Consider the following 111655-nt stretch of genomic DNA (forward strand, 5'->3'; position numbering starts at 1 on the left):
CGGCAACCTGCTGCTGCAGCAGCCCAGACTGACTCTCGACGACCTCGCCACGGTGCCGCACGCCGTCGGCTACTTTGGCGAGGGGATCAGCACTCCGGCGGACAGGTTGTTCGAGGCCCGTGGCATCCAGCGCCGGGTGGCCGCGGTGGTGGCAGGGTTCCTGTCCCTCCCGCTGCTGGTGGAAGGGACCGACCTGGTGGCCCTGGTGCCCGGGATGCTGGCGGCCAGGGCCCAGCGGGGAGCCAACATCGCCGTCCTCCGGCTTGACGACGACGCGGAGGCATCCCTGGTGGAAGCCATGTACTGGCACCCGTCACAGGCCGAGGACCCCGCGAGCGTCTGGCTGCGCTCGGTGGTTCAGCGGTCCTGCTCCCGGCTGGAAGAGCTGTTTCCGGCCAGCACGCATCCCTTGACTATCCGCGGGGCGGATACCACCTAGACCCGGAACGCCGTTCCCGGCACGGACCTTCCCTGCAAAAGTCTTAGGGAAAGACCCTCCCGGAAGGAACCCCCATGCCCGTTTCCACCCAGCGCCTGGTAAGCAAGACCGCCGTCATCACCGGAACGGCCAGCGGCCAGGGGAGGGCCGCCGCGCTGGCCTTCGCCGAGGCAGGAGCGTACGTGGTGGGCTGCGACATGGACGACGACGGCGCCGCGGCCACGGTCCGGACGGTCACCGGGGCCGGGGGACGGATGAGCAGTGCACGGGTGGATCTGACCGATGAGGCAGCGGTGGCGGCATGGGCTTCAGGCGTCGCCGCGCAGCACGGCCAGGTCCACATCCTGTACGCCAACGCCGCCGTCACCCGGTTCGCCCCTGTCGAGGAGCTCACGTATGCCGACTGGAAGTGGAACGTTGAGCACGAAATGGACGTGGTGTTCCTGCCGGTGAAGTATTTCTGGCCGCAGCTGGTCCAGGCGGGGAACGGCGCCATCGTCCTGGTGGGCTCCACCGCAGGCGTCACCGGGTCCATGACCAATGGCCGTCTGGCACACACCGCCACCAAGGGCGCAGTGGTGGCCATGACCAAACAGCTTGCTGCCGAAGGGGCGCGGCACGGGCTGCGCGTGAACGCCGTCAGCCCCGGAATGATCCGCACCGCTGCCACCGATGGCAACCTCCTCGCTGCCGGCCACCCCAGGCGGACCATCGCCGGCAGCATCCCGCTGGGGCGGATCGGCGCACCCGAGGAAGTGGCCAGGTGCGCGCTGTTCCTGGCCTCCGATGAAGCCTCCTACGTCACGGGGGCCAACCTGATGGTCGACGGCGGGTGGTCGGCAGTGCTGCCCGGCTGACCTTCCCTGCCTGGAGGGGGAGTCAGCGCAGCGCGTCGGAGATGGACTTGGCCCCGCCGTGCGCTGACTGGCCCCCGTCCACGGGGATCTCCGCGCCGGTCACAAAGGAGGAGAGCGGGCTGAGCAGGAAGAGCACGACGGCGGCCACTTCCTCCACGCATCCCGTGCGGCCGAGCGGGGTTTCGGCCACGCTGGCCTGCCGGAAGTCCGGCTTGGCGCCGGTCGTCATGGGCGTCTCGATGAAGCCCGGGTGGACGGTGTTCACCCGGATGCCCCGGGGGCCCAGCTCCATGGCTGCCACTTGCGAGAGCCCCCGGAGGGCCCATTTGCTGGCGGTGTAGGCCACCGGGTAATGCGCCGTGAGACCCGCCACGGAACCGACGTTAACAACCGCTGCCCCGCTGCCCATCAGGGGAGCCAACGCCTGGATGCCCAGCATGCTGGCGGCCACGTTCACCTCGTAAACCTTCTGCAGGTCAGCAACCGAGGCATCCAACAGGCGGCTGCGCTGCGTGATGCCGGCATTGTTGACCAGCCCGTCCACCTGCCACCCCTGGGACCTGACCCACTCGGCAAGTCCGGCCCACGCGGAAGCATCGCTGACGTCCAGCTGCCGGTAGAGCAGCTCCCCTCGGGAAGACGGTGCAGCCACAGCCAGTCCGGCCGGTGTGTCAGGCGCCAGGTCCGTGGCGATAACCCGCGCTCCAGCCTCCGCCAACAGGCGTACTTCTGCTGCGCCCTGCCCCTGGGCCGCGCCGGTGACCACCACGGTGCGGCCGTCGAGCTGAAGGGAAACCACTTAGATCGCGGACGGAGCCGTCTGGACCGTCCGGTTCCGCGGGCGTGTCCGGGAGGCAACCCTGGTCGAGGCCTCGCGCCGGTCACCGACGGTGTTTTCGATGGTGCCGATGCCCTCCACGGTCATCCGGACGGTATCTCCGGTTTTCAGCGGCGGCGGGGTCTGGGCGCCGTTGCGCCCCCACAGTTCGGCCAGGCAGCCGCTCCCGCAGGTGCCTGAGCCCAACACGTCTCCAGGGCGCACCACGGAGTCCTGGGAGGCGTAGGCCACGAGCTCGGCGAATGGCCATCCCATGTTGGAGAGCAGGTCCTGGCCAATCTGTTCGCCATTGACGTGCACGGACATGGAGATGGGCAGGAACCCCTCGGCATCGTGCCGGTCCTCGAACTCATCGGCGGTGACAATCCAAGGCCCCAGGGTGTTGGCGAAATCCTTGCCCTTGCATGGGCCCAGGCTGACCTTCATTTCCCGGCGCTGCAGGTCCCTCGCGGACCAGTCGTTGAGGATGGTGTAGCCGAAGATGTGCCGGTGGGCCTCCCCGGCGGACAGGTTGCTGCCGTCACTGCCCGGCACATGGCCGACGACGGCGGCGACTTCCGTTTCGAAGTCCAGGTCCGTGCAGCCGGCGGGAATTCCGATGACCGCACCGGTCCCGGTCACCGTGTGCGGGTTGGTGAAGTAGAACGTGGGTGCCTCATACCATTCCGCTGCCACGCTTACCACGCCGTCGATGCTCTTCCGCACACCCTCGACGTGCTCTTCAAACGCCACGAAGTCGCGGATGGTGGCAGGCGCCAGCGGGGCAATCAGCTGCACGTCCGCCAAAGGAACGGCAGGACCGTATCCAATGGTGTGCCGGGCAATATCCAGCGCCCTTTCCAGTCCGGCGTCGAGCAGCGCCTGCACGTCCTGGCCCTGGGGGAGGGCGTGGCAGGTGCCGCCGTCAACAAAGCCGGACTGCGTCCCGCCGTCGTGGTTCCAACGGGCGATCTTGACCATGAATCTGTTCCTTAGGCTGGGTGGCTGGCGGTGCGGACCGAAGCGGGCGTTATGCCCAGTGTTGCGGCGTTTCCGGCCAGCACGCTGGCCCGGTGGTCCCCGGGGAGCTGTGCCTCAACGACCTCCGCCACGGGCTGGTCCGAGCCCATGTCGAACGGGTAGTCCGAGCCGAGCAGTACCTGCTCGGGGCCGGCCGCGGCCACAAGCGCCCGCAGCTCGGCCGCGCTGTGCACCAGCGAGTCGAAGTAGAGCCTCTTCAGGTAGGACGACGGCGGCTCGGCGCACCCATGTGCCTCGGGCCGGACGCGCCAGGCGTGGTCGGACCGGCCCAGGGTGGTGGGAAGGTAGCCGCCGCCGTGCGCAGCCAGGACCTTGAGGCCAGGGTGGCGGTCCAGGACGCCGCTGAAGACCAGGTGGGACAGGGCCACGGCGTTTTCGGCGGGCTGGGAGACGGTGTTGGCCAGGTAGAACCGGTCCAGCCGCTCATCGAGGGAGCAGCCGAACGGGTGCAGGAACACCAGCGCGCCCAGCTCCTCCGCCCGTGACCAGAAGGCCTCCAGCCGGGGGTCCGAGAGCTCAACCGTGCTGCGCTCCGGGTCCGCGGGGGTGGCGGCGAAGGAGCCGATCTCGACGCCCAGCAGGCCGCATTCCAGCACGGCGTGGTCCAGGGCTTCGACCATCAGGCCGGGGTGCTGGAGCGGGACCAGGCCCAGCCCGTTGAGCCGCTCCGGGGCCCGGTCCACGAAGTCACGGACTGCCTGGTTGGCCTGCTTTGCCAGCTCCAGCGCCAGTTCCTCCCCCGCGAAGTAGTAAAAGTGCGACGGTGACGGCGAGACCAGCTGGACGTCCACACCCTGGGCGTCCATATCGGCCAGTCGGCGGTCCAGGTCCGTCAGCTGCGGCCAGCGTTCCTTGATCATCCTGCCCGAAGCCGCCATCGACTCAGGTCCGTTGCGCCGCACCTCCAGGGCCTGCTGCGCGCCGAAGCCCTCGGGGTCGGCTTCTGCCACCAGTTGCTGGAGGGCCGGAAGCAGGATGTGGGCGTGGACGTCCACCGTGGGGGACCCACCGGAGCCGGTGCTCATGCCGGCTCCTTCAGCATCACGGAGAGGCCGTGCATCAGGCCCGGCACGTCGGCGTCACGGACGCCGTCGAGCATCCACTGGCCCAGCTGGACGGAGGCGTTGACCACTGCCTTGGCCCGTTCCAGCCGGCGGTCGGTGAACTCCTTGAACAGGGTTTCGGTCACGTGGTCGGCGTTGATCAGCAGTTCGGCCAGGACGGCGGCGTCCTCCAGCGCCATAGCCGCACCCTGCGCCACCGTGGGCGGGCAGCTGTGCGCGGCATCGCCAATGATGACGGTGCGGCCTCGGTTCCACGGACCATCGACGAGGTGGGTGGTGAACCACGTGTAGTTGATGCGGGCACTCTGGTCCAGGTTCGCGCGGATTTCGTTCCAGGGGCCGCCGTAGGCTGCGGCGAGTTCAGCCATGATGCGGGGGCCGTCCCCGTGTTTGCGTTCCTGTGCCTTTTCCACCAGGTAGGCGTAGATGGTGTCCGGGCCGGTGGGGCAGTACCCGGCGATGAAGCAGGGGCCGCCGTAGGTCAGGTCCGTGCGGACAACCTCTTTCGGCCGCGGCACAAAGGCACGCCAGATGCCCATACCGGTGGACTTGGGCTCGACGTCGATGCCGATGGCCTTGCGGACCGCGGAGTGCAGGCCGTCGGCGCCAACCAGGAGGTCATAGGCCGCGGTGCCGCCGTCGGCGGTGCTGACGGTGACGGACCCGCCGTCGTCCGCTATCCCCGTGACTGTCTTCCCGTAGCTGATCCGGGCGCCCGCCCGCTCAGCCCGTTCCCGAAGGATGGCCGTCAGGTCCGGACGGTACATGCCCATCGTGGCCGGGAGGTCGTCGCCGCCGGTGCGGATGTCCTCAAGGACCGCGATGACGGTGCCTGCCGGGTCCGGGGCGCGCAGGCCCAGGGTGCTGAAGCCGTAGCCTTTCGCCTCGACCTGCTCCCAGACGCCGAGTTGGCGGAGGACCCGCAGGGCGTTCCCCTGGAGGGTGATCCCGGAGCCGAGGGTCTGGGGTGCGTCCGTCTTCTCCAGGACTTCCACCTGGATGCCGGCGTCGGCCAGGAGGATGGCGGCTGCCAGCCCCGCGGCTCCCGCACCGACGATTCCGACGTTCTGTACTGCTGCCATCGCTGACTCCTTTGGTGTGACGGCGTTACTGCTGGTGGTTGTTTGGAAAAGTTACCGGAGTGCGATCGGGTTGACCGGCGAACCGACGGCCCCGGTGATGGGCAGGGGCGCGGCGGTGAGCAGGAAGTCGTACCTGCCGTCCGCCGCGCACGCTTCCGCCAGCCCGTCCGGGTCCCACATCTCGCCCAGGAACAGGCCCAGGTTGGGGATGGCGATCTGGTGCAGCGGCTGGAACGCGCCGTCGAATTCATTTGGGCGGACCTCGAAGCCCCAGGTGTCGGTGGCGATTCCGGCGATCTCACTCTTGTGCAGCCACGGCGCGGTGCTGAACGACAGGCCGGGGGCGGACCCGCCGGCGTAGTCGCCCCAGCCGTCACGGCGTACCCGGGAGTACTGCCCGGTACGGATCACCACGATGTCGCCCCGGCGCACTTCGGAACTGGGGCCTTGGAGCCCGATGGTCCGCTGGAGGTGTTCCGGGGTGATAGCAAAACCGTCCGGCAGCTCGCCGTCGTCCCGTCCCAGGTCAGGACCCAGCGCGCGGCCCACGTCGAGCAGCACACCCCGGGTGGCGATCTTGGCTGCCGCAGTCTCGATCCCGGTCACCAGGTCGCCTTCCGAGGTGACCACATCTCCCGCGGCGCGGCCGTTCCAGGCCTTGCCCTGGTCGAAGATGTGGCCCAGGCCGTCCCACTGGGTGGAGCACTGCAGCGGCATGGCGATGACGTCGTCCGCGCCGCCGAAGCCGTGCGGGAAGCCCTGGTTGCCGCGCTCGGCGTCCACTCCGGTGTCCGTCATGGTGTGGACGGGATTCGTGCGGCGGCGCCAGCCTTTTTGTGGTCCGTTGGTGTCGAACGGCTGGGACAGCGAGAACGCCTCGCCGGTCTTCACCAGGGCCGCTGCTTCGATCCGCTTGCCGGTGTCGATGAAGTTCAGGGTGCCCAGGACGTCATCGTGGCCCCAGCGGCCCCAGTTGTTGTGGGCCACTGCCATGGCGCGGATGCTGCCGAGCGGGTCTTCACGCCGGACAACCGGGGAATCGGTTGATTCCCCGGTGCCGGTTGCTGTGTCCTGGGTGGTCACGGCTTGCTGCTTTCGGTGGGAGTTTCGTCTTTGCAGTGGATGAGCTGGGTGCCCAGTCCGGTGATGGTGCCCTCCATGACGTCGCCGTCCTGGAGGAGCCCCAGTGCTGGCCGTTGTAGCCGGGCTGCCCGTCAGGACCAGGTCCCCCGGGCGCAGCGGCATGATCTGGGAGGCTTCGCTGACCAGCTTGGCCACGCCGAAGATCATGTCGGACGTGGATTCGTCCTGCATGGCCTTCCCGTTGAGCCTGAGCGTCACCTGGACGTCCTGGGGGTCGCCGAAGAACTTGTCGGGCACCAGCAGCGGGCCGGTGGGCAGGAACCCGGGAGCGTTCTTGGCGCGGTACCAGTCCGAGCCGATGGCCGGCATGTCCTTGCGGAAGACGTACTCGCGGGTGGTGATGTCGTTGACCATGGTGTAGCCAAAGACATGGTCCAGCGCTTCTTCGGGGGTGACCCGGAAGGCCGTCTTCCCGATCACGGCCGCCAGTTCCAGCTCCCAGTCGTGGGACTTCGAGTAGGACGGGAGGGTGAGGTCATCGGTAGCGGACGCGACCGCCGTCGGAAGTCCGATGAAGAAGTACGGCGTGCCCTGGCCCGCGCGCCTATCCATCATGGCCGCCGTCGTGGCGCGCACCTCCTCGGCGTCCTCCCCAGGTTCGCGGTGCGCGACGGCCAGGTCGATGACGTGCTTGCGGTAGTTCGCGCCGGTCTGCAGGATCTGGGCCGGTTCCACTGGGGCAAGGACCTCGACGTCGGCCAGCGCCAGGCCGGTGTCCTCACCCGCGGAGGCGGCCAGGGAGTCCAGCTGGCTTTCGGTGGCGTCCCAATGCTCGATCAGGGAGTTGATCTCCCCGTCCAGCGGCAGGACACGGTTATTGACCAGCAGGCCTGCCCGGGCCTTGCTGTCCCCGGCTTCCTGGAACCGGATGAGCGAATAGGTTGCTTCAGACATGGCGCGTTAGCCCCGGCCGTGCTTGGCGTAGGGGTTCAGGAGGGCTTCCTTCATTTCGGGGGAGGCGCCTTCCTCGGTGGCGGTGAAGCCTTCGGCCGGCGGGAAGGACTCGGTCATGGAATGCGGCATGGCGCCGTTCTTGTAGAAGTTGTTCGAACCTTCGGACGGCTTCCAGGTGTTGGCCTCCCAGTCCGGGACATAGTTGCGGTAGCCGCCGGAGTTCAGCTCGACGCGCAGCCCTGACGGCTCACGGAAGTACAGGAAATTCTGCTCGCCCACGCCGTGGATGGAGGGGCCGTACTCCATCGGGGTGCCGTGTTCCATCATGACGTCCGCGGTGCGGAGCAGGTCCTCGGTGGTGTCCACCCAGAAGGCGATGTGGTTGACGCGGCCCGGGCGGCCGGAGGTGTCAGCCACCACGCCCAGGTCGTGGGACTTTTCATTGGTGGTGAGGACGGAGAAGACCGTGATGGGGGCTTCGTCCAGGTCCACGAAGGCCATGACGCGGAATCCGAGTGCCTCGTTGTACCACTTGGCGAAGCCGCGCACGTCGGAGCAGGCCACAGTGACGTGGTCCAGGAAACGGGGTGCGGCGGCGTGGCTGCTGCGGCGCTCCGGGCGGTCCGGGTAGGTGGACTCGAAGCCCGGCCCGGCCACGAACTTGTCCACCTCGTAGAAGAGGCGCATGTGGTGGCCATAGGGGCCGATGAACTCGTAGGCCTTGCCAAAGCCGTGGCCACCGGCGCTCCAGGAGCCCTGCACGCCGGTCGCTTCGATGCGCTGTGCCGCGGCTTCGAGAGCTTCCTGCGAGTTGGTGCGCCACGCCATCCGGCCCAGGGAGGCTTCGGGGCCTTCGGTGATGACCAGGCTGTAGCGGTAGTAGTCGCCCCAGCAGCGGAGGTAGACGTTGCCGTCCGCGCGGTCGATGATTCGCATGCCGAACTTGTCCTCGTAGAACCGGGCCGAGGCTTCGACGTCCGGGCTGGTGATCTCGAGGTGGGCAAGATGGGAGAGGGGAGTTTCCACGGTGAAGTCCTTCTGGTTACTGGCTGCGGGTCGGTCGGTGCAGGTCCTGGTATCCACTGTGAAGTACTTCATATATTTGGGGAAGACGAGCTTTTCGATATCAGCTATTCGCCGCGCTTATGTCCGCCTGGTCCTAGAGTTGCGGGACGCAGGGCCCGCTGCCCAGCATGGCCAGCCCGGCGAGGTCACCCGCAGCGAAGTTCCTGACGCCCATGTTTTCCGCATACATCAGTTGCGTCGGATCATTGACGTGGTCCAGGCCCAGCACGTGTCCGAGTTCGTGCATGATGATGGCGCGCACCTCCGCCGCGCCGTCCGGGCGGCCGGCGATGATGCCGGCAAGGTCCGGGGCATCAAGGCGCACCTGGCCGGCTTCGAGGACCAGCGGCTGCCCGGCCGCCTCCACATAACCGCTCCCGCCAAGGTAAGCAACATTCCCTGCAAGGCCCGGCGTTTCCACGGGCGTTGACCAGGCGATGAGTACCGGTACCCACCGCTTTCCGTAGCGGTCCGGCTGGAAGGCAGACCGGTCATCCGACGGCGCTTCCGTGGTGGGTCCGTCATAGACAAACTGCAGGCCGGAGGCCTGGGAGACTGCTGCCACTGCTTCCCGGACCAGGACATCGCCACCCGGCAGCGCATTGTCCGGCCGGACAACGTAATGGACCGGGCGGCACGGATCGTACGCGACCAGCCGCTGGCCCTCTTTCGGCGACTCCTGCAGCACAAAGGCGGTGGAGCCCGTGCTGGCGGGTGGTGTGCCCAGGGGTGCCGAGGCTGCCTCATACCCGGGCGGCGGCATTTTCGCCCCGGGCAGGTAGGGGGCTGCGGCGGGAAGAACCACACGGTCGAAGAGCGTCGGCGTGAAGTACAGGCAGACCACCAGGGCGATCCCAAGGACGGTCCGCAACTGGACTGTCCGCGACGGGGTGGTCCGCTTCGACCGGGACCCTTGTCTTCCCGCCCTGCTCCGGAACTTTTTCCGGCGCCGGTGAGGGGCTTCAGCACCGCGCCAGGGCGAAGGAGCCTCTGCCCTGCCGTACGCTTCATCGATGGCCCATTGCGGGATACGTCCACTGGGGGAGCGCCGGACGTTTGGCGGGGCGAACCCGCCAGGCATGTCCCGATGAGAATTATCGTCATTCCCGAAGCCGTGCACCGGCACCCCCTGGTTCCTGCCGCCCGCCGCCGGTCAACCCTCCCAGCCTAGGGGCGTGCTGCCCGGCCTTGCCGCGGGAAAGGCGCAGGATTTAAGCAAGAAAGGCGGCCGCGCCGGATGCATGCCGCTCCGGGGCCGAAGAGGGCCGGCGGCCACATCGATTGCTCCGTAGATGCCGTTATGAGAGGTCAAAAGGGCATTTACGGAGCAATCGATGAGGCTTTACTCCTTGCCGAGTCCTGCGGCGGAGGTCTTTCCGTTCGAGACGCTGTTGAGGGCGCGCAGGTCGAAGATGCCGTTGATGTCGGCCTGCTTGGTGGTGCCCGCGGTGACGCCGTCAGCGAGGAGCTTCTGGTAGGTTCCAGCCAGCGGGTCGACGGTGAAGACGATGTTCTTCAGGGAGCGGTCGATGACATCCGCCTTCAGTTCGGCGCCGGCTGCTTCCTTGAGGGCTGCATTGATGACGGTGGCCTTGTCGCCGGCTGGAGCGCTGTTTAGCCATTCGACCGACTTCGCGTGGCCCTTCAGGAGTGCCTTGACGGTGTCCGGGTGGTCTGCCGCGAACTTCTGGTTCACGATCAGGATGGTGGTGGGGAACTCGCCCGGCTTGCCGGACAGCGAACCGTCCCAAAGGTCCTTTTCATCCACCAGCACCTTCGCGCCGGCATTCAGCACCAGGCGTGACGCCCACGGCTCAGGCAACCACGCGCCGTCGAGCTTTCCGTCCTGGAACAGCTTGAGGGTCTGGGCATTCTCCGTGGGGTTGATGGCCACGTCACCACTGCCGTCCACGCTGGTCTTGTACCCGTGGGCGGAGAGCCAGGCGCGCAAGGCCACGTCCTGGGTGCCGCCCAGCTGCGGGGAGGCGAGCGTCCTGCCCCTGAGGTCGGCGGCGGAGGTGATTTCCGGCTTGACCACCAGCTGCGCCCCGCCTGCTGCGGCGCCGGCGATGATGTTGATTGACTGGCCCTGGCTCTTCACGAAGGAGTTGATGGCCGGGTTCGGCCCGATGTAGGTGGCGTCGATGGCCCCTGCGTTCAGGGCTTCGATTGCCGCGGGGCCGGCGTTGAACACCTGGGTGCTGAGCTTGGTGCTGCCGAGTTCGTCCTGGATGAAGCCTTTGCTGACGCCCACGAGGGCCGGGGCATGCGTGACGTTTCCAAAGTAGCCGAGCTTCAGTTCGGCCGCGGGGTTGCCTGACGGGGCAGCCTCCTGCGAGGCTGCCGGTGTCCCGCTGTTCACGGCGGACGCGACGGCGGCGCCCCCACCGATGAGGGCCAGGACGGCTGCGGCGATTCCGATCTTCAGGCCAACCGGGCGTGTGGGCTTGGCTGGCTGCCCGGCGACGATGCGGGTGGAGCCGTGCTGGTCTTCCGGACTCTTGTCCTGCTGGTTTGCCATGGGGAAATCCTTTGCTGGGGCGGATGCTGAGACGAGGTTACGGAGCGCCCGGCGGCCCCACAATCAATCCCGTAGCGGGCGTTCACGCGGCGACGCGAACGCTCAACGCGGCGTAGTGCGGCGTCAAAAATCGTCGTGCGGGGACTCTGTTCGGAGGTCCGGCGGAGGGGGCTGTTCGCACCCGGGACGCAACGGCGGCCTTGAATGCCCATCAGCAGGTGCGGGCCGTGATTCGCGTGCTGCATTGGTGGGTACGTGCACGGCATGGGGATTTTGTAAAACTAATCAAGGAGACTCTCATGTTGCTTTGGATTGCCATCATCATCGCCGTTCTCTGGCTTCTCGGATTGCTCGCGAACATTGGCGGCGGCCTGATCCACATCCTGTTGGTTGTCGCAGTGGTGGTCCTGATCTTCCACTTCGTCCGTGGCAGGTCCCGCGTCTAGCAACCCCGCGTCCCCGCCGCCGGCCCAGCGTCCGGCGGCGGGAACCGGCGGCCCAGGCCGCCTTGAACCGTCACGCCGCCGTGAACCCCTCAGGGCGGCGAGACCCCTCACGCCGCCTTGACCAAAGGAAGCTCGTCCCAGTGCGTTGTATAGCGGGGCGAGCGCATGTCCCGTTTCATGGTCCAGTCCAGCCCGGACTTGATGCCCGCGTGCCCCAGCCCGATGGTGCCCCGCCCGAAGCGGCGGCTCACATCCTCAAGCAGCGGCCCGATGCCGCGTTCCTCATGCCGGTTCTCGAAAGGCTCCAGGGGCGGCTGGTTTCCCGTGGGCCGCAGGTCGGTGAGCATCAGGCCCGCCTTGGCGTATTTGAGTCCGTCCCGGATGCTGGGCAGCAGCGCGTGCGCCGCCCTGGTGAGCAGCAGCGGATCCGCCGTAGGCATTGGCAGCGGGACGCATACCGATGGGTACGCCTGTTCGTGGTCCCGGAAGGGGGACGTGGCAGCAAACGCCGTCAGGACCTTTGCCTGCAGCCCGTGATTTGAGAGCCTGGCGCTCGCCTGCTGCCCGTAGATGCTGAGCACCTCCCGAAGTCCGGCGGCGGTGGTCACAGGGGTGGCGAAAGAGCGGGAAAAGATCAGCTGGTCGCGGCCGATGCGCTCTTCTTCCATGGGAATGCAGGGGGTGCCCCGCAGTTCCAGGACCGTGCGCATCAGCACCACCGAGAACTTATCCCTGATCATTACCGGATCCGCCCTGACAAGGTCCTGGACAGTGAAGATTCCCAGCACATTGAGCCGCTTTGTCAGCCGTCCGGCAATGCCCCAGATCTCATCGACAGGCAGCCGGGCCATCAAACCCTCCCGCACGTCAGCCGGAACGGACTCCCACAGGCAGACTCCGCCAAAGGCGGGATTGTTCTTGGCCCATTTATTGCAGAGTTTTGCCAGGGTTTTGGTGGGGGCGATGCCAACGCACACGGGAACCCCCACATGCCGCCGGACTGCCTCTTTCATCCTCCGGCCAAGGGCCAGCAGCTCATCCGGGGCGCCCTTGACGCCCAGAAAGGCCTCGTCGATGCTGTAGACCTCCAGCCAGGCGGAGTACCTGCCCAGCAGTTCCATCACGCGGGAACTGATGTCGCCGTACAGCTCATAGTTGCTGGATTTTGCCACCAGGCCCCACTCCTTGGCCCGGGGTGCGAGTTTGAACCACGGTTCGCCGGTGGCGATGCCCAGTGCCTTCGCCTCCGGGGAGCGGGTCACGGCGCAGCCGTCATTGTTGGACAGCACCACCAGGGGGCGCCCTTCCAGGGAGGGGTCGAAGGCGCGCTCGGCGGAGGCGTAGAAGCAGTTGACGTCCACGTGCGCGATCTGCGGCATCTGCCGCATGTGGACTGGTTTAGCCATGCTGTTCCCCAGGGACGGGCAGCTCAGACATGGTGCAGGCACCTGGTAGCGACGCCCCAGATGGTCAGCTCGGAAAGTGCCGGCACGTGGATGTCCGGGTATTTGCGGTTCTCCGCCTGCAGCACCACGCCAGTGCGGGTGATGCGCAGGCGCTTGACCGTCAGTTCGCCGTCCAGGACGGCGATCACCACGGACCCGTCCCTGGGCTCAAGGGCACGGTTGACAATCAGTTCGTCCCCGTCGCTGATGCCGGCACCCTCCATGGAATCCCCCGTCACCCGGACCACGAAGGTGCTGGTGATGTCCTTGATCAGGTGCGCGTTCAGGTCGATCCGGCCGTCGAAGTAGTCCTGTGCCGGGGATGGAAAGCCCGCCGCCACCGCCACCGGCGAAATCAGCACCGAGAACAACGAGGCGCCCGCGTCTATCACGCGGGGACCGACAATAACGCCCACAACACACCTTTATTCGAAAATATGTTCGATAGTTTCAGTGTAGACCCGAGGGCTGACAACGGGCACTCTCTGACGCCGGATAAGTTGCAGGGCCGGGGACTAGACTCGGGTCAAAGCGAGCTCTGGGGGAAGCGATGCGGATGCGTTTAGCAAGATGTTGGTTCGTTGCAGGTGTGCTGGCCGTTCCGCTGGCCGGATGTGAGTACGCCGGTCCAGCGGACACCGTAACCAAATCCCATGCCCAGCCCGGCAGCGGGCAAAAGCCATCCTTCGAGGAAAACGCCGGGCAGGTGGCACGCCTGCTCCAGGCGTCTGCGGATGAACCCGGCTTGCCGACCGACGAGGAACCGTCAGGGGAACTTTCGATTGTTCTCGCTCCCGGTGACTACGTGGTCAAGGGCGCATGTGCGGGCGTTCATGGCGTTAAGGTGTCCATTGTTCAAGGCGAAAAACCGCCGCTGACAGTTCCCTACACGTGCGACTCCGTCCTGGAGCGGTTCATCCGGCACACGGGCGGCCCGATCACCGTCAGCGCCGTTGCGCCCGTCGATAAGCCCGCCGCCGCCGGTGTGCTGCTCCAGCCGAACACTGATCCGCGCGCTTCGGAGTTGGAGGACTTGTCGTAGTGGGCAGCCCAACAGCTGCAACCCTGGCTGCCGGGTGAGTTGGGCGGATACGCAGGCTCAAGTTCCGCCATTGGCCAGGGAATATCGGCCGATCCGGGCAGCTACGAAGTGCGGTTCCTCTGTGAAGGAGCGCCTGAGGCTGAGTTTTCAGTGTCCAGCCCGGCGGGGGCAGAAGTTTTGGCTCCGGCGAGCGTCCCTTGCAACGGCGACGTCTTTAGGGCCCCGGTGGAGTTGCGGACCAAGGGGGCAGACTTCACCATGGCCCCAAGTAACGGGGTCAAGAGCCGCTATGCCTTCCGGCTCGTCCCGGCACCGTAGATAGCCCAACTCGAGGGAGCTGGACGGGATGCCGCCGAGCTTACGCACGGCTCCTGTCCGTGGAATCGGCGCACGGGAGCCAACCGCCCACGTAGACTTGCAGGATGCGGTTGGTAGCAAGCGATATTGACGGAACGATCCTCGGACACGACGGAAAAATCAGTGACCGCACCATCCGTGCCTTCCACGCCTGCCGGGATGCCGGCGTCGAACTGGTGTTTGTGACCGGCCGCCCGCCCCGCTGGCTGCACCCGCTGGAGGAACAGCTGGGCCACACCGGCCGCGTGATCTGCTCCAATGGTGCCGTGGTCTGGGACCTCGAGGCGGACCGCCTGGTCTCCGCCCGCACGCTGGCCATCGAGACCGTCCTGGAAGCCCGGCGCATCATCAAAACTCTCCGCCCGGCTGCGCTGTTCGCCGCGGAAACGCTTACCGGATTCCACCTGGAACCCGGCTTCATCGAAAACGAGTCCAGCGAACTGCTCGCCGAATTCACCCCGGCGCCGCTGAAGCAAACCCTCACGGACGATGACTCCGTGGTCAAGTTCCTCGCCATTGTCCGCGACGGCACCCCGGACGACTTCCTCGCCGAGGTGGGGCCCGCCGTCGAACACCTGGCCGCCACCACCCACTCCTCCCCGGGCGTTGCCATGCTGGAACTGTCGCTTCCCGGCGTGAACAAGGCCGTCACGCTTGCTGAATACGCAGGCGCGCTGGGCATCGACGCCGCAGACGTAGTGGCCTTCGGTGACATGCCCAACGACATCGAGATGCTCCGTTGGGCCGGTCAAGGGTACGCGATGGCCAGCGGTCATCCGGAAGCCATCCGCGCGGCCGGGCAGCAAGCGCCGCATTTTGACGACGACGGCGTGGCCCAGGTTTTGGAGGCCCGGCTCGCTGCCTTGGGCGTCCAGTTTTCCTGACGCCCGGGCCACCCCGGACCCGGCACCCCCATTTTCACAGCTTGCGCTCACCTGGCGTTTACCTTCCCTCCGTAGCGTGAAGCGTGGAGGGCAGGCGCCCTCCCGCCGGCTCGAAGGGGGCAACCATGGCACGAAACGTCAGGCAGCACGCGGCCGATGCGCCGCAGCGCAAAGCAACGCCCGCTCCGCACTGGAAGCAGCTGCGCCAGGGTGACCGGGTCCGGGTCCTGTTCGCGCCCGGTTTCGAGGCGGGCGGCGTGGTGGACACGGTCACGGCGGACCACACCGCGGTGTGGGTCCACCTGGACGCCGGCCGCGGGCGGACCCTGCTGCACTGCGGCGACGGCGTGGACATCCTCCCCTGCGGAGAGACCGCCTGCCTGGACTGACGGCGGTTCCGGGCGCGGGTGGGGCGGTAGGCTCGCAGTGTGATCCTGCCTTTCTTTGAGCACCCTGACGACGCCGGGCGGCAGCTTCCCATCGCCATGGCGCACCGCGGATTCTCGGCTGAGGGCCTGGAAAACTCCATGGCCGCGTTCCGCGCCGGCGTCGACCTCGGCTTCCGCTACCTCGAAACGGATGTGCACACCACGGCGGACGGCGTGCTGCTGCTCTTCCACGACGAAACGCTGGACCGGGTCACCGACGGCAGGGGCCGGGTGGCGGAACTTCCGGCCGCGGACGTGGCCAAGGCGCGGATCAACGGCCGCGAGCCCATCCCCACGTTCGACGAACTGGTCACCCAGCTTCCCGAAGCGCGGCTGAATCTCGACATAAAGGACTGGGGTTCGGTCCGCAGCACCGCTGCCGCGATCGAGCGGCACCAGGTGCACCACCGCGTCCTGGTGACCAGCTTTTCGGACCGCCGGCGGCGCGCGGTGCTGAAACTGCTCAGCCGGCCTGTGGCTTCGTCCGCCGGAGTGGCTTCGAACGCCCTCTTCACCTTGTTGGGGCCTGCGCTTCCACGCCCGGTGTTCCGGTGGCTCATGCGCCGGGTGCTCCGGGACGTGCATGCGCTGCAAGTGCCCGTCCGCTATGGGCGGGTGCCTGTAGTCACCGCCGGCTTCATCCGGCGGGCACATGACCTGGACCTGGTGGTACATGTGTGGACCATCAACGATGCCGGCGAGATGCACCAACTCCTCCAGCTGGGGGTGGACGGCATCGTCACGGACCGGGCGGACCTGCTCCGCGACGTGCTGCGCGTCCGCGGCCAGTGGCCGGAGAGGCCCGGGCAAGCCAACCGGACGCCCGGCCCGGCCTGCTAGCCCCGGTCTGTTCCCGGCTGCCTAGCCCCGGTCTGTTTCGGTGGGCGCCGTGGCGTCCCCGGCCAGGCCGGCGTCGTCCGCTGTGCCGTTCTGTTCCCGGTCTCCGGGCGCTCTGCCGTTGTGCACCTTGTCGCCGTCGGCGTCCCCGCCCAGCGGGCTGTTGGAGACCGGGGCCGGGGCAGCCCCGGTCTTGAGGCCGGGCGCCTTCTGCTTCTCCGCCTCCATCGCGTTTGAGCCTTCGCTCAGGGACGAGTGGACCTCCACGTCGTCGTTGGGATCTGCCGGGTCCGGCACGTCCGTTTTCTCCGTTGGCTTGGATGTCCCGGCCAGGTCCTCCATGGCGTTTTCTGCTGCCTTGCCAATGCTGTCGCCGATACCCACTGACTGCTCCTTCCGGCGTTGCGTCCCGGCCGCCCCAGCGGCGTACCGGCCCTACTCCTCCAGAATTATCAGCATGCTTACAATTAGTCCAGTGCTGGGGAACCGAACCGCAGCCGGAGAGGAAGGAAAGGCAATGAGCACTTACCATCCGGAAAATGACCCCGCGAACCCCGACCGCCCGGGCAAGGAAGAGGTGGGCGCCGCCCAGCCCCATCCGGCGGAGCAGCGCAGCCGGGAGTCGGCCGGGTCGCCGAACCCGGATCCGCTGGAAGGCAACGTCACCGGCCTGGAACCGGGCGGGGGAGTCCCGCCGGGAGCGACGCCGCCCGCGGAGGACCAGATGAGCAGGGACCAGGGTCACTCCGAATAGGGCCTGGACGTGCAGCGGGGCGGCGCGCATGCTGCCCGCCGCCCCGCTGCCTGCGTCAGGTCCTCAGGAAGACTCTGTTCCCCGGGCAGTGGCGCGGAGTTCCCCCGGGCCGGCCAGGTGGCGTTCCAGGCCGTCCATATCGAGGCGCGTGTTCCAGCTGGCCCAGTCCTTGGGCCGCACCGACGGCCGCCCCAGCAGGTAGCCTTGGCCGTCGCTGATGCCCAGTTCGGTGAGGACCTTGAGCTCTCCCACAGTTTCGATGCCCTCGGCCACCAGGGTGATGCCGATTTGGTCGGTGAAGTCCACCAGGCACGCAGCCAGCGCACGCTGGAGGCCGTCCTTGTCGACGTCGCCGATCACGTTGCGGCCCACCTTGAGGAAGTCGGGCCGCAGGTGGATCATGCGGCTCAGCGCGCCGGCGCCGGTGTGGGTGTCGTCGACGGCGATGCGCAGGCCCTTTTCCCGCAGCGGATTGATCGAGGAAAGGAACTGCAGGTATTCCTCTTCGGGAATGTCCTGGGTCAATTCGAGCACCACCCGGTGGGTGGGCAATTCAATGTGGTCGAAGAGCTCCGGCAGCCGCGGGTCCAGGCAGGACGTGGGGGAAATGTTGAGGGAAACGTAAAGGTCTTCGGGCAGGTCCTTCGCGGCTGCTGCCGCCGAACCCAGAGCGGAAAACTCGAGGTTGGCGCCCAGGCCCACCGCGGCGGCCTCCGCAAACCACAGCTCCGCGGCCGCGCCGTCGTCGCTGACGAACCGGGAGAGCGCTTCGGCGCCCACCACGGTTCTTCCTTCCAGTCCGTAGATGGGCTGGAATGCGGTCATCAGCATTTGGTTCTCAAGCAGGGTGCTGATCCGTGAAGCGCTGCGGATGGCATCCAACTGCTCCGCAAACTGCGGCGGAAGCGCGGGCGGCGTGAGCCGCATGTCCCTGGCGGCTTCCAGTGTCTCCGTCACGTTGGCGTCGCTGCGCCGGGTCTCGAGGAGATACTCCAGCAGGGCCCGTTCCGGCACGCCTGGATTCTCATCGAGGCTGTTGCTCAGCCGCTGCCGGACGGCGGTTCCCGCAGGATCCGTATCCGCCAGCACGGCGGCGATAATTCCCCATGCCTGTACCCGAACCGACATTAGCAACGCCCCCAGTTGACGAAGTAATGACCCGATGGCCCCATAATGTTCAAATTTCCAAACGCCTTATAAAAGAACGGTGCTGCCAACCTGATTTCCGAGGCGGCGAAAAACCAGACACCGCACGCTGATCGTATAACGGCGGCCACGAAAGTGCAGTAGTTTTTGCGTTACTGGTTAGCGCTTTCCTGCTGGTCAGCCAGCAGTTCCGGAATCTGGTCCGGGGAATGGGTAGCTGAAGTAGTAGCCCTGGGCGCTGCGGCAACCCAGGCCGCGGAGGATTTCTGCCTGTTCCGCCGTTTCGACGCCCTCCCACACCGCTTCCAGCCCGCATGCCCGCACCAGTTGCAGGACTGCCGCCACCAGCGCGGGCTGGCTGGGATCGCTCTCCAGCCCGGTGATCAGTGACCGGTCCACCTTGACCCGGTCCACCGGCAGCCGGCGGAGGTAGCTGATGGACGAGTAGCCGGTGCCGAAGTCATCGATCTCGATGCCCACACCCAGGCCGCGGAGCCCGCCCAGCGAGTACCGGTCCAGCTCGTTGCCTTTGACGATTGCCACTTCCGTCAACTCCAGGACAACCTGTTCAGGCCTGACGCCGGTCTCCTGCAGGGTGTTGCGCACGTCCTCGATGAACTGCAGGCTCTGCAGGTCTGTGGCGGAGATGTTGATGCGCACGGAGAACCTGCTGTCCACCAGGGCGGCATCAATCCAGGCCCGCAGCTGCTTCACCGCGGTCCTGAGGACCCAGAGTCCAAGTTCGGAGATCAGGCCCGCCTCTTCGGCAAGGGGAATGAACTCGTCAGGCATGATGAATCCGCGGGTCGGGTGGTTCCACCGGACCAGTGCCTCCACGCCTTCGATCCGCCCCGTTCCAAGTTCCACCACCGGCTGGTAGTACAGCGTCAGCGCATCACCCTTGATGGCGGCCCGCAGGTCATCCACCAGCTGGCTGCGGAGCCGGCGCACCAGCAGCAGAGCGGGCTCGAACCGGTGCAGCTTGTTCTGCCCCTCGGCCTTGGAGGCATACATGGCGACGTCGGCCTCCATCAGCATGTCCTCAGGGCTCTGGCCCGCGCTGCCCACGCTGAGTCCGATGCTGGCACCACAGCGCACGCTGCGGCCGGGAAGTTCAATGGGTTCGTTGAGGGAGGCCAGGATGCGGTGTGCCACGATCGCCGCCTGGTCCGCCGATGCGGAGGGCATGACGATGGCGAATTCATCCCCGCCCAGGCGGGCTACGACGTCGGAGGCGCGCACCGCGGTACGGAGCCTTTCACCCACGGTCACCAGGACCTGGTCCCCGGCCGTGTGCCCCAGGCTGTCGTTGATGGATTTGAATGCGTCAAGGTCCATCAACAGGATGGCCGGCCCCTCTTCGGACCCCCCGCCGTCCGCCGCGGCACGGGCCTCCAGTGCGGCGCGAAGGGCTTCGAGCAGCGCCGACCGGTTGGCCAGCCCGGTCAGCGGGTCCTGCATGGCCATCTTCTGCATCTCAAGGTGGGCCTCGTGAAGGAGCTGGGTCCGGACCTGCACCCGCTGCTCGAGTTCCTCGTAGATGACCTGCAGGTCTTCGGCCAGCAGATTGGTGCCCATGATGATCGCATCGAGCTCGTCCCGGGCCGGTGAGACTTCTATCCGGGAGGTGAGGTCGCCGGAGGCAAGCCGGACAATGCCTTCCAGGAGCTGGGAGAGCCGGGGATCGTCGTTGGCAAACATGGCCAGTCCTCCTTCGGCGCCTAGTTGGCCTGGACGCGGTCAGTGCCGAGGGGAAGGCTGACGGTGACGGTGGTCCCGGTGCCCAGGGTGGAAGCGACATCGATCCGGCCGCCGTGGCGGTCCACAATGTCCTTGGAGATGGCAAGGCCCAGCCCTGTGCCCGGGATGGCGCCGTTCATCGCGTTCGAGGCCCGGTAGAACCTGGTGAACACATGGTTGATTTCGTCGTCCGAGATGCCGATGCCGGTATCGGCGATGCGCACGGTGGCCCACTTGGACCCGTCCGCCGCGGCGTGGGATTCGCTGCCCACCTCGATCCGGCCGCCGCTGGGGGTGAACTTGATGGCGTTGGACACGAGGTTGGTGAAGACCTGCTGCAGCTGCACCTCATCGGCCAGGATCTCCGGATCCTCCGGAACCGGGTCCACATCGATGGTGACGTTCTGCAGGGTGGCCAGCGGGCGCAGCGCCGCGGCAACCAAATCCAGGGTGCGTCCCAGGCGCACCGGTGCGAGCTGCATGTCCGCGTTGTCCAGCCCGCCCCGGGAGACGCTGAGCATGTCCTCGATGAGGGTCCGGAGCCGTTCGGTGTTGCGGACCACGATGTCCAGCATCTGGTGGACCTCCTTGGACACCGGGTGCTCGGTGCTCTCCTGGATCATGTCCAGGTACGCCATGATCGAGGTCAGCGGCGTGCGAAGCTCGTGGTTCACCGTGGCCAGGAAGTCCGTCTTTGCCTTGTCGAGTTCGCGCAGCTGCTTGACCACCTGCTGCTGGCTGCTGATCAGGTGGCTCTGGATGAGTCCGTAGGCCGCGTTGCCGGCCACGTGCTGGATCAGGCCCAGTTCGGCGCTGGACCACGTCCGTGGCCGGTCCATCATGGCGATCCAGATGATGCCCAGGGAGGAGTTGCCTTCGCCGATGGGCACCGCCAGCGTGGAAGCCGCCCCCGCCACGGCCCTGGCCGGCTTTTCGTCGGCCCTGGGCTCGGTTTCATTTCCGTCCGACGAGAGCGTCTCTGTCCCGGCCCAAAGCGCATCGGCCGTGGCGCGGGCCTCGTCCTCGCCGGGAAGGGCGTCCTTGGGCAGTTCCGCCAGCCCCTGCCGGTGCCAGGTCGCCATGATCACCGGGACGCGGTGGTCCTCGAAGGTGGCCAGCACCACGTGGTCGGCCTTGAAGGTCCGGCCGAAACCGGAGACCACGTGGTTGGCGATCTCCTGGGGATCGTTGGTGGCGCGTACCGCGGCTGAGACCTCGCGCAGCTGCTCACGGAGTCCCTCGGCCTCCTGCCGGGCGGCGCGGCGCCGGGACACCTGCTCGATGAGGACGGATGCGCGGTGGACCAGTTCTTTGGGCTCCGGCGGCTTGGTGATGCAGTCGTGGACGCCGGCGGGGTTGGCCGCGGCCACCTCCTGCGGATTGTCCAGGTCCACCATCACCAGGACGGGGGCCGCGGACTGGGCAGGGGACAGAAGCGCGTCGGCGACGACGATGGAAGGCTGGCCTGCGTTCAGCAACGCGGCGAGGCTGGCGGCGTCCGCCGCTTCCCGGACGCCGTACCCCGCGTCCCGCAGTGCCTGGGCGTTACGGGCCAGCCGGCCGGCGTCGGGATCAGCGACGACGGCGGTGCGGGTCAGGCGCACGCCACTCGGCACAGCCGTCACAGTGTTCCCTTCCTCCCAGTTGAGTACATTCTAGGGGGACGGCGGCCACAGGGGTCCAGAGCGCCCGCGCCCACCCCTTATTCGCGCCCCGTGGGCAGGGCACGCCGTAATGTGGCCGAAGCTGCGCCGGTTGGCAGGGACGGAACATATATTTGAGCCGTGTCCTCCCCAACGAAGTCGCCGCGGTCCGTCCTGCAGAAGTACCTGATGATTCCCAAGCTCGTCAGGTTGTCGCGGGGCGCGCCGAAAGACCGGCACCAGGCGTGGGACACCTACTGGGCACGAATCACGGCCACGGGCCCCGGCGGGGAGGTCCTGTGGGATTCGGGCAGCGACCATGAGTTCCTGGGCTACAAGGACAGCCTCCTGCGCTACCTGGACCCCGCGCTTCCCGTGGTGGATACCGGGTGCGGCCATGGCAGTTTCACCCGGGCGCTCGCAGGCGTCTTCCCCCGGGTGGTTGGCGTTGATGTCTCGCCGCACGCCGTTGACCGGGCCCGGGCGGAGTCCGCGGGAAGCGGCAACACGACCTTTGAAGCGCGGGACATGACGGCGGAGGGTGCCGGAGCGGCCCTGGCCGGGTCCCTCAACGCAGGCAAGGACGGGGCCAACGTCTTCATCCGCGGCGTCCTGCACGTCCTTGCCCCGGCGCACCAGATGGCGCTGGTCGAAAACCTCCGGCTCCTGGCCGGGCGCCGCGGCACCGTCTTCATGGCGGAAACCAACTTCCAGGGCAACCCGGTGGAGTATGTGTCCCACCTCGGCGCAACCACGCGGGGCATTCCGGCGCCGTTGGAACTGGCCATCCGCGGGCTCCCCATGCCGGGGCACTTCGGGCCCGAAGAGCGCGAACGGACGTTCCCGGCGTCGGCCTGGGAACTCCTTGAAGATGGCCATACGGCCATCGAAACCAACCCGGTGACCGGCGTGCCCGGCCAGGACCGGGTGCCCGGGTATTACGCAATCGTCCGCCCACGCCGGTAGGCCCCAGGGCAGGGCATTCAACCCTCCCCGCAGACTTGTCCGGATTCCCGCAGCCAGTCCGCAGGCCGCCGTCCTTCCCCTTGACACCGGCCGGATCCAGAGGCTCCATGGTAAGTAGACTTACTAGTTAGCCCCGAGGTGAAAGGAAGGCCACGCCAGCCGGGGGGGACGGTTCTGCACCTTCGATTCCCGGACACACTGAATTTCATCCACCAGCAACCGCGCAGCGACGGCATCCGTCGAATTTCTTCCGGTTGGAAAACCCCAGCCGGGAAGACGCCCAAGCCGCACCCGCGCCCCAGCGCCGTCGGGTTCCGGATTACCCTCCGGTACCCCGCACCGGCCGCCGGCGCAAGACCTACAGGAACCACCATGAGCAACCTCATTCCGTCCGGCGACCTCCGCCGGATGCTGCTGCCCCCCACCTACGGGCGGCACGTCACGTCAGCCACCGAATTCACCATTCTGTCCGTGGAGGTATGGGCCTCCGGGTTGGTGGTAAACATCCACCTTCCCTCCGATGACGCCCCCGAGCCCCGGCTCTTGCTCCAGGACCACTTCGGGACCGAATACACACTGCAGGAATCCGCCACCGTCGGGGCCCGCAACCTGCAGGTCTTCACCCCGTCCGTGCCGCCGGGCACCAGGAGCCTGACCATCAGATCGGCTGACGACGCCGGCAACAGGCCCGTGGTGACCTTCGCCGTGCCCCTCATGGCCGTGCCCGAAAGCCGGCCAAACCTGGAGGCGGCAGGCCGCGGGGCCTCCGCCGCCGCTATTGACGAGTCCTACGAGTCCGACCTCCGCCGCCCTGCCTGACCTACAGAAAGGCCCGCCATGCCCGATACCAGCAACTTCACGCCCACTGCCGCCATCGTCACCGCCTCCGACTCGGGAATCGGCAAGGCCACGGCTGTTGCGCTGGCCCGCGCCGGGATGGACGTGGGCGTCACCTGGCATTCGGACAAGGCGGGTGCGGAGGGGACGGCCGAAGAGATCCGCAGCCTGGGGCGCAAGGCTGTGGTCCGGCAGCTTGACACCACAGAACTCCGGGCTGCTGCGGGCGTGATCGACGACCTCGCCGGGGAACTGGGCGGCCTGCACGTCTTCGTCAACAACGCGGGGACGGGGGCCAACACCAAGTTCCTCGATATGGGCATCGACGACTGGATGAAGATCCTCGACACGAACCTCAACGGCGCATTCGTCTGCCTGCAGGCCGCGGCGCGGCGCATGGTCAAGGCAGGCAAGGGCGGCCGGCTGGTGGCGGTGTCCAGCGTGCATGAGTTCCAGCCGCGCGTGGGTTCATCCGCCTACGATGCCTCCAAGCACGGCCTGGGCGGCCTCATGAAAACGCTCGCCCTGGAGCTGGGCCAGTACGGCATCACGGCCAACACGGTGGCCCCCGGCGAGATCGCCACGCCCATGACGGGGCAGGAGGACCAGGATCCGACGACGACGGCACGGCCCGGGGTGCCGCTCGGACGGCCTGGCCACGCGCGGGAGATCGCTGACGTCATCGCCTTCCTTGCCTCGCCGGCGTCCAGCTACGTGACGGGTGCGGCCTGGGTGGTGGACGGCGGCATGCTCCAGATGGGCCCGCAGGCCGGCTCGCACCTCACCGGCAATGAGTGGCGTGAGGGCTAGGCCGTTCCGTCCGGTTGAGGAGTCACTCAGTCCGCATCGCGGATCTGGCAAGCGCTTTCCAATGCAGTGCTGGCATGATGGAGCGCATGCGCATTCTTATCGCTCCGGACAAGTTCAAGGGGTCCCTGACGGCAGCTGAAGCCGCCGCCTCCATCGCCGAAGGGGCACTCCGGGTCTACCCGGACGCCGTCGCCACCCAGTTTCCCATCGCCGACGGCGGCGAGGGCACCCTGGAAGCGGCCGTGGCGGCAGGATATGAGGAGCGGTTGAACGCCGTCGTGGGGCCCATCCTCGCCCCGCTTGGCGCCGCCTGGGCCATCCACAAGGCAGGCGACGGCAAGGTCACGGCGGTGATCGAAACCGCCCAGGCGTCCGGCCTGGCGGACATGGAACCAACCCCGGCCAACGCCTTGCGCGCCCACAGCTATGGGTGCGGCCAGCTCATCGCCGCAGCCCTCGACGCCGGCGCCACCGAGATCGTCCTGGGCCTGGGCGGGTCCGCCATGACGGACGGCGGCAGCGGCGCACTACGCGCCCTCGGACTGAAACCCCTGGACTCAGCAGGAAACGTTGTGCCCCTGGGCGGAGGTTCGCTGGCCGACGTCACAACGCTGGACACGAGCGGGCTGGACCCGAGGCTCTCCGCCACCACATTCCGCATCGCCGTCGACGTCCGCAACCCGCTGTACGGGACGTCCGGCGCCGCCCACGTCTTCGCCCCGCAGAAAGGCGCGGACCAGGACGCAGCGGAAATGCTCGACGCCGGGCTCCGCAACTGGGCGTCGGTGCTGCGGGAAGCAACGGGCCGGGACGTGAACGTCCCCGGCGCCGGCGCCGCCGGTGGCTTCCCGGCGTCGTTCCTTGCGTTCACCAACGCCACGCTGGAAGGCGGCTTTGCACTGGTGGCGGGGCTGACCGGCCTGGCCGCCCAGCTGGACCAGGCTGACCTGGTGATCACCGGTGAGGGATCCATGGACTCCCAGTCGCTCACCGGCAAGGCGCCGATCGCGCTCGCGAACGCGGCCCGGGACCGCGGCATACCCGTCATTGTGGTGGCCGGCAGGATCCTGGTGACCTTCGAGGACCTCGCCGGACACGGCGTGGTGGCCGCGGCCCAGCTGCTGGATGTGGCGTCGAGCCCGGAAGATGCCGTGGCAAACGCCGGAAAGTACCTGGCCTGGGCAACGAGCCAGGTACTCGAAGGCGCCTAGCCCACGATGGTGGTGTTGCGGCGCCGCCGGAACACCAGGATGGCAATCACCACCAGGGCAGCCACGCCGGCGATCACCCACGGGGCGTAGTTCAGTCGCGTGGACTCATTTTGTGCGGACTCGCCGGTGCCGGGGTTGGCCGGACCGGTGGACGCGGTATCCCCGGGGGAAGGCGTGGGAGACGTGGCTGCCGGCCATGCCGCACCGGCCGATCCCGGGGCCACCTGGCCTGCCTGTACTGTGCCTGCCGCAGCGGTTGCTGCCCCGGCGGAAAGCGCCGGGGCTGCGAGGAGCAGCAGGGCCAGCAGGGTGGTAGGCACGAACGTTCGCATACAGTCTCTCCTCATGGATGGGCTGGTTGGGCCGTTAGGCGCCGGTTTCGTAGTGGGGTTCGGCAACAGGCTTCGATTCCGGGGATCCCTTCTCCCGCAGGTACACCGACGCTCCCACCAGGACGCCGACGGCCAGGAACTCGCTTTGCCAGTTCTGGAAGGACTCGAACCAGAAACGGCTGGTGCCCAGGTACTGCAGGAACGTGATGGCGGGCTGGCCGTGGCTTTGCTGGTCCTGGTTGTACTCGTCCACCCCGCCGGCGGCGTGGAGGAGGAACGAGGCAAGGAACAGCACGAAAAACAGGATCGACAAGGAGTGCTCGTACACCTTCAGTGCCACGCCGCCGCGCCGGATCGGCCACGGGGTGGCGCTGCTGATACGCGCTTCCCGGGGGTCTTGGTCCTGAGGGGCCTTCCTGCCCATCGGCTTGGACTCGGATGAGCCCTTCTGGAACAGGAACACCGTGAGGACCACGTACATGGCCATCTGCAGGAACTCCGATTCCCAGTTCTCGAACGTGGCCTCAACGAACGCGCCGGTTCCCAGGAACTGAAGTACGGACACCGCCGGCTCGCCGTGGGCCTGCTGGTCTTCGCTGTACGACGCTGCACCCGAGAGGACCATTCCCACGAAGAACGCCAGGAACAGGCCCAGGTTGGCTACCAGCAGCCCGTGCTCTTTGGCCCACTTACGCATCCTTACTCCTTATCCTCGGCCGGGAGGATCCTCCCGGTGGCCCGTTTGTTCAGGCGAAGCGGAACGAACACCAGCATCACCACCATGACGCCCAGCAGCGCGCCGCGCCATGACCCCGGCGGACCGGTAGCTGCAACATCGAAGACCAGGGCGGCTGTTCCCGCACTCAACAGGGCGATGCCGCCAAGGGCGATCTTGGTGATGGTGTCCGCGCTGGACACCAGCATTTCCTTCAACCGTTTCCGGAAAAGCCGCCGGTGCACGCTGACCGGTAGGAGGATGAAGGCGGTGGTCAGGGCGGCAATCACCACATTGGTGAGGTAGAGGCCAACCTCCCAGTCGTCCAGCTTTTCAAAGCGCTGCTGGAACGGCAGGGTCAGCAGGAAGCCGGCCAGGATCTGCACCCCGGTCTGGAGCACCCGCAACTCCTGCAGGAGTTCGGCCCAGTTGCGGTCCAGCTGCTCCTCGCGGGTCTCGTTCCGGCCCGTGCGGCCCGTGTAGTCCTCAACTTCGGACATCGGCGCTCCTTCCTCTCCGGCGGCGGTCCAAGTCTTCTTTCTACTCCTCCCGTACCCAGAAACAAGGCTGGCCGTTGCGCTTACTACAACATTTGATAAGTTTACTGATTATTACCCGCGGTGGTGGACTTGGTCCCCTGCCCGGGATAGCTTCAAAGGGCCGGAGCACGGCGGAGCCCTTCTATATCGACACAGGTCAACCGATACCAGGCAGGCGGACTATGAGCGACACGGACAAGCAGACAGACCAGCCGCAGGATCCGCGCGGCGGCTACCACTCGGGCCCCTTTCCCGAGCAGGAACAAAAGCAGCCCGGGCTCACAGCACCCATGAACCCCAAGCCGGACCACGGGGAGCTCAGCTACGAAGGACACGGCAAGCTCGAAGGCAAGGCCGCCCTCATCACCGGCGGGGACTCCGGCATTGGAAAGGCTGCTGCCATCGCGTTCGCCCGGGAAGGGGCCGACGTCGCCATCTCCTATCTGCCGGAGGAGGAAGACGATGCGCAGGATACTGCGGAGTGGATCCGCAAAACCGGGCGCCGGGTCCTCCTTCTTCCGGGTGACGGACGTGAAGAGGAGTTCAGCACCCGGATCGTGGAGGAAGCCGTTTCCGAATTCGGACGGCTCGACGTCCTGGTGCTGAACGCGGCCTACCAGAAGAACCGGGAGAGCTTGGAGACACTTCCCACCGAAGAGTTCGACAGGGTCTTCCGCACCAACCTTTATTCACTGCTGTGGTCGGCGCGGGCAGCCGTGCCGCACTTGAAGGCCGGGGCCTCGATCATCACCACGGCCTCCATCCAGGCCTTCAACCCTTCGCCGGAGCTCATCGACTACGCCATGACCAAAGCAGCGCAGGTGGCCTTCACCAAGGCCTTGGCCCAGGAGCTCGGCCCGAAGGGGATCCGCGTCAACGCGGTGGCCCCCGGCCCCATCTGGACACCCTTGATTCCCGCCACCGAGTGGCCGGACAAGCTCCCTTCCTTCGGCCAGGACACGCCGCTGGAGCGCGCTGGCCAACCCGCCGAGCTCGCCGCAGCCTACGTACTTCTTGCATCCGAGGACGGCTCCTACATCTCCGGCGCAGTCCTGCCCGTCACCGGCGGCAAGGGGCTCTAGGCAGGACCGCGCCCCAGGCAGTACCGGGTTCCATCGCCCGGGCAGTATCAACAGACCAGCAACATCGGCAACGCACAACAGGAGGAAGCATGACGCAGGAAAACCAGCAGGCTGAACCCGAGTCGGCCCCGGGCGGCTACGGCACCCCCACCGCCGAGCAGGAGGCTGCCGGCACCCAGGGCGGCCAGCAGTCCAGCGGCGGCGCCCAGCAGTCCGGCGGCGCTTCATCGGCCGGCGCGGACACCAACGAACCGCAGTCCGGGACGGGCCAGAACCCGGTCCCGCACGACATGGACCTCCCCTCCAGCGCGGCGGAGATCGACGAGTCGAATGACGATTCCCAGGGGTCGGCGCCTGTCTCCTCGGAGTCCGGGCAGGAAGCCACGGGCATTCCGGACGGCAGCGGAAATGACCTTCCGCAGGAGAAATCGCCGAACGACGACGACGAAAGCTTCGACGCCGGATAAGTCACCCTCGCACCTGGCCTCTGGCCCCCGTTCCACTGCCCGCTGCGGCAGGGGAAACGGGGGCCTTTGCCGTTCCCGCGGCTCCTCCTGCCGGCGCGTCCCGCGGTCCGCGCACTGGCATACATCCCGTCCGGCTGGGTACGGAACACGCGAAACCACATCAGCCGGCAGGCAGCAGAAGGCACCCCATCCTGCCCGCCGGCGTCAATTTCGACGCCAGGAGGTGGACCCGTGGGCAAGACTTCGGAGCAGTGGGCGCGGCAACCGGACCGGCCGGACAAAGCGGCGGTGGACGTCCTGGTGCCCACCTGCAACCGGCCGGCTGAGCTGGCCGTCACCCTCGCGGGACTGGCAGCGCAGCAGGAACCCGCGTTCGCCGTCGTAGTCAGCGACCAGTCAGCGGGGCAGCCCGCGTGGGACCATCCGGCGCCCGCTGCGATGGTGCGGGTGCTCGAGGCGCAGGGGCCCGTCACGCTGCTGCGCCACCTCCCACGGCGGGGACTAGCTGAACACCGGCAGTTCCTGCTGGACCAGTCCACCGCGGAGCAGTGCCTTTTCCTGGACGACGACGTTTGGCTGGAGCCCGGCGCCCTGGAACGGCTGAGCCAGGCCCTCGCCGAGCTGCAATGCGGGTTTGTGGGCATGGCCCCGCAGGGGCTGTCCTTCCTGGACGATCGCCGGCCTGAACAAACGGCGGCCTTCTCAGCCTGGGAGGGCCCGGTGGCGCCGGAGCGCATCCGCCCGGGCAGCCCGGAATTCGAGCGGTGGCCGCTGCACAACGCCGCGAACCTCAGCCATCTCAGTGCCGAGCTGGCCCTGCAGCCCGGCGACTGGGTGCCCTACCGAGTGGCGTGGCTGGGCGGCTGCGTCCTGTACCGCAGGGAGGCGTTGAACGACGCCGGCGGGTTCCGTTTCTGGACCAGCCTCCCGGCAGACCACGCCGGCGAGGACGTTGTGGCCCAGTGGCAAGTGATGGAACGGTACGGCGGGGCAGGCATCCTGCCCTCCGGCGCGGTCCACCTTGAAGCGCCCACCACGGTGACGGACCGGCGGGTGGAGGCGCACGACGTCGTCCTCAGGCAGGATTCCGCCGAGGCGCCCTAGTGGGGGCAGGGCCCCAGGCTCCGCTGCCGCCGGCTGCCCCGGACAGCGGGTACGCCACATACGCGAAGCGGTCTGAATCCGGCGACCAGCTGTTGACGTTCAGCGTGCCTTGGCCGCCGAACACCGGCCAGGTGTGGAGCGGTGTGGTCCAGTCAGTGGTGGAGACGAGGACGACGTCGACCGGCAGGTCTGCGGGGTGGCCTTGCGTTCCGGCGGGGAAGCGGATGTAGCCGTCCAGGCGGCCGTCGGGGGAGAGGTGCGGGAACCAGTCCACGGAAGCGCTGTGCACCAGCCGCTCGAACTGGCTTCCGTCGGGCCGGACGCGGGCCAGCTGGGCATGGCCGGGGACCGTGGTGAAGGACTCCGTATTGAGGTACAGCCAGTCGCCGTCGGGCGAGTACTCTGGCCCGTCGCAGTGCCCGGGCCCGACGTCGACCCTTGCGGCAGTACCGCCGTCGGACTTTATGGTCATCAGGCGGCCGGGCCGCGTGAAGTCGCCGCCCTCAATCCCGACATATGCGAGCTCCGTGCCGTCGGGACTGACGCCGTGCAGGAAATGGAAGGACCCGTCGTCGGCCGTGATCCTGGTTGCCCGTCCACCCGCCAAGGGGGCCCGGTAGATGTGTCCGTCCTCCCCGGACAGGAAGATGGTCTCGCCGTCCGGGGCCAGGACATGGTCGTTGTTGAGGGCCGGGAGGTCCGTCAGCACGATCCCGGCAAGGGACCCGTCAGCCAGGTCCAGCCTCGACAGGAGGCCGCCCCCGTTCAGGATCAATGCCCGGCCATCGAGCGTCCAGTTGGGTGCCTCCAGGAGCATATTCCCGGTGGCGTATGCCAGTTCGAGTCCGCCGCCGGCCGATGCGATCCAAACCTCGCACTGCTGGCCCGGCTGCAGGGCACGCATGGTGTGGATCAGTCCTTGCTGGTGAAGGCGGCGTCGAAGCTGGTTTGGGATGGGGGGAAGTCGTATTTTTTGAGTGCTGCCAGTGCTTCGGGGGCGCCGTGGAGGCGGTCCATGCCGGCGTCTTCCCATTCGATGCTGATGGGGCCGTTGTAGCCGATGGCGGCGAGGGCGCGGAAGGAGGCTTCCCAGGGGACGTCGCCGCGGCCTGCGGAGACGAAGTCCCAGCCGCGGCGGGGGTCGCCCCAGGGCAGGTGGGAGCCCAGGACGGTGTTGCGGCCGGTTTGGCGGATCTTGGTGTCCTTGCAGTCCACGTGGTAGATCCGGTCCTTGAAATCCCAGATGAAGGAGACGGGGTCAATGCCCTGCCACATCATGTGGGAGGGGTCCCAGTTCAGGCCGAACGCTTCGCGGTGGCCGATGGCTTCGAGGGTGCGGACGGTGGTCCAGTAGTCGTAGGCGATCTCACTTGGGTGGACTTCGTGGGCGAAGCGGACGCCGCATTCGTCAAAGACGTCCAGGATGGGGTTCCAGCGGTCGGCGAAGTCCTGGTAGCCGGCGTCGATGACTTTTTCCGGAACCGGCGGGAACATGGCGACGTACTGCCAGATGGAGGAGCCGGTGAAGCCGACCACGGTGTCCACGCCGAGGGCCTTGGCGAGCCGGGCGGTGTGTTTCATTTCCTCGGCGGCGCGCTGGCGGACGCCTTCGGGGTCGCCATCGCCCCAGACTTTGGACCCGACGATGGCCTGGTGCCGGAAGTCGATGGGGTCATCACAGACGGCCTGGCCCTTGAGGTGGTTGGAGATGGCCCAGACCTTGAGGTTGTACTTGTCCAGGATTGCGAGTTTGGACTCGACGTAGCCCGGTTCATCCCAGCGCCAGGCGTCCAGGTGGTCGCCGGAGACGGCGATTTCGAGGCCGTCGTAGCCCCAGCCGGAAGCAAGCTTCGCGACTTCTTCGAAGGGCAGGTCGGCCCACTGGCCGGTGAACAGGGTGAACGGGCGGGGCATTCGGGGCTCCTTGGCTTAAGGCTGGGCTGGCGGGCGCTGCCGGGGCAGGCGTTAGTGTCGGACGACGGTGAGGGTGCTTTTGTTGGCGGCGGATTCCTCCACGGCGGTCAGGATGTGCTGGACGTTCAGTCCTTCTTCGAACGACGGCGAGGGCTGGGTTCCGTCCTTGATGGCGGTGAGGAAGTCGCGGATTTGGTGGGTGAAGGTGTGTTCCCAGCCGATGATGTGGCCCTGCGGCCACCAGGCTTCCAGGTAGGGGTGGCCGGGTTCGTTGACCAGGATGCGCCGGAAGCCCTGTTCGCGGACCGGGGCGGTGGCGTCCAGGAAGCCGAGTTCGTTGAGGTTTTCCAGGTCGAACAGGAGGCTGCCCTTGTCGCCGTAGATCTCGATCTGGAGGCTGTTTTTCCGTCCGGTGGCCACCCGGGAGACTTCCACTGAGGCGATGGCCCCTGAGGTGAGGGACAGCGTGGCCCAGGCGGCGTCGTCGACCGTGACGTCCTCGGTGCCGTTCTCGCCGGGGCGCCGGTCCACGAAAGTGTTGAGCCGGCCGGACACCTCGGTGACCTGGTCACCGAGGAGGAACAGGACCTGGTCGATGGCGTGGGAGGCGATGTCGCCAAGGGCACCGGACCCGGCCGTTTCCTTCCGCAGCCGCCAGGTCATGGGTGCCTGGGCATCCGCGAGCCAGTCCTGCAGGTACGCGGCCCGGACGTGCCGGACGGTGCCCAGCCGGCCTTCGGCGATCAGTTCCTTCGCGAGGGCCAGGGCCGGGACGCGCCGGTAGTTGAACCCGATCATCGACTGCACCCCCTTGGCTCGGGCCTTGGCCGCTGCGGCGGTCATCAGTTCTGCCTCGGCCAGGGTGTTGGCCAGGGGTTTTTCCACCAGGACATGCTTGCCTGCCTCCAGGGCGGCGATGGCGATCTCCGCGTGCATCCAGCCCGGGGCACAGATATCCACGATGTCGATGTCATCCCGGGTGATCACCGTGCGCCAGTCCGTTGCCGATTCGGCCCAGCCATACCTTTCCGCGGCCTCCGCGACCGCGGTGGCGTCCCGGCCCACGAGGACTTTCTGCTCGAAGGCCGGGACGTCGAAGAAGCTGGCCACATTCCGCCACGCATTCGAGTGGGCCTTGCCCATGAAGGCATAACCAATCGCGGCCACGCCCAGCGGGCGCGAAGCCGGTCGGGAGGCCGGGGGTTCGGACGGGTGTGCGGCTGCGGTCATGATGCGTTCCTGCGTGCTTCCTGCTGGCTGGACTACGTGCTGGATTACTTGCTGGATCAGAGCGTGGCGGTTTCCGGCGCCCAGTCCTCGGGGAGGGCGGGGGCTACCGGGGCCGAACTTTCGACGTTCACGAACGTGCCGGAATCGACGGACTCCGAGATGGAGACCATGGTGTCCAGGACGTGGTACGCCAGTTCACCCGTGGCGCGGTGCGGGACGCCCGAGCGGATGGAGCGGGCCATGTCCAGGACACCCATGCCGCGGCCGTTGGCCGTCCCGGTGGCGGGAACCGTGGTCCAGTCCTCGTCGCCGGCACGCCAGAGCTTGATGTCGCCGGTGAAGTAGTTGGGGTCCGGCAACGAAATGGTCGCGTCGGTTCCGGTAATCTCCACGAAGCCCATCCGGGTCCGGGGGGATTCGAAGGAGAAGACGCTGTGCGAGGAGGCGCCGGATTCGAACTGCGCCATGGCGGAGACGTGGGTGGGCACCTCGACGGTGAACTCCTCGCCTGCCTTGGGCCCCGAACCGATCACGCGCACGTCCTTGGCCTTGGAACCGACGGCGGCCACCTTGCGGATGGAGCCGAAGGCCTGGACCAGGGTGGTCAGGTAGTAGGGGCCCATGTCGAACAGCGGGCCGGCGCCGTGCTGGAAGAGGAAAGCCGGGTTCGGATGCCACGACTCCGGGCCGGGGGTCTGGAACGTGGTCATTGCAGTCAGCGGCGTGCCGATGTCGCCGCGCTGGATCAGGCGCAGCGCCGTTTGGATACCGGCGCCGAGGAAGGTGTCCGGGGCGCAGCCCAGGCGGATGCCGGCGGCGTCGGCGGTCTTGAGCAGGCCCAGGCCGGATTCGCGGTCCAGGGAGAACGGCTTTTCGGTCCAGACGTGCTTGCCCGCGTTGACGGCTGCGGTGGCCACCTCCACGTGCGCTGCGGGGATGGTGAGGTTGACGATGATTTCGACGTCGGGGTGGTTCAGGGCCTTGTCCACGCCTCCCCACTCAGGAATGCCGTACTCCTTGGCACGGGCCTCGGCGGCGTCCTCGAAGAGGTCGGCGATGACGTGGACCTTGAGGTCAGGGAAGGCGGTGAGGTTGTCCAGGTACTGCTTGCTGATCACGCCGGCGCCGATGACGCCGACGCCCACGGGGCCGCTGCGGGCAGGCTTGCTGGCGGGGGTGCTCATGCGTTGGCTCCTTCGGCTGCGGTGTTGTTCTCCAGGAAGGCAAGGCTCTGGGCGATGCCCTCGAAGATGTCGCCGTCGTAGTCGTCAAACTCCACCACGCCTACCTCGAGGGACTGCGCGGCGGCGATGACGTCCATGACCGGGACCTTGCCCTGGCCCGCCGGCCGCTGGGCCTTGTTGTCCTTGTTGAGCGGGCCGTCCTTGATGTGGATGAACTTCACGCGGTCACCGAGCTTGGTGAGGATGTCGATCGGGTCCTGGCCGCCGACGGCCACCCAGTAGGTGTCCACTTCGAGGACCAGTTCCGGGTCCAGCAGGGACTCGAAGTACTCCAGGGCGGTGCGGCCCTCGATGGTGGACTCCAGTTCCCAGGCGTGGTTGTGGTAGCCGACCCGGATGCCGTACCCGGCGCCTTTCTTTGCCGCGGCGTTGAGCTTGGCTGCGGTGGCCTGGATGTCCTCGGCCGTCTGCCAGTGCTCGGCGGGCAGGAATGGATCGATGACCGTGGTGATGCCCAGTTCCTTCGCCGCGGCGAAGATTTCGTCCTGGTCCTGGCTCATCAGGGGCGCGTGGCCCGACGGTGCGGTGAGGCCGTTTTCCTTCAGGGCGGCGCCGAGTTCCTTGGCAGTGGCCACGAAGTTGTAGGGCTCAACCTGGGTGTAGCCGATTTCGGCAACCTTCCGGATAGTGCCAGGGAGGTCCTCCGCGATCGCGTTGCGCAGGGTGTACAGCTGAAGTGAGTAGGACATGGGTTTCCTTAGCGTCTGTAGTGAATCGAAGGGGACTGGGGTCAGCGGCCGGCGAGCGAGCCGCCGATGCCGCCGACGCTGAAGTATTTGTTCAGCGTGGCGAAGACGATGACGGGCGGGAGCATCATGACCACGGCCAGGGCCATGACGGATGTCCAGTCCGTGGCGTTCTGCTGGAAGAAGGACTGCACGCCCATGGGAAGGGTGAAGATTTCGTTGGAACGCAGGAACACGATGGCCACGAGGTAGTCGTTCCAGGCCAGGAGGAAGGCGAAGATCGCGGTGGAGAGTACGCCGGGCAGGGAGTTCCGCAGGACCACCTTGGTGAACGAGCCGAACACGGAGCACCCGTCGATCCAGGATGCTTCCTCAAGGCTGATGGGGATGGAGTCGAAGTAGGCGGCCATCATCCAGGTGGCCACGGTCATGGTGGAGCCCACGTAGATGATGGTCAGGCCCAGGAGGTTGTCCACCAGGCCCATGCCGGCGAACAGGATGAACAGCGGCACCACGGAAGTGATGATGGGCAGCGACTGCATGACGAACAGCAGCAGCGAGTACCCGGACACTGCCTTGCTGCGGCCGCGGGAGAGGACGTAGCCGGCAGGGGCGGCAACAGCCACGGAGACCACCACGGTGGACAAGGTGGTTATCAGGCTGTTCTTCAGCCAGGTGGCGGCCAGGGTCTTGGAGAAGACGTTGCCGAGGTTCTCGAACGTCAGGCCGGTGGCAGTGCTGTTGGGTCCGGGCGTGAAGGCCAGCAGCACGGTGACCATGATGGGCACCAGCACGATCCCCGTGATGATGAGGATTGCGGCGAAGCGCCACCAGCGGCCGCGCTGGCCCGCTTCGGAGAGGACCCTGCGCCGCTTGCCGGCGTCGATGCCGAGCGCGGGGCCGGATTCGGGATGGGCGTGGAGGACTGCGCTCATTATTCGACGCTCGACTTTCGGATCTGGCGGTACAGGATGACCGAGATGACCACCAGGGTCATGGTCATGAGGAAGGCGATGGCCACGCCGGGGCCGGTGGCGAAGTCCTGGAACACGGTCCGGTAGGCCAGGACCACCAAGGAAGTGGTGGCATTGACAGGGCCGCCGCCGGTGAGCAGGTAGATGGTGGGAAAGTCGTTGACGCAGAAGATGGTCATCAGGATCCAGCTGATGTACGTGGAGCGCGCGATCAACGGCAGGGTGATCTGGGTGAACTGCTGCCAGCGGCTGGCGCCATCCATGCTGGCGGCCTCATAAACGGTGGTGTCCACCGAAGCCAGGGCGGCCGAGATCATCATCATCATGAACGGGAAGCTGACCCAGACCTTGAACACCATCACGGTGATGGAGGCCAGGGTGGGATCGGCCAGGAAGAGCGGCGTGCCCATGCCCAGGTTCCGGAACAGCGACGGGATCAGGCTGTCCGGGGTGGCCACCAGCCAGTTCCAGGCCGTGGAAGACACCACGATGGGCACCACCCAGGGCAGGAGCAGCAGGACCTTGAACGTGCCGCCGGCCGGGATCTTGGTGCGCAGGAGCAGGGCCAGGCCCAGCCCCACCAGCCAGGACCCGAAGACGCCCACGATGGTGAACCACAGCGTGAACTGGGCAGCCTTCCAGAACGCCGGCGAGGTCAGGACGGTGGCGAAGTTCTGGCCGCCCACGAAGTTGCCGGTCTGGAGCAGGTCTCCGTCGTGCGTCGCCTGGATGGCGGCGTAGATCAGCGGGTAGCCGTGGATCAGGACGAGGAGGACCACGGAGGGGAGCAGGAGCCAGAAGAACGTCCTGGTGGCCTGCGCGGAGAGCTTGCTCTTGCGTTTTCCGGGGACGGCCCCGGACCCGCCGGGGGCAAGCCCGCGGCGGGCCCGGCTTAGGCCGGACTGGGTGGTGGTGCTGGACATGGGCGCTCGGTCCTACTTCTTCAGGACCGATTCGAGGCCGGACTGGAAGGTCTGCAGGGCAGTCTTGGCGTCGGCCTTGCCGGTGATGATGGTTTGGCTGAACTGGTTCAGTGCCTGCCCGCCGTCAAGGGCCGCGAGGTTGGCATTGAGCCTGCTGCCCTGGGCGGCGAAGGTCTTGGCAATGGGCTGCCAGTCCTTGACGATCTTGACGTTGTTGGGGTCGTTGGCGAACTCGGGGATCTCCGTGATCGATTTGAAGACCGGCAGCGCGGACATCAGCTTCTTCTGCCACAGCTGCTTCAGCTGGCCCAGGTAGTACACCAGGAACTCCTCCGAGGCTTCCTGCGACGGGGTGTTGGTGTACATCATGATGTTGTTTGGGAAGACGATGGTGGCCTTGTCCCCGTGCGGGCCCTTGATGGGGTCGGCCACCAGCAGGTCGCCCGAGGTGTCGCCCACGCGCTGCGGGACGTTCACCTGGAAGAGGCCGTAGCCGGCCTTGCCGTCCTTCCACTGGGCGGACATGTTGTCCGTGGTGTAACTGACCGCGGCCGGGTCGACGATGCCGTTGGACACCAGCTCCAGGACGAATTCCATTGCCTCGACGTTGCGGTCATTCATCAGGTCCAGCTCGCCGTCCTTGTTCCAGACGCCGCCGCCGTTGTTGACCATCATCATGATCATGGAGTGGTTGGCATAGTTGTTGCCTGCGCCTGCGCCGGTGGTGAAGCCGAACGCGCCCACTTTCTTCAGTGCCTTGCCTGCTTCCAGCAGGGACGGCCAGTCCGTGGGCAGGGCAACGTTGGCCTTCTCGAACAGGGACTTGCGGTACCAGAAGACGCGCATGTCCAGCTGCCATGGGACCGCCACGTAGCCCTTGTCCGACTTGAAGGGGTCCAGTACGCCGGGTAGGAAGTCATCGAACTGGCCGTTGGCCTTCAGCTTCTCGATCACCTTGTCCGCATAGGCGATCTGGCCCTGCTGCTCGAACTGGAAAGCCTGGAAGCCGCCGCCCGTGGACACAGCCGGGCCCGTCTTGGAGGCGATCGCGGAGGAGAAGGTCTGGTAGAAGTTGTTCCACTGGATGATCTGGTAGCTCGCCTTGGCGCCGTTGGCACCGGAGAAACCTTCCGCGATGCCCTTGGCGGCATCGTTGTAGGCCGGTGTGGCCCAGGGCATGTCCCAGAACTTCACGGTGCCGCCGGCCCCGCCCCCGCCGCCTCCCTGCGATGCCGAGCCGCCGCCGCAGGCGGCGAGCAGGGGTACGGAGGCTGCGGCAGCCGTCAGGCCCAGGAAGCCGCGCCGGGAAAAGGAGCGGCGCTGTTCGGGAGTTGCGTTCATGATGTGTCCTTTCGGGACCGTCTTGCGCTGTGCGCCGTTGGTGCGGTCCTGCTCATCGTTGAGAGTGGAGGTGGGACTGGACTGCTTGTTCGGTTGCGTATAGGTGGGCTAATTACGTGGCAGCGAGGGTTGCGTAGAGGTCGGTCAGCCGGGCAAACCCGGCCAGGTCGTCCGGGAGGGTGCCGGCGCTGAGATGGTTCTTCAGGCGCCGCCACGCCGCCCGGTGGGCGGATTCGTAGAGGGTGGGAAGCAAAAGTTGGCCGTGGGCCCCGGTGACCCTGACTTCGGCGGGCCACGCGGCGTCTGGATCCGGGACCTGGACATCCACGCCGCCGTCGGCCGTGTAGAGGTGGATGCCGACGCCGGCCGGGCGGGCTGCGGTGAGTACGCCCTGGGCGGTAAACGGTGCGCCGTTGGCCAGCCGGCCGGTGACGGTGTACCCGGTGGTGCCGCTGCGGAGGACGCTGACGCCGTGGAGCTGTCCGCTGACGGCGAGCACGGCGGCGAGGTGCCGGGCCAGGAGCCGCTGCACGTCCGTGCCCGGGGCTGCCGTGGCAACAGTGTCCAGCAGCGACGCCGTGCCCAGGGCGCTGCGTACAGCGTCGCGGGCGTCGGGGTCGCTGCTTTCGCCGATCAGCGCGGGGTTGGAGGCCCAGTGGAGATCGAGGACGACGGCGGCACCGGCCGCCCGGGCAGCGTCCGCCAACTGCGTGGTTTCCTCGGGGACGGGATCCACCACCAGGATGCCGCGCGACCCGGAGTCGACGGCGCGGGCGGCTTCCGTGGTCCAGCCTGCCTCGCCGGCGAGCACCGCAACGTCAGCCGCCCGGTCCTCCGTCGCGGGGCCGAAGGTCGCCGGCAGGGAGGCCACCGCAAGGGCCACCGCGCCTGCTTCTTCGGCCTGCGGCGTTGCTGCCACTGTGTACGCGCTCATGCGCTGGCTCCTGCCGTTTCCGTGGTGGCCGAGGAGATGGCCAGGGCGAACGTGAGGTCGTCGATCAGGGCCTGGGCCGAGGGGACCGGGCGCGTTCCGCGGGCCAGTTCAGCCAGTTCACGCCACTCGCCTTCGTAGCCGTTGTGGCCGTACGGGCCGAAGGTGCTGGTTTCGCTGCCCCGGGAGAAGGTGGCGACGGCGGAGCCGGCCTGGACGTAGGAGGGCGTGAAGTCGATGCGGAGTGCGGAGTCGTCGCCGATGGCCTCGAAGGTCCACTCGGGCTTCCAGGTGCTGTTCATGACGGCACGCAGTTCGATGACGCGGGTGGGGGTGCGGAGTGAGACGGCGTAGCCGGACGGCCGGACGTGCAGCGCCTGGAGTACCTCGATCTCGCCGAAGTCCGGCGTGAAGCGCCGCACCAGGGGCAGGTCGTGGATGGCCAGGCCCATGATGCCGCCCTGCATCATGGCCTTGATGACCTCGACGTCCGAGTAATCGGGTATGCCGGGGGCAGGGCGGGTAATGATCTCGGTGGCGAAGTCTTCGAAGCGGGCGTTCGGCGGGAGGACGATGGAGGAGCGGATGGTGTGTGCCTGCGCGGGAAGGTCGCCCCAGTTCTGTTCCGCCGCGAGCCAGCCGGGGTCGAACGTATGCATGGCCCCCACCACGATCGGCACCCCCGTCCCGGCGCTGACCTCGGCGATCCTGGCTGCCTCGTCGCTGTTCATCGCGAAGGGCTTCTCGCAGAGGACGGCTTTTTTGCCGGCCCGGCAGGCGGCAATGACCTGGTCCGCGTGGAACTGATGGGGGCTGCAGATCGCCACGATGTCCACGCCGGGGTCAGCCAGCAGGGCCTCCAGGCTGGTGCTGGATGCGGCCCGGACCCGGGCCGCCACCGAAGAGGCCACGTCGGGGTCCACGTCCATGATGTGCCGTACTTCCAGGATGTCCCGGAGCCGCGCCAGGGCCGGAAGGTGAATGGCCTGGGTGACGGGCCCGGCGCCGAGGATGCCGACGCCGAGGGGCCGGTCTGCTGGCGCTGCGATGTGGGACACGTTCAACTACCTCTTTGTAAGCGGACTCTGGAGTAGCGGAGGGATCAGTGCGGCGAATGGTTGCCATCGGAACCGCGGATGTGCCCTGAGTCACAACGTAGAACGACTTTTGACGCACGTCAAGCAAAAGTTGTTTGTTGCGCGTCATCCTTCTGCTGTGATGACAGCACTAAGTAACAGTGTTATGACTTAGACATGACTTCAGCGACGGGCAGGCAGGCCGGAAAAGACTCCGACGTCGGCAGCCTGTCGCGGGCAGGGGATCTTTTCCAGTTACTGCGTGACGGCAGGGCCCGCACCCGCGCCGAACTTGCCCTCAGTACGGGACTCGCCCGTTCCACGGTCGCCTCGCGGATCGACGCCCTCATGCTGTCCGGCCTGGTGGGCCCGGCAGGGGAGGCGCTCTCCAGCGGCGGCAGGCCGCCGTCGCGCTTTGCCTTCAACCCGTCCGCCCGCCTGGTCCTGGCCGTGGACGTGGGGGCCACGCACGTCATCGTCGCGGTCACCGACCTCGGCGGGAAAATCCTGGCCGAGAACCGGCTGGCGCAGCAGGTGGCAGAGGGACCGGAAGCCGTGCTGGACCAGGTGGTGGCGCAGGGCAAGGAGCTGCTGGCCTCCGCTGGCCGGAGCGTTGCGGAACTTGCCGGCATCGGCATCGGCCTGCCCGGGCCCGTGGAACACGACACCGGCAAGCCGGTCAAGCCGCCCATCATGCCCGGCTGGGACGGGTTCGACGTGGTCAGCTATGTACAGCGTTCCCTGCCCGTGCACGTGCTGGTGGACAACGATGTGAACATCATGGCCCTGGGGGAACAGTCCGCCCATTGGCCCGAGCACAACAACTTCTTCTTCGTGAAGGTGGCCACCGGGGTCGGCTCCGGCATCATCAGCAACGGCGAACTCCAGCGCGGCGCCAACGGCACGGCAGGCGATCTGGGCCACGTCCAGGTGGCGCGGGGAGCGGATATCCTGTGCGCCTGTGGAAACTACGGGTGCCTGGAAGCGCTGGCGTCCGGTCCCGCCGTCGTGCATTCCCTCCGGGACCAGGGGCTGGACGTGGCCAAGGGCGCCGACGTGCTCCGGCTCGCCGCCGACGGCAACCTGCAGGCCATCCAGGCGCTGCGCCAGGCCGGACGGGACATCGGCGAGGTGCTGGCCACCGTGGTCAACCTGCTCAACCCGTCCGTTATCGTGGTGGGCGGCAGCATGGGCGAGACGGGGGAGCACCTGGTGGCCGGCATCCGCGAGGTGGTGTACCGGCGCTCGCCGCCCCTGGCCACCTCGCACCTGCGCATCAATGTCTCCCGCGCCGGAAGCCAGGCCGCCGTGCTCGGGGCAAGCCAGCTGGTCACCCAGTACGTGCTCTCGCCCGCCGTCATCGAAGCCACCCTGGCGGGCGCCATCGCCGGGTGACGCCGGAGGATCCGCGGCGCCACCCGGCGATCAGCTTTACGCCTCCGCTTCGGGCTCCGGCGCCTCAGTCAAAAGCAGCGCGGTTCCGCCATAGGCGGGCAGCTCCAGGAAGAAGCTGTGCAGGTCATCCACCTGTCCCACGGTTTCGCCGCTGAACAGGTCCTGGACGTTGGCCCCGGACGGCAGCTCGTTGGACTGGATGCTGCCGGCGATGTCCTGCCCCGAGAAGTTCAGCGCGGTCACCTGCAGGGCCCCGTCCTTCAACCGGTTGACCAGCACCAGCGCGGCGCGGTTGGAGACCTCGGGCACGTCCAGCAGGGTGCCCGTGGCGATCCCGTTTTCTTCCCGGACAGCGAGGATCCGCTGGAGGCGGCGGGCAAAGGAGTCCTGGTCCTGCAGCTGGTCCGGCAGCGAGCCGTACAGGCTGCGGGCCCGCGGCATCCCGGCCGACGAGTTGGTGGCGTCCGGGCTGGTCCCCATGAGGTCGTGCGCGCCCCGGTTGATCCAGCGCGTATCGCCCTGGGACGTGAGTTCGCGGACGCTGCTGCGGTCCAGGGCCATGATGCCGGTCAGGTCCCAGCCGGACAGGGCAAAGACGCCGGGCTGGAGTGCGTTGTACATGGCCAGGAGCAGGTGGACGTCCCGGATCTGCGCCTCCTGTTCCGGAGTTACAGTGGCCGGGTCCTTGATTCCCAGGGCCGCCATGATGAAGCTGACCGTGGTGCAGGCAATGCCGTTGGTGGTGAACACGGCGTTGTACGGCGCATTCTCCCCGGTGAGCCGGTCCCGCAGGGTCTGCTGCACATTCTCGGCCAGCTGGGCGCCGGTGAGTTCCTCGCCGTTGAGCTCGAACATCTCGTCCCGGTGTCCGGCAGCGAAGTGCAGCAGCTCGTAGGTGAGTTCGTCATGGTTCTGCAGCGCGTGCACCAGCGAGGCCTGGTCCACCCCGATTTCCATGGACAGGCGGAGGGTCAGCCGCAGGAACTCGGTATCGGCCGTCACGAGGGAGTAGTGGTAGGCCGGCCGGGTGATGAAGTCGTAGGAAAGGTCCGGCCCGGCCTCCGAGGTTGCCTTGATGTCATCGATGGTCAGGTTCAGCTCCTGGAAGGAGAACCCGCCCACTTTGCGGATCATGGAGCCGATGAGCTGGTTGGCGGCCTCGGACAGCGGGTGCCCCTCGGACCAGCCGGGCTGCTCCTCGGCGCTCTTCTCGACGCCCAGGAAGCCGTTGGCGTCGAGGCGGAGCGCCCCTGTGCCCAGGTCCACCAGCGAGTGCAGGGCATCGCCCACCACCAGGCGCATGCCGGCGAACGTGGGGTCAAGCCAGTTGATGGAGGGCTGGCCGGCCTTGAAGTAGTGCAGGTAGACCCAGCGGCGGGTTTTGCCCGTGGTATCCACGATGGGCCGCGTGGCGCTCCAGTTCGTCTCCTTGACCCCCGGCTCGTAGAAGATGACCCGCTGCAGGCGGCCGATGATGTAGCCGGCCTTCTGCAGGGCCTGTTCGGAGTCGGGGCTGAGGTTGACCGAGTCCGCACCCTCCGGGACGTCCGGGAGCAGGTTCCAGTCCTCTTCCGGGATGTCCACCATGTGGTAGATCCCGGGGTAGTCCCGGAAGTTCATCTCGGCCAGGCGGAAGTCTGCGCCCTTGCCGGTGTGGCCGGGGACGATGTCATCGATCACCGTGCCCTCGTGCTCAGCCGCGACCTCGCACATGCTGCGGAACTCTTCTTCGGTGCCGAAGACCGGATCGATCGCCATACTGATGCGGTCAAAGTGGCCGTCAACGCTGGGCGTGTGGGACCAGCCGCTGATGCCGCCGGCGAGCTTCACCGGTCCGGTGTGGATCCCGCGGATACCGATTTCGCGGAAAGCCTTCCACATCTCGGGGTCGCCCAGGGCGGAGAGGAAGGACTGGCCGGTCCGGGTGATGAAGGACAGCGGGTAGGCGGTAAACCATACGGAGGCGCGTTCGACGGCGGCCCGCGGGTTGGGATGGGCATACGAGTTCTGCCACATGCTGGCCTGGCCGGACAGCTGCCGCGCCAGCGTATTCGCATCCCCGAGCATGGCCTGGTTGCGCAGCCACTCCACATACGCGGCGTTCCGCCCGTCGAATTCGAAGGACGGCCTGCTGCCCACGAACTGCCGCCGGCGCGCGATGGGCCGAAGTGCCTTGGGCCGGGCAGCGAAGAACTGCTCGTCGAAAGTAACCTCCAGGTCCGGTGACGGCTCCGCAGCGCCCTCTTCCACTTCCGCATTGCCCGCGGCGGCTGCATCCGCTTCTGAAGTACGCTCGCTGGTGCCCGGCTCCCGCATAAGCTCCTCTTTCCGTTGCTCGTTTCCGTGCTGGCATGGATGCTCCAAGACCCCTTGCCCAAGGTCAGGTACCCAAGCGAGCAGGGAGTATTCGGTGTTCCCCCTCCCGATGCTACTGCGCAGCGGAGCCTGCGGAAGGGACACCGGCGCGCCGCTCCTCCCTAAGCCCGCGAATCCCCCTGTTTTGCCCGTTTCCCCCACCAACGCGTCCACGGGTCGTATTCTTAGAGCAAAGGTTTTGCAGTGGGCCGAAGCGCTGATAGCAGGGCTGGAGCATGGCCGCTGATCCCACGGGGCAGGTTGGCTGGGGACCGCTTCCAGTTACCCCGGAGCCGGTATTCGACAGCAAGGACGTCGAAGACTACCTCTGGGAGGTCACCCGCGACTTCATGACGGGTATCAAAGGTGAGCGCCGCGGCATCGGCTGGGCGGCCACCCTCTTTCGCCTGGGCAAGGCACGCACCCTCGCGGCCAGTACGGAGCAGGCGCGCGAGGCCGACCGCGAACAGTGCTCGTTTGCCGACGGGCCGGTCATGGACGCCGTGCGCACCGGGGAATTCGTCCTGCTGTCCGACCTGGGCCGGGACCGGCGCTGGCCCGGCTATTCCAGCGCCGCCGCCGGCCATGGCGTGCAGTCCCTGCTTTCCGTCCCCATCCTTACCGAAGGCGCCACGAGCGCTGCCATCACCCTCTACGCAGCGTCCCCGCATGCCTTCACCAGCGACGACCTGATGCAGAGCCAAAGCTACGTACGCCAGGTGTCGCGGGCCCTGCGCGTCGTAGTGCGCACTGCGGAGCGCGCGGAAGCAACAGCCGGTCTCGCCGTCGTCCAAAGCTCGCTGGTCCTGGTGGACCTGGCGGTGCGCAGCCTCATGAACGAATACGGACTCACCCGCGAGGGTGCACTGCGGTTCCTGCAGACGCAGGCGCTGCACCACGAAGTGGACCTGCGGGACGCGGCACTGAACGTTGTGGCCCCCGGCGGCGTGGACCGCGGGGGCGGGCAGGTTCCAGGGCGGCGGCAGGAAACGTTCGACGGCGTGGCGGAGCTTCCGCGCCCGTCGGCGGCGGGGCGGGACTTTCCAACCGGAAAGTCGCCCCGGAAGGAAGCTGCGGCGGGGAAGGAACCCCCGCCGGCGGCGGAAGGAAGGACGGCATGACCATCGAGAAGCAGGAGCTGAGCTCCGTCGTCGAAGGACCGGACAGGCACCCCTGGCACCGGTTCGTTGCCCTGGGGGACTCCTACACCGAAGGAATTGGCGACCCCGAACCGAACAGCCTGGGCGGCCTCCGCGGCTGGGCTGACCGGGTGGCCGAGGAACTCGCCGACAGCCAGCCGGACTTCGCCTACGCCAACCTGGCGATCCGGGGTTTCCTTCTGAAGCAAATCCTCGACGTGCAGCTGGAGTCTGGCACTGAAACCCGACCTGATCGCCATGTCCGGCGGCGGTAATGACATCGTGTTCCGCCACGGCGACCCGGACAAGCTGGCGGAAAAGATCGACGAGGCCGTCGGTATCCTGTCCGCCACCGGTGCCACGGTGCTGCTCTACGCAGGTCCGGACTGGGGCGATACTCCTGTCTTTGGCAAGATCCGCGGACGCGTGGCGATCTATAACGAGCACCTGCACAGGATCGGCGCGCGGCACCACGCCATCATGGTGGACCTGTGGTGCCTGCCTGAGCTTCAGCACGCACTGATGTGGGACCCGGACCGGCTGCACCTGTCCCCGCTGGGCCATCACTCCGTGGCCGTGGCAACCCTCAACGCCCTGGGGGTAGCGCACACCCTCAAGCCGCTCCAGCCGCGGCCGCTTCCGGCCCATGGGTGGACGCAGGCCCGGGCTGAGGACCTGGTGTGGGCGCGGCAGTACTTTGTGCCGTGGGTGCTCAAGCGGCTGCTTCCCCACCACGCCGGCGACGACCTTGCGGCGAAACGGCCCTCCCCGGCGCCCGTGTTTGGCCTGGGCCGCCCGGGACCATTCCCGCCCGGGCACCCCGTGGCAGGCCCGAACCCTGGAATGGCGGGTGGCCCCGCACCGGAGGGACAGGCAGCTTAGCCCTCTGTCCGGCGCCGTGTGAAAACACCCGCCGCGAGCCCTTGGCCGGTCCCTTGCGGGGCTCAGCGCTTCCTCGGGCCCCGCTTCGCTGCCGCGTTCAGCGCAGACTTGACCGCCGGAGGCAGTACGCCCTGTTCCGTTTCGGGCTCGGCCACAGTTCCGCGCGCCTTCGCGATGGCCTTCATGCCGTGGTAGATCACCAGCGCGGCAGCGGAACCCAGGGCAATGCCGGTGAACTTAAGATCCCCGATGGTCCAGGTGTAGTCGGCGATGCCGATGATCAGGGCGACGGCGGCCGTGGTCAGGTTAACGGGGTTCGAGAAGTTCACCTTGCTCTGCACCCAGATCTTCACGCCCAGGATGCCGATCATGCCGTACAGCATGGTGGCCGCGCCGCCCAGCACGCCGGCCGGGACGGTGGCAATCAGCTCGCCGAACTTCGGTGAGAAGCTGAGCAGGATGGCGAACATGCCTGCAACCCAGTAGGCCGCCGTCGAATACACCTTGGTGGCAGCCATGACGCCGATGTTCTCCGCGTAGGTGGTGGTGCCCGAGCCGCCGCCGAAGCCGGCCAGAACGGTGGCGGCGCCGTCCGCCATCAGCGCGCGTCCGGAGACGCCGTCGAGGTTCTGGCCCGTCATGGCGGCGACCGATTTCACGTGGCCGATGTTCTCCGCCACCAGCACCAAAACCACGGGGACGAACAGCCCCAGGACGCCGATATGGAACTCGGGGGTCTGGAAGTGCGGCAGGCCGATCCAGGCTGCGGCGTCCATCTTGTCGTACTTCACCTCGCCGCGGAGCATGGCCACCAGGTAGCCCACCACCACGCCCACCAGGATGCTGAGCCGGCCAAGGATTCCGCGGAACAGGACGCTGACCAGGATGATGGTGACCAGCGTGACCAGGGCGGTGATGGGGGCGGCATCGAAGTTCTGCTTCGCGGCGGGGGCCAGGTTCAGCCCGATCAGCGCCACAATGGCACCGGTGACGATGGGTGGCATCAGCCGGTTGATCCAGCCGGCGCCGAACTTCTGCACCACCGCACCCACCAGGGCCAGCGTGGCGCCGGCGAGGACCACGCCGCCCAGGGCTCCGGGGATCCCGAACTGCGCCTGCGAGGCGGTGATGGGGGCGATGAACGCAAAGCTTGAGCCCAGGTAGCTGGGCACCCGGCCCTTGGTGATCACCAGGAACAGCAGCGTCCCGATGCCCGAGAAGAACAGGGTGGTGGCAGGCGGCATCCCGGTAATGATGGGAACCAGGAAGGTGGCGCCGAACATGGCCACCACGTGCTGCATTCCCACTCCGATGGTCAACGGCCACGCCAGCCGCTCATCAGGGGCCACCACCTGGCCGGGCTTGATGGTTTTACCGGTGCCGTGCAGCTTCCATTTGATTCCGAGCATGCTCATGGGAAGGAATGCCTTTCAAGGGGGTGCCGCGAAGGGGCGAAGATCAACTCGGTCCAGAATACCGCCAAGTATTTCCCGCGGTCTTCTGTGGTCAAGGTCACGCCCGGTGGCGGGAAGAGGAGCAGAGCACTTGAAGTTGCAACTATAGGAAAGCAACAGAGGCCACCCCGGCAGGCGGGCGGCGCAGCGAAAGGTAAGCCAATGACCATTGCCCATGAAGAAGCGGTTATCGATTCGGCAGCCGTCGACGCCATCTTTGCCCAGGCCCGCACCGCCAACTCCTTCACGGGTGAGGTGACCGAGGAGCAGGCCCAGGCCATCTACGAACTCACCAAGTTCGGCCCCACCGCGTTCAACTCGCAGCCGCTGCGCGTCACCTACGTCCGCTCGGCCGAGGCCCGCGCCACCTTGGTGGATGCCCTGTCCCGCGGCAACCAGGCCAAGACGGCTTCCGCGCCGCTCGTGGCCATCCTCAGCTACGACACCGACTGGGCCGGCAAGTGGGACAACTTCCTCCCCGGCTACAACGCCCCCAAGGCCATGTACGACGCCGACCCGGCCCTTGCCGCAGCCACGGGCAACAACAACGCCCACCTGCAGGCCGGCTACTTCATCCTGGCTGTCCGCTCGCTCGGCTTCGCCGCCGGTCCCATGACGGGCGCGGACTTCGCCGCGATCGACGCTGCCTTCTTCCCGGCCGGCGACCAGAAGAGCTTCCTGGTGGTCAACATCGGCCAGCCCGGTGAGGAAGCCTGGGGCGAGGCAAAGCCCAAGTACTCCTACAGCGAGGCCGTCCGCACCGTCTAACACTCCCCGACGCGCCATCACTTCCTGCCCCCTTTTTTCCCAACGCCCCATCACCTACTGATGGGGCGTTGGGTTTTTAAGGGCGGGAGGTGATGGGGCGTCTGACGGGGAGTGGGAGACTGGGGGCATGCCGATGCGGAACCTGATCTTCGTGGCGTTCGTCGAGCCGGTGGCCGAGGGCCAGGTTTTCCCGCGGACGGACTGGCCGCTGCACATCACGCTGGTGCGGTTTGACATGAGGTTCGACGCCGGCGCTGCCGCCACCACAAACACCCAGGACCCCGCGGACGTCGCGGAACGCATTGCCGGGCTCGCTGATGCGCCGGTCGCCGCTGCGCTGGGTGCCGGGCTCACGGTGGGGGAGGATGCGGCGTTCGGCCGCAACGGCTCGGTACCGGTCAACCTCATCAACCTGCAGCCGGACCTGCAGGCCCTGCACGGGCAGTTGGTTGCCGCCGTCGACGGCATCGGCGGCAGGATCCTGACGCCCGCCCACACCCTCGCCGGATACCGGCCCCACGTCTCGCACCACGGTGACAAGCGCCTCCACCCGGGCGACGCCGTCGTGCTTGACCGCGTCGCCCTGGTGGACATGGCTCCCCACGGCGACCACACCATCAGGCGCGTCCTCCGGCTGTGGTGCCGCGAAGGTGAAAGCTAGGCGATGACGCTGTCCACCAGCGCCTTGGCCTCCGCCTGCACCTGCTTCAGGTGCTCCTCGCCCTTGAAGGACTCGGCGTAGATCTTGTACACGTCCTCGGTGCCGGACGGACGGGCCGCGAACCAGGCGTTCTCGGTGACCACCTTCAGGCCGCCGATGGGTGCGCCGTTGCCGGGCGCCTCGGTGAGCTTGGCGGTGATCTCCTCGCCTGCCAGCGAGGTGGCGGTGACGTCCGCAGCGGACAGCTTGCCCAGCTTTGCCTTCTGCTCGCGTGTTGCGGCGGCGTCGATCCGGGCGTAGACCGGGGCGCCGAACTGGTCGGTCAGGCCCTTGTACAGCTGGGACGGGGACTTGCCCGTGACCGCGGTGATCTCGGACGCCAGCAGGGCCAGCAGGATGCCGTCCTTGTCCGTGGTCCACACGCTGCCGTCCAGCTTGTTGAAGGAGGCGCCGGCGGATTCCTCGCCGCCGAACGCGCCTTCACCGGACAGCAGGCCGGGGACGAACCACTTGAAGCCCACCGGGACCTCCACGAGCTTGCGGCCCAGGCTCTGCGCCACGCGGTCGATGATGGAGGAGGACACCAGGGTCTTGCCCACCACGGAGGCCGGGTTCCAGCCGCTGCGGTTGCGGTAAAGGTAGTCGATGGCGACGGCGAGGTAGTGGTTGGGGTTCATCAGCCCGCCGTCAGGGGTGACGATGCCGTGGCGGTCGGCGTCGGCGTCATTGCCGGTGGCGATATCGAAGGTGGATCCGCCGGCAGACATCCGCTGGATCAACGATGCCATGGCCGACGGCGACGAGCAGTCCATCCGGATCTTCTCGTCCCAGTCCAGGGTCATGAACGCCCACTGCGGATCCACCGTGGGGTTCACTACGGTGAGGTCCAGGTGGTGGCGCTCGGCGATCTCGCCCCAGTAGTCCACGGAAGCCCCGCCCATGGGGTCGGCCCCGATCCGGACGCCGGCCTCGCGGATGGCGTCCAGGTTCAGGACGGACGGAAGGTCGTCCACGTAGCTGCTGAGGAAGTCGAACTTGCCGGTGGTGTCCGCGGCCTGGGCGTCGGCCAGCGGAATCCGCTTCACACCGCGCAGGCCGTTTTCCAGCAGCTCGTTGGCCCGGTTGGCGATCCAGCCCGTGGCGTCCGAGTCAGCGGGGCCGCCGTGCGGGGGGTTGTACTTGAAGCCGCCGTCGGCCGGCGGGTTGTGGCTGGGCGTCACCACGATGCCGTCAGCCTGCGGTGCCCCGGGCGCCGCCTTCCGGTTGTACGTAAGGATGGCGTGGCTCAGCGCCGGCGTGGGGGTGTAGCCGTGCCGGGCGTCGACCAGCACCTGGACGCCGTTGGCGGCGAGGACCTCGAGGGCCGAGTTCTGTGCCGGCTCGCTCAGTGCGTGGGTGTCCTTGGCCAGGAACAGCGGACCGGTGACGCCCTGCGCCGCCCGGTACTCCACGATGGCCTGGGTGATGGCCACGATGTGTGGTTCATTGAACGACGCTTTGAGGCTGGATCCCCGGTGCCCGGATGTCCCGAACACCACGCGTTGGCCGGGATCACTGAGGTCCGGCGCGATGTCGTAATACGCGTCAAGGAGCGCAGTGATGTCAACAAGGTCCTGGGGTTGGGCAACTGTACCCGCGCGGCTAGCCATGGCACCAGCATGCCAGAAGCTGGCAGGAGTCAAAACGACCCGCCCAGAATCCGGACGCTGTGACCTGACGTGACGGACGCAAACCAAGTAGTCAACCTGAGTACACGCCCGCAAAAGTACCTATATACCGGCCCTTCCGTGCCCTGCTAATTTCAAGAAAATTCCACGAAAACACGCGAAAGGAACGGACGACGGCGGGCTGCCGGCATCGTCCTGTCCGGCAAGGAAACGGGGACGTCCAATGGGGGCAGGAGACGGGGCAGCGGAACAGTCCAGGCTTGCTGCCGAGCGCGTTGCACGGCTGAAGCGGCGGCTGGACCAGGCCGAACATTCCACCAAGGCATGGGACGCCGGCGCGGTGGGGGAGCGGATGGTGGCCGACAAGCTCAGCGAGCTGGTTCCCCGCGGCTGGTACGTCCTCCACGATGTCCATTGGCCGGGCAGGCCCAAGGCAAACCTGGACCATGTCCTGGTGGGCCCGGGCGGCGTGGTGGTGGTGGATTCGAAGAACTGGACCGGTGAAGTGCGGGTGGCTTCCGGGGTGCTGTGGCAGGGCCGTTACGCGCGGACCCAAGCGGTGGAGGGTGCCCTGGCCCAGTGTGCTGCTGTCGCCTCGGTGCTGGCTCCGCCGCACCGCAGGCTGGTGCGTCCGCTCATTTGCATGGCTGCGCAGCCGGACCTTTTCGGAGTGACGGCCTCGGACGTCGCCGTGGTGGGTTCCCAACGGGTTGTCGGGGCCATCGAGGCGTTGCCTGCCGTCCTCGACCAGCAGGCAGTCGTGGGCCTGTATGAGGAGCTGGGCCGGCAGCTTACGCATGAGCAGGAGCCGGGCATCACGGCCCTGCGCAACGTGCGCCCGGGAACGGTGGTGCGCCCGGCGGGTGCGCTGCCCCCAACGGGGCCCGCGGTACTCCCGGGAAGCAGGGCCGTCTCCGGCGACGAGTCCGCCAGGGCCCGCAGTGCAGCGCGGCACCCCGCCGGCCGGGCGCTGCCGCCACGGGAAACACCAGCAGGCCAGCGGGCCAGTGGGGCGGCTGGGGTGCCGGCAAAAAAGCGGTCAGCGCGACCGCCCGGTGCGGGGCGCCACGGCCGGAACACCAAAGCGCAGCAGCACGGCAGTACCAGCGGAGGAAAGCTGGCGCTGCTGGCTGCCTTCGTCATTTTCGCCGTCTATATCCTGCCCTACTTGGCCCGTTAGCTTCCCGGCCGCCTCCGGGCTGCAGCAGGGTTCCGGCAGCCGTCCGGACAGCTGCGCCCAGCCGCGCGAGCCGGTCTGAATCCAGGGCCCAGGCTTGCCAGTAGAGGGCCACATCCTGGTGGGCGTCCTCCTCCAGCCGGACCAGGACACCGTCCGTCAGCTCGCCGGTGAGCTGAAGCTCCGGGATCATTCCCCAGCCCAGGCCGGCCTTGACGGCTGCCAGGAACCCCTGGGAAGAAGGCACCGTATGCGTGGGTGGAAGTCCAGGCACGCTCTTCGCGGTCAGCAGCTGCTGCTGGAGCGTGTCCTTCGTGTTGAATTTCAGCACCGGCATGGCCGCCCAGTCCACCATGCCGGAGGGGGAATAGCGGCGGCGCAGCGCCGGGGTGGCCACCGGGATGTAGCGCATGGATCCCAGCAGCTCCACGCGGCACCCGCTCACCGGGACGGGGTCGGACGTCACTGCGCCCATGACCGCTCCGTCGCGGAGCAGCTGGCTGCTGTAGCCCTGGTCCTCCACATGGAGGTCCAGGGCAGAGTCCTCCCAGCCTGCGGCCTGGTGCAGGACCGGAATGAACCACGTGGCCAGCGAATCAGCGTTCACGGCCACCGGCAGATGGGCCCGCGCCGGCGACCCTGCTCCCAGTGCTGCTGACGTTTCCGCCTCCAGTACCTGCACCTGCCGCGCCATCCGCAGCAGCAGCGCACCGGCGTCCGTGGCGGTACAGGGCACCCGGCGGCGTACCAGGACCTGGCCCACGGACGCTTCCAGCGCCTTGATCCGCTGGCTCACCGCAGACGGCGTGATCCGGAGCAGGTCTGCTGCGGCTTCAAAGGTTCCTTCGTCCATGACCGCGACGAGGGCTCTCAGATGCTCAAGGTTCATGAAGACATTCTAATGAGAACGAAGAATCCGTTATTTGCCTTCACCGAGAGGGGATCCTACGGTCATTGGTATGTGGGCCGCAGGAATTACGGGAATGCTGACCGGGCTGGCGCTGATAGTTGCGATCGGCGCCCAGAACGCCTTTGTGCTGCGCCAGGGCATCCGCCGGGAGCACATCGGGGCAGTGGTGGCTGTCTGCATGGCCGGTGACGCCCTGCTGATCGTGGCCGGTACGGCGGGTATCGGGGCCCTGGTCACCCGGTTCCCGGGAGTGCTGGAAGTCCTGCGCTGGGCGGGAGCCGCCTACCTGCTGTGGTTCGCAGTGCGGTCCTTTATGGCTGCGGCCAGGCCTGCCGCGCTGGCGGAGCAGGCGCCCAGGTCCAGGAATTCGGTCATCGCAACCACGGCGGCCCTGACATTCCTCAACCCGCATGTCTACCTGGACACCGTGGTGCTGCTGGGCAGCCTTGCCAACCAGCAGGGTCCTGACCTGCGCTGGACTTTTTCCGCCGGCGCCGTGGCCGGAAGCGTCCTGTGGTTTTCCGTCCTGGGGTACGGGGCGCGGGCGCTGGCCGGAGTGCTGGCAAGCGCCCGCACCTGGCGGTGGATCGACGCGTCCATCGGCGTCCTGATGGTGATCCTGGCCGTCCGCCTGATCCTGCACTGAAGTAGGCTGTAGCCAGATTCGCAGGGGAGAAATCATGACAAGCCAGCCATCCCAAGGGCCTGATTACCAGGGGCCCGATTACCAGCGTCCCGGAAACCATCCCAACGGTTCGCCGTGGCCCGGGTACCAGCCGCCCCAGCAGTACGGCCAGCCCCAGTACGGCAACACCCAGTATTTCGGGCAGCCGTCCTACTACGGCGGAACTGTGGAACCGAAGACCCTGAGCATCGCCAGCATGGTCTGCGGCATCGCCTCAGTCATCATGGGCTGGCTGTTGCTTCCCCAGTTCGCCGCCATCATCACCGGCCACCTGGCACTGCGCCGCGAACCCTCGGGCAAGGGGATGTCGATTACCGGCCTGGTGCTGGGCTACCTCTGCCTGCTGGGGTACGGGGCGCTCTGGCTGCTGTTCATCATCGGCGTGGCGGTCGCCGGCACCGCCGGGTCAAACACCGGCACCTTCTAGCCCTGCTGACCCGGGACATGCAGCGGCGGCGGCCCAGGCACCTGCGCCCGGCCCGCCGTCGTGCCTTCCGGCACCGCGTGCTTATGCCTCCACGGCCGCGGCAGCCGGCACCCCTGCGGGGCTCTCGGGGTAGATGGACTCCGCCGGGGCGCGGTTGGTTGCCTTGGCCCAAGGGTAGTAGATGGCCAGGGTGGCAACGATCCCCACGAGCCAGGAGATATCCGCGCCGCCCAGCAGCTTGGTGACCGGGCCGGTGTACAGCGACTGCGCCAGGAACGGGATCTGAATGACGACGCCGGCTCCATAGGAGACCAGGGCGGCGGCGTTCCAGCGGCCGTAACGTCCGTCCGGGTTGTAGAGGGCCGGAATGTCCAGCCGGTCGCGCGAGATCTTGTAGTAGTCCACGAGGTTGATCACGGACCAGGGCGTGAACACCATGAGCAGCAGGAGCACGAAGTTCTTGAACAGGTTCAGGAAGTCCTTGCTGGCGAACAGTGCGATGAGGACGCTGGCGCCGATAACGGCCACGATGAACGCGATCCGCACGGCTTTCGAGACGGTGTCCCGGCGGTTGACCGCGGTGCTGATGGTGACGCCGCACATGAAGGCGCCGTAGGCGTTGAGGCAGTTCACGGTCAGCTTGCCCGTGACGATCATCAGGTAGATGAAGATGGCGATCACGCCCCCGCCGGCAAGGTCTCCCATGTACCCCACCTGGTTCTTCAGGAAGTCCCCGCCGAGCTTGGCTGCGGACAGCCCGCCGGCCAGGGCACCCAGGGTCATGGCCCACTGCGCGCCGCCCACCGAGCCGGCGAAGGTGTACCAGAACGTCTTGCGCTCCGAGGTGTGGGCCGGGAGGTAGCGGGAGTAGTCGGCCACGTATGGGCCGAAGGTCAGCTGCCAGCCTGCACCGAGGGCGATGGCGGTCAGGAAGGTGGGCCATTCGAAGCCTTTGACCATCATCACTTGGGTGACATCGAACTTGGTGACGACGGCGGCTGTCAGGTACAGGAACCCGGCCAGTCCCAGCACTGTGGCGATGCGGCCCAGCGCATGGATGTACTTGTAGCCCAGGATGGCCAGCAGCGCAGTGGCGGCACCGAAGATGAGGATTCCGACGGCGGGAGCGTCCACTCCCAGCATGAGGTTGATGGCCTGACCCGAGAGGACGGTGCCTGTGGAGGCGAACCCCACGTACATCAGGATGACCAGCGCCAGCGGGATCACGGCTCCGTAGACGCCGAACTGGGCGCGGCTGGAAATCATTTGGGGCAGCCCCAGTTTGGGGCCCTGGGCAGAGTGGAGGGCCATGACGGCGCCGCCCAGCACGTTGCCCACCAGCAGGCCCACGATGGCCCAGAAGGCATCCGCCCCGAATACCACGGCAAGGGCGCCATCCACGATGGCGGTGATCTGCGCGTTGGCGCCGAACCACAGGGTGAACTGGCCCCGCGGGTGGCCGTGGCGCTCGCCCGGCGGAATCATGTCGATCGATCGTGCCTCTACGGCGGTACTGCCTCCGGCCATGGCCAAACTCCTCAGTGATGAAAACGTAAGGTCCATCACATCGGTTTTCACGCCGCGGAAACACCGCCAATAAGGCGCACCTGTCCGGGAAGCCAGACAGTCCGGCGTGTCGCCGCGGGATGCCCGGTGCGTGCGGCTGCTAGCGGAGCAATTCCACGTCGGAGACAAGCTCGATGTGCGCCAGCATGGCGTCTGCCGCTGCCGCCGCGTCCTGCGCACGCACGGCATCCGCGATCTTCCGGTGCGAAGCCAGCGACTGTTCCGGCCTTCCCGGCTGGCCCAGGGATTCCATTCTTGTTTCCAGGATCATCTCCGCGATGAAGGCCATTAGTTGTGCAAGGACAGAGGAATGCGCTGCGCCGGTGATCGCCTGGTGGAACAGCTCATCACCGTGGGTGCCGCGGTCACCGTCACTGATTTCCTGCGCCATGACGTCCAGGGCGTTGTCGATCGCGGCGAGATCCTGCTCCGTCCGGCGTTCCGCGGCAAGGGCGGCAAGCTTCACTTCCAGGGTGCTGCGGGCTTCCACAATTTCCGGCAGCCGGCTCTGGTGTTCACGCAGGCCCTTGACCACCGAGGCGACGCTGGGCCTCCGGGCCAGGACGGCTCCGGTGCCGTGCTGCACGTCAATGACGCCAAGGACCTCAAGGGCCACAAGTGCCTGGGCGAGAGTGGCGCGGGAGACGCCCAACCGCTCGGCAAGGTCGCGCTCGGCCGACAGCAGGTCGCCGGGCTTCAGCTGGGCGGACTCGATATAAGCAAGGATCTGTTCCACCAGCTGCTCGTACAGTCGTGGCCGCGTGACGCGTTCCAGGCCCAGCCGTGCCGTCTTCTCCACAAAGCCCTCCCTTGGGTCTACCGGTCCAGAATACCGCCTCCGTCTATTGACAGATTGACTCACTGTCTAAGAGGCTAGTCCAGTGAGCCAGTAACTCACGTCACACTTTCGCTCCCTTAAGCTTCCCCAATGGAGGACCAACGATGTCCGCTCCTGTCCTGTCCATCATCATCCTCGCGGCGATGTTCCTGCTCGCCACCGTCCTGCCCCTCAACATGGGCGCCCTCGCCTTCGTGGGCGCCTTCCTGCTGGGTGCCGTGGTGCTGGGTATGTCCACCAACGAAATCCTGGCCAACTTCCCCGGCGGCCTTTTCCTCACCATCGTCGGCGTCACCTACCTGTTCGCCATCGCCCAGAACAACGGCACCATCGACCTCCTGGTCCGGGGAGCCGTCAAGCTCGTGGGCAGCCGCGTTGCCCTCATCCCCTGGGTTATGTTCGCCATCACCGCCGTGATCACGGCCGTGGGCGCCCTGTCTCCCGCCGCCGTCGCCATCATTGCCCCCATCGCCCTGAGCTTTGCCGGCAAGTACAAGATCAGCCCGCTCCTGATGGGCATGATGGTGATCCATGGCGCACAGGCCGGCGGCTTCTCACCGATCGCGGTGTACGGCGTCACGGTGAACGGCATCCTGGCCAAGACGGACCTTGCCTTCAGCCCCACCGCGCTGTTCCTGTCCAGCTTCATCTTCAACCTGGTCATCGCCGTGGTGCTCTTCGTGGTCCTGGGCGGCAGGAACCTCCTGTCCTCCAAGGTGGGGCACTTCGTGGAGCAGGCGGCAGAAGCCCGCATGTCCGTCAGCGTCGGCGCCAAGGCAGCCGGCGGTGACGTCCCCTTCAAGGGCTTCGGCTCGGGCATGTACGGACCCCGTGACCCTGCGGGTGACGGCATCGCCGCCACCAAGGAACGCAAGGACCGGATCCCGCAGCTGGTCACCATCGCCGGCCTGATCGTGCTGGCCGTCGTGGCCCTCGGCTTCAAGATGGACGTCGGCTTCGTGTCCATCACCATCGCCATCGTGCTGGCCCTTGTCTCACCCGCCGCGCAGAAGGGCGCCATCAACAAGATCAGCTGGTCCACCGTGCTGCTCATCTGCGGCATGCTGACCTTCGTCGGCGTGCTCGAGGAAGCCGGCACCATCAAATTCGTCTCCAGCGGGGTGGCCGGCATGGGGATGCCGCTGCTGGCGGCCCTGATCATCTGCTTCATCGGCGCCGTGGTGTCCGCCTTTGCCTCCTCCACCGCCATCCTGGCGGCCCTCATCCCGCTCGCCGTCCCGTTCCTCTCCACCGGCGAGATCGGCGCCGTCGGCGTCATCTGTGCCCTGGCAGTGTCAGCCACGATCGTTGACGTCTCGCCCTTCTCCACCAACGGCGCCCTGGTGCTGGCCAACGCGCCGGAGGGTGTGGACAAGGACAAGTTCTACAAGCGGATCCTCGGGTACAGCGGGGTGGTCATCGTGGCAGGTCCCATCCTGGCCTGGCTGACGCTGGTGGTCCCCGGCTGGCTCTAGCCGGCACTGCATCCGCCGCCGTACTTACGAAAGGAAACCCAGCACATGAGCACCGCCGAAACTTCCCAAGGCCCGCTGGCCGGGCACATCGTCGTCGACCTCAGCCGGGCGCTGGCCGGACCGCACGCCGGCATGATGCTGGCGGACCTCGGGGCCCGCGTCATCAAGGTGGAGAACCCCGGTACGGGCGATGACACCCGGGGGTGGGGCCCGCCCTTCGTGGGGCCCGAAGACGACCTGCAGTCCACCTACTTCATGTCCTGCAACCGCAACAAGGAATCCATCAGCCTGGACCTGAAGAGCGAAGACGGCCAGGCGGTGCTCCGCGGGCTCCTGGAGCGGGCGGATGTGGTGATCGAAAACTTCCGGCCCGGGGTCATGGACCGGCTGGGCTTCTCCACCGCGGCGATGCACGGCATTAACCCGCGCCTGGTGATCCTGTCCATTACCGGCTTTGGCCACGACGGTCCCGAATCCCAGCGCAGCGGCTACGACCAGATCCTCCAGGGTGAGGCCGGGCTGATGTCCCTGACCGGATCCGGACCGGATGATCCACAGCGCGTGGGCGTTCCCATCGCCGACCTGCTCTCCGGCATGAACGGGGCGTTTGGCGTCCTGGCGGCCCTCGTTGAGCGGAACCGGACCGGGCAGGGCAAGGTGGTGCGCACCTCGCTGCTGGCGTCCCTGATCGGAGTCCACGCCTTCCAGGGCACCAGGACCACCGTTGCCGGTGAAGTTCCGCAGGCCCAGGGCAACCACCACCCCTCCATTGCCCCCTACGGCCTGTTCAACTGCAAGGACGGCAGCGTGCAGATCAGCGTCGGCAGCGAGAAGCTGTGGCAGTCCTTTGCCGCGGCCTTTGGCCTCGATCCGGATGCCCCGGGCTTCGCCAGCAACGCCGAAAGGGTGCGGAACCGCGTGGAGGTGATTGCCGCCGTCGAACGCGCCTTCTCGGAGTACGGCGCGGTGGAACTGCTGCGAAAGCTGAACGACGCCGGGATCCCCGCAGGCAAGGTGCGCTCGCTGGACGAGGTGTACGCGTGGGAACAGGTGGCGTCCCAGGGGCTCGTGGTGGATGTGCAGCATCCGCTGCTTGGAAAGGTCAGCCTGCCCGGGCCGCCGCTGCGGTTCTTCGCGCCGGGTGATGCCGCGGAAACCACCCTCACCGAACACGACGCGCCGCCGCTGCTCAATGAGGACGGGCAGTCGATCCGGGAGTGGCTGGGGCTCACGACGGCCGTCGCCGCTGCGGCTTCCGGGGTGAAATAGCTTGGCGACGGCAGAAAAGGTGCGGCACATGAACGCCACCGAGCTCCTGGAAACCGTGGTGGACCCGGGTTCCTTTGTCTCCTGGGACACCGAGCCCCAACAGCCGGCGCTGTCCGGGGAGTACGCCGGCGATTTGGCCAGGGCGCGCGAACGCAGCGGCGCCGACGAGTCCGTCATTACCGGCGCCGGACTGATCCGGGGCCACAGGGTGGCGTTGATCGTCAGTGAATTCTCCTTCCTTGCCGGCTCGATAGGCCACGCGGCGGCGCAAAGGATTGTTGCCGCCGTCGAACGCGCCACTGCTGAAGGGCTCCCGCTGCTGGCGGGTCCTGCGTCCGGCGGCACCCGGATGCAGGAGGGGACGCTCGCGTTCCTGTCCATGGTGAAAATCACCGGCGCAGTCCGCGCACACCGGCAGGCCGGCCTTCCCTACCTTGTCTACCTGCGGCACCCCACCACCGGCGGCGTGATGGCATCCTGGGGGTCTTTGGGCCACATCAACGTCGCCGAGCCGGGCGCCCTCCTGGGCTTCCTGGGCCCGCGCGTCTACGAGGCGCTGTACGGCGAAGCGTTCCCGGAGAACGTGCAGGTGGCGGAGAACCTGTTCAGCAAGGGACTGATCGACGGCGTGGTGGAACCCGGCGACCTGGCCGATCTGGTGGGCCGTGCGCTGGACATCCTGGCCGCGAACGGGAGTGCCGGGGGCGGAAGCGCGCCGGCGTCTGTGCCCGCCCCGCCGGAGACCCTGGACATCAGGCCGTCAACTGCTGACGCCTGGACCTCGATTGGGATTTCGCGGCGGCAGCGGCGGCCGGACCTGCGCCAGCTGCTGAGGATCGGCGCCACGGACGCGTTGCCCCTCAACGGAACCGGGCAGGGGGAAAAGGACCCGGGACTGCTGCTGGCACTGGCCCGCTTTGGCGCCCAGCCGTGCATCGTGCTGGGGCATGCGCGCCCGCTGCGGAAGGACGCCGCCGGCATGGGTCCGGGATCGCTGCGGGAGGCCCGCCGCGGCATGAAGCTGGCGGAGGAGCTGCGGCTGCCACTGCTCACGGTCATTGATACTGCCGGTGCTGCCCTCTCGCAGGAAGCGGAGGAGGGCGGCCTTGCCGGGGAAATTGCGCGCTCGCTGTACGAACTGATCGGGCTCGAATCCCCGTCGGTCTCCGTGCTGCTTGGCCAGGGCGCCGGGGGAGGGGCGCTGGCTTTGCTGCCCGCAGACCGGACCATCGCCGCCCAGCACAGCTGGCTCTCGCCCCTGCCTCCGGAGGGCGCCAGCGCCATCGTGCACCGCACCACCGCGTTCGCGCCCGCCATGGCCCAGGCGCAGGGTGTTGACGTCGCCGCACTCTATGCCAGCGGCCTGGTGGACCACATCGTGGATGAACGGGGGGACGCTTCACTGGAGCCGCGCGAGTTCTGCACCCGGATGGCGCGGGCCATCGAGTACGAACTGGGTTCGGTGGCCAATATTCCGGTACCTGACCTCGTCGCCGCCCGCGCCCGGAAGTTCGCTAGCCTGGGCGCCTTCTGAGGTCGACGGCGGCTACCTGCGTTGCCGGACCCTGTCCCGGTGGGCGTTGGAACGTAGCTGCAGGATGCGCGCGCCGCCCGCCACGGCTACCAGCACGCCGCCGGTCACGGCGGCAATGAACAGCGCCATGCCCAGCGGGACGGACCCCTCAAAGCCCAGGAACTTCACCAGGACCAGCTCCTGGTTCTGCAGGATGAAGACGATCAGCAGGATCAGGAGCACCAGGGCGGCCACCACTGCGGCCCAGATGACGCCGGCGCGGGTGACTTTTCGTTCGGGGCCGGCCCCTGCCGTGGTGGCTGGACCCCTGGCGCCCGTCGTTTCCGGTACATCCGCCCGGTAAGAGGGTGCGTTGCCGTGGCCCACAGGACGTTCCGCCGGAGTTTCCGGGGGGAGGGGCTGTGCCGTGGCGTGTTCTGGCTCCGGCTGCCTGTCAGGTGTAGGCGTGCCCTGTCCTGCGCTCATAGTGTCCTCTTCCCAGAATGCTAAGCATGCTTACGGTTCAACCATAGACGCCAGGGTCACCGCAGCACAACGGCCTGAACGACGAGGCGCCGCAGCGGCTGCATTTCGGCGGAGGGTTGCAGGGGCCGTGGTGCTGGAGGGGTCCCGGCGCGGGGACCCCTCCAGCGACTCCGGCCCGGGTTGGTTTTGCCCGGGCGTCAGACCCTCTCCCTGCTCTTTTCGGCGGAGGGGGTGCGCGGCGCAGGCGTCCTGCGCCAGTTGGGGAAGGCCCAGAACGTGAATTCCTGTGCCTTGGCCGGCTTCCCGGGAGTTTCCGCAGGGATTTCCGGTTCCGCTTCAGGCTGGCGCTTGGTTTCTTTCTTTGCGCCCCACCCGAAGTCCTTATTCGATGCGTAGCACATCACAGACCTCCTTTTTGGTGACTGCCCTTTAATCGTCCTCCTGCCCGGCACTGGAGTCGAGAGCGGGGCAACGGGGGCACGTGCATGAGGCAGCAGGGCGCCGGCGCCCGTCAGCTGCTGCTGGCCACTATGTCCTGTGCCTCCTGCGGGCGGTGGAACTCGCAGGCCCCCTGATGGCGGAGGGGGAGCAGGCACGTCCTGCCGGTGGGCAGGTGGACCAGGGCGCAGCGGCTTACCATGGCGAGGTCCTCCCTGACGTTGGTGTTGCTCAGGTCTGGCCGGCCATCGGGGGCCGCCGCGTCAGTTTCGGCGCCGGTTGCGCTGGGTTCAGCATTCATGCGGGACAACTCCTCGTGGAGCATTGGTGGGTGGAGGAAACGGAATGGCGCTATACCAGTCTGGATAGCCCAGGTTACGGCTGGGTTAAGCCGCCGTTAGGTTAAGGTCAACAGCAAAGCGCCCAACTGGCCTAGTACCCCAACTGGTTCGCCACCTGGAGGAGGAGGGCTTCCGATCCCACGGGACCCACCAGCTGGATTCCCATGGGAAGTCCGTTCCCGGGGGTACCGCCGGTCCAGTGCACAGGGATGGTGATGGCCGTCAGTCCGCACACATTCACCATCGACGACCAGGGCGCGTATTCGCACTGCTTCCGGTAGTCGCCGTCCGCATCCCCCGGCCACTGGGCCGCCGGTCAGCGGTCACTGCCGTGCGCGGTGCCGGTGAACCAACCCACAGGCCGTGGCGTCTGTGCCAGCGCCGGCATCAGCATCAGGTCCCACTGCCCGTACTGCGCCAGGGTGTCGTGCTGGAACTGCCGCAGGAATGCCAGCGCCTCCGCGAGCTTCGCCGGGCTGCGTTGCTGGGCGCGCCGGCGGAAGGTCCGGGTCAGGGGCGCCAGCAGCGGTTCCCGGGACGGGCTGATGCGGGCAGCGCCCACTCCGGCGGTCCACGCGGTGGTGAAGGCGTCCGGGTAGCGGTTGTCGTAGCGGATGCCGGCGTCACCAAGGGTATGGCCGGCCTGTTCCAGGAGGGTTTCGCCGGCCTGGAGCGCGTCCAGGGCCTCCCGGTCCGGCGTGAATGGAAATGTGCTTGACCACGGGCTGTCCAGCGTGACGCCGATCCGCAGCCGCGGTGGCTCCTGCTTAACTGCCGAAAGGTATTGATTCCCGGGTGCCAGGACGTCCATCATCAGTGCCGCGTCCTCCGCGCTCCGCGCAAGGGGGCCCGGCGCCACCAGCCGTGCAGGGTCCCCGCTACTTTCCCCGGCGGCCACGACTCCCCGGCCGGGCTTGAGTCCCACCAGGCCGCAGGCGGCGGCGGGTATGCGGACTGATCCGCCGCCGTCGGTTCCGGGAGCGAAAGGCAGCAGCCCTGCTGCCACAGCGGCTGCACTGCCGCCGGAGGACCCACCCGAACTCCTGCTGGGTGCATGGGGATTGCGCGACGGCGGCGCAATGCGGTTCTCGCTGTAGGCCGTCAGTCCGAATTCGGGCACCTGCGTCTTGCCCAGCGAAATCGCGCCGGCATCCTTGAACAGGGCCACGAGGGGAGCGTCGACGGGGGCTGGTTTGTGATCCAGGGCGGCACTGCCGTGCGTGGTCACCACCCCCGCCACGTCCGTGAGGTCCTTGAACGCAACCGGTATGCCATGCATCAGGGGAAGGTCGTCGACCTCCGAACGGGAGCGCAGGGCATCCGCCGCCCGGGCCTGCTCCATGGCCTGGTCCGCCGTCACCGTAACAAAGGCGCCCAAAAGGGGGTTTTGCCGCCCGATCCGGTCCAGGAAGTGGGAAGTGACGTCAGCGGATGACACCGCTCCACTGCGAAGGAGGTCCCGCAGGGCCAGCGCCGGGAGTTCATGGAGTTCAGTCACGGTGGCACCCCCAGTGGCATCCCCTCGGCTGCGGCCCGGCGCTCCGGCCTGGACATACCGGTGGCGCGGGAAGGGCTGTCAGCTGCTGGGACATGGAAACCTCCTGGGCCTTCACCAGCCTAACCCGCAGCTTTTCCGTTGTGATCCGGGCGGAGTGGGGTGGAAGGGCTAGGCTTTAACCTGACTTTGATCCGCCAGCTCCGCCAAGACAGGACTCCGATGAGCGATTTCGATACCGTCCCCGTCCATGACGTCCCCGCTGACGCCGTGATCCTGGACGTCCGGGAGGATTACGAGTGGGTTGCCGGCCACGCTGAAGGCGCTGTCCACATTCCCATGGACCAGATTCCTTCCCGTCTGGGCGAACTGGATCCCGACGAGGATGTCTACGTCATTTGCCGCACGGGGGGCCGCTCTTTCCGCGTCGCCCAATGGCTTACCGGCCAGGGGTACACCGCCATTAATGTGTCCGGCGGAATGGACCAGTGGTTGGAATCCGGCAAGCCCCTCGTCTCGGACAACGGACTCAAGCCCCTGGTCCTTTAGTGGTAAGCACGTCCCGCACCTACGCCTTCCTGGGCCCGGAAGGCACCTTCACCGAGGCTGCCCTGCTGCAGGTGCCTGACGCCGCCCAGGCTGTCCGGTTGCCGGCGTCGAACGTCAACGCTGCCCTTGACAAGGTGCGCGACGGCTCGGCAGACGCCGCCATGGTCCCCATCGAAAACTCGGTGGAGGGCGGCGTCACCGCCACGCTGGATGCCATCGCCACCGGCCAGGAACTGCGGATCATCCGCGAGGTCCTGGTTCCCATCAGCTTCGTCCTGGTGACCCGGCCCGGGGTGCGGCTGGAGGATGTGCAGCGCGTATCCACCCACGGTCACGCGTGGGCCCAGTGCAGGCTGTGGATGGACCAGAATATACCGGGAGCGGAATATGTTCCCGGCACCTCAACTGCCGCCGCGGCCCTGGGATTGCTGGATGGGGATGGCCACTACGACGCGGCGATCTGCGCACCGCTGGTGGCCCGGGAACATCCAGGGTTGTCGGTCCTGGCGGAGAATATCGGGGACAACCCCGGTGCGGTGACGCGCTTCATCCTGGTCAGTCGGCCTGGCGCGCTGCCGGGGCGCACCGGCGCGGACAAGACCACCGTCGTGGTCCCGCTTCCGGAGGACCGCCCCGGCGCCCTCATGGAGATCCTGGACCAGTTCGCCAGCCGCGGCGTCAACCTCAGCAGGATTGAATCCCGCCCCACAGGCCAGTACCTGGGCCACTACTTCTTCAGTATTGATGCCGACGGCCACGCCGGCGAAGCCAGGGTCGCTGACGCGCTGGCGGGGCTGCACCGCATCAGTCCGGGCACCCGCTTCCTGGGCTCGTATGCCAGGGCCGACCGGCAGGCCACGCTGGTCCCCGCACACACCTCTGACGAAGCTTTCGCAGCGGCCCGGACGTGGGTGCAATCCATACTTGCCGCGGAATCCGTCGCAGGTGAAAGCGGTTCCGGGGCTTCGCCCAAAGCGTAGGCAAATGCCTTCAGAAGTACTTCCGCGGGCTGTGGACAATGCGTATGCTTGCCTGATCCACACGGGGTATGGCCCCTGACGAAGGGAGCGGGTCATGACCAGCAGCACTGACAACGACGGCCAGGGGATGATCGTCAATCCCAAGCCCACGGGAGATAACCAGGACTGGGACGGGGACGACGCCGACCGTGCTGACCGCCTGCGCTTCGAAGAGGAGCAGGCGATGATCCGCGAGCAGTCCGAAGCCCATGCTGCTGCCAAACAAGCCCATGCGGACGCGAAAGCTGCCGCTGAGGCAGAGAAGAAGTCTGGGGCCTGACGGCGCCGACTACTGAGTCAGAGCCGCATCGCGGCACCCCTTCAGCCGTCCGCTACCGTGCGGCGTGTGCACTTCCATGCACGGGACCGCTGTCCTGTACCTGTCCTTTGACCCGGACCAGGAGTGACCGGGGCTCCACCTGGACCGTGAGCTGCGTCGCTTCCCCCGACGTGTCGCCGTCGAGCTGCGTGGGCATGGGTTCGGGGCACTTGATGACCACCTTGACTGACCGGTAGACGGTCATGATGGGCAGCTTTCCGCTGTGCTTGAACATGATCTTCACGTACATCAGCAGCCAGCCCAGCGCGCTGCGGGGACTCATGACCACGACGTCGAGCATGCCGTCGTCGATCATGGCCTGCGGTATGAAATCAATGCCGCCGGGGACCAGTCCACAGTTGGCGAAAAGCACGCTCCGGATGTTCCGGACCTGCTCCGGACTGCCATCCAGGGCGATGGAGACCTTTTTCCGCCGGCCCGGAAGGTGGCGCACGCCCGCCTCGGTGTAGGCGAGCCAGCCGACGGCTTTCTTCAGCCCCGCATTGGTGTCGGCCAGGACTTCGGCGTCCATGCCTATTCCGGCGATCACCAGGAAGACGTGCTCCGAGTAGTGGCCGGTGCGGGAGTTCTCGATGGCCATCCGGGCGGTGTCGATGTACCGCTGGCGGCCGAAAAGCGCGGTCTGGACACTGCTGTGGAGGTCGTTCACATCCAGATCCACGTTCCGGGCCAGCAGGTTTCCCGTGCCCAGCGGAATCAGGCCCATGGCAATGCCGGTGTGCGCGAGGGCCTCCGCCACCACGCGGACGGTGCCGTCGCCACCGCCCACCAGGACGACGTCGGGCTTTCCCGCCAACGCAGCCTGCATCTGCGAAAAGCCCGGGTCCTCGGCCGTCGTCTCGAAAAAGACCGGTTCCTCCCAGCCGGCGGCCAGGCAGGCCCTGTGGATCATTCCCCTTGCTTCGTCGGCCCGCGCCTTAATGGGATTCAGGATTACGGCCACCCGCTGCTGCGCCAGCCCGGAGTCGTAGGAATCACCGGCCACCGTACTGCGCACATGCAGCGCCTTGAGGCGGCGCACCCCCCACCAGCTGGACGTGGCGAAGGCAAGCGCCACCGCAATCAGCACGTAGAGAATCCAGTCGCTCATGGTGCTTCAACAGTAGCCCGGCGCACGGCGGGCCGCCGCACGGAGCCGCACGCCCGCCGTCGTGCAGTGAATTGGATACCCTTGTCTGGTGATCGACGTAAAAGACCTCAGCGAAAACCCGGACAAGTTCCGTGCCAGCCAGCGCGCCCGCGGCGCGGACGAATCAGTGGTGGACGCGATCATCTCCGCGGATTCCGCCCGCCGTGCCGCCCTGCTCCGCTTCGAGAACCTCCGCGCGGAGCAGAACGTGTTCGGCAAGAAGGTGGCGAAGGCGAAGGGCGAGGAGAAGCAGGCCCTGCTGGCCGAGGTCAAGGAACTGGCCAATTCGGTCAAGGCGGCCTCCGCAGAGGCCGATGCCGCCCAGACCAAGCAGGAAGAACTGCTGCGCACCATCCCCAACCTGGTGGAGGACGGCGTTCCCGAAGGCGGCGAGGACGACTACGTGGTGGTCAAGACCGTTGGCACCCCGCGCGAATTCCCTGACTTCGAGCCGAAGGACCACCTGGAAATCGGCGAGCTGATCGGCGCCATCGACATGGAACGCGGCGCCAAGGTCTCCGGCGCGCGCTTCTACTTCCTGCGCGGCGTGGGTGCCCGGCTGGAGATGGCACTGCTGCAGATGGCCATGGACCAGGCCATCGAGGCCGGCTTCGTCCCCATGATCACCCCCACCCTGGTGCGCCCCGAGACCATGCAGGGCACCGGTTTCGATGTAAAGCACGACGCCGAGATCTACCGTCTTGCCGAAGACGACCTTTACCTTGTGGGCACCTCAGAGGTGGCACTGGCCGGATACCACGCCGACGAGATCCTCGACTTCTCCGCCGGCCCCATCCGCTACGCGGGCCAGAGCTCCTGCTACCGCCGTGAGGCCGGATCCCACGGCAAGGACACCCGCGGCATCATCCGCGTGCACCAGTTCAACAAGGTGGAGATGTTCATCTACACCACCGTTGAAGAGGCCGCCGCCGAGCACCAGCGACTCCTGGCCTGGGAAGAGGAAATGCTGGCCAAGTGCGAGCTGCCGTACCGGGTCATCGACACCGCGGCCGGCGACCTCGGCACCTCCGCGGCCCGCAAGTACGACTGTGAAGCCTGGGTCCCCACGCAGAACGCCTACCGCGAGCTGACCTCCACCTCCAACTGCACCACGTTCCAGGCCCGTCGCCTGAACATCCGTGAGCGTGTGGTGAACGCGGAAGGCGTCTCCAAGGGCACCCGCGCCGTGGCCACTCTGAACGGCACCCTCGCCACCACCCGCTGGATCGTGGCGCTGCTGGAGCACCACCAGAACGCGGACGGCTCCGTGAACGTACCGAAGGCCCTGCAGAAGTACCTGGGCGGCCTCGAGGTCCTCCCGGTCCTCTAGCGGTCCACTCATAAGCTTGTTCGCGGATCCGAACCTACGTGGTTCTGATCCGCGGACCAGCTTAGGTCCGGCTCGTGATTGTCCACATGCAGGCGCTGGCCCCCCATCCCTGCTTCCGCTGTCGCGCATCATGATGGCATGGATGTACCGCCGGGACTGATTGATACTGCCGCCATTCTCCGCACGGGCGCCGGCACGGACCGCGTGCACCGTGCCTTTAAAGCGGGGCAACTGGTGCGGATTCGCCGGGGTTTCTACGTTCCCACCGAAGACTGGCTTCGTGCACTGCCCTCCCGGCGCTTCGAATGGACGACGACGGCAGTTGTCAGATCAGTCAAAGGTGCAGTTCTGTGCGGGCTTACGGCAGCAGTGGCCAGTGGGTTGCCAACGCTTGGAACGCCGCCCTGCGTGGAACTGGCCACCACGCTTCCCGGCCGCAGCGGCATCCGAAACTCGCCGCTGTTGGTACTGGGCGGGGACGATTCCGCCGGGAACGTACGCCGCACACGTTCCTATCCGCTTCGGTACCGCCTCATGACCGGGTTCAATGCCGTGCCCTTTGGCGAGTTCCTCTGTTCAGGGCTCATCCAGACCACCGTGGACGTACTGGGCTCAGCGGAGCTTAGCCAGGCCTTGGTGCTCGCAGACGGGGCCGCCCGCAGACTACTCGCAGATGGCGAGCTGGAGCAGGGTGTCAGCCTCCTGTCCGTGCCGGAAATTGCCGCCGGCATAGCCGCCCTTCCTTCCGCAGCTGCCCGGTGCCGCGCGGAGCGGGCGGCCAGCCTTGCCAGCCCGCAGCCGGAGTCTGTTGGGGAGTCATACAGCCGTGCCGTCTTTGAATTCCTCGGCTTTGAGCAACCGGTCCTTCAGCAGGTCTTCAGGGATGGTACCGGCTTCATCGGCAGGAGTGACTTCTGGTGGCCCCGGCAAGGCGTGGTGGGTGAGTTCGACGGCAAAGGGAAGTACGTGGAGTTGGCCCGGCGGGACGGGATCACCGCAGAGGAGGCTGTTTACCGGGAGAAGCTCCGCGAAGACCGGATCCGTGCACTCGGCCATGGTTTCGTCCGGTGGCGGTGGGCAGACCTGACGGACCCAAACAAGCTGCGTCACAAGCTCCTCGCCGCAGGCCTGCGCCCGCGCTCGTAGCGTCCCGCCGCCGGAATCAGAGCCTTGTTCGCCAATCACAACGCTGAAGGCGCGGATGTGCGAACAAGGTTGGGATTCGAGGAATCAAGTGCCCTCCTCACGGACAGGATCGCTCAGAGCCGGGGTGAACGAACGCGCCAGCAAGCGCATCGCATGTGGTAAGCCGCCGTGTTAACCAACAGTTCAATAAACCTGTGGTCCGCGTCCTAGCGCGTGTCAGTTAGGTCTGGTTCACTATGTGGATGACAACGCTGACTGAAACCTCAGTCGCCGGCAACGATGACCGGCGAGACAACAATCGAGACTACAACCAGAACAACATCGGCTTTGCCGGTGTCGACCGGAAGTTCATGGTCGCCCTGGACGTGGACGGGACCCTGGTCAACCACGACGGGCATATGTCCCCTGGCGTACGGGAAGCCGCGCAGGCCGTCGTGGCCGCCGGGCACGAGGTGATGATCGCCACCGGCCGCTCCCTGAACGCCACGCTTCCCATCATCGAGAAAATTGGCATCGAGCGCGGGTACGCCGTCTGCTGCAACGGCGGCGTGACCCTTCGGCTCCACCCGGAACTGGAAAACGGCTACGAGGTCATCCACAAAGCCACGTTTGATCCCGCGCCGGCGCTGCGTGCCCTCCGCGAACGGCTTCCGTCCGCCAAGTACGCGCTGGAGGACGCCGACGGCAACTTCCTCTCCACCGAGCGGTTCCAGGATGCCAGCTTCGGCGTGGAGGCGGTGGGCGTTGACTTCCACACCATGCTGGAGGCAACAGCCGTCCGCGTGGTGGTGTTCAGCACCGAAAACACGCCCGAGGAGTTCAACGAGGCCATCAACCACGTGGGCCTCGCGGGGGTGACCTACTCCGTGGGCTGGACTGCGTGGCTGGACATCGCCGCTGCGGGTGTGACCAAGGCCAGCGCCCTGGAAGACCTCAGGCTCCGCCTCGGCTTTGAAGAACACCTGACGGTTGCGGTGGGGGACGGCCGGAACGACATCGAAATGCTCACCTGGGCCGGCCGCGGCGTCGCCATGGGGCAGGCCCCGGCGGAAGTGGTCGCCGCAGCGGACGAGGTCACCCACTCAGTGCACGACGACGGCGCCGCCCACGTGCTGCGCAGCCTCCTTTAGGGCGCTGAAGGCACCGTCCGCTGCCGCGATTCCGGTGCGGGCCTGGAGCCAAGGCAGAATAGAGGCATGACCCTTACGACGTTCGCCCTCGTCCGCCATGGCCAGACCGACTGGAATGCCGAGCGCCGGCTGCAGGGATCTACCGACATCCCCCTGAACGACGTGGGGCGCGGCCAGGCGCGTGACGCCGTCGGCATCCTGGCGCCGTACGAATGGGACGCAATCGTCTCCTCCCCGCTGAGCCGTGCTGCTGAGACCGCGGATCTGATCGCCGAAGGACTCGGGCTCACAGTGGTCCGGCGCGTCCCGGAGCTGACCGAGCGCAGCTTCGGCCCGGCCGAAGGGATGCAGGCCGGCCCCGAGTTGGAGGCGCTGCGCGTGCCAGGCGGGTTCAAGGGTGCGGAAAGCGAAGACGAGGCCGCCGACCGCGGGCTTGCGGCGCTCGAAGGCCTGGCGGAGGAGTTCCGCGGGCAGCGGCTCCTGGTGGTCACCCACGGCACCCTGCTGCGCGTCAGCCTCAGCCGCGCCATCGGCCAGACCCTGGCCAGCGTGGACAATGCCGCCCTTAACCTGGCGCACCACCACGCGATCGATGGCTGGAAGCTGGAGTACTTCAACGGCGAGCCGGTCCTGGCCACCACCGGGAGCTAAGGGCCAGAAACAGCCCCGGCAGTAATTGACGACGGCGGGACCCGGCTCAGGCGGTCAACCCGCCGGCAGTCAGCCCACCGCGAGGATCAGCCCCAGCAGTCTCGCGGCAGCGGGCCGGGCGGCGTGTTCCTCATTCCACTGTGCCCGTGCCACCGCTTTGCTCACGGCCTGGGTGGTGATGCCCAGTTCCTGCGCCACTGCCTTCTGCTGTCCGCGGACCCCGGGGGTCAGCAGGTCCAGCACGCGCCATTCCGCGCCCGACCGGTCCCGCACGATGTGGCCCAGCAGCCGCAGGACTGCCTCGGCGTCGTGGGCAACGTCGGCCAGCGGACCCTCCACCGCAACCGGCACCCGCTCCTTGCTGCTGTGGAGCCGGTCCACGGCCCGGCGGGCATAGACCAGGCCGTGCCCGGACGCGTCCTTGATCTGGTTGGGCAGCGGCTCGTTCACGGGCCCTGCTCCGATTCCCACGTACCAGTGCCCGCTCCGCAGTGCGATCAGCGCGGCGTCCACGGCCTGGTGTGGGCAGTCGACGATCCCCTGGACTTCGTCCTCGACCGACCTGTCGAAGTCCAGGCGCGCGGGAATGTGCCGCAGCGCCTTAAGCAGCTGCGGCACCTGGTCGCCGTCGCGACGGCTGTCCGTCTGGTTGATGGTCAGGGTGAACATTCTGGGTCCACACTACCCGGAAGTAGGAATTGCGAAACGGCCGGTTCCCGCCCCGGCAAACGGCTTGGGGCCCGCATCGCGGTGACGCAGACCCCCAGCCGCAGACCGGCAGGCCAACAGGCAACAGGCCCGGGTCAGTTTCCCTTTTCCGCAGCGGCGCCCGCTGCCGGGAAGCGGTCCCAGGCGCGGTGGGCGGCGATGAGCCCGGAAATTTCGGTGGTTACCGAGGCAGCATCGTTCCCGCCAACTACCCCTGCGGCCCCCTGCGGGATGCCGGCCGCCTCCAGGACGGCCGAACCGGAGCCCCAGGCCGCAATGGCCTTGGCATGGCGGTAGGCCTCGGACAACATCAGTGCGACGCGCGGATCCAGCCCGTCAACCGGCTCCCCGGCCTTGGCGTCCCGCCCTGCGGAAGCATCGGCCGCGGGCTGCTTGCCGCCGGCGACCAGCAGTGCGTCGAACTCGGTGGACCGTGCCGTGAGGAAGGTCCGCTGCACCGTCACCGAAAGCCCGTCGGAGGAAAGCGTGCCCCCGGCCGGTGCGATGACCAGCGGGACCATGCCCTCGCCGTCGAGCGCCTGGCGGGCCGCCTCCACCTGGGACAGGTCGCTGGAGGAATCGGCAATGATGCCTACAACGCGCCCGGCAACCGGCCACGTTCCACCCACCTGGGACACGGAAGGGCTGGGGTCGCGGTCCGGGACCTGCTCGGTGGCCTCCGGAGCGGGCATGCCCAGGCCGGCGGCCACCGCGGCGCACAGTGCGGCGTCGATGTTGGCCAGGGCCAGCAGTTGGCGTTCGCGGACGGCGCTTTCGTAGCACTTGCCGAGCTCGAACGTGTAGGCCTGGATCACGTGGTCCTGCTCCACGGCGCTCAGGCTGCGGAAGAACAGCCGGGCCTGGCTGTAGTGGTCATCGAAGGAGGCCGGGTTGCGCCGCTCCTTGATGGATTCCGCCACCGCCTCCGGCACGTCCACGAACGCTCCCATGTCCTGCCCGGCCAGGAACGGGCAGCCGCCGTCCAACGAATTGGGCCGGTACGGCGCCACTCCGGCGTGGTCCGCCGTCTGGTGCATGCCGTCGCGGAGCATGTCGTTGACCGGAGCCTGCGGCCGGTTGATGGGGATCTGGGCGAAGTTGGGGCCGCCCAGGCGCGAGATCTGGGTGTCCAGGTAGGAGAACAGGCGGACCTGCAGCAGGGGATCGTTGGTGACGTCGATGCCCGGAACCAGGTGGCCCGGGTGGAAGGCCACCTGCTCGGTTTCCGCGAAGAAGTTGGTGGGGTTCGCGTTGAGGGTCATGAGGCCGATGGGCTGCGCCGGCGCCAGTTCCTCGGGGACGAACTTGGTGGGGTCCAGGAGGTCGATGCCCTGGAACATCTGGTCTTCCGTGTCCGGGAAGGTCTGGATGCCCAGTTCCCATTCAGGGTAGGCGCCGGCCTCGATGGCGTCGGCCAGATCCCGCCGGTGGAAGTCCGGGTCCATGCCGTTGATGATTTGGGCTTCCTCCCAGACCAGTGAGTGCACGCCCTGCTTAGGCTTCCAGTGGAACTTCACCAGGGTGGTGTCACCCGCAGCGTTGATGAGGCGGAAGGTGTGGACGCCGAAGCCTTCCATGGTCCGGTACGACCGGGGGATGCCGCGGTCTGACATGTTCCACAGGGTGTGGGCCTGTGCCTCGGTGTGGAGCGACACGAAGTCCCAGAAGGTGTCGTGCGCGCTCTGGGCCTGGGGAATCTCGCGGTCCGGGTGGGGCTTGGCCGCGTGCACCACATCCGGGAACTTGATGCCGTCCTGGATGAAGAAGACGGGAATGTTGTTTCCCACGAGGTCGTAGGTGCCCTCATCCGTATAGAACTTCGTGGAGAAACCCCGGGTGTCCCGCACCGCGTCGGCCGACCCACGGGAGCCAAGCACCGTGGAGAACCTGACAAACACGGGCGTTTCGACGTCCGGGGCGAGGAATCCGGCGCGCGTTACCTTCGACGCCGTGCCGTAGGACCGGAACACCCCGTGCGCTCCTGCGCCGCGTGCGTGGACAACGCGCTCCGGGATCCGCTCGTGGTCAAAGTGGGTGATCTTCTCGCGCAGGTGATGGTCCTGCAGCAGGATGGGACCCCGCGGGCCGGCCTTCAGGGAGTGGTCCGTATCCTGCAGCCGCAGGCCCTGCGCGGTGGTCAGGTACTGGCCGGACTGGGCGCGGGCGGTGGCAGGCGCACCGGTAGGGCTGCCGGTGGGGGACACGGCCTCGGGGCCGCGCTGGTCCGGCTTTGGCGGCAACGGCTCCCGCGGGCTGGTGGGCTCCTCGAGCGCCGGCGGCTCGCTGGACGGAACCCCGGGAATTACAACGTCGTCTTCGGCTGGCATGTCTTGATCTCCCCACGTTTTGATGTTCCCAGCCTCCGCCTCAGCGAAAGCTAAGCTTGCTTAGTACCCTACAGGTGCCCACGGTCCAAAAGGCAAGGTACATCGGCGGGGGTTGCCTCCGTACCCCTCCATCTGTTGCGATGGGGGAACTGCCGCCTGCAGCGGCACACCCGACGTAAGGATGGTTATGGTAAGCAGCGCAGGGCAGGACGAGATGCAGGGCGAGATGCAGCAGGACGGCATCGAACAGGGGGAACTCGAACTCGTCGACAGGTGGTGGCGGGCAGCCAACTATCTCTCCGTGGGCCAGATCTACCTGCGGTCCAACCCGTTGCTGCGCGAGCCGCTGCAGGCTGGGGACACCAAGTCCCGCCTGTTGGGCCACTGGGGCACCACACCCGGGCTCAACTTCGTCTATGCCCACCTGAACCGCGTGATCCGCCGCGACTCACTGGAGATGCTCTTCGTCGCCGGTCCCGGCCATGGCGGCCCCGCCGTCGTCGCAAATGCCTGGCTGGAAGGCACCTACTCCGAAATCTATGCCCACGTGGGCAACGACGAGGCCGGCCTGGCGGAGCTGTTCCGGCAGTTTTCCTACCCGGGCGGCATCCCCAGCCACGCCGCACCGGAAAGCCCTGGCTCCATCAGCGAGGGCGGTGAACTGGGATACTGCCTGGCCCACGCCTACGGATCGGTGTTCGACAACCCGCAGCTGGTGACCGCCGTCGTGATCGGTGACGGCGAGGCCGAGACCGGGCCGCTGGCCGCCAGCTGGCACTCGCACAACTTCCTGGACCCCGCCACCGACGGTGCCGTGCTGCCCATCCTGCACCTGAACGGCTACAAGATCGCCAACCCCACTGTGCTGGCCCGGATGCCGCAGGACCAGCTGGAGCAGCTGCTGCGCGGGTATGGCCATGAGCCGTATTTCGTGACGGTGGCGGATCCGGACAACACGGAGCAGGCGCACCGTGACTTCGCCGCGGTCCTGGACCGCTGCCTGGCCGATATCAGGGCCATCCAGGACGCCCACCGGCAGGATCCGGACGCTGAAGAGGCCGGGGAGGGCGGGCACCGCTGGCCGATGATCGTCCTGCGTTCGCCCAAGGGCTGGACCGGGCCGCGCACCGTGGACGGGCTGCAGGTGGAAGGAACGTGGCGGGCGCACCAGGTGCCGCTGTCCGAGGTCCGCACCAACGGGGAGCACCTGAAGCAGCTGGAGGAATGGCTGCAGTCCTACCGGCCGGAGGAATTGTTCGACGGCGACGGCCGGCTCCGGCCCGACGTCGCCGAAGGGGCACCCACCGGGGACTTCCGCATGAGTGCCACCCCGCACGCCAACGGCGGGCTGCTCCGGCGGGCCCTCAAGCTGCCCGCCTACCAGGACCACGCCGTCGAGGTGCCCAGCCCGGGAACCGACCGGGTCAGCCCCATGATCACGCTGGGCTCCTGGATGCGGGACGTGATTGCCCAGAACATGGAAAACTTCCGGCTGTTCGGCCCGGACGAGACGGCCTCCAACCGGCTGCAGAACGTCTACGAGGTCACCGACAAGGTGTGGCAGTACCGGATTGACGACGTCGACGAGCACCTTGCCCGCTCCGGCCGGGTCCTGGAGGTACTCAGCGAGCACCTGTGCCAGGGCTGGCTGGAGGGCTACCTCCTGACCGGGCGGCACGGCGTGTTCAACTGCTACGAGGCCTTCGTGCACATTGTCGATTCCATGTTCAACCAGCACGCGAAGTGGCTCAAGGTATCCCGCAAACTGCACTGGCGCCAGCCCGTCCCATCACTGAACTACCTGCTGTCCTCCCACGTGTGGCAGCAGGACCACAACGGGTTCTCCCACCAGGACCCCGGCTTCATCGACCACGCGGTCAACAAAAAGGCCGAGGTCATCCGGGTGTACCTGCCGCCGGATGCCAATACGCTGCTGTCCGTCATGGAGCATTGCCTGGCCTCGACGGACTACGTGAATATCGTGGTCAGCGGCAAGCAGCCCTCGCCCACCTGGATGGGCCCGGCCGATGCCGCGAACCACTGCCACCGCGGCCTGGGCATCTGGGCGTTCGCCGGCTCCGAGGTGCCCGGCGAGGAGCCCGACGTCGTACTGGCCTGCGCGGGTGACGTCCCAACCGTGGAGACCGTGGCGGCTGCGGAACTGCTCCGCAATGGTGCCCCCGGTCTCAAGGTGCGGGTGGTCAATGTGGTCGACCTGATGCGGCTGCAGGACGAAAGCGAGCATCCGCACGGCCTCCCCGCCCATGACTTCGACGGCATCTTCACCCCGGACAAGCCCGTCATCTTCGCGTACCACGGCTACCCGGCGCTGATCCACCGGCTGGCGTACCGGCGCACCAACCAGCAGGGGCTCCATGTGCACGGCTACAAAGAAGAGGGGACCACCACCACCCCGTTCGACATGGCCATGCTCAACGGCATCGACCGCTTCACCCTGGCCATCGATGCGATCGACCGCGTTCCGGCCCTTGCCGAAAAGCACTCGCTGCTCCGCCAGGACCTGCAGGACCGGCGCAACCGGGCGCGCGAGCACACCCGAACCCACGGCGAGGACCCGGAGGAGATCCGGAACTGGAAGCTGGGCGGCTGACGCCCTAAAGCGGGAGGTCGTCCAGAGTGCAGGCGGGCAGGTGGATCCAGCCTTCGCTGCGGGCGGCTTCGGCGTGGGCACTGTCTGGCAGGAGTGTCCGACGGCGGCCCACGGCCCGGGCGGTCAGCGAGGCAATGACGGCGTCGAACAGGTCGTCCGAAGCGGTTAGCCTGTCGCGGTGCCCGGCCAGGTCCAGCCAGGGCGCCTGCTCTTCGAGGGCCGCCAGCAGGAGGCCCAGACGCTCGGTTTCGGGGATGCCGCGGCCTTTGTAGCCGCGCCCGTTGAGGCCCCAGATCTTCAGCGACGCCGCCGGATACACCTCGGCAAACCGCCCCGACCCGTCCCGGAGCTGCGGGCCATGCAGTGCCGCGATCTTCGCCTGGATCACCGCGCAGCGCATCGCAGGGTGGGCCAGCCTGTCGGCGGAAACGCTCAGGGGGATCAGGCCGGTTTCGCGCGTGACGAAGCGGTCCGTGTCCCGGTAGGCAAGCAGCCTCCGGCCCGCTAGGCCGTCGTGCTCCAGAACCGGCGCTGCGTTGAAGTTCAGGTGGCCGGTGAGGAACGGGATCAGCGCGTCAGGCCAGCCCACAGGGCAGTCGACGCCGGTCATGCCGCAGGTGCCGAACAGGTCCACGATCTCCTGGTCGTCAACATCCAGGGCCAGGTGGGCCAGCCGGGCCCGGTCACCGCTCCACTCGATGACCGCCACGGCAGTCTTTTTGGTCGCTGCCGCCAGATCCACGCCAAGGGTTCTCATGGGCTGCCCGTCAATGCTGTGGTCAGACGGCATTGCGTCAGACCGCGCGGTAGCGCAGGACGCCGGGGATGCTCCCGGATCCGCCAAGGTCAGTGCCCCCCGCGAAGCCGGCCCACAGTGCACGCATCTCCCGGCCCGCGGCCTCCACATCCGCCCACTCTGAACCGGCGATCAGGCCCACGCCCTCCCACGTCTTCCGGCTTCCCAGCAGCAGGGGCAGGTCCACGGTGTGGGCGGCGCCGAAGATGTTGCCGGGGGCATGCCAGTCCAGGACGTAGCGGTGCGCCCTTCCGCCTGCCTTGGCATGCCGGCGCGCGAACCTGCGGGTTGCCCGGCCGTACACAGTTTCGGTGACAACCCAGTCAACGGCGCGGACGGCGGCCTTGCCCACAAACGGAACCGCGGCCAGGCTCATCAGGCGGGGGCTGCGGGGGAGGAACAGGCGGGCCTCCTCGGAGGTATGGCCGATCAGCACGTCGATGGCCGGCGCGGTCCGGTTCCAGGCAGCCTCGATGCCTGACTCTTCCGGGAGCGGGTCGTGGCCGTACTGGGTGCCGAACGGCATGGCCGCCAGCATGCCGAACTTCCGGGCCACCTGCGTGACCTGTGCTTCGAGAGCCACCACGTCCATGGCGGGGGTCTCCTCGGTCACGGAATCCGCGGCAATGCCCATGGCGTGGTTCATCTTCGCCCGGCCGCGGGTGATGCCCAGCGGGGCGCTTTGGATGATGGCGCGCTGGAAGAGGGTTGGTGCCTCGGGCGTGGCCATCAGGTGGGCGATCGCGTCGCCCCCGGCGGACTGGCCGAAGGCGGTGACCCGGCCGGGATCGCCCCCGAACGCGGCAATGTTCCGCTGCACCCACCGGAAAGCTTCGAGCTGGTCCAGGAGTCCCAGGTTGCCGGGCCGGCCTGCCGGTGTTGCCAGGAACCCGAACAGTCCGAGCCGGTACGTCACGGAAACCACGATCACCCGGTTTTCGGCCACCAGCAGTGCGGGGTCGAAGATGGCCAGGTCCCCGGAGCCGGTGGTGTAGGAGCCACCGTGGATCCAGACCATGACGGGCAGTTTTTCGTCCGGCTTCAGGGTGCCGGGCAGCGTGATGGAAAGGTTCTGGCAGTCCTCGCTGCCGGGAAGCTCGCCGTATTTGGTCCCCAGGACGTCGTCCAGGAACGGCACCGGCGCCTGGGGGCAGGCGGGTGCGGGAGAGGTGGCGGCATATTCGGCGGTCCAGTCCGGAACCGGTGCGGGCGCCTGGAAACGTTCAGCGGTGGCGTAGGGAATGCCGGTGGCACGGATGACGTCGCCGTCCCGCCGCCCGCTGACGGGGCCGCACGGCGGATGGAACAGAAGCTGGGACGTCACGGCTGGCTCGGAACTCACAGCCCCCACCATGCCATAACTTCCTGAAACAACGACGGCGGGTGCCCGGCTTCGAAAAGCCAGGCACCCGCCGTCGGACTGGTGGTTCGTGGACTAGTGACCGGTGGGCACGTAGCGCTTGATGGAAGCTTCCAGCTCGGCTTCGGCGGCGGCGCGGTCGCCCCAGCCCTCGGCCTTGACCCACTTGCCCGGCTCCAGGTCCTTGTAGCGGGTGAAGAAGTGCTCGATTTCCTTGATCAGGTACTCGTTGACGTCGCTGACTTCCTGGATGTGGTCAAAGCGGGCGTCTACCGGCACGCACAGGATCTTGGCGTCTCCGCCACCGTCGTCGGTCATGTTGAAGACGCCGATGGGGCGGGACTCGACGATGACGCCCGGGTGCAGGTCGAAGTCCTGCAGCAGCACCAGTGCGTCCAGCGGGTCGCCGTCCTCGCCGAGGGTGTTCTCGAAGTACCCGTAGTGCGTGGGGTACTGCATGGAGGTGAAGAGGACGCGGTCCAGGCGGACGCGGCCGGTCTCGTGGTCAACTTCGTACTTGACGCGTGATCCCTTGGGGATCTCGATGGTCACGTCGTGCTTCATGGGAATGCTCCTCGGCAATTGCAGGGGGTGCGCGGCACACTTGACGGGCCCACAAAAAAGCGTGTCGGTGCCGCCGACTACAATTGAGGATATAGCGAGAGGCCCTGGAATCAGGAACTTGTGGGGAAATTTCAGGACTTGAGGACCGGCACCAGCATGACCAAACCAACCGGCAGGGAACCATTGCGCGTCCGGCGTTCCCGACGCTCCGGCGGCATGGCCCAGGAGGCAAGGAAGTCCTGGCACCTGGTCCTGGCCACGCTGGTCCTGGTAGTCCTCGCCATCCCGGCGGCCCTGCTCGTGGCCCCCGGCATCGTCGGACCCGGATTCTTTGGTTCCAGCGCCCCGGCGCCGGCCCCCGCTGCGCCCGCCTGGCAACAGGCCCCCGCCACACTTTCCGCCCCGCAGGTGCTTGCACCCCTCCAGCCTTCCGCCCCGGTGCCCGCGCCGTCGGCCGTCGCGGCCCAGGTGGAACCAGTATTAACGTCCGACGGCGGCGGTACTTTCACTGGCATGGTGCAGGACGCGCTCACGGGCCAGGTCCTCTTTGACCGGGGTGGCGCGGAAGGCCGGGTGCCGGCGTCGAACCTCAAGCTGCTGACCGCCGTGGCCGCGTTGCGCACCCTGGGGCCGGAGCACCGGTTCACCACGCAGGTGGTGCAGGGCCCTGCTCCCGGTCAGGTCGTCCTGGTAGGCGGCGGCGATGTCCTCCTGGGCGCCGGGGAGTCGCGGCCAGGACAGGCCATGGGCCATGCCGGCCTGGCCACGCTTGCAGCCCTCACCGTGCAGGCCCTGCAGGCCGCCGGTACCGCGGGTGACATCAAGGTGCTGGTGGACGACTCCCTTTTCACCGGCCCTGCACTGAATCCCAACTGGCAGTCCGGCGATGTGGAAGCCGGCGAAATCGCTCCGCTGTACCCGCTGGCCCTCAACTCCGCACGTTTTGATCCCGCCGTCACCACCGGTCCCCGCCCCCAGGATGCGGCCATGGCTGCGGCGGAGGCGTTCGCGGCCCAGCTCCGTACGGCAGGTGCCGGGGCGGGACTGACGGTAGCGGCCGGCGTCGACCGTTCACCCGGTGCCGCCAAGGCCGGCGCTGCAGCCCTGGCCAGTGTTGCCTCGGCCCCCGTGGCGGAGCAGGTGGACCTGATGCTGCAGGTCTCGGACAACTACCTGGCTGAAACCATGGGCCGCATGGCGGCGGTAGCCACGGGACGGCCCGGAAGCAATGACGGCGCCACGGCCGCAGTCACTGCCGAGCTTGCGGCCGCCGGCGTCACCCCCGACGCCGTGAAGCTGGTGGATGTGTGCGGCCTGGCCATGGGCAACCAGGTCACTGCCCGCCAGTTCACGGACGTGGTGCGGGCCATGACCACCGGCGCTGATACCAGGCTTCGCGCCGCGCTGGACGGATTCCCGGTTGGCGGATTGTCGGGCACGTTGGACACCCGTTACGGGGATGCCACCACCTCCGGCGGCGCCGGGCTGGTCCGTGCCAAGACCGGGACCCTGAATACCGTGCTGGCGCTGAGCGGCTATGTTGTTGACTCCGACGGCCGTCTCCTGGTGTTCTCCTTCATCGGCAACGGCCTGACGCCCGGAGCTGCCGGCAACAAGGTGGCGCTGGACCGGGCAGCTACCGCGCTGGCGGGCTGCGGCTGCCGCTAACGCGGGCTTGCGGTGGTCCCCAGCAGCGCGGCCATGACGACGGCGGCCAGCACCGACCTCCAGCCCGTGCGCGGGCCGATGGTCAGGGGAGCGATGGGACGGTAGGGGATCATGATGTCCTCCTTCGATGGTTATGACCGGCCCTGTCCCGCATGAACGGCCCTGTCCCGCATGAACGGTGCGGGGCAGCAACGGTTGTGCGGGTTCGGGCCGCTCCTGGACAGGAAGGTTGCCCTGCGGTTTCCAGCCTGCCCGGCGGGTCTGGGACAGCGCTTTCGCCCTCCTGTGCAGCGGCTGTGGAAGTTTCGCCGGTCAGCGAACTTAAGGACGATCCCCGGCCTGCTGTGTTCTGATGGGAACCATGGAGTCCACTGCGCGCGAGTCCGCATCGACGTTGTCCCCAACAGCCCAGTCCGACCAGGCGCAAGCCCTGATCAACTGGGACCTCGCTGCCTCTGCCGCGGCGAGGCTGGCTCCGGCCGGGCCCGTGCTCGACGGAAAAGCCATCGGGGAGGCGGTGGACAGCCTGCGCCGGCTGGCTGACGCATCCGTGCCGCACGTCCACGAAATCACCCGGCTGGAAGCGGCCCGCGACCTGCGCGACTCCTCCGTGCTGGTGGTGGACCGGGCGTCCTGGGCCAAGGCCAACACCCAAAGCTTCGCGGTGATGCTCAAGCCCGCCATGCAGAAGATGCTGGACACCCGGCGCGGAAACCTCAGCCCCGCGGCCGCCCAGGTCAGCGGCGCCATTACCGGCAGCCAGTTGGGGGCCGTCCTTGCCTTCCTGTCCAGCAAGGTCCTGGGCCAGTACGATCCCTTTGCGGCCCTGGCGGAGAACTCCACGGCCCCTGCTGCCGGCCGGCTCCTGCTGGTGGCGCCGAACATCGTCTCGGTGGAGCGCGAACTCAACGTCACGCCGGAGGATTTCCGGCTCTGGGTGTGCCTGCACGAGCAGACGCACCGGGTGCAGTTCGCGGCAGCGCCGTGGCTGCGCCACCACATGCTGGAGCAAATCGACGAACTCAGCGGGCACCTCCTGGGCAACGTCGATTCCCTGATGGAGCGTGCCTCGGCCGCCGCGCGTTCGCTGAAGGACCGCTCTGCCAGCGGAAACACGCCGGGCCGCGGCGCCATCCTGGACCTGCTGCAGGACCCCGAGGAAAAGGCCGCCATCTCGCACCTCACCGCCGTGATGAGCCTGCTCGAGGGGCACGCGAACGTGGTGATGGATGCCGTGGACGCGAGCATCGTGCCTTCCGTGAAGACCATCCGGCAGCGTTTCAACGACCGCGGCAAGGACCGCGGCGTGATCGAGAAGTTCATCCGCAGCCTCCTGGGCCTGGACGCCAAAATGCGCCAGTACTCCGACGGCGCCCGCTTTGTCCGCGCGGTGGTGGACGTGGCCGGCATGGAGGGCTTCAACAAGGTGTGGGACTCGGTGGACCACCTTCCCACCGAGCCCGAGATCCACGACGCCAAGCTGTGGCTCGACCGGATGGGCCTCTAGTTGCCTTCAGAGGTACCGGTGGGCGCCCCGGCGGCTGAAGGACAGGGTGCGCGGAGCGGCCGACGCCGGCCCGGCAGGTTGGCGCCCGTCGTTGGCACTTCGCGCAAACTGCTGCAGAACGCCCTGGCCGGGGCCGGCTACCCACGCCACGTCCTCGTAGCCTGCAGCGGCGGGCCGGACTCCCTGGCGCTCGCCGCCGTCGCCGCGTATTTTGGCCGCCGCGGACACGTGGACGGCCACCCGCTGACCGTTGGCGCCGTGGTGGTGGACCACCAGCTGCAGGAGGGATCGGGCGATATTGCCGCCCGCACGGTGGAAGCACTGCAGGATTTGGGCCTGCATCCGGTGGAAATCCGTACCGTTACGGTGGCCGGTACCGGCATGGGCCCCGAAGCCGCCGCCCGTGAAGCCCGGCATGCCGCGCTTGAGGCCGCAGCCGCAGACCAGGGCGCGGAGGCAATCCTGCTGGGGCACACCCTGGACGACCAGGCCGAACAAGTACTGCTGGGCCTGGCCCGCGGCTCCGGCACGCGGTCCCTCGCAGGGATGCGGCCGGCACGTCCTGGAACCGGAAATGCCGTCCTCCTGCGCCCCTTCCTGGAACTCCGGCGAGCGGACACCGAGGAAATCTGTGCCGTGGAGGAATTGGATCCCTGGCACGATCCCACCAACTCCGATCCCGCCTTCGCGCGGTCACGGACCAGGGTGGAAGTCCTCCCGCACCTTGAGGAAAAACTCGGTCCCGGCGTCGCAGAATCCCTGGCCCGGACAGCCGCCATCCTGCAGCTGGACGCCGACTACCTGGAGGATGTGGCGGAAAGCACCTACGCGTCCCTGGTGGAACGGGACGGCAGCGGACTGGGCCTGCCGGAGGAGGCGCTGCGGGCGCTGGCACCGGCCATCAGGTTCCGTGTCATCGCCAAGGCAGCGGCCGACGCCGGCGGGCAGCAGCCCAGCTACCGGCGCCTTTTGGCGGCAGAAGGGCTGCTCCGGCGGCAGGGCTCGGCCGGACCGGTGGAGCTTCCCGGCGGCGTGAGTGTGTACCGGTTGTCACTGGCGCAGCTGGAGGAATCGAAGGACGCGGCCGCTCCCGGGGCTCCGGGCGGCGCCGCTTCCGTTCCCCGCGAACCCGCGCGCTGTGGGAAGCTTGTATTCCGGCCTCAAAAACCGCCCGCAAAATAGTCGCACCCCGCATCTAAACAGGAGCCATTGGTGGATTCAAACGACGTCCAGGCAGATCTCAAGCACGTTCTCTACACCAAGGAACAGATCCAGCAGCGGATCACCGAACTCGCCGCGCAGATCGACAAAGACTACGAAGGACGCGAAATCCTCATTGTTGGCGTCCTCAAGGGCGCCGTCATGGTCATGGCTGACCTGGCCCGGGCACTGCACAGCCACATCTCCATGGACTGGATGGCCGTTTCCTCCTACGGCTCGGGTACGCAGTCCTCCGGCGTAGTGCGGATCCTCAAGGACCTGGACACCGACCTGATGGGCAAGGACGTGCTGATCGTCGAGGACATCATCGATTCCGGCCTCACCCTGTCCTGGCTCAAGACCAACCTGGAATCCCGTGGCACCGCGTCGGTGGAAATCTGCACCGCGTTCCGCAAGCCCACCGCCGCGAAGGTGGAGATCGACGTCAAGTACGTGGGCTACGACATCCCCAACGAGTTCGTGGTGGGCTACGGCCTGGACTACGCGGAAAAGTACCGCAACCTGGACTTCGTGGGCACCCTGGCGCCGCACGTCTACGAGTAACCCCTTCCGCGCGAACATGGCGGTTCACGGCAATGTTGCCGCCCGGGACTGCCATGAAATGCCATCCCGCAGTGGCCTTGGTGAGGTCCGGGAAGCGTGAGCAGCAGCGTGGGCATCCGGGACGTGGCGTGGAAACCGGCGTCCCGGCCTCCACGGTTCCGCGTCCTCAATGACGTGCCTTTCGCGCGGTCAGTCCCGAAACCCGCGGGAAAGTACGGACGACGGCGGTCGGGCTGGGCTACGGCCCCAACCGCCTGGCGCCCGCCCTCTTTTGCTGCAGTGACCGCTCACGCGTGGATCCGTGGGGCCCGCCCCGCACCGGGATATCGCAGCTTTGACGCGGCATTCTGCGGACTGCCGCACCATCTACGCCCACAGGGAACTTTTGCTTTTCGCTATGCGTGATTTACTCCGGACGGTGTATAGCTAGAAGCTGACGCAGCACCATCACGCGCGCAGACTACTCGCCGTGAAGCACTACCGGAAGGGACGGGGCCAGCCCCCGAACAGATGAAAGCTAAGAACTTCTTCAAAGGCCCGGGCATCTGGATCGTCGTTGTGGTCGGTCTGCTCCTTGTGGCTTTTGCAACGCTCGCCCCCGGCGGTGCGGCCCGGATCGACACGGACAAGGGCCTGGAACTGCTCTCCAGCAACAAGGTGGAGCAGGCCAAGATCTTCGACGGCGAGAACCGCGTTGACCTCACGCTGAAGGACAACCTGCAGGTGGACGGGCAGGACAAAGGCAAGAGCGTCCAGTTCTTCTTCGTCGATGCCCGTGCGCAGGACGTGGTGAAGGCTGTCACCGACGCCAAGCCCGCACAGGGCTTCACCGACCAGCCGATCGAAAGCAACTGGTTCTCCGGCCTGCTGTCCCTCCTGATCCCCGTCATCCTGCTGGGCGCCCTCTTCTGGTTCCTGATGACCCGCATGCAGGGCGGCGGCTCCAAGATCATGCAGTTCGGCAAGTCCAAGGCCAAGATGGTCAGCAAGGACATGCCGCAGGTCACCTTCGCTGACGTTGCAGGTGCCGATGAGGCCGTGGAGGAACTCCAGGAAATCAAGGAATTCCTGCAGGAACCGGCCAAGTTCCAGGCCGTGGGCGCCAAGATCCCCAAGGGTGTCCTGCTCTACGGCCCCCCGGGCACCGGTAAGACCCTGCTGGCACGCGCAGTTGCGGGCGAAGCAGGGGTTCCCTTCTTCTCCATCTCGGGCTCCGACTTCGTGGAAATGTTCGTCGGCGTCGGCGCCTCCCGCGTCCGCGACCTCTTCGAACAGGCCAAGGCCAACTCGCCGGCAATTATCTTCGTGGATGAGATCGACGCCGTCGGCCGCCACCGCGGCGCCGGCATCGGCGGCGGCAACGACGAACGCGAGCAGACCCTCAACCAGCTGCTCGTGGAGATGGACGGCTTCGACGTCAAGACCAACGTGATCCTCATCGCCGCCACCAACCGGCCCGACGTCCTGGACCCGGCCCTGCTGCGCCCCGGCCGCTTCGACCGCCAGGTGTCCGTGGAAGCGCCGGACCTGATCGGCCGCGACCAGATCCTGCAGGTGCACGCCAAGGGCAAGCCGATGGCTCCCGGAGTGGACCTGAAGGGTGTGGCGAAGAAGACGCCCGGGTATACCGGCGCCGACCTCGCCAACGTCCTCAACGAGGCCGCTCTGCTCACCGCGCGTTCCAACGCCAACCTGATTGACGACCGCGCCCTGGATGAGGCCATTGACCGCGTCATGGCCGGCCCGCAGAAGCGCAGCCGCGTCATGAAGGAACACGAGCGCAAGATCACCGCCTACCACGAAGGCGGCCACGCCCTGGTGGCGGCGGCCCTTCGGAACTCCGCTCCGGTCACCAAGATCACCATCCTTCCCCGCGGCCGCGCCCTTGGCTACACCATGGTGGTCCCGGAAAACGACAAGTACTCAGTGACCCGCAACGAACTCCTGGACCAGATGGCCTACGCCATGGGAGGCCGTGTTGCTGAGGAGATCGTGTTCCACGATCCCTCCACCGGTGCTTCCAACGACATCGAAAAGGCCACCGGAACCGCACGCAAGATGGTCACCGAGTACGGCATGAGCGAACGCGTCGGTGCTGTCCGCCTGGGCCAGGGCGGCGGCGAACCCTTCTTGGGCCGCGACGCAGGGCACGAGCGGAACTACTCTGACCAGATTGCCTATGTGGTGGACGAGGAAGTGCGCCGCCTGATCGAGCAGGCACATGACGAGGCCTACGAAATCCTCACCGAGAACCGGGACATCCTGGACTACCTCGCCTTGGAGCTGCTGGAGCGGGAGACCCTCAACCAGGCCGAGATTGCCGACATCTTCCGTGACGTCCGCAAGCGGGACTTCCGCGAGGTGTGGCTGTCCAAGGAAACCCGTCCCGTCCAGCTGACCGGACCGGTGGAGAGCCGCCAGGAGCGGGCTGAACGGGAAGCGCAGGAGGAAGCGAAGAAGGCGCGCCTTGACGAGCCGCTGGACGCCCAGCCGCCGCACCCGCAGGGCGTTTCGGAGGATGCTCCGTTTCACGGAGGCACCCCCGACTCGGGGCCTGACACCCTTCGCGGCTAAGCTTTCCTTGTGACTTCCTTCGACGACGACGACGTTTCCGCCTCCGCCGCCTACCCGGCGGAGGACGGTTCCCACCACTCCAAGAGCGAAAAGGTGGACCGGCCACGGATTGAGGCGGCCGTCCGCGAGATCCTCCTTGCCATCGGCGAGGACCCGGACCGCGGTGGCCTCGTGGACACCCCGAAAAGGGTTGCGAAGGCGTACGCCGAGGTGTTCGCCGGACTGCACCATGATCCTGCGGACGTCCTGTCCACCACCTTCGACCTGGACCACGAGGAACTGGTCCTGGTCAAGGACATCCCCTTCTACTCCACGTGCGAGCACCACCTGGTGCCGTTCCATGGGGTGGCCCACGTTGGCTACATCCCCTCGCACGACGGAAAGGTGACCGGGCTGAGCAAGCTGGCCCGGCTGGTGGACATCTACGCCCGCCGCCCCCAGGTACAGGAGCGGCTGACTACCGAAATTGTCGAAGCGATGGTGCAGCACCTCAAACCCCGCGGTGCGATCGTCGTCGTTGAATGCGAGCACATGTGCATGTCCATGCGCGGCATCCGCAAGCCCGGAGCGAAGACCGTCACCAGTGCGGTCCGCGGGCAGCTTCATGACCCGGCCACCCGTGCCGAAGCCATGAGCCTCATCCTCGGAAGGTAACCACACACCATGGATTCACTCGCTGCAGCCCCTGGAACGGGGCCCGCTACGTCCCCGCTGCCCATCCTGCGCAAGCCCCGCCCGGCTGCCCGCTTTGAGGACCTCCCCACCGGCCGCACCCTGGTCATGGGCATCCTGAACGTCACCCCGGATTCATTCAGCGACGGCGGCAAGCACGCGACAGCGGACACCGCCATCGCGGCAGGCCTGCGGATGTTCTACGCCGGTGCGGACATCATCGACGTCGGGGGCGAGTCCACCCGGCCCGGCGCCGACGACGTTACCCCGGACGAAGAGCAGCGCCGCGTCCTGCCCGTGATTGAAGCCCTGGTGAAAGCCGGCGCGCTGGTCAGCATCGACACCACGCATGCCTCCACCGCAGCCGCTGCCCTGAAGGCCGGCGCGGCCATCATCAATGACGTCTCCGGGCTGACCATCGAACCGGAGATGGTGGAGCTTGTGGCGGCCTCCAAGGCACCCTATGTCCTCACGCACCGCCGGGGCGACGCCCGGACCATGAACTCGCTTGCCGAATACACGGACGTGGCCGGGGAAGTCGTGGCGGAACTCGCAGGAGTACGGGACAAGCTCTACGCAGCCGGTGTCAGCCGGGAACAGATCATCATCGATCCGGGCCTGGGGTTCGCCAAGAACGACGCCCAGAACTGGGAACTGCTGCAGAACCTGGACCAGCTGGACAGCCTGGGCCACAAGGTCCTGGTGGCTGCCTCCCGCAAGCGTTTCCTCGGTACCCTGCTTACGGTGGCCGGGAAGTCTGCTGCTCCTGACGAGCGGGACAGTGCCACGGCCGCAATCACAGCCATCAGCGCCTACCGCGGGGCCTGGGCCGTCCGCGTGCACGACGTCGGTTCCAGCCTTGACGCGGTCAAGGTGGCTGCGCGCATGGCGGCGGCACCCACAACACAAGCCGTCCCCAAAACGCAATAGGGCCGGGGGACCCATGGACAGGATTGTGCTGACTGGAGTGACCGCCGTCGGCCACCACGGTGTCTTCGATTTTGAACGCCGGGAGGGCCAGCCCTTTGTTGTGGACGCCGTGCTCTACCTGGACTTCACTGAAGCGGCGCAATCCGACGACGTCCGGGACACCGCCCACTACGGTGAGGTGGCGCAGCGTATTACCGACTGGATCACCGGGGAGCCCCTGAACCTCATTGAGGCACTCGCGGTGCGGATCGCCGACAGCCTCCTGGCCGAATTCACGCTCCAGGCCGTGGACATCACCGTCCATAAACCGCAGGCGCCCATCGAGGTCCCCTTCGGTGACGTGGCCGTTACGGTCCACCGCGAGCGGGTTCCCGCCGCCCCTGCGCTGTCCGGTGCGCAGGCATGAACGGGATCTACACCAAGGCCGTGCTGGCCCTGGGCAGCAACCTTGGTGAACGGAACGAGACCCTGACGGAGGCTGTGGCGGACCTGGTGGATCCGCCCGAAGTGCGGCTCCTTGCCGTCTCTCCCATAGTGCAGACCAAGGCCGTGGGCGGACCTGCCGGCCAGCCGGACTTCCTGAACATGGTCATTACCGTGGAAACCAGCCTCACCCCTGCCGAACTGCTGGAACATTGCCAGGCCGTGGAGAACAAGCACCTCCGCGTCCGCGAGGTCCGCTGGGGGCCGCGGACGCTCGACGTCGACATCATCACCTACGGTGAGCTCCGCAGTGACGACCCCGCCCTGACCATCCCCCACCCCCGGGCTGCGTCACGTGCTTTCGTCCTCTACCCGTGGTCACTCATCGAACCCGCCGCCACGCTGAACGGTGAACGGATCAGCTCCTTGGCAGTCCAGGCGGATGATTTCAAGGACCTTGCCCCGTTCGACGGGTTCGGGGACTTTGACGGAATGCCGACGGCGGGAGCGGTGGAGGAGAGATGAAGCCCATCAACCCGCTGCGCCTGCTGCTGATCTGCGTCATCCTTGCCATCGCGGGCTGGTCGGCCACGGTTGTCACCAGCCGGTACAGCATGGCCACGCCTGTCCTGCCTGCCACCGCGCTGGCCACCATGGGCGTCATCGTCATCATCACCCTGATCCTGGGTATCCGGATCCTGAGGTGGCGGAACAGCCACCAGCCCAACAGCAAGACGAAGAAGACGCAGCTGGATCCCCTGCTGGCCGCCCGGACCCTGATCCTGGCGCAGGCGTGCGCCTACGCCGGATCGGTGCTGCTGGGATGGCATGTGGGCATCTTCCTGGACCAGTTGCGGATCTGGAGCCTGCGCAGCGACCAGGGCATCACCTGGCTCGCCCTCGCCATGGCGGGCGGCGGCCTGGTGATGATCGTGGTGGGGCTCGTCGTGGAGCGGTTCTGCAGGATCCCGCCGGAAGACGGCGACACCAACACGGTTGACGGGAAGAAGGGCCGGCCTGCCCGCGGGGAAGCCGCTGGGGAAGGCGAATATGCGTACCGAGGCGATTGACCCGCCGGGTATCAACTGGCAGCGGGTGTCACCGAAATACGTCACCGTCCGCCTGGTGGAATGGGCGTTGGCCAACATCGCCGCCGTACTGGTCCTGTCCGCGCCGCTGGTATTCGTCCTCCTGGGATGGTGGCGGTGGCCGCCGCTGTGGCTGGCCATCACTGTTCCGGCCGCCACCCTGCTGCTTGCCTTATGGCGGCTTGTCCTCATCCCCCGGCAGGTCCGGGCCATCGGCTACGCCGAGCGCGACGAGGACCTCCTGGTCAGGAGCGGCATCTTCTTCCAGCGCACCATGGCCGTCCCGTACGGACGCATGCAGTATGTGGACATCGCCGTGGGACCTGTGGAGCGGAGCATGGGCCTGTGCACCGTCAAGCTCCACACAGCGTCCCCCGGCACCAATGCGCGCATCCCCGGCCTCCCGGCGTCGGAAGGCGCCCGGCTCCGGGAACAACTGGCCGCCCGCGGCGAAGCCAGGCTGGCAGGACTGTGACCACTGACGGCCAGCTGCCCGGCCCGGCGCTGCCGCCTGCCGGTACCGGCCCGGAAGCCACGGGAACGCCCGACGGCGAATGGCTGCGTGTGCATCCCGCCTCACCTTTCGTCCGAGGCTGGGTTGCATTGGCCGCCATCACGTTCTTCTTCGGCCGCGACCTGTTTGAGCGGACACTCCAGGGCCAGCCCGTCTTCGAGGACGGGTTCGCCCGCCGTGCACCATGGCTCCTCGGCGGCGGCGCCGCCGTGCTGGCCGTGGCAGTCCTGGGGTTCGTCCTGACCTGGTACTTCACCAAGTACCAGGTCTCCGGCGGCTATGTCCGGGTCAACACCGGTCTCCTCTTCCGCCAGCACCGGCAGGCACGCCTGGACCGGGTCCAGGCAATTGACATCGTGCAGCCCCTGCTGGCCCGCATCTTTGGCCTGGCCGAACTCAAGTTCGAAGTTGCCGACGCCGGTGAATCCGCCGTGCGCCTGGCGTACCTCAGGATCGACGACGCCCGCCAGCTGCGCGCCACCATCCTGGCCCGGGCCTCCGGTGCTGAGGCAAGCTTCGGTGCGGTCCCGGCGGCCGGCATCAACGCCGCGGCGCGTTCAGGTCCCGGCAGCCCATCGGCGGCGTCCTTTGGCCCGCCCGCACCTGAGGCGCCCGAAATCCAGGTACTCAGCGTGCCGCCGTCGCGCCTTGTCGGATCGCTGCTGTTGAGCGGGCAAAGCTTCTTCATTGTGGTGGGCGGCTTCGCTTCCGTGGTCCTGTCCGCGCTGACGGACAACCGCGCTTTCTACTTCTATCTGGTACCCGCAGCGCTGGGCCTTGCCGCCAGCTACTGGAACTTCTTCAACAAGGGCTACAACTTCACCGCGGCCGTCTCGCCGGACGGCATCCGGTTGCGCTACGGCCTGCTGGACACCCAGGCGCAGACACTTCCGCCGGGCCGGATCCAGGCTGTGAAGATTGCCCAGCCGCCGCTGTGGCGTCCGTTCGGCTGGTACCGGATGCAGGTGAACGTTGCCGGTTACGGGGCGTCCGGCAACGCCGTCGAAGGCAACACCCGGACCATCCTCCTGCCGGTGGGCAAGTTCGCCGACGTCCTCGCCATGCTCTCGCTGGTCCTGCCGGACCCCGGAACGGAACGCCCTGCGGAGGTGTTCGCGGCGGGGCTTATGGGCAGCGGTTCCGACGGCGGGTTCACCACCACGCCCCGGCGGGCCCGGCTGCTGGCGCCGCTGGCCTGGCGGCGGAACGGGTTTGCCGCCACGGACACGGCACTTCTGATCCGCTCCGGGCGCTGGTGGCGGGACCTTGTGCTGGTGCCCCACCAACGCACGCAGTCACTGGCGATCCATCAGGGGCCCGTGGCGCGCCGGTTCCGGGTGGCCGATCTGGTCCTGCACACGACAGCCGGTCCCGTTGCCCCGCGGCTGACCCAGGCGGGGCTGGACGAGGCCAGGCAACTCTTCGACGAGCAGTCGGCGCGGGCGCGGCTGGCCAGGAAGCGGCAAACCACCGAACAATGGTTGCGGCAGGTCGTTCCGGCAGTGGAACCCGCGGCCGTGCCGGACACACCCGTCCCCGGAGCGCCGCACCCTGGGACACCAGCCAGTGAAGCCCGCACCCATTACCAACAGGAAGGCCAGACGCATGGCTAAGCCCGGACGCCTCGGCGTCGGAATCATCGGCGCCGGCAAGGTGGGCGCCGTGCTCGGCGCGGCCCTGCGCGCCGCCGAGCACGCCGTCGTGGGAGTGTCAGCCGTCTCCGACGCCAGCCGGGACCGGGCCGAGGCACTCCTTCCCGGCGTGCCCATCCTTGAAGTGCAGGACATCGTGGAACGTGCGGAACTGGTGCTGCTGGCGGTGCCCGACGACGCGCTGCCGGACTTGGTGGAGGGGCTGGCGAAGCTAGGCGCCTGGCAGCCGGGGCAGCTCGTGGCACATACCTCGGGCCGGTTCGGCGTGGGCGTGCTGCATCCGGTCCGTGCCGCCGGGGCCGTGCCGCTGGCGCTGCACCCGGCCATGACGTTCACGGGCATGAGCCTGGACCTCACCCGGCTGCTCGACTGCACCTTTGGCGTGACGGCCGATGCCGCCATGCTCCCCATCGCGCAGGCGCTGGTGGTGGAGATGGGGGCGGAGCCTGTGGCCATCGCCGAGGCGGACCGGACGCTCTACCACGCGGCCCTGGCCCATGGTTCCAACCACCTGGTCACCTTGGTGGCACAGGCGTCGCAGCTCCTGCGCGAGGTGGGAGTGGAATCACCCGAGCGCATGCTGGGTCCGCTGCTGCGCGCCACCCTGGAAAACGCGCTGGCCTCGGGGGAGTCTGCGCTGACCGGGCCGGTGGCCCGCGGGGACGTGGGCACCGTTCGTGCGCACGCTGAGGCGTTGCGGGAGTTCGACGGCGGCGGGCACGGTGACGTGCTCGAGGCCTACCTTGCAATGGCCCGCGCCACTGCCCTGCGCGCTGAAGGGCGCGGCCTGCTGAAACCCGACCAGCTGAAGGGGCTGCGCGAAGCCCTCGATTCGAAGGAAGACTGAATGCCCATTCAACTCGTCACCACCGTGGCTGGCCTGAAAGCCGAAAGCGCCCGTTTGCTCGGCGCGAAACAGGGTGTTTCCCAGGGGCTTGTGCCCACCATGGGCGCACTCCACGAAGGCCACGCAACGCTGGCGCGCACCGCCGTCGAGCAGAACGATGTGGTGGTGGCCAGCATTTTCGTCAACCCGCTGCAGTTCGGCGATGCCGTTGACCTGGACCGCTACCCGCGGACGCTCGACGCGGACCTCGCCCTGCTCGAGGAGCAGGGCGTTGACCTCGCGTTCGCGCCCTCCGTGGACGAGGTCTATCCCGGTGGTGAACCCCTGGTGCGGATCACTTCCGGCCGCCTCGGGGATAAGTGGGAGGGCGCCTCGCGGCCCGGCCACTTTGACGGCGCACTCACTGTCGTGGCAAAACTGCTGCACTACGGCACACCGGCGGCCGGCCTCCCCGCCGGCCCTGCGGGTTCTGCCGCCGGCAGCCTGCCGGCGTACCGGGCCTACTTCGGGCAAAAGGACGCCCAGCAGCTGGCCCTGGTCCGGCGGATGGTTTCCGACCTGAACTTTCCGGTGGAGATCGTGGGCGTGCCAACGGTGCGCGCAACGGACGGGCTGGCGCTGTCCAGCCGGAACCGCTTCCTGTCCGACGCCGAGCGGGACGCCGCGCTGGTCCTGTCCAGGGCCCTGCGGCTGCTGGAGGAAAGGGCGAACGCCCATGAGCCGCTGGACCTCGACTCCGCGCTGGCGATGGTGGAATCGCAGCCCCTGGTCTCGCTGGACTACTTTGACGTAGTGGACCCGGGCACCCTTGAGCCGCTGGCGGAGAACTGCCGGGAAACGCCCTTCCGCGGCGAGGCCCTGGCGCTCATCGCCGCCAAGGTGGGGCCGGTGCGCCTGATCGACAACGTGCCACTGAGTTCGTAACTGCTGCTCATAGCTGCCGCGTGAGCCCGGCGCACGCCCGGGTGCCCCGTTACAGGCCTGAGTGGTCCCGGTTGATCATGAGCTGTTCGAGCAGCGCGCGTTCAGGCCTGCCCGGGTTCCTGGCGACGCAGCGGCGAAGGCGGGCCCGGGCGAGTTCTTCACAGGGATCCTGGCCGCCAAGCAGCTCATCGATGATTTCCTGCGCCTGCCACCGCAGCGACTCGATAGCGAACTGCCTGACCTCTTCGGGCGTATCACTGGACATCCAGGGATCCGGATCCGACGGGACACTTTGGAACATCCGCTCTGCTGACATTGGGGCCTCCTTGCTCCAAACCGGCGGACCCTTGGGCGCGCCTTGCGGTGTTCTAAAGAACTGCGTAGGAGAAACACTACAGCGGGCAAGACCGGTCTGTCTCCCCTGAAGTAGACTCCAAGTCCTATGAGCACAGAGGCGAAGGTCCCGATATCCGATTCCTCTTCCGTGGCTCCGGCGGCGGAGGGCAACACCAATTCCGTGGAGCGGATCCTCTCGGTGGCCTACGAGCTGTTTTCGCGCAGGGGAATCCGGGACGTGGGTGTCAATGAACTCATCGAGCGGTCAGGCGTGGCCAAGGCCACCTTCTACCGGCATTTCCCGTCAAAGGACTCGTTGGTCCTGGCCTTCCTGGAGCAGCGGGACAAACTGTGGACTGTTGAAGCGATCGTGGCCCAGGCCCGGGGCCGGGGACAGACGCCGGTGGAGCGGCTGCTGGCAATCTTCGATGTCCTGGGGGAATGGTTCCGGCGCGATGACTTCGAAGGGAGCACCTTCACCCAGGTCCTGCTGGAGATGGGACCGTCCCACCCCTTGGGGCAGGCCAGTATCAACTACCTGGCAAAACTCCGGAGCCACGTACAGGCGTTGGCCGAAGAAGCCGGGCTTGTGGACCCGGACGGGTTCGCGCGTTCCTGGCAGATCCTGATGAAGGGTTCCATCATCTCGGCAACCGGCGGTGACCTGGACGCCGGGAAGCGTGCCCAAGAGATGGCTGTCTGGCTGATCGAGCACCACAGGGCATAGCGGCTGGCTCTCCAGGACGGGCTTCAGCACCGACCGTGACAGCCTACGGCCGGGCCCCTATGGCGTCCGGGAACAGGGCGAATGAGGTGGCGAGGAATTCGGCCCAGACTGGATCGCTGGTAAGCAGGTCGTTGAGGTCCACGTATCTGGCGTCGTCTGGTTCCCACTGCGGAAGGTCTTCGGGGTGCGGGTCGAGGCACCGGCATTCACGGGGCACGGCCCACTGCGGCCATTGCGGCCAGGTTCCTGGTGGCCAGGGGGTTGGTTCGGCATCCTGTTGTTCGGCGTTGTAGTGCCTGCCTGTTGGTGAGGTCCAGCCGGGCGGATTGTTTTCGGTTGCGGGGTCGGGTGTCCATGGGCTGTGGTGCTTGAGCCGGTGGTGTTTGGGGCAGAGCTGTGCGAGGTTGCTGACGTTGGTGGTGCCGCCGTGTTCCCATGCTTTTAGGTGGTCGGTGTCGTTGTCGGGGGTGCGGTTGGTGCAGCCGGGAAAGGTGCACTTGGCATCCCGCATCCTGATCCAGCGTTTGATGGTTTCGGTGAGCCGGTAACGTGTGCGGCCGATTTCCAGTGCTGCCCCGTTGCGGGGGTCGACGAGGACCCGGTAGAAAGAGTCCGCCCCGTCCGCGACCAGCCGCCGTGCCACGGATGCCGGGATCGGCCCGAAACCATCCAGTACGGCGGCCTCGTCGGTGAGGCCGAGGAGCGAGAACACCGGCACGATGACCAGGACATCGGCCCGCGGCGCAGGGACCTGCCCGACCGCCGAGGGATTCCCGGTCTGTGTGGTGTTCCCAGCCCCCAGCAGCAGTGATGCGGCGATGTCGGGGCGGAGTTGGGTGAGGGTGCGGGGTTCGTCGGGGCCTTGGAGTCCGCGGGCGGTGGCGGTGGTGCGGTTCCAGATCGCGCAGGCGGTGTCCCCGGGGAGGTAGAGGGAGACCCAGGCCATGCCGTTCTTGTCGGGGGTGTATTCCATCCGCCGGTCAGCTACCCCTTTTACATGGCGCTTCTCGATCGATTCCGGATGGTGGCGTTCCCGCCAGCCACGGACCTTGGCCCGGAACCGCGACGGAACAAGGTCACCAGGGGCCGCGCCGCGGGCGGGGTGGGGTGCGTCGGGGTCGAAGAAATGCGCCACCAACGCCAGGGCGCCCTCAGCGGCGAGGCCTTCGGTTTCGTCCGCAACGATGCGGGCGTGCTGCCACGAGATCGCGCCCGCGGCCAGGGCGTTCATGACGGGCGGCAGGGAGCAGATCCGGCGTGAGTGCTCCATCAACGCCCCTGCTGCCGCGGAGCTGACGGTCAGCACTCCGGCGATCTCCTCCACGGCCGACATCTCCGCATAGGTCCGCTCATGCACTGGGGCGTCCGGGGCCAGCAGTGCGTGCTGGATCTCGACGGCGTCGGCAACGTCGCGGGCCTTGACTGCGGCGAGGTGCGCCTCCAGCCGGGCCGCAACCTCGAGCCTTTCCAGCCGGATCTCATACCGCCGCTGCAACACATCCACACCGGCACCCGCGGCGGCCATTGCAGCATTGTCAAGCTTCTGGTCCTCAAGAGTGAGCGCATCCAGGGCAGCAACAGAGGCACGAACACCCTCCAATGCCGCCCCAGCACCGCCCCTGATTCCCATACCGACATCATCCATCGACCCACTGACATTTAGGCCGGGAACCTTGGCCGCCCGAACGCCAAACGCGAACCGTTGAACACCACACCCACACCCACAGGCGCCTCGACCCGAAAACCCGTGCGCCGCCGTCGTGCGCATTCCCGCAGCGCAAATTCCTTCCCGTACCCCTAATACCTCGAGCGAAAGGCATCTGCGCAGCGCAGGTGCCGCAGCGCGCAGCAGCTGGCCCGGATACAGGGCAGCCGAATCAGATAGTCAGCTTGCTTATTACTTTTCTCTTTCCTAGGCTGGAAGGCGTCAGGCAATCAACTCTCGAGCGGGACCCGGCGCGCCCAAAGGCCTCCACTCCAGCGAGGAGGAACAATGTCAGAGCACAGCATCGCAGGCAAGAAGGTCGCATTCCTGCTGACTGACGGAGTGGAGCAGGTAGAGCTCACCAGTCCCTGGCAGGCAGTGAAGGACGCCGGCGGCGAGCCCACCCTCGTGGCGCCGAAGAGCGGCAAGCTGCAGGGCTACAACGGCACGGAAAAGGGCGACACCTTCGACGTCGACCTGACCGTCGCGGAAGCGAATGCCTCCGACTTCGACGCCCTGGTACTCCCGGGTGGCGTGGTGAACGCCGACCACCTTCGCGTCGACAAGGACGCCCAGAGCTTCACGCGGAGCTTCTTCGAGCAGCACAAGCCCGTGGCATCGATCTGCCATGGACCGTGGCTGCTCATCGAGGCCGGAGTCATCCGGGGCAGGAATGTCACGTCCTACTTCACGCTCGAAACCGACCTGAAGAACGCGGGCGCCAACTGGACGGACCAGGAAGTGGTGGTTGACCAGGGCCTGGTGACCAGCCGGAACCCTGATGACCTCCCGGCGTTCAACAACAAGCTGGTGGAAGAAATCTCCGAAGGCCAGCACGCAGGGCAGACCGCCTAAAGCAAATCCCTAATGTTCCCTCAGGGGTAAAAAGAACCCATGCGGAGGAATTACTCCAGCGGGTAGAGTGTTGGAATCTGCAGCGGCGCCGACCGCGCATCACTCTTAAAACACCCCTGAGGGAACACCCATGTCTACCGAAGTCTCTCCGAACGCCAGCGGACAACCCGCCCCTGACCAAGGACTCGGCGAAGGAATCCGCCAAGGAACCCTGCCCGCTGCCCCGGAGAAGATGTCCCGGGAGTCCGTGACCGTCATCAGCACGCTGCTGGTGGCGACGTTCGTGGTGATCCTCAACGAGACCATCATGAATGTTGCCCTGCAGCGGCTCATGGTGGACCTCCGGGTGGATGCACCCACCGTCCAGTGGCTGTCCACCGGATTCATGCTCACCATGGCCGTGGTCATTCCCACCACCGGCTTCATCCTCCAGCGCCTCTCCACGCGGGCCGTCTTCATGCTGGCCATGGGCCTGTTCGCGGGCGGAACAGCACTGGCCGCGGTGGCCCCCGGATTCGAGGTCCTGCTCCTGGCGCGGATCGTCCAGGCCGGCGGCACCGCCATCATGCTGCCGCTGCTGATGACCACCATCCTCACCCTGGTACCGCTGGCAAAGCGCGGCGCCGTCATGGGAAACGTGAGCATCGCCATCTCGGTGGCGCCGGTCATGGGCCCCACCGTCTCCGGATTGATCCTTGAGCATTTCACTTGGCGCTTCATGTTCGTCTTCGTCCTGCCCGTGGCCCTCGCCGCGCTGGCCATCGGTGCCAAGTACCTCACCAACGTGGGCGAGGTGGAGAAGGGCAAGCTGGACTTCCTGTCCGTAATCCTCACCGTCCCGGCTTTCGGCGGCCTGGTCTACGGGCTCAGCCAGATCGGCGGTGGCCACGGCGGCCAGGCGGGCCCCGGCGCCGGTGCCGTCGCGGCACTTGTCATCGGCGTCGCAGCGCTCACGATATTCGTCCTGCGCCAGGTCCGGCTCCAGAAGGCCGCCGCGCCGCTGCTGGATCTTCGCGCGTTCAACTTCCGGATGTTCACCGTCTCGGTCCTGCTGATGGTGGTGGCCATGATGGCGCTGTTCGGCGGCGTCATCCTGCTCCCGCTCTACCTGCAGGAAGTCCGCGGCCTGGGGTCACTCGAGACCGGCCTGGCGCTGCTTCCCGGCGGCCTGGCCATGGGACTGCTGGGCCCCGTCATCGGCCGTGCGTTCGACAAGGTAGGCCCGCTGCCGCTCACCGTCACCGGCTCCATCCTGATGGTGGTTGCCCTTTGGCAATTTTCAATGCTCGACGCCGGCACAGCGGTTTGGTGGATCATCACCCTGCACGTGGCGCTGAGTTTCGGCCTGGCGCTGCTGTTCACCCCAGCCTTCACCACGGGCCTGAACCCGCTGCCGCCGCACCTTTACTCCCACGGTTCCGCGATCATGAGCACCACGCAGCAGGTGGCCGGCGCGGCGGGCACGGCGCTGCTGGTGTCCATCTTCGCTGTGGTGAGTGCGGCGTCGGGACTCGTCGCCGGGATGAGTGCCGCCTTCATGACGGCAACCGTCATAGCCTTTGCCGCCGTCGTCCTGTCCGCGATGATGCGCAAGACCGAAGGTGCCGGCCCGGGCCACGGCGCAGGACATTAGCCAGCAGAGAAACACTGGCCGGCAAAGGACAATAGTCCAGCGCCGCACCGGCAGTACTTAGCCGGAGAAGAAGTCGCTCAGTTCCTTGATCAGCTTGTCCGGAGCCTTGATGGCGCCGTCGTGGCCGAAGCCGGGCAGGATGGTGTAGCTGGAGCCGGAGAGCACGTCGTGGATCTGGCCGCAGGCGATGCCGAAGTAGGCCGGGCTCTTTTCGCCCACCACGATCAGCGTCTCCAGGGGCAGTGCCTGGAACGGTTCGGCCGGCATGTCCGCGGCAATGATGGCCTTGATTTCGCGGACGCCGGTACGCATCAGCTCGCGCTGCTGCTTTCCTTCCGTGGTGCCCGCGGTCAGTTTGTTGGCGAGGGTCAGCATGGAGAGCGGCATGCGCGAGGAGAAGGAGCCGCCCGCTTCCAGGCCGCGCTGGATGACGGCCAGGGCGCGGTCATGGTCGCCGGCGGCGATGGCGCGTTCGTACTCGGCAATCCAGCTGGCAGTGACGCTGCCATTCACGGAGACTGCGGGATCGTAGACGGCGAGCCGTTCCACCGGGAGCGTCCGCGCGGCGTGCAGGGCAACTGCTCCGCCGAAGCTGTGTCCAAAGACGTCCGTGCTGGAGGTGTGCTTCATGACCGTGTCCAAGTCCCGGATGTCCACGTCCAGCGTGTAGTCCTCGGGCTGCGGCGACGACGAGCCGCGGCCGCGCCGGTTGAACGTGTGGACCGGCCGGCCCAGGGCGGCGCTCAACTTCTGGGCGAACTTCGTGTAGTCCGCGGCCGTCACCATGGAGGGCGGCACCACCACGACGCCGGACCCGGCCGACGCCAGTTCCGCGCCGGTGGAGAAGAGCTCAATCGTGCCGCCGTCGGGGGTCCTGATGTTCTCTCGCGTCATGCTCCGAGCCTAGCCGAGCAAGTGGTTGCAGGCATCCCGGAACCCGTCGGCTCAGGCCAGCCGGTCAATGAGGGACCGGCTCGCAGCGCGGATGGCCGGCAGCTTCCCGCCCAGCCCGCAGAGGATCAGGCCGGCATCGGCCGCCTGCATAGGCGAGTCCGGACCAACCGCCCCGTCCGCCCGGAGGTAGATCAGGGATTCGACCAGGCGGAAGGTGAAGTCGCCGCCGTCCGGTCCCGCCGCGGTGGCTGACAGGCCGCCGCCCAGCTCACCGTACAGGTGCCGGAGCTCCTGCCGGTCGTTCAGGAACCGGGCAAAGCGCGTACTCCGCACCTCCGGCAGGTGGTACAGGACGCCAAGGTTCCACCGGGCATTGCACAGCTGGGTGCCGTCATAAAGTGCGACGGCGTGCAGCCGGCTCCCAGCCGGGCCATCGGTTTCCGGGGTCCCGGCAGGGAGGGCCGCCACTGCGCGCGCGAACGTCAGGCCGCCGGACACCGTCCCCTCCAGCAGGTCCTCGAGGATGTCGTCCTTGGTTTTGAAGTGGTGGTAGAGGGACGACTGCCGGATTCCCACGGCATCCGCAATGGACCGGGTGGAGGTGCTGGCGAAGCCTTGCGTGGTGAAGAGCTCCGCCGCTGCGTCGAGTATTTCCTCGCGGGCGGTGGCACCTGGCCGCGAGGGCTGCTGGTGGCGGGGGCGGCCCGGTCCGGCTGAAGTCACGGCCCCATTCTTGCATTGCCGGGCGCGGCGGAAATGACGCCCGGACGTGGTGAGGGGACGGAAATCTGGCCGAAACAAGATGTCTATCCGCCTTTTACAGAGGCGAAACTGTTTGGGGACATCCCACTGGAAAACTATCAATTGACCGGTAATCAGCAGCCTTCGGCCGAGCGCTGCGGTGCCGGGAGGCTTTGCCCCCATGAACCCTTTCCAGCCCCGGAGATTCCCGATGACATCAACCGTCCTCCCCACCGTCCACCAGGACGATGCCGACCTGACGTCCCTTGGCTACCAGCCCACCCTCCACCGCAAGCTCGGCCGCTACGCTTCCTTTGCCGCCGGCTTCTCCTTCGTTTCCATCCTCACCACCATCTTCCAGCTCTTCGCCTTCGGCTATTCCTTTGCCGGACCCGCGTTTTTCTGGACCTGGCCCGTTGTCCTGGTGGGACAGCTGCTGGTGGCCCTGAACTTCGCCGAACTCGCAGCCCGCTACCCGCTCTCCGGAGCCGTGTACCAGTGGGCGCGCCGCGTCGGGGGAGAGGGCGTGGGCTGGTTCGCCGGCTGGTTCATGGCCATCGCGCAGGTGGTCACCGCCGCTGCCGCCGCCATCGCCCTGCAGGTGGTCCTGCCCCAGCTGTGGGACGGCTTCCAGGTGGTGGGCGGCGACCCCGCCCTCAACACCGTGACCGGGGCTTCGAACGCCGTGGTCCTGGGTGCCGTGCTCCTGGTGGCCACCACCATCATCAACTCGCTGGGCGTGAAGCTGATGGCGCACGTGAACTCCGTGGGCGTCACCTGCGAAATCGTCGGCGTCGCGGCTGTCATCCTGGCACTCGTCAGCGCCGCCCAGCGCGGACCGGACGTCGTTGCGGACACCACGGTGCTGCAGGGATCGGACCTCGGCGCCGTGGGAGCCTTCCTGGTCTCCGGACTCATGGCCGCCTACGTCATGGTGGGCTTCAACTCCGCCGGCGAGCTGTCCGAGGAAACCAAGGACCCGCGCCGCACCGCCCCACGGACCATCCTCTCCGCCCTGCTCATCTCCGGCCTCGGCGGCGCACTGATGATCATCACCGCCCTGATGGCCGCCCCCAGCCTGGACGACGGCCGCCTCGCCACCGAAGGCCTGCCCTACGTCCTCACCGCCGTCCTGGGCACCTTCTGGGGCAAGGTCCTGCTGGTGGACGTGGCCATCGCCATCTTCGTCTGCACCCTGGCAATCCAGACTGCAGGTTCCCGCCTGGTGTTCTCCATGGCCCGCGACGGCAAGCTCCCGGCGTCGCGCCTCCTTTCCTCCGTGCACCCCACCCGCGGCACCCCCATGTGGCCCTCGATCGTGATCGGCGCCCTGGCAGTGGGCGTGCTCGCCATCAACGTAGGCAACGCCGCCCTGTTCACCACCCTCTGCAGCGTCTGCATCGTGATGGTGTACCTCGCCTACCTCCTGGTCACCGTCCCGCAGCTCATCAACCGCCTCCGCGGCGACTGGGACCGGGTGGGACAGGCCATGCCCGCGGGCCTCTTCTCACTGGGCCGCTGGGGCCTGCCGGTCAACATCCTCGCAGTGCTCTACGGCGCAGTCATGGTGGTCAACCTCGCCTGGCCGCGGCCTGAGGTCTACGACCCTTCCGGTGAAAACGGGCTCCTCCTCTGGTCCGCGCCGCTGATGGTCACGGCCGTCCTGCTCCTGGGCCTCTGGGTCCGCGGCCGGAACCTCGCCGCGAAGGCCGGAGCGGCCAATCCCGGATCCCGCACAACATTCCACGACCTACAGGACTGACATGACACAGACCATCGAAACACCAGTTGCCGGTACCGCAACCACTGCCGGCGCCCGCGCCCACGCCCGGGAACAGCACGGCAAGACCGCGGAGAGCATGCGCTTCGTCCCGGCAGCTTCGGCGCCGGCCCGCCTGCTGGCCGGAATGCCCGACGGCGCGTCCCCCGTTTGGGCGGAGTCCCTCGCCTTTGGCCGCTACACCACCATGGTGCTGGCCCGCGGCACCCGGGTCCGGATCACCGATACCGCCGGCGATGCATGCGTACACACCCTTCTGTACCGGACCGGGGCCCTGCACGAACGCCTCAACATCGCCGATACCGTCAAGGTCCCGTGGCAGGCCTACCCCGCCACCGGCCACCCGCTGCTGTCCGACGCAGGCCGCCTGATGGCCACCATCGTCGCGGACACCTCCAGCCGGCACGACGCCCTGACCGGCGCCACCACCCTGGCAGGCAACACGGCCAAGTACGGGGCCGGGACCGTCCACAGCGCCTCACCGGCCGCCCGCGAACTGCTGACCCTGGGCGCCCTCAAGAACGGCCTGGGCACCCGGGACGTGGCGCCGTCGCTCTCGCTCTTCAAGGGCATCACCGTTGACCCGGCCGGAAGCATCACCTTCACCGGCAGCGCCGGGCCGGGCGCCGCCGTCGAACTCCTTCTCCAGATGGACGCGGTGCTGGTGCTCGCCAACACCGCCCACCCGCTGGATCCCCGCCCGGATTTCACCGGGACCGCCGTCGACATCCTCGCCTGGCACGCCCCGCAGGACCTGGACGCGCTGGCGGCAGGCAGCCTGTCTGGCCCGCTCAGCCCGGAACACCTGCAGGCCCTCCGCAACACCGAACACGACCTCACCGCAAGGAACGCCCGATGAACACCGTCATTGATACCCGCCCGGACGCTGCCCACACCGCCCTCGCTGCCGGCACCGTGATCCTGGATGAATTCGTCGAGGCCCGGGGTCCCTGGTCGGCCGTGGTGGCGGCCGGAGACGTGCTGACCATCGTGGACCTGGAAGGCAACCAGGCCGTGGACTGCCTGCTGTACGCCGCGGCCGACACCGCCGTGCGGTACTCCGCCGCCACCACGATCGCCGCGCAGCAGTCGATCGTCCTCACCACCGGCTCTGTCCTGCGGGCAGACACTGGCGCCGCCCTGATGACCGTTGTAGCGGACGAAGTGGGCGTGCACGACACCATCGGCGGCGCCTGCTCGCAGGAATCCAACACCCTCCGGTACGGCCAGCACACCCGCGAACAGCACGCCTGCGTGGAGAACTTCCTGATTGAGGGCTCCCGCTGGGGCCTCGGCAAGCGTGACCTTGTCTCCAACATCAACTGGTTCATGAACGTCCCCGTGGACCCGGACGGCGCCCTGGGCATCGTCGACGGACTCTCCGCCCCCGGCAAGCGCGTAGCCCTGAAGGCCGAGGTGGACACCCTGGTGCTGGTCTCCAACTGCCCGCAGGTCAACAACCCCTGCAACGGCTTCAACCCCACCCCCGTCCGCATGATCGTCACCCGGCCGGAGGCAGCCAAGTGAACAACTTCGACACCCTCCTGATCGCCAACCGCGGCGAAATCGCCTGCCGAATCATCGAATCCGCGAAGAAGCTGGGCCTGCGTACCGTGGCGGTCTTCTCCGAGGCGGACCGCGGCGCCAAGCACGTGCGGCTCGCCGACGAGGCAGTGCTCCTGGGCCCCGCCCCCGCCAAGGAGTCCTACCTCCGCGTCGACGCGATCCTGGACGCAGCGAAGGCAACCGGCGCCGGCGCCATCCACCCCGGCTACGGCTTCCTGTCGGAGGACGCGGCCTTCGCTGAGGCCGTGGAGGCAGCGGGCCTGGTGTTCGTGGGTCCCACCCCTGAGCAACTGCGGATCTTCGGCACCAAGCACACAGCGCGCGACGCCGCCCGGGCGGCCGAGGTGCCCATGATCGCCGGTTCCGGGCTGCTGGAGAATGTGGACGCCGCCGTCGAAGCCGGCAGGACGATCGGTTTCCCGCTCATGCTCAAGGCCACCGGCGGAGGCGGCGGCATCGGCATGACCGTATGCCGGTCCGAAACCGAGCTCGCTGAAAGCTTCCCCCGCGTGGCCCGCCTGGTAGCGCCAGCTTCGGAACCGCGGCGTCTTCGCCGAACGGTACGTCGAAAACGCCCGGCATATCGAGGTCCAGGTCTTCGGCGACGGCGAAGGCCGCGTGGTCAGCCTTGGCGACCGCGACTGCTCGCTGCAGCGCCGCCACCAGAAAGTCCTGGAGGAAGCTCCGGCACCGGACCTGCCCGGCGAACTCCGTGCGGAACTGCACCGCACCTCCCGGGCCCTCTGCGCTTCCCTTAACTACCGCTCCGCCGGCACCGTGGAGTTCGTCTACGATTCTGCCCGCCAGGAAGCCTCCTTCCTGGAAGTCAACGCCCGCCTCCAGGTGGAGCACCCCGTGACCGAGGCCGTCACCGGCGTGGACCTGGTGGAATGGATGCTCCGCCTGGCCCAGGGCGGGAACGCAGCGCGGGCTGTCCTGGACAACGTGCCGGCCGCGCTGCCGGTATCCGGCCACGCCGTGGAAGCCCGCGTCTACGCGGAGGACCCGGCCCGCGGGTTCCAGCCCAGCGCCGGAACCGTCACCAACGCCGCCTTCCCCGCGGCAGGAGCAGCGCGGGTGGACGCCTGGGTGGAAACCGGCACCGACGTTTCCACCAATTACGATCCCCTCCTGGGCAAGATCATCACCTCCGGCGCAAGCCGCGCCGAGGCCTTCGACCGGCTCGCCGCAGCCCTGGAGAACACCCGGATCGACGGCATCGAGACCAACTTAGGGCTGCTCCGGGCGGTCAGCGGCATGGACGTGGTCCGCAGCGTGGGGCACTCCACCAGCACCCTTGACAGCGTTGGTGACCCGGAGCCGCGCGTCACCGTGAACCGCCCCGGCCTGCAGACCAGCGTGCAGGACTGGCCCGGCCGCACCGGCCTCTGGCAGATCGGTGTCCCGCCCAGCGGCCCCATGGATGACCTGTCCTTCCGCCTGGGCAACACCGCCCTGGGCAATCCGGAGGGCGCGCCGGGCCTGGAGTTCACCATGACCGGCCCCAGCCTGACCTTCACCCACGCCACCACCATCTGCGTCACCGGGGCGGACGTGACGGTGACGGTTGACGGGGCAGAGGTGCCCGCCTGGACCCCGGTCACGGTGCCCGCGGGTGGAACGCTCGACGCCGGCACGGCCACCGGGAACGGCCTGCGCGGCTACATCCTGTTCCAGGGCGGCCTGGACATCCCGCAGTACCTGGGCAGTGCGTCCACCTTCACCTTGGGCCAGTTCGGCGGCCACGCAGGGCGGGTCCTGCGCGCGGGCGATGTGCTCCGCGCGGTCAAGGGCCCCGCGGGTCACGGCACCGAAACTGCGGTGCCCCTGGACAGCCGTCCGGCCCTCACCTCCACCTGGGAACTGGCCGTGGCCGAAGGCCCTCACGGTGCCCCCGAATTCTTCCAGCGCGAAGACATCGACGAGCTGTATGCCGCGGAGTACGAAGTGCACTTCAACTCCGCCCGCACCGGCGTCCGGCTGATCGGCCCCAAGCCCCGCTGGGCCCGGAGCGACGGCGGCGAGGCAGGCCTGCACCCGTCCAACATCCACGACACCGCCTACTCCGTGGGCGCCCTGGACTTCACCGGCGACACCCCCATCCTGCTCGGCCCGGACGGCCCCAGCCTGGGCGGCTTCGTCTGCCCTGTCACCGTGGTGACGGCCGAACGCTGGAAGCTCGGCCAGCTCCGGCCCGGAGACAAAGTCCGGTTCGTGCCCATCGAAGCCGGCCGGGCGCCGTCGGCCAAGGACCTGGGTCCGGGCCGCCAGCTCGTCCTCCCCGGCGGCGCTGACTGGCCAGCGAACCCGTCCACGCCAGCTCAGGTGGTCGGCCGCGCCGTCCCGCGCCCCGTACGCGGGGATGGCGACGACGGCGTGCTGGGCCGGGTGCCGGAAGGTTCCGGCCGGCCCGCGGTCACCTACCGCCGGTCAGGAGACGACAACCTGCTGGTCGAATACGGCGAGATGGTCCTGGACCTTGGCCTGCGCGCCCGCGTCCACGCCCTGCACCAGCACATAGAGGCGCTTCGCGTGCCCGGCATCGTGGACCTCACCCCGGGTATCCGCTCCCTGCAGATCAAGGTGGACCCGTCCGTCCTGTCCACCACCCGGCTGCTGGACCTGGTCCAGGAGATTGAGGCCGCCCTGCCGGCGAGCTCCGAACTTGTGGTTCCCAGCCGTACGGTCCGGCTGCCGCTGTCCTGGGATGATCCTGCTACCCGCGAGGCCATTGAGCGGTATATGGCAGGCGTCCGGGACGACGCTCCGTGGTGCCCGTGGAACATCGAATTCATCCGCCGGATCAACGGCCTGGATTCGGTCAACGACGTTTTCGACACCGTCTTCAACGCCGAGTACCTGGTCCTGGGACTGGGCGACGTATACCTTGGCGCGCCGGTGGCCACTCCGCTGGACCCGCGGCACCGGCTGGTCACCACCAAGTACAACCCGGCCCGCACCTGGACCCCGGAGAACGCCGTGGGCATCGGCGGGGCGTACATGTGCATCTACGGCATGGAGGGCCCCGGCGGCTACCAGTTCGTGGGCCGCACCACCCAGGTGTGGTCGCGCTACGCGGACTCCGCTCCCTTCGAACCCGGGTCGCCGTGGCTGCTGCGCTTCTTCGACCGGATCTCCTGGTACCCCGTCAGCCCCGAGGAACTCCTGGACTTGCGGGCCGACATGGCAGCCGGTCGCGGCCGTGGCGTGGAGATCGAGGAGGGAACCTTCTCCCTTGCCGAGCATGAGGCGTTCCTGGCCGAAAACCGTGAGTCAATCGACCTGTTCCGGGAAAAGCAGGGCGCCGCCTTCGCCGTGGAACGGCAGGCATGGGCCGACGCCGGCGAGTTCGACCGGGCGGAGGCGCTCGCCGCCGCCGTCACTCCCGTAGTGGACGACGTGGACGTTCCCGACGACGGCGCACTGGTCTCCGCCCCCTTCGCGGCCAGCGTCTGGAAGGTGGACGTTGCGGCTGGGGACCACGTGGTCAAAGGCCAGCCGCTGGTGTCCCTGGAGGCCATGAAGATGGAAACAGTCCTCGAAGCGCCCTGCGACGGCGTGGTGCTCCGCGTCCTGCCCACCGCGGGTTCGCAGGTGGTGGCCGTCGAGGCAGTGGTGGTCCTTGGCGCCACCACTGAGCCTGCAGGGCTGGAAACGCTGGAACTGGAAGAGGCAGCAGTATGAGCACCAGAATCACCGGCAACGCCACCCGGCGCGTTAAGGCAGCGCTCGCCGCCCTTGAAGCCGTGGACCGGCCCGAAATCTGGATCACGCTGCGCGGCGGGGATGATCTCCTGGCCGAGGCCGCATCAATCGACGCCGCAGTGGCCGCCGGCGCGGACCTCCCCCTCGCCGGGCTCCTGCTCGGCGTGAAAAACAATGCGGACGTGGCAGGCATCCCCACCACGGCGGCCTGCCCCGGCTTTGCGTACGTCCCGGACAAGGACGCCGAAGCCGTGGCCCGCCTCCGCTCCGCGGGTGCGCTGGTCCTGGGCGCCACCAACCTGGACCAGTTCGCCACCGGGCTGGTCGGCACCCGGAGCCCTTATGGCGCCGTCCGCGACTCGCGCCGCCCGGACCACATCTCCGGCGGGTCCAGTTCCGGGTCCGCCGTGGCCGTGGCACTGGGACTGGTGGACATCGCCATCGGGACTGACACGGCCGGTTCCGGGCGCGTCCCCGCCGGGCTGCAGGGCATTGTTGGGATCAAGGCCACGCTGGACGTCGTTTCCACGGCCGGCGTGGTTCCCGCCTGCCGGTCCTGGGACGCCATCACCATCTTTGCCCGAACGCTGGTCACCGCCGAGCTCGCCATGGGTGCCATGGCCGGCAACTCCCGGGCCTGGCCCGCGGACGTCCGGCTGGCTGCACCATCACGGCCGCGCGTGGCGTATCCGGCCACCCTGCCGGCCCTTCCGCCGGCATGGGCTGCCGAGTTTGGGCGGCAGGTCGACCGTCTCACGGCCTCCGGTGTGGAAATGGCCCCCATCGAATTCGACGACTTCCTCAAGGCTGCACGGCTGCTTTACGACGGCGGGCTGGTTGCCGAACGCCACGCCGCCGTGGGGAGCTTCCTTGAGGACTACGACGCCGGCACGGAAAGCCACGCTGGGATCGATCCCACGGTGGGCGGCATCATCCGGGCGGCCGGGACAGTGCCGGCGCACCAGTACGTGGCCGATACCGCCCGGCTGCAGGAACTGAAATCCAAGGCCATGGCCCGGCTCGAGGGCTTCGACGCACTGCTCATCCCCACCGCGCCGTTCCACCCCACGCTTGCCGAGGTGGCAGCGGATCCGGTGGGCGTGAACTCCTTGATGGGCACCTACACCAACTTCTGCAACCTGTTTGACCTGTGTGCCGTGGCAGTCCCTGCCGGGGAGGTGGACGGCGCCCAGTTCGGGCTCACGGTGGTGGGCCGGACCTTCGATGACGCCGTGGCCGCGGACATCGCCCGCCGCATCGAAGCCACCCCCGCCCCGCCTGCGCTCTTTGCCGCCGCGGCGGTGCCGGGCGGCGCCGCCGGAGGCAACCGCAGGAGCTACCAGCCGTCGTCGTCCGTTCCCTGGCCGGTGGCCGCGGGGGCAACGGCCGTGCCGCTGGTGGTGGTCGGCGCGCACCGGAAGGGGCAGCCGCTGGCGCAGCAGCTGGAAGAACGAGGCGCGTTCTGGGACGGCCCGGTCCGGACGGCTGCACGCTACCGGATGGTGTCGCTGGATACAGCGCCGCCCAAGCCGGGCGTCTACCGGTCCGACGACGGCGCCGAACTCGTGGGGGAACGGTGGCTGCTGTCCCCGGCCGCCCTGGGGACGTTCCTGGCGTCCCTCCCCGAACCCATGCTGCTCGGCTCCATCCAGCTCGCGGATGGGTCCACCGCCGTCGGATTCGCCTGCGACGCCGTTGCCGCTGAACGCGGGGAGGACATCACCGCCTGGGGCGACTGGCTGGCCGACCGCAGTGTTGCACCGACGCCGCGGACGGTATGGCGGGACCTCGGCGAGGCTGCGCTCGCCGGGTTCAGCCGCGGCGAACGGGGATAGCCTCAGGAGCGTCCGGGCGGGGGTTCCCGTCCGGACCTTCATCCTTGAAGTACGCCGAGATGTCCTTCACCAGTTCCTTCACGGCCGCTGGAATGGAGCCGTGGAAGCACTTGGGGGACAGCTGGTAGGTGCTCCCCGGCACTGCTGCGTGGAGCCGTTCCGCCGTCACCCTGTAATAGCCGGGACTCTTTCCCCCCGCCATGAAGTGGGTTCCGGCGGGCAGCACGCTGAAGTCCCTGGCGTGGTCCTTTTCGTCGTACGCCGCCCTCAGCTCTCCCACGCCGCTGGGCATGACCTGCTGGAACATCCTGTTGACCTTGGTCCGCGACAACACCGCCATCAGGCCGGTCAGGACCGGTTCGGGGATCCTTGCCATGGCTGAGCCCGGGCTGGTGGCCCTCTTCATGTGCGCCAGCGCGTGACCCACCCTGCCGTTGTTCACGGCGTCCTCGAATCCGTCCAGCCATGCGGTGTCGATGCTGCCGTCGATGTTCACCGCCGCGTCGTACACGGCGAGCTTGTCAGGGACGAACCCGGTCCCGGTGAACTCCTGGACGGCGTTCAGGGCCACCGATCCACCCAGGCTGTGGCCCAGGATATTCCGGGCTCCGGTGGCTTTGAGCACAGTCCGGACATCCTCGATTTCGGTGGCCATGGAGTAGTCCGCGGGCTGTCCGGACGAGTTGCCCCGGCCCCGCCGGTCGTACACGTCAACAGCCCAGCCGTCGCCCAGGCCGTTCGCCAGCGCAATTGAGAACGGCCGGTAAATCAGGGCCGTGAGGAACGCGCCACCGATCAGCAGTACCCGCTTTTCGCCGGGCGCATCCCCGGCGCCGTAGCTGTACAAAGCCAGCCTGCCGCCGTCGTGCGTTGGAAGTTCCCGTTCTTTCACCCGCCCATCCTAGGGCGCAAGCCTGCGCAGGAGCTGAAAGTCGGGGCAGCCAATGCCCGGTAAACTTGATGATTGTGACTTCCCAAAACACCCCCGCGCCCAAGAATGCCCAAGAGCCCATCGACGCCAGCGAGCAGATGCGGATCCGCATGGAAAAGCGCGCCAAACTTCTTGAGCGCGGCACGGAGGCGTACCCCGTGGGAGTGGAACGCACGCACTCCCTCGCCGAAATCCGGGAAAAGTACGCCCACCTCGAGGCGGACGACACCACCGGCGACATCGTGGGCGTCACCGGCCGGGTGGTCTTTGTCCGCAACACCGGAAAGCTCTGCTTCGCCACCCTGCAGGAAGGCGGCACCGACGGCAAGGGAACGCGCCTGCAGGCCATGCTGAGCCTGGCCAACGTGGGCGAGGAAGCGCTTGCCGACTGGAAGGCCCTGGTTGACCTGGGCGACCACGTCTTCATCAAGGGCGAGGTCATCTCGTCCCGCCGCGGCGAACTGTCCATCATGGCCGAGTCCTGGTCCATGGCCTCCAAGGCACTGCGCCCGCTGCCCGTCCTGCACGCGGAACTGAACGAGGAAACCCGCGTCCGCCAGCGCTACGTTGACCTGATGGTCCGGGACGAGGCCCGCGAGATGGTCTACACCCGAGCCGCCATCACCCGCTCCATCCGCGAAACGCTGTTCCGGCACCGCTACGTGGAAGTGGAAACGCCCATCCTGAACCTGGTCCACGGCGGCGCCCTGGCGCGTCCGTTCGAGACCCACATGAACGCCTTCGACCAGAAGATGACCCTCCGCATCGCCACCGAGCTGTACCTCAAGCGCGCCGTGGTGGGCGGGATCGACCGCGTCTACGACATGGGCCGCGTGTTCCGCAACGAGGGCGTCGACTCCACGCACAGCCCGGAATTCACCACCCTTGAGTGCTACGAGGCCTGGGCGGACCAGTTCGTCATGGCCGAGCGGATCAAGGAAATCATCCTCGACGCCGCGGACGCCGTGGGTGCCGGACGCGTCCTGCAGACCGAGGCGGGGGAGATCAACCTCGACGGCGAGTGGACCTGGCTGGCCGTCTACCCCGGACTTTCCGACGCCGTTGGGCAGGAGATCACGCCGGACACTTCCGCTGAGGTGCTTCGGGAAATCGCAGCCAAGCACGAGGTCAAGGTTGACCCCAAGTGGGACGCCGAGAAGCTGGCAGTGGAGCTCTTCGGTGAAATCGTGGAGCCCACCCTCCTGAACCCCACCTTCGTCTACGACTACCCGCCGTCCGCGCAGCCGCTGGCCCGCCCGCACCGCGAGGACGGCCGTCTGATCGAGGCCTGGGACCTGATCATCGGCGGCATGGAGCGCGGCACCGCCTTCTCTGAACTGATCGACCCCGTCATCCAGCGCGAACGGCTCACCGAACAGTCCCTGCACGCGGCTGCCGGCGACGTCGAGGCAATGCAGCTTGACGAGGACTTCCTGCGTGCCCTGGAATATGGCGCTCCTCCCATGGGCGGCATTGGCCTGGGCATCGACCGGCTGGTGATGCTCTTCACCGGAGCCGGCATCCGCGAAACCATCCTGTTCCCCCTGCTGAAGCCCGAAGGGCACTGATCATGGAATACGTTGCAGTGATTCTTCCCTCCCTCGTGGTGGGACTGCTGTTCTGGTTCGCCATGAAGGCGATTTTTAACGCCGACAAGGCCGAGCGGCAGGCGGAAGCCCGCGCCCAGGCCGAAGCGGACGGCCTCCCGGTTCAGCCTACGGACCGTCCGGGTTCGGAATCCAAATAGATAAACCCC

The 111655-nt window shown here is 67.4% G+C and carries 102 protein-coding genes and 4 pseudogenes (1 of these 106 cut by a window edge); 58 read left to right on the forward strand and 48 right to left on the reverse strand.

From position 1 onward, the window contains the following. Together NMQ03_RS00830 and NMQ03_RS00835 are read left to right on the forward strand one after the other, a co-directional pair. Positions 1-439: the final stretch of a LysR family transcriptional regulator gene (locus NMQ03_RS00830; protein ID WP_255173973.1), read on the forward strand. Its footprint begins 518 nt before the window's first position; the window shows 439 of its 957 coding nt (coding positions 519-957); its start codon lies off the left edge, out of view; the stop codon is at positions 437-439. A gap of 74 nt (positions 440-513) precedes the next feature. Continuing rightward, positions 514-1296 carry an SDR family NAD(P)-dependent oxidoreductase gene (locus tag NMQ03_RS00835; RefSeq protein WP_255173974.1) on the forward strand — a complete coding sequence of 261 codons (783 nt, stop codon included), beginning with the start codon at positions 514-516 and terminating at the stop codon, positions 1294-1296. 22 nt (positions 1297-1318) lie between these two features. Here the strand turns inward: NMQ03_RS00835 and NMQ03_RS00840 are convergent, their stop codons facing one another. The 9 genes and pseudogenes from NMQ03_RS00840 to NMQ03_RS00880 form a co-directional block, all read right to left on the reverse strand. After that, positions 1319-2095: an SDR family NAD(P)-dependent oxidoreductase gene (locus tag NMQ03_RS00840; protein ID WP_255173975.1), complete on the reverse strand. Its 777-nt coding sequence runs from the start codon at positions 2093-2095 to the stop codon at positions 1319-1321. Continuing rightward, entirely contained in the window at positions 2096-3094 is a 999-nt protein-coding gene (locus NMQ03_RS00845) for a fumarylacetoacetate hydrolase family protein (protein WP_255173976.1), read from the reverse strand. It abuts the gene before it with no gap. Between the two features lie 11 nt (positions 3095-3105). Continuing rightward, positions 3106-4179, reverse strand: coding sequence for an amidohydrolase family protein (locus NMQ03_RS00850; protein ID WP_255173977.1), 1074 nt, complete (start codon positions 4177-4179; stop codon positions 3106-3108). After that, complete coding sequence (locus NMQ03_RS00855; protein ID WP_255173978.1) at positions 4176-5300, reverse strand: FAD-dependent monooxygenase; 1125 nt, start codon at positions 5298-5300, stop codon at positions 4176-4178. Before NMQ03_RS00855 ends, NMQ03_RS00850 begins: the two co-directional genes overlap by 4 nt. A gap of 51 nt (positions 5301-5351) precedes the next feature. Continuing rightward, positions 5352-6383, reverse strand: a complete 1032-nt coding sequence (locus NMQ03_RS00860) for a cyclase family protein (protein ID WP_255173979.1) — start codon at positions 6381-6383, stop codon at positions 5352-5354. Next, positions 6380-7337, reverse strand: a pseudogene (locus tag NMQ03_RS00865) (fumarylacetoacetate hydrolase family protein). The gene NMQ03_RS00860 and the pseudogene NMQ03_RS00865 overlap by 4 nt, the downstream one beginning before the upstream one ends. A 6-nt stretch (positions 7338-7343) precedes the next feature. Next, positions 7344-8363: a VOC family protein gene (locus tag NMQ03_RS00870; RefSeq protein ID WP_255173980.1), complete on the reverse strand. Its 1020-nt coding sequence runs from the start codon at positions 8361-8363 to the stop codon at positions 7344-7346. A 133-nt stretch (positions 8364-8496) separates the two neighbouring features. Then, positions 8497-9273: a matrixin family metalloprotease gene (locus NMQ03_RS00875; RefSeq protein WP_255173981.1), complete on the reverse strand. Its 777-nt coding sequence runs from the start codon at positions 9271-9273 to the stop codon at positions 8497-8499. Between the two features lie 471 nt (positions 9274-9744). Continuing rightward, a complete protein-coding gene (locus NMQ03_RS00880; RefSeq protein ID WP_255173982.1) occupies positions 9745-10923 on the reverse strand; it encodes an ABC transporter substrate-binding protein in 1179 nt (392 codons plus the stop codon). A 299-nt stretch (positions 10924-11222) separates the two neighbouring features. Here NMQ03_RS00880 and NMQ03_RS00885 point away from each other — a divergent pair, with 299 nt between their 5' ends. Then, positions 11223-11369 carry a lmo0937 family membrane protein gene (locus NMQ03_RS00885; protein WP_159634671.1) on the forward strand — a complete coding sequence of 49 codons (147 nt, stop codon included), beginning with the start codon at positions 11223-11225 and terminating at the stop codon, positions 11367-11369. A 107-nt stretch (positions 11370-11476) separates the two neighbouring features. On the opposite strand, the gene NMQ03_RS00890 is transcribed toward NMQ03_RS00885, so the two are convergent. Together NMQ03_RS00890 and NMQ03_RS00895 are read right to left on the reverse strand one after the other, a co-directional pair. Continuing rightward, positions 11477-12775 carry a Y-family DNA polymerase gene (locus NMQ03_RS00890; protein ID WP_255173983.1) on the reverse strand — a complete coding sequence of 433 codons (1299 nt, stop codon included), beginning with the start codon at positions 12773-12775 and terminating at the stop codon, positions 11477-11479. A gap of 23 nt (positions 12776-12798) precedes the next feature. Then, on the reverse strand, positions 12799-13230 hold the full coding sequence (locus NMQ03_RS00895; protein ID WP_255173984.1) for a LexA family transcriptional regulator: 432 nt from the start codon (positions 13228-13230) through the stop codon (positions 12799-12801). 173 nt (positions 13231-13403) lie between these two features. On the opposite strand from NMQ03_RS00895, the gene NMQ03_RS00900 reads away from it, so the two are divergent. The 4 genes from NMQ03_RS00900 to NMQ03_RS00915 all read left to right on the forward strand — a co-directional run bounded on the left by NMQ03_RS00900 (position 13404) and on the right by NMQ03_RS00915 (position 16365). Next, positions 13404-13856 carry a hypothetical protein gene (locus NMQ03_RS00900; protein WP_255173985.1) on the forward strand — a complete coding sequence of 151 codons (453 nt, stop codon included), beginning with the start codon at positions 13404-13406 and terminating at the stop codon, positions 13854-13856. Between the two features lie 422 nt (positions 13857-14278). Next, positions 14279-15097: an HAD family hydrolase gene (locus NMQ03_RS00905; protein WP_255173986.1), complete on the forward strand. Its 819-nt coding sequence runs from the start codon at positions 14279-14281 to the stop codon at positions 15095-15097. Positions 15098-15222: 125 nt separating this feature from the next. Then, positions 15223-15486: a hypothetical protein gene (locus NMQ03_RS00910; RefSeq protein WP_159634626.1), complete on the forward strand. Its 264-nt coding sequence runs from the start codon at positions 15223-15225 to the stop codon at positions 15484-15486. 96 nt (positions 15487-15582) lie between these two features. Further along, positions 15583-16365: a glycerophosphodiester phosphodiesterase gene (locus NMQ03_RS00915; protein WP_255175705.1), complete on the forward strand. Its 783-nt coding sequence runs from the start codon at positions 15583-15585 to the stop codon at positions 16363-16365. Between the two features lie 21 nt (positions 16366-16386). Here the strand turns inward: NMQ03_RS00915 and NMQ03_RS00920 are convergent, their stop codons facing one another. Then, entirely contained in the window at positions 16387-16746 is a 360-nt protein-coding gene (locus NMQ03_RS00920; RefSeq protein WP_255173987.1) for a hypothetical protein, read from the reverse strand. A 133-nt stretch (positions 16747-16879) separates the two neighbouring features. On the opposite strand from NMQ03_RS00920, the gene NMQ03_RS00925 reads away from it, so the two are divergent. Further along, entirely contained in the window at positions 16880-17116 is a 237-nt protein-coding gene (locus NMQ03_RS00925) for a DUF6480 family protein (protein ID WP_255173988.1), read from the forward strand. Between the two features lie 63 nt (positions 17117-17179). Here the strand turns inward: NMQ03_RS00925 and NMQ03_RS00930 are convergent, their stop codons facing one another. From NMQ03_RS00930 to NMQ03_RS00940, 3 genes are all read right to left on the reverse strand, one after another. Beyond that, the gene (locus NMQ03_RS00930) at positions 17180-18244 is read right to left on the reverse strand and encodes an EAL domain-containing protein (RefSeq protein ID WP_255173989.1); all 1065 of its coding nucleotides are present in this window, start codon (positions 18242-18244) and stop codon (positions 17180-17182) included. A 195-nt stretch (positions 18245-18439) separates the two neighbouring features. After that, positions 18440-19963, reverse strand: coding sequence for a bifunctional diguanylate cyclase/phosphodiesterase (locus tag NMQ03_RS00935; protein ID WP_255173990.1), 1524 nt, complete (start codon positions 19961-19963; stop codon positions 18440-18442). A gap of 20 nt (positions 19964-19983) precedes the next feature. Then, positions 19984-21627 carry an ATP-binding protein gene (locus NMQ03_RS00940; protein ID WP_255173991.1) on the reverse strand — a complete coding sequence of 548 codons (1644 nt, stop codon included), beginning with the start codon at positions 21625-21627 and terminating at the stop codon, positions 19984-19986. 207 nt (positions 21628-21834) lie between these two features. Between NMQ03_RS00940 and NMQ03_RS00945 the strand changes: the two genes are divergently transcribed. From NMQ03_RS00945 to NMQ03_RS00960, 4 genes are all read left to right on the forward strand, one after another. Beyond that, entirely contained in the window at positions 21835-22611 is a 777-nt protein-coding gene (locus NMQ03_RS00945) for a class I SAM-dependent methyltransferase (RefSeq protein WP_255175706.1), read from the forward strand. 372 nt (positions 22612-22983) lie between these two features. Beyond that, entirely contained in the window at positions 22984-23430 is a 447-nt protein-coding gene (locus NMQ03_RS00950; RefSeq protein WP_255173992.1) for a hypothetical protein, read from the forward strand. Positions 23431-23448: 18 nt separating this feature from the next. Further along, entirely contained in the window at positions 23449-24258 is an 810-nt protein-coding gene (locus tag NMQ03_RS00955) for an SDR family oxidoreductase (RefSeq protein WP_255173993.1), read from the forward strand. An 86-nt stretch (positions 24259-24344) separates the two neighbouring features. Further along, on the forward strand, positions 24345-25469 hold the full coding sequence (locus tag NMQ03_RS00960) for a glycerate kinase (RefSeq protein ID WP_255173994.1): 1125 nt from the start codon (positions 24345-24347) through the stop codon (positions 25467-25469). Here the strand turns inward: NMQ03_RS00960 and NMQ03_RS00965 are convergent. From NMQ03_RS00965 to NMQ03_RS00975, 3 genes are read right to left on the reverse strand one after another with little or no spacing between them, the layout of a single operon-like run. Beyond that, complete coding sequence (locus NMQ03_RS00965) at positions 25466-25801, reverse strand: LuxR family transcriptional regulator (RefSeq protein ID WP_255173995.1); 336 nt, start codon at positions 25799-25801, stop codon at positions 25466-25468. The genes NMQ03_RS00960 and NMQ03_RS00965 overlap by 4 nt on opposite strands. Before the next feature lie 34 nt (positions 25802-25835). Next, entirely contained in the window at positions 25836-26498 is a 663-nt protein-coding gene (locus NMQ03_RS00970) for a DUF6766 family protein (protein WP_255173996.1), read from the reverse strand. Between the two features lie 2 nt (positions 26499-26500). Next, the gene (locus NMQ03_RS00975) at positions 26501-27016 is read right to left on the reverse strand and encodes a DUF6328 family protein (RefSeq protein WP_255173997.1); all 516 of its coding nucleotides are present in this window, start codon (positions 27014-27016) and stop codon (positions 26501-26503) included. A 221-nt stretch (positions 27017-27237) separates the two neighbouring features. On the opposite strand from NMQ03_RS00975, the gene NMQ03_RS00980 reads away from it, so the two are divergent. The 3 genes from NMQ03_RS00980 to NMQ03_RS00990 all read left to right on the forward strand — a co-directional run bounded on the left by NMQ03_RS00980 (position 27238) and on the right by NMQ03_RS00990 (position 29708). Beyond that, entirely contained in the window at positions 27238-28137 is a 900-nt protein-coding gene (locus tag NMQ03_RS00980) for an SDR family oxidoreductase (RefSeq protein ID WP_255173998.1), read from the forward strand. 89 nt (positions 28138-28226) lie between these two features. Next, positions 28227-28604, forward strand: a complete 378-nt coding sequence (locus tag NMQ03_RS00985) for a hypothetical protein (RefSeq protein ID WP_255173999.1) — start codon at positions 28227-28229, stop codon at positions 28602-28604. 231 nt (positions 28605-28835) lie between these two features. After that, positions 28836-29708, forward strand: coding sequence for a glycosyltransferase family 2 protein (locus NMQ03_RS00990; RefSeq protein ID WP_255174000.1), 873 nt, complete (start codon positions 28836-28838; stop codon positions 29706-29708). On the opposite strand, the gene NMQ03_RS00995 is transcribed toward NMQ03_RS00990, so the two are convergent. The 10 genes from NMQ03_RS00995 to NMQ03_RS01040 all read right to left on the reverse strand — a co-directional run bounded on the left by NMQ03_RS00995 (position 29680) and on the right by NMQ03_RS01040 (position 40000). Then, on the reverse strand, positions 29680-30612 hold the full coding sequence (locus NMQ03_RS00995) for a biopolymer transporter Tol (RefSeq protein WP_255174001.1): 933 nt from the start codon (positions 30610-30612) through the stop codon (positions 29680-29682). The genes NMQ03_RS00990 and NMQ03_RS00995 overlap by 29 nt on opposite strands. Before the next feature lie 8 nt (positions 30613-30620). Beyond that, positions 30621-31622, reverse strand: coding sequence for a sugar phosphate isomerase/epimerase (locus NMQ03_RS01000; protein WP_255174002.1), 1002 nt, complete (start codon positions 31620-31622; stop codon positions 30621-30623). 51 nt (positions 31623-31673) lie between these two features. Continuing rightward, a complete protein-coding gene (locus NMQ03_RS01005; protein ID WP_255174003.1) occupies positions 31674-32852 on the reverse strand; it encodes a Gfo/Idh/MocA family protein in 1179 nt (392 codons plus the stop codon). Positions 32853-32908: 56 nt separating this feature from the next. Then, positions 32909-34036: a Gfo/Idh/MocA family protein gene (locus NMQ03_RS01010; protein ID WP_255174004.1), complete on the reverse strand. Its 1128-nt coding sequence runs from the start codon at positions 34034-34036 to the stop codon at positions 32909-32911. Further along, positions 34033-34785, reverse strand: a complete 753-nt coding sequence (locus tag NMQ03_RS01015) for a sugar phosphate isomerase/epimerase (protein WP_255174005.1) — start codon at positions 34783-34785, stop codon at positions 34033-34035. The genes NMQ03_RS01010 and NMQ03_RS01015 overlap by 4 nt, the downstream gene beginning before the upstream one ends. Before the next feature lie 41 nt (positions 34786-34826). Then, positions 34827-35717, reverse strand: coding sequence for a carbohydrate ABC transporter permease (locus tag NMQ03_RS01020; protein WP_255174006.1), 891 nt, complete (start codon positions 35715-35717; stop codon positions 34827-34829). Further along, entirely contained in the window at positions 35717-36679 is a 963-nt protein-coding gene (locus NMQ03_RS01025; protein WP_255174007.1) for a carbohydrate ABC transporter permease, read from the reverse strand. The genes NMQ03_RS01020 and NMQ03_RS01025 overlap by 1 nt, the downstream gene beginning before the upstream one ends. Before the next feature lie 12 nt (positions 36680-36691). Next, positions 36692-38020, reverse strand: a complete 1329-nt coding sequence (locus NMQ03_RS01030; RefSeq protein WP_159634565.1) for an ABC transporter substrate-binding protein — start codon at positions 38018-38020, stop codon at positions 36692-36694. A gap of 112 nt (positions 38021-38132) precedes the next feature. Then, entirely contained in the window at positions 38133-38954 is an 822-nt protein-coding gene (locus NMQ03_RS01035) for a hypothetical protein (RefSeq protein ID WP_255174008.1), read from the reverse strand. Next, on the reverse strand, positions 38951-40000 hold the full coding sequence (locus NMQ03_RS01040) for a Gfo/Idh/MocA family protein (RefSeq protein ID WP_255175707.1): 1050 nt from the start codon (positions 39998-40000) through the stop codon (positions 38951-38953). Before NMQ03_RS01040 ends, NMQ03_RS01035 begins: the two co-directional genes overlap by 4 nt. Positions 40001-40204: 204 nt before the next feature. Between NMQ03_RS01040 and NMQ03_RS01045 the strand changes: the two genes are divergently transcribed. Continuing rightward, complete coding sequence (locus NMQ03_RS01045; protein WP_255174009.1) at positions 40205-41422, forward strand: ROK family transcriptional regulator; 1218 nt, start codon at positions 40205-40207, stop codon at positions 41420-41422. 36 nt (positions 41423-41458) lie between these two features. Here the strand turns inward: NMQ03_RS01045 and treS are convergent, their stop codons facing one another. Beyond that, complete coding sequence (gene treS, locus NMQ03_RS01050) at positions 41459-43738, reverse strand: maltose alpha-D-glucosyltransferase (RefSeq protein ID WP_255174010.1); 2280 nt, start codon at positions 43736-43738, stop codon at positions 41459-41461. A gap of 275 nt (positions 43739-44013) precedes the next feature. Between treS and NMQ03_RS01055 the strand changes: the two genes are divergently transcribed. Both NMQ03_RS01055 and NMQ03_RS01060 read left to right on the forward strand, forming a co-directional pair. Then, a complete protein-coding gene (locus tag NMQ03_RS01055) occupies positions 44014-44898 on the forward strand; it encodes a GAF domain-containing protein (RefSeq protein WP_255174011.1) in 885 nt (294 codons plus the stop codon). Beyond that, a pseudogene (locus NMQ03_RS01060) lies at positions 44895-45798 on the forward strand (SGNH/GDSL hydrolase family protein). The gene NMQ03_RS01055 and the pseudogene NMQ03_RS01060 overlap by 4 nt, the downstream one beginning before the upstream one ends. A 62-nt stretch (positions 45799-45860) precedes the next feature. Here NMQ03_RS01060 and NMQ03_RS01065 read toward each other — a convergent pair. After that, positions 45861-47213, reverse strand: coding sequence for a uracil-xanthine permease family protein (locus NMQ03_RS01065; protein ID WP_159634544.1), 1353 nt, complete (start codon positions 47211-47213; stop codon positions 45861-45863). Between the two features lie 201 nt (positions 47214-47414). Between NMQ03_RS01065 and NMQ03_RS01070 the strand changes: the two genes are divergently transcribed. Beyond that, the gene (locus NMQ03_RS01070; protein ID WP_255174012.1) at positions 47415-48020 is read left to right on the forward strand and encodes a malonic semialdehyde reductase; all 606 of its coding nucleotides are present in this window, start codon (positions 47415-47417) and stop codon (positions 48018-48020) included. A 133-nt stretch (positions 48021-48153) separates the two neighbouring features. After that, on the forward strand, positions 48154-48681 hold the full coding sequence (locus tag NMQ03_RS01075) for a hypothetical protein (RefSeq protein WP_255175708.1): 528 nt from the start codon (positions 48154-48156) through the stop codon (positions 48679-48681). Here NMQ03_RS01075 and pgm read toward each other — a convergent pair. After that, positions 48678-50330 (reverse strand): phosphoglucomutase (alpha-D-glucose-1,6-bisphosphate-dependent), encoded by a 1653-nt coding sequence (gene pgm / locus NMQ03_RS01080; protein WP_255174013.1) that lies wholly within the window; start codon positions 50328-50330, stop codon positions 48678-48680. The genes NMQ03_RS01075 and pgm overlap by 4 nt on opposite strands. A 241-nt stretch (positions 50331-50571) precedes the next feature. Here pgm and NMQ03_RS01085 point away from each other — a divergent pair, with 241 nt between their 5' ends. Next, on the forward strand, positions 50572-51528 hold the full coding sequence (locus tag NMQ03_RS01085; protein WP_255174014.1) for a nuclease-related domain-containing protein: 957 nt from the start codon (positions 50572-50574) through the stop codon (positions 51526-51528). Here the strand turns inward: NMQ03_RS01085 and NMQ03_RS01090 are convergent. Next, complete coding sequence (locus NMQ03_RS01090) at positions 51488-52414, reverse strand: LysR family transcriptional regulator ArgP (RefSeq protein ID WP_255174015.1); 927 nt, start codon at positions 52412-52414, stop codon at positions 51488-51490. The genes NMQ03_RS01085 and NMQ03_RS01090 overlap by 41 nt on opposite strands. A gap of 94 nt (positions 52415-52508) precedes the next feature. Between NMQ03_RS01090 and NMQ03_RS01095 the strand changes: the two genes are divergently transcribed. Both NMQ03_RS01095 and NMQ03_RS01100 read left to right on the forward strand, forming a co-directional pair. Further along, complete coding sequence (locus NMQ03_RS01095; RefSeq protein WP_255175709.1) at positions 52509-53081, forward strand: LysE/ArgO family amino acid transporter; 573 nt, start codon at positions 52509-52511, stop codon at positions 53079-53081. Between the two features lie 34 nt (positions 53082-53115). Continuing rightward, positions 53116-53547, forward strand: a complete 432-nt coding sequence (locus NMQ03_RS01100; protein ID WP_255174016.1) for a DUF4190 domain-containing protein — start codon at positions 53116-53118, stop codon at positions 53545-53547. Between the two features lie 81 nt (positions 53548-53628). Here the strand turns inward: NMQ03_RS01100 and NMQ03_RS01105 are convergent, their stop codons facing one another. Both NMQ03_RS01105 and NMQ03_RS01110 read right to left on the reverse strand, forming a co-directional pair. Continuing rightward, positions 53629-55074 (reverse strand): cytosine permease, encoded by a 1446-nt coding sequence (locus NMQ03_RS01105; protein ID WP_255174017.1) that lies wholly within the window; start codon positions 55072-55074, stop codon positions 53629-53631. A 139-nt stretch (positions 55075-55213) separates the two neighbouring features. Next, a complete protein-coding gene (locus NMQ03_RS01110) occupies positions 55214-55912 on the reverse strand; it encodes a FadR/GntR family transcriptional regulator (RefSeq protein ID WP_255174018.1) in 699 nt (232 codons plus the stop codon). 143 nt (positions 55913-56055) lie between these two features. Between NMQ03_RS01110 and NMQ03_RS01115 the strand changes: the two genes are divergently transcribed. Genes NMQ03_RS01115 through NMQ03_RS01125 form a run of 3 tightly spaced genes read left to right on the forward strand, consistent with a single transcriptional unit; the run spans position 56056 to position 60229 of the window. Further along, positions 56056-57426 (forward strand): SLC13 family permease, encoded by a 1371-nt coding sequence (locus NMQ03_RS01115; RefSeq protein WP_159634477.1) that lies wholly within the window; start codon positions 56056-56058, stop codon positions 57424-57426. A 45-nt stretch (positions 57427-57471) separates the two neighbouring features. Beyond that, complete coding sequence (locus NMQ03_RS01120) at positions 57472-58695, forward strand: CaiB/BaiF CoA-transferase family protein (RefSeq protein WP_255174019.1); 1224 nt, start codon at positions 57472-57474, stop codon at positions 58693-58695. A gap of 1 nt (position 58696) precedes the next feature. After that, positions 58697-60229, forward strand: coding sequence for an acetyl-CoA carboxylase carboxyltransferase subunit alpha/beta (locus NMQ03_RS01125; protein ID WP_255174020.1), 1533 nt, complete (start codon positions 58697-58699; stop codon positions 60227-60229). A gap of 12 nt (positions 60230-60241) precedes the next feature. On the opposite strand, the gene NMQ03_RS01130 is transcribed toward NMQ03_RS01125, so the two are convergent. From NMQ03_RS01130 to NMQ03_RS01140, 3 genes and pseudogenes are all read right to left on the reverse strand, one after another. Further along, positions 60242-60694 carry a lipopolysaccharide assembly LapA domain-containing protein gene (locus tag NMQ03_RS01130; protein ID WP_255174021.1) on the reverse strand — a complete coding sequence of 151 codons (453 nt, stop codon included), beginning with the start codon at positions 60692-60694 and terminating at the stop codon, positions 60242-60244. Positions 60695-61205: 511 nt separating this feature from the next. Continuing rightward, positions 61206-61433: a hypothetical protein gene (locus NMQ03_RS01135; protein ID WP_255174022.1), complete on the reverse strand. Its 228-nt coding sequence runs from the start codon at positions 61431-61433 to the stop codon at positions 61206-61208. A 131-nt stretch (positions 61434-61564) separates the two neighbouring features. Further along, positions 61565-62971, reverse strand: a pseudogene (locus NMQ03_RS01140) (amidase). Between the two features lie 219 nt (positions 62972-63190). On the opposite strand from NMQ03_RS01140, the gene NMQ03_RS01145 reads away from it, so the two are divergent. From NMQ03_RS01145 to NMQ03_RS01155, 3 genes are all read left to right on the forward strand, one after another. Then, complete coding sequence (locus tag NMQ03_RS01145; RefSeq protein WP_255174023.1) at positions 63191-63517, forward strand: rhodanese-like domain-containing protein; 327 nt, start codon at positions 63191-63193, stop codon at positions 63515-63517. Then, on the forward strand, positions 63517-64497 hold the full coding sequence (pheA, locus tag NMQ03_RS01150) for a prephenate dehydratase (RefSeq protein WP_255174024.1): 981 nt from the start codon (positions 63517-63519) through the stop codon (positions 64495-64497). Before NMQ03_RS01145 ends, pheA begins: the two co-directional genes overlap by 1 nt. A 94-nt stretch (positions 64498-64591) precedes the next feature. Next, complete coding sequence (locus NMQ03_RS01155; protein WP_159634453.1) at positions 64592-64816, forward strand: hypothetical protein; 225 nt, start codon at positions 64592-64594, stop codon at positions 64814-64816. A 52-nt stretch (positions 64817-64868) separates the two neighbouring features. Here NMQ03_RS01155 and NMQ03_RS01160 read toward each other — a convergent pair whose 3' ends face one another. After that, the gene (locus NMQ03_RS01160; protein ID WP_255174025.1) at positions 64869-65966 is read right to left on the reverse strand and encodes a diacylglycerol kinase family protein; all 1098 of its coding nucleotides are present in this window, start codon (positions 65964-65966) and stop codon (positions 64869-64871) included. 88 nt (positions 65967-66054) lie between these two features. Between NMQ03_RS01160 and serS the strand changes: the two genes are divergently transcribed. The 4 genes from serS (at position 66055) to NMQ03_RS01180 (ending at position 70262) form a co-directional block, all read left to right on the forward strand. After that, positions 66055-67335 (forward strand): serine--tRNA ligase, encoded by a 1281-nt coding sequence (gene serS / locus NMQ03_RS01165; RefSeq protein ID WP_255174026.1) that lies wholly within the window; start codon positions 66055-66057, stop codon positions 67333-67335. 138 nt (positions 67336-67473) lie between these two features. Continuing rightward, a complete protein-coding gene (locus tag NMQ03_RS01170) occupies positions 67474-68481 on the forward strand; it encodes a type IV toxin-antitoxin system AbiEi family antitoxin domain-containing protein (RefSeq protein ID WP_255174027.1) in 1008 nt (335 codons plus the stop codon). 242 nt (positions 68482-68723) lie between these two features. Further along, a complete protein-coding gene (locus NMQ03_RS01175) occupies positions 68724-69611 on the forward strand; it encodes an HAD family hydrolase (protein WP_255174028.1) in 888 nt (295 codons plus the stop codon). A gap of 66 nt (positions 69612-69677) precedes the next feature. Next, complete coding sequence (locus tag NMQ03_RS01180; protein WP_255174029.1) at positions 69678-70262, forward strand: histidine phosphatase family protein; 585 nt, start codon at positions 69678-69680, stop codon at positions 70260-70262. Positions 70263-70331: 69 nt separating this feature from the next. Here NMQ03_RS01180 and NMQ03_RS01185 read toward each other — a convergent pair whose 3' ends face one another. After that, positions 70332-70931, reverse strand: a complete 600-nt coding sequence (locus NMQ03_RS01185; protein ID WP_255174030.1) for a hypothetical protein — start codon at positions 70929-70931, stop codon at positions 70332-70334. A 134-nt stretch (positions 70932-71065) separates the two neighbouring features. Next, entirely contained in the window at positions 71066-73297 is a 2232-nt protein-coding gene (locus NMQ03_RS01190) for a catalase (RefSeq protein WP_255174031.1), read from the reverse strand. A gap of 214 nt (positions 73298-73511) precedes the next feature. Between NMQ03_RS01190 and NMQ03_RS01195 the strand changes: the two genes are divergently transcribed. Beyond that, positions 73512-75908, forward strand: coding sequence for a phosphoketolase (locus tag NMQ03_RS01195; protein ID WP_255175710.1), 2397 nt, complete (start codon positions 73512-73514; stop codon positions 75906-75908). A 4-nt stretch (positions 75909-75912) separates the two neighbouring features. On the opposite strand, the gene NMQ03_RS01200 is transcribed toward NMQ03_RS01195, so the two are convergent. The 3 genes from NMQ03_RS01200 to NMQ03_RS01210 form a co-directional block, all read right to left on the reverse strand. Then, positions 75913-76665, reverse strand: a complete 753-nt coding sequence (locus tag NMQ03_RS01200; protein WP_255174032.1) for a DUF429 domain-containing protein — start codon at positions 76663-76665, stop codon at positions 75913-75915. Between the two features lie 37 nt (positions 76666-76702). Further along, on the reverse strand, positions 76703-78046 hold the full coding sequence (locus NMQ03_RS01205; protein WP_255174033.1) for a carboxylesterase family protein: 1344 nt from the start codon (positions 78044-78046) through the stop codon (positions 76703-76705). 93 nt (positions 78047-78139) lie between these two features. Beyond that, a complete protein-coding gene (locus tag NMQ03_RS01210) occupies positions 78140-78628 on the reverse strand; it encodes an inorganic diphosphatase (RefSeq protein WP_043450105.1) in 489 nt (162 codons plus the stop codon). A gap of 156 nt (positions 78629-78784) precedes the next feature. On the opposite strand from NMQ03_RS01210, the gene dacB reads away from it, so the two are divergent. From dacB to NMQ03_RS01280, 14 genes are all read left to right on the forward strand, one after another. Then, positions 78785-80296, forward strand: coding sequence for a D-alanyl-D-alanine carboxypeptidase/D-alanyl-D-alanine-endopeptidase (gene dacB / locus NMQ03_RS01215; RefSeq protein ID WP_255174034.1), 1512 nt, complete (start codon positions 78785-78787; stop codon positions 80294-80296). Positions 80297-80657: 361 nt separating this feature from the next. Next, positions 80658-81803 carry a zinc-dependent metalloprotease gene (locus tag NMQ03_RS01220; protein ID WP_255174035.1) on the forward strand — a complete coding sequence of 382 codons (1146 nt, stop codon included), beginning with the start codon at positions 80658-80660 and terminating at the stop codon, positions 81801-81803. Between the two features lie 108 nt (positions 81804-81911). Then, positions 81912-82985, forward strand: coding sequence for a tRNA lysidine(34) synthetase TilS (gene tilS, locus NMQ03_RS01225; protein ID WP_255175711.1), 1074 nt, complete (start codon positions 81912-81914; stop codon positions 82983-82985). A 30-nt stretch (positions 82986-83015) separates the two neighbouring features. Then, positions 83016-83567 carry a hypoxanthine phosphoribosyltransferase gene (gene hpt, locus NMQ03_RS01230; RefSeq protein ID WP_041651844.1) on the forward strand — a complete coding sequence of 184 codons (552 nt, stop codon included), beginning with the start codon at positions 83016-83018 and terminating at the stop codon, positions 83565-83567. 510 nt (positions 83568-84077) lie between these two features. Continuing rightward, a complete protein-coding gene (ftsH, locus tag NMQ03_RS01235) occupies positions 84078-86141 on the forward strand; it encodes an ATP-dependent zinc metalloprotease FtsH (protein WP_159634414.1) in 2064 nt (687 codons plus the stop codon). Positions 86142-86150: 9 nt separating this feature from the next. After that, positions 86151-86795: a GTP cyclohydrolase I FolE gene (folE, locus tag NMQ03_RS01240; protein ID WP_159634411.1), complete on the forward strand. Its 645-nt coding sequence runs from the start codon at positions 86151-86153 to the stop codon at positions 86793-86795. A 9-nt stretch (positions 86796-86804) separates the two neighbouring features. Beyond that, complete coding sequence (folP, locus tag NMQ03_RS01245) at positions 86805-87743, forward strand: dihydropteroate synthase (RefSeq protein ID WP_255174036.1); 939 nt, start codon at positions 86805-86807, stop codon at positions 87741-87743. A gap of 13 nt (positions 87744-87756) precedes the next feature. After that, entirely contained in the window at positions 87757-88149 is a 393-nt protein-coding gene (folB, locus tag NMQ03_RS01250; RefSeq protein WP_255174037.1) for a dihydroneopterin aldolase, read from the forward strand. Next, positions 88146-88691 (forward strand): 2-amino-4-hydroxy-6-hydroxymethyldihydropteridine diphosphokinase, encoded by a 546-nt coding sequence (gene folK / locus NMQ03_RS01255; RefSeq protein ID WP_255174038.1) that lies wholly within the window; start codon positions 88146-88148, stop codon positions 88689-88691. Before folB ends, folK begins: the two co-directional genes overlap by 4 nt. Beyond that, a complete protein-coding gene (locus tag NMQ03_RS01260; protein WP_255174039.1) occupies positions 88688-89236 on the forward strand; it encodes a DUF3180 domain-containing protein in 549 nt (182 codons plus the stop codon). The genes folK and NMQ03_RS01260 overlap by 4 nt, the downstream gene beginning before the upstream one ends. Continuing rightward, the gene (locus NMQ03_RS01265) at positions 89217-89729 is read left to right on the forward strand and encodes a PH domain-containing protein (protein WP_255174040.1); all 513 of its coding nucleotides are present in this window, start codon (positions 89217-89219) and stop codon (positions 89727-89729) included. Before NMQ03_RS01260 ends, NMQ03_RS01265 begins: the two co-directional genes overlap by 20 nt. Next, positions 89726-91381 carry a PH domain-containing protein gene (locus NMQ03_RS01270; protein WP_255174041.1) on the forward strand — a complete coding sequence of 552 codons (1656 nt, stop codon included), beginning with the start codon at positions 89726-89728 and terminating at the stop codon, positions 91379-91381. Before NMQ03_RS01265 ends, NMQ03_RS01270 begins: the two co-directional genes overlap by 4 nt. Beyond that, positions 91374-92267: a Rossmann-like and DUF2520 domain-containing protein gene (locus NMQ03_RS01275; protein WP_255174042.1), complete on the forward strand. Its 894-nt coding sequence runs from the start codon at positions 91374-91376 to the stop codon at positions 92265-92267. Before NMQ03_RS01270 ends, NMQ03_RS01275 begins: the two co-directional genes overlap by 8 nt. Beyond that, complete coding sequence (locus NMQ03_RS01280) at positions 92268-93191, forward strand: pantoate--beta-alanine ligase (protein ID WP_255174043.1); 924 nt, start codon at positions 92268-92270, stop codon at positions 93189-93191. A gap of 49 nt (positions 93192-93240) precedes the next feature. On the opposite strand, the gene NMQ03_RS01285 is transcribed toward NMQ03_RS01280, so the two are convergent. Next, positions 93241-93507: a hypothetical protein gene (locus NMQ03_RS01285; RefSeq protein WP_255174044.1), complete on the reverse strand. Its 267-nt coding sequence runs from the start codon at positions 93505-93507 to the stop codon at positions 93241-93243. Positions 93508-93633: 126 nt separating this feature from the next. Between NMQ03_RS01285 and NMQ03_RS01290 the strand changes: the two genes are divergently transcribed. Continuing rightward, entirely contained in the window at positions 93634-94254 is a 621-nt protein-coding gene (locus NMQ03_RS01290) for a TetR/AcrR family transcriptional regulator (RefSeq protein WP_255174045.1), read from the forward strand. 43 nt (positions 94255-94297) lie between these two features. Here NMQ03_RS01290 and NMQ03_RS01295 read toward each other — a convergent pair whose 3' ends face one another. Next, positions 94298-95884, reverse strand: coding sequence for an HNH endonuclease signature motif containing protein (locus NMQ03_RS01295; protein ID WP_255174046.1), 1587 nt, complete (start codon positions 95882-95884; stop codon positions 94298-94300). Positions 95885-96247: 363 nt separating this feature from the next. Between NMQ03_RS01295 and NMQ03_RS01300 the strand changes: the two genes are divergently transcribed. Continuing rightward, positions 96248-96814: a type 1 glutamine amidotransferase domain-containing protein gene (locus tag NMQ03_RS01300; RefSeq protein WP_056337507.1), complete on the forward strand. Its 567-nt coding sequence runs from the start codon at positions 96248-96250 to the stop codon at positions 96812-96814. A 130-nt stretch (positions 96815-96944) separates the two neighbouring features. Beyond that, entirely contained in the window at positions 96945-98447 is a 1503-nt protein-coding gene (locus NMQ03_RS01305) for a DHA2 family efflux MFS transporter permease subunit (protein ID WP_255174047.1), read from the forward strand. A gap of 57 nt (positions 98448-98504) precedes the next feature. Here NMQ03_RS01305 and NMQ03_RS01310 read toward each other — a convergent pair whose 3' ends face one another. Together NMQ03_RS01310 and NMQ03_RS01315 are read right to left on the reverse strand one after the other, a co-directional pair. Next, the gene (locus NMQ03_RS01310; RefSeq protein WP_255174048.1) at positions 98505-99341 is read right to left on the reverse strand and encodes an alpha/beta fold hydrolase; all 837 of its coding nucleotides are present in this window, start codon (positions 99339-99341) and stop codon (positions 98505-98507) included. 51 nt (positions 99342-99392) lie between these two features. Continuing rightward, positions 99393-100064 carry a TetR/AcrR family transcriptional regulator gene (locus NMQ03_RS01315; RefSeq protein WP_255174049.1) on the reverse strand — a complete coding sequence of 224 codons (672 nt, stop codon included), beginning with the start codon at positions 100062-100064 and terminating at the stop codon, positions 99393-99395. A 229-nt stretch (positions 100065-100293) separates the two neighbouring features. On the opposite strand from NMQ03_RS01315, the gene NMQ03_RS01320 reads away from it, so the two are divergent. The 5 genes and pseudogenes from NMQ03_RS01320 (at position 100294) to atzF (ending at position 108968) form a co-directional block, all read left to right on the forward strand. Next, positions 100294-101844: an amino acid permease gene (locus NMQ03_RS01320; protein ID WP_255174050.1), complete on the forward strand. Its 1551-nt coding sequence runs from the start codon at positions 100294-100296 to the stop codon at positions 101842-101844. A gap of 1 nt (position 101845) precedes the next feature. Continuing rightward, a complete protein-coding gene (locus NMQ03_RS01325) occupies positions 101846-102721 on the forward strand; it encodes an urea amidolyase associated protein UAAP1 (RefSeq protein ID WP_255174051.1) in 876 nt (291 codons plus the stop codon). Continuing rightward, positions 102718-103389: an urea amidolyase associated protein UAAP2 gene (locus NMQ03_RS01330; protein ID WP_255174052.1), complete on the forward strand. Its 672-nt coding sequence runs from the start codon at positions 102718-102720 to the stop codon at positions 103387-103389. Before NMQ03_RS01325 ends, NMQ03_RS01330 begins: the two co-directional genes overlap by 4 nt. Next, positions 103386-107112: pseudogene (gene uca, locus NMQ03_RS01335) on the forward strand (urea carboxylase). The gene NMQ03_RS01330 and the pseudogene uca overlap by 4 nt, the downstream one beginning before the upstream one ends. After that, positions 107109-108968: an allophanate hydrolase gene (gene atzF, locus NMQ03_RS01340; protein WP_255174053.1), complete on the forward strand. Its 1860-nt coding sequence runs from the start codon at positions 107109-107111 to the stop codon at positions 108966-108968. The pseudogene uca and the gene atzF overlap by 4 nt, the downstream one beginning before the upstream one ends. On the opposite strand, the gene NMQ03_RS01345 is transcribed toward atzF, so the two are convergent. Next, a complete protein-coding gene (locus NMQ03_RS01345) occupies positions 108946-109860 on the reverse strand; it encodes an alpha/beta fold hydrolase (RefSeq protein ID WP_255174054.1) in 915 nt (304 codons plus the stop codon). The genes atzF and NMQ03_RS01345 overlap by 23 nt on opposite strands. 68 nt (positions 109861-109928) lie before the next feature. Here NMQ03_RS01345 and lysS point away from each other — a divergent pair, with 68 nt between their 5' ends. Both lysS and NMQ03_RS01355 read left to right on the forward strand, forming a co-directional pair. Continuing rightward, entirely contained in the window at positions 109929-111467 is a 1539-nt protein-coding gene (lysS, locus tag NMQ03_RS01350) for a lysine--tRNA ligase (protein ID WP_159634312.1), read from the forward strand. A 2-nt stretch (positions 111468-111469) separates the two neighbouring features. Then, positions 111470-111646 (forward strand): hypothetical protein, encoded by a 177-nt coding sequence (locus NMQ03_RS01355; protein ID WP_255174055.1) that lies wholly within the window; start codon positions 111470-111472, stop codon positions 111644-111646. Positions 111647-111655 lie beyond the last annotated feature (9 nt).

Source organism: Arthrobacter sp. DNA4, assembly GCF_024362385.1.
Classification (GTDB): Bacteria; Actinomycetota; Actinomycetes; order Actinomycetales; family Micrococcaceae; genus Arthrobacter.

Excerpts from the sequence above, each read along its gene's own strand:
- NMQ03_RS00835 (WP_255173974.1), top strand. The coding sequence starts at position 514 with ATGCCCGTTTCCACCCAGCGCCTGGTAAGCAAGACCGCCGTCATCACC.
- NMQ03_RS00845 (WP_255173976.1), bottom strand. The coding sequence starts at position 3,094 with ATGGTCAAGATCGCCCGTTGGAACCACGACGGCGGGACGCAGTCCGGC.
- NMQ03_RS00850 (WP_255173977.1), bottom strand. The coding sequence starts at position 4,179 with ATGAGCACCGGCTCCGGTGGGTCCCCCACGGTGGACGTCCACGCCCAC.
- NMQ03_RS00855 (WP_255173978.1), bottom strand. The coding sequence starts at position 5,300 with ATGGCAGCAGTACAGAACGTCGGAATCGTCGGTGCGGGAGCCGCGGGG.
- NMQ03_RS00880 (WP_255173982.1), bottom strand. The coding sequence starts at position 10,923 with ATGGCAAACCAGCAGGACAAGAGTCCGGAAGACCAGCACGGCTCCACC.
- NMQ03_RS00885 (WP_159634671.1), top strand. The coding sequence starts at position 11,223 with ATGTTGCTTTGGATTGCCATCATCATCGCCGTTCTCTGGCTTCTCGGA.
- NMQ03_RS00890 (WP_255173983.1), bottom strand. The coding sequence starts at position 12,775 with ATGGCTAAACCAGTCCACATGCGGCAGATGCCGCAGATCGCGCACGTG.
- NMQ03_RS00905 (WP_255173986.1), top strand. The coding sequence starts at position 14,279 with ATGCGGTTGGTAGCAAGCGATATTGACGGAACGATCCTCGGACACGAC.
- NMQ03_RS00910 (WP_159634626.1), top strand. The coding sequence starts at position 15,223 with ATGGCACGAAACGTCAGGCAGCACGCGGCCGATGCGCCGCAGCGCAAA.
- NMQ03_RS00915 (WP_255175705.1), top strand. The coding sequence starts at position 15,583 with ATGGCGCACCGCGGATTCTCGGCTGAGGGCCTGGAAAACTCCATGGCC.
- NMQ03_RS00925 (WP_255173988.1), top strand. The coding sequence starts at position 16,880 with ATGAGCACTTACCATCCGGAAAATGACCCCGCGAACCCCGACCGCCCG.
- NMQ03_RS00930 (WP_255173989.1), bottom strand. The coding sequence starts at position 18,244 with ATGTCGGTTCGGGTACAGGCATGGGGAATTATCGCCGCCGTGCTGGCG.
- NMQ03_RS00935 (WP_255173990.1), bottom strand. The coding sequence starts at position 19,963 with ATGTTTGCCAACGACGATCCCCGGCTCTCCCAGCTCCTGGAAGGCATT.
- NMQ03_RS00945 (WP_255175706.1), top strand. The coding sequence starts at position 21,835 with ATGATTCCCAAGCTCGTCAGGTTGTCGCGGGGCGCGCCGAAAGACCGG.
- NMQ03_RS00950 (WP_255173992.1), top strand. The coding sequence starts at position 22,984 with ATGAGCAACCTCATTCCGTCCGGCGACCTCCGCCGGATGCTGCTGCCC.
- NMQ03_RS00955 (WP_255173993.1), top strand. The coding sequence starts at position 23,449 with ATGCCCGATACCAGCAACTTCACGCCCACTGCCGCCATCGTCACCGCC.
- NMQ03_RS00960 (WP_255173994.1), top strand. The coding sequence starts at position 24,345 with ATGCGCATTCTTATCGCTCCGGACAAGTTCAAGGGGTCCCTGACGGCA.
- NMQ03_RS00965 (WP_255173995.1), bottom strand. The coding sequence starts at position 25,801 with ATGCGAACGTTCGTGCCTACCACCCTGCTGGCCCTGCTGCTCCTCGCA.
- NMQ03_RS00970 (WP_255173996.1), bottom strand. The coding sequence starts at position 26,498 with ATGCGTAAGTGGGCCAAAGAGCACGGGCTGCTGGTAGCCAACCTGGGC.
- NMQ03_RS00975 (WP_255173997.1), bottom strand. The coding sequence starts at position 27,016 with ATGTCCGAAGTTGAGGACTACACGGGCCGCACGGGCCGGAACGAGACC.
- NMQ03_RS00980 (WP_255173998.1), top strand. The coding sequence starts at position 27,238 with ATGAGCGACACGGACAAGCAGACAGACCAGCCGCAGGATCCGCGCGGC.
- NMQ03_RS00985 (WP_255173999.1), top strand. The coding sequence starts at position 28,227 with ATGACGCAGGAAAACCAGCAGGCTGAACCCGAGTCGGCCCCGGGCGGC.
- NMQ03_RS00995 (WP_255174001.1), bottom strand. The coding sequence starts at position 30,612 with ATGCGTGCCCTGCAGCCGGGCCAGCAGTGCGAGGTTTGGATCGCATCG.
- NMQ03_RS01000 (WP_255174002.1), bottom strand. The coding sequence starts at position 31,622 with ATGCCCCGCCCGTTCACCCTGTTCACCGGCCAGTGGGCCGACCTGCCC.
- NMQ03_RS01005 (WP_255174003.1), bottom strand. The coding sequence starts at position 32,852 with ATGACCGCAGCCGCACACCCGTCCGAACCCCCGGCCTCCCGACCGGCT.
- NMQ03_RS01010 (WP_255174004.1), bottom strand. The coding sequence starts at position 34,036 with ATGAGCACCCCCGCCAGCAAGCCTGCCCGCAGCGGCCCCGTGGGCGTC.
- NMQ03_RS01015 (WP_255174005.1), bottom strand. The coding sequence starts at position 34,785 with ATGTCCTACTCACTTCAGCTGTACACCCTGCGCAACGCGATCGCGGAG.
- NMQ03_RS01020 (WP_255174006.1), bottom strand. The coding sequence starts at position 35,717 with ATGAGCGCAGTCCTCCACGCCCATCCCGAATCCGGCCCCGCGCTCGGC.
- NMQ03_RS01025 (WP_255174007.1), bottom strand. The coding sequence starts at position 36,679 with ATGTCCAGCACCACCACCCAGTCCGGCCTAAGCCGGGCCCGCCGCGGG.
- NMQ03_RS01030 (WP_159634565.1), bottom strand. The coding sequence starts at position 38,020 with ATGAACGCAACTCCCGAACAGCGCCGCTCCTTTTCCCGGCGCGGCTTC.
- NMQ03_RS01035 (WP_255174008.1), bottom strand. The coding sequence starts at position 38,954 with ATGAGCGCGTACACAGTGGCAGCAACGCCGCAGGCCGAAGAAGCAGGC.
- NMQ03_RS01045 (WP_255174009.1), top strand. The coding sequence starts at position 40,205 with ATGACTTCAGCGACGGGCAGGCAGGCCGGAAAAGACTCCGACGTCGGC.
- treS (WP_255174010.1), bottom strand. The coding sequence starts at position 43,738 with ATGCGGGAGCCGGGCACCAGCGAGCGTACTTCAGAAGCGGATGCAGCC.
- NMQ03_RS01055 (WP_255174011.1), top strand. The coding sequence starts at position 44,014 with ATGGCCGCTGATCCCACGGGGCAGGTTGGCTGGGGACCGCTTCCAGTT.
- NMQ03_RS01065 (WP_159634544.1), bottom strand. The coding sequence starts at position 47,213 with ATGAGCATGCTCGGAATCAAATGGAAGCTGCACGGCACCGGTAAAACC.
- NMQ03_RS01070 (WP_255174012.1), top strand. The coding sequence starts at position 47,415 with ATGACCATTGCCCATGAAGAAGCGGTTATCGATTCGGCAGCCGTCGAC.
- NMQ03_RS01075 (WP_255175708.1), top strand. The coding sequence starts at position 48,154 with ATGCGGAACCTGATCTTCGTGGCGTTCGTCGAGCCGGTGGCCGAGGGC.
- pgm (WP_255174013.1), bottom strand. The coding sequence starts at position 50,330 with ATGGCTAGCCGCGCGGGTACAGTTGCCCAACCCCAGGACCTTGTTGAC.
- NMQ03_RS01085 (WP_255174014.1), top strand. The coding sequence starts at position 50,572 with ATGGGGGCAGGAGACGGGGCAGCGGAACAGTCCAGGCTTGCTGCCGAG.
- NMQ03_RS01090 (WP_255174015.1), bottom strand. The coding sequence starts at position 52,414 with ATGAACCTTGAGCATCTGAGAGCCCTCGTCGCGGTCATGGACGAAGGA.
- NMQ03_RS01095 (WP_255175709.1), top strand. The coding sequence starts at position 52,509 with ATGCTGACCGGGCTGGCGCTGATAGTTGCGATCGGCGCCCAGAACGCC.
- NMQ03_RS01100 (WP_255174016.1), top strand. The coding sequence starts at position 53,116 with ATGACAAGCCAGCCATCCCAAGGGCCTGATTACCAGGGGCCCGATTAC.
- NMQ03_RS01105 (WP_255174017.1), bottom strand. The coding sequence starts at position 55,074 with ATGGCCGGAGGCAGTACCGCCGTAGAGGCACGATCGATCGACATGATT.
- NMQ03_RS01115 (WP_159634477.1), top strand. The coding sequence starts at position 56,056 with ATGTCCGCTCCTGTCCTGTCCATCATCATCCTCGCGGCGATGTTCCTG.
- NMQ03_RS01120 (WP_255174019.1), top strand. The coding sequence starts at position 57,472 with ATGAGCACCGCCGAAACTTCCCAAGGCCCGCTGGCCGGGCACATCGTC.
- NMQ03_RS01130 (WP_255174021.1), bottom strand. The coding sequence starts at position 60,694 with ATGAGCGCAGGACAGGGCACGCCTACACCTGACAGGCAGCCGGAGCCA.
- NMQ03_RS01135 (WP_255174022.1), bottom strand. The coding sequence starts at position 61,433 with ATGAATGCTGAACCCAGCGCAACCGGCGCCGAAACTGACGCGGCGGCC.
- NMQ03_RS01145 (WP_255174023.1), top strand. The coding sequence starts at position 63,191 with ATGAGCGATTTCGATACCGTCCCCGTCCATGACGTCCCCGCTGACGCC.
- NMQ03_RS01155 (WP_159634453.1), top strand. The coding sequence starts at position 64,592 with ATGACCAGCAGCACTGACAACGACGGCCAGGGGATGATCGTCAATCCC.
- NMQ03_RS01160 (WP_255174025.1), bottom strand. The coding sequence starts at position 65,966 with ATGAGCGACTGGATTCTCTACGTGCTGATTGCGGTGGCGCTTGCCTTC.
- NMQ03_RS01170 (WP_255174027.1), top strand. The coding sequence starts at position 67,474 with ATGGATGTACCGCCGGGACTGATTGATACTGCCGCCATTCTCCGCACG.
- NMQ03_RS01175 (WP_255174028.1), top strand. The coding sequence starts at position 68,724 with ATGACAACGCTGACTGAAACCTCAGTCGCCGGCAACGATGACCGGCGA.
- NMQ03_RS01180 (WP_255174029.1), top strand. The coding sequence starts at position 69,678 with ATGACCCTTACGACGTTCGCCCTCGTCCGCCATGGCCAGACCGACTGG.
- NMQ03_RS01185 (WP_255174030.1), bottom strand. The coding sequence starts at position 70,931 with ATGTTCACCCTGACCATCAACCAGACGGACAGCCGTCGCGACGGCGAC.
- NMQ03_RS01190 (WP_255174031.1), bottom strand. The coding sequence starts at position 73,297 with ATGCCAGCCGAAGACGACGTTGTAATTCCCGGGGTTCCGTCCAGCGAG.
- NMQ03_RS01195 (WP_255175710.1), top strand. The coding sequence starts at position 73,512 with ATGCAGGGCGAGATGCAGCAGGACGGCATCGAACAGGGGGAACTCGAA.
- NMQ03_RS01200 (WP_255174032.1), bottom strand. The coding sequence starts at position 76,665 with ATGAGAACCCTTGGCGTGGATCTGGCGGCAGCGACCAAAAAGACTGCC.
- NMQ03_RS01210 (WP_043450105.1), bottom strand. The coding sequence starts at position 78,628 with ATGAAGCACGACGTGACCATCGAGATCCCCAAGGGATCACGCGTCAAG.
- dacB (WP_255174034.1), top strand. The coding sequence starts at position 78,785 with ATGACCAAACCAACCGGCAGGGAACCATTGCGCGTCCGGCGTTCCCGA.
- NMQ03_RS01220 (WP_255174035.1), top strand. The coding sequence starts at position 80,658 with ATGGAGTCCACTGCGCGCGAGTCCGCATCGACGTTGTCCCCAACAGCC.
- ftsH (WP_159634414.1), top strand. The coding sequence starts at position 84,078 with ATGAAAGCTAAGAACTTCTTCAAAGGCCCGGGCATCTGGATCGTCGTT.
- folP (WP_255174036.1), top strand. The coding sequence starts at position 86,805 with ATGGATTCACTCGCTGCAGCCCCTGGAACGGGGCCCGCTACGTCCCCG.
- folB (WP_255174037.1), top strand. The coding sequence starts at position 87,757 with ATGGACAGGATTGTGCTGACTGGAGTGACCGCCGTCGGCCACCACGGT.
- folK (WP_255174038.1), top strand. The coding sequence starts at position 88,146 with ATGAACGGGATCTACACCAAGGCCGTGCTGGCCCTGGGCAGCAACCTT.
- NMQ03_RS01260 (WP_255174039.1), top strand. The coding sequence starts at position 88,688 with ATGAAGCCCATCAACCCGCTGCGCCTGCTGCTGATCTGCGTCATCCTT.
- NMQ03_RS01265 (WP_255174040.1), top strand. The coding sequence starts at position 89,217 with ATGCGTACCGAGGCGATTGACCCGCCGGGTATCAACTGGCAGCGGGTG.
- NMQ03_RS01275 (WP_255174042.1), top strand. The coding sequence starts at position 91,374 with ATGGCTAAGCCCGGACGCCTCGGCGTCGGAATCATCGGCGCCGGCAAG.
- NMQ03_RS01280 (WP_255174043.1), top strand. The coding sequence starts at position 92,268 with ATGCCCATTCAACTCGTCACCACCGTGGCTGGCCTGAAAGCCGAAAGC.
- NMQ03_RS01285 (WP_255174044.1), bottom strand. The coding sequence starts at position 93,507 with ATGTCAGCAGAGCGGATGTTCCAAAGTGTCCCGTCGGATCCGGATCCC.
- NMQ03_RS01290 (WP_255174045.1), top strand. The coding sequence starts at position 93,634 with ATGAGCACAGAGGCGAAGGTCCCGATATCCGATTCCTCTTCCGTGGCT.
- NMQ03_RS01295 (WP_255174046.1), bottom strand. The coding sequence starts at position 95,884 with ATGGGAATCAGGGGCGGTGCTGGGGCGGCATTGGAGGGTGTTCGTGCC.
- NMQ03_RS01300 (WP_056337507.1), top strand. The coding sequence starts at position 96,248 with ATGTCAGAGCACAGCATCGCAGGCAAGAAGGTCGCATTCCTGCTGACT.
- NMQ03_RS01305 (WP_255174047.1), top strand. The coding sequence starts at position 96,945 with ATGTCTACCGAAGTCTCTCCGAACGCCAGCGGACAACCCGCCCCTGAC.
- NMQ03_RS01310 (WP_255174048.1), bottom strand. The coding sequence starts at position 99,341 with ATGACGCGAGAGAACATCAGGACCCCCGACGGCGGCACGATTGAGCTC.
- NMQ03_RS01320 (WP_255174050.1), top strand. The coding sequence starts at position 100,294 with ATGACATCAACCGTCCTCCCCACCGTCCACCAGGACGATGCCGACCTG.
- NMQ03_RS01325 (WP_255174051.1), top strand. The coding sequence starts at position 101,846 with ATGACACAGACCATCGAAACACCAGTTGCCGGTACCGCAACCACTGCC.
- NMQ03_RS01330 (WP_255174052.1), top strand. The coding sequence starts at position 102,718 with ATGAACACCGTCATTGATACCCGCCCGGACGCTGCCCACACCGCCCTC.
- atzF (WP_255174053.1), top strand. The coding sequence starts at position 107,109 with ATGAGCACCAGAATCACCGGCAACGCCACCCGGCGCGTTAAGGCAGCG.
- lysS (WP_159634312.1), top strand. The coding sequence starts at position 109,929 with ATGATTGTGACTTCCCAAAACACCCCCGCGCCCAAGAATGCCCAAGAG.
- NMQ03_RS01355 (WP_255174055.1), top strand. The coding sequence starts at position 111,470 with ATGGAATACGTTGCAGTGATTCTTCCCTCCCTCGTGGTGGGACTGCTG.